97 protein-coding genes and 1 pseudogene (1 of these 98 cut by a window edge) are annotated in these 113,892 nt (G+C 68.0%); 59 read left to right on the plus strand and 39 right to left on the minus strand.

Annotation, left to right across the window (positions count from 1 at the left end):
* Positions 1-268 precede the first annotated feature (268 nt).
* The 3 genes from kduI to D0Y85_RS00235 all read left to right on the plus strand — a co-directional run bounded on the left by kduI (position 269) and on the right by D0Y85_RS00235 (position 3,173).
* Positions 269-1,117, plus strand: a complete 849-nt coding sequence (kduI, locus tag D0Y85_RS00225; RefSeq protein WP_117309139.1) for a 5-dehydro-4-deoxy-D-glucuronate isomerase — start codon at positions 269-271, stop codon at positions 1,115-1,117.
* 82 nt (positions 1,118-1,199) lie between these two features.
* Entirely contained in the window at positions 1,200-1,955 is a 756-nt protein-coding gene (gene kduD, locus D0Y85_RS00230; RefSeq protein WP_032978440.1) for a 2-dehydro-3-deoxy-D-gluconate 5-dehydrogenase KduD, read from the plus strand.
* A gap of 117 nt (positions 1,956-2,072) precedes the next feature.
* A complete protein-coding gene (locus D0Y85_RS00235) occupies positions 2,073-3,173 on the plus strand; it encodes a GDSL-type esterase/lipase family protein (RefSeq protein WP_117311810.1) in 1,101 nt (366 codons plus the stop codon).
* Between the two features lie 29 nt (positions 3,174-3,202).
* Here the strand turns inward: D0Y85_RS00235 and D0Y85_RS00240 are convergent, their stop codons facing one another.
* Positions 3,203-3,853, minus strand: a complete 651-nt coding sequence (locus tag D0Y85_RS00240) for a DUF4375 domain-containing protein (RefSeq protein ID WP_117309140.1) — start codon at positions 3,851-3,853, stop codon at positions 3,203-3,205.
* 31 nt (positions 3,854-3,884) lie between these two features.
* The gene (gene phhA, locus D0Y85_RS00245) at positions 3,885-4,778 is read right to left on the minus strand and encodes a phenylalanine 4-monooxygenase (protein WP_059063088.1); all 894 of its coding nucleotides are present in this window, start codon (positions 4,776-4,778) and stop codon (positions 3,885-3,887) included.
* 125 nt (positions 4,779-4,903) lie between these two features.
* Here phhA and D0Y85_RS00250 point away from each other — a divergent pair, with 125 nt between their 5' ends.
* Together D0Y85_RS00250 and D0Y85_RS00255 are read left to right on the plus strand one after the other, a co-directional pair.
* Positions 4,904-5,386: an Lrp/AsnC family transcriptional regulator gene (locus tag D0Y85_RS00250; RefSeq protein ID WP_025875473.1), complete on the plus strand. Its 483-nt coding sequence runs from the start codon at positions 4,904-4,906 to the stop codon at positions 5,384-5,386.
* A gap of 107 nt (positions 5,387-5,493) precedes the next feature.
* Entirely contained in the window at positions 5,494-7,497 is a 2,004-nt protein-coding gene (locus D0Y85_RS00255) for a hypothetical protein (protein ID WP_117311811.1), read from the plus strand.
* A 27-nt stretch (positions 7,498-7,524) separates the two neighbouring features.
* Here D0Y85_RS00255 and D0Y85_RS00260 read toward each other — a convergent pair whose 3' ends face one another.
* Together D0Y85_RS00260 and D0Y85_RS00265 are read right to left on the minus strand one after the other, a co-directional pair.
* Positions 7,525-8,517 (minus strand): patatin-like phospholipase family protein, encoded by a 993-nt coding sequence (locus tag D0Y85_RS00260; protein ID WP_025875469.1) that lies wholly within the window; start codon positions 8,515-8,517, stop codon positions 7,525-7,527.
* 88 nt (positions 8,518-8,605) lie between these two features.
* Positions 8,606-8,902: a hypothetical protein gene (locus D0Y85_RS00265; protein WP_117309141.1), complete on the minus strand. Its 297-nt coding sequence runs from the start codon at positions 8,900-8,902 to the stop codon at positions 8,606-8,608.
* Between the two features lie 159 nt (positions 8,903-9,061).
* Between D0Y85_RS00265 and D0Y85_RS00270 the strand changes: the two genes are divergently transcribed.
* On the plus strand, positions 9,062-11,332 hold the full coding sequence (locus D0Y85_RS00270) for a TonB-dependent receptor (RefSeq protein ID WP_032978438.1): 2,271 nt from the start codon (positions 9,062-9,064) through the stop codon (positions 11,330-11,332).
* Positions 11,333-11,477: 145 nt separating this feature from the next.
* Here D0Y85_RS00270 and D0Y85_RS00275 read toward each other — a convergent pair whose 3' ends face one another.
* The gene (locus D0Y85_RS00275) at positions 11,478-12,320 is read right to left on the minus strand and encodes a phosphatase PAP2 family protein (protein WP_117309142.1); all 843 of its coding nucleotides are present in this window, start codon (positions 12,318-12,320) and stop codon (positions 11,478-11,480) included.
* 234 nt (positions 12,321-12,554) lie between these two features.
* On the opposite strand from D0Y85_RS00275, the gene D0Y85_RS00280 reads away from it, so the two are divergent.
* Positions 12,555-13,433 (plus strand): hypothetical protein, encoded by an 879-nt coding sequence (locus D0Y85_RS00280; RefSeq protein ID WP_117309143.1) that lies wholly within the window; start codon positions 12,555-12,557, stop codon positions 13,431-13,433.
* An 11-nt stretch (positions 13,434-13,444) separates the two neighbouring features.
* Positions 13,445-14,644, plus strand: a complete 1,200-nt coding sequence (locus D0Y85_RS00285; RefSeq protein ID WP_117311812.1) for a DUF4785 domain-containing protein — start codon at positions 13,445-13,447, stop codon at positions 14,642-14,644.
* Positions 14,645-14,690: 46 nt separating this feature from the next.
* Here the strand turns inward: D0Y85_RS00285 and D0Y85_RS00290 are convergent, their stop codons facing one another.
* Positions 14,691-15,449 carry an ATP-binding cassette domain-containing protein gene (locus D0Y85_RS00290; RefSeq protein ID WP_240329396.1) on the minus strand — a complete coding sequence of 253 codons (759 nt, stop codon included), beginning with the start codon at positions 15,447-15,449 and terminating at the stop codon, positions 14,691-14,693.
* Between the two features lie 209 nt (positions 15,450-15,658).
* Here D0Y85_RS00290 and D0Y85_RS00295 point away from each other — a divergent pair, with 209 nt between their 5' ends.
* The 6 genes from D0Y85_RS00295 (at position 15,659) to D0Y85_RS00320 (ending at position 22,798) form a co-directional block, all read left to right on the plus strand.
* Positions 15,659-16,861, plus strand: a complete 1,203-nt coding sequence (locus D0Y85_RS00295; RefSeq protein ID WP_117309145.1) for a fatty acid desaturase — start codon at positions 15,659-15,661, stop codon at positions 16,859-16,861.
* Positions 16,858-17,193: an EF-hand domain-containing protein gene (locus tag D0Y85_RS00300; RefSeq protein ID WP_117309146.1), complete on the plus strand. Its 336-nt coding sequence runs from the start codon at positions 16,858-16,860 to the stop codon at positions 17,191-17,193. The genes D0Y85_RS00295 and D0Y85_RS00300 overlap by 4 nt, the downstream gene beginning before the upstream one ends.
* 19 nt (positions 17,194-17,212) lie before the next feature.
* Entirely contained in the window at positions 17,213-18,025 is an 813-nt protein-coding gene (gene mutM / locus D0Y85_RS00305; protein WP_117309147.1) for a bifunctional DNA-formamidopyrimidine glycosylase/DNA-(apurinic or apyrimidinic site) lyase, read from the plus strand.
* A 69-nt stretch (positions 18,026-18,094) separates the two neighbouring features.
* The gene (locus D0Y85_RS00310) at positions 18,095-18,661 is read left to right on the plus strand and encodes an ECF-type sigma factor (protein WP_025875449.1); all 567 of its coding nucleotides are present in this window, start codon (positions 18,095-18,097) and stop codon (positions 18,659-18,661) included.
* An 18-nt stretch (positions 18,662-18,679) separates the two neighbouring features.
* Positions 18,680-21,145, plus strand: a complete 2,466-nt coding sequence (locus tag D0Y85_RS00315) for a serine/threonine-protein kinase (protein ID WP_117309148.1) — start codon at positions 18,680-18,682, stop codon at positions 21,143-21,145.
* Positions 21,146-21,193: 48 nt separating this feature from the next.
* Positions 21,194-22,798 carry a glucan biosynthesis protein D gene (locus D0Y85_RS00320; RefSeq protein WP_032978429.1) on the plus strand — a complete coding sequence of 535 codons (1,605 nt, stop codon included), beginning with the start codon at positions 21,194-21,196 and terminating at the stop codon, positions 22,796-22,798.
* Positions 22,799-22,835: 37 nt separating this feature from the next.
* Here D0Y85_RS00320 and D0Y85_RS00325 read toward each other — a convergent pair whose 3' ends face one another.
* Both D0Y85_RS00325 and D0Y85_RS00330 read right to left on the minus strand, forming a co-directional pair.
* Positions 22,836-23,555, minus strand: coding sequence for a sel1 repeat family protein (locus D0Y85_RS00325; RefSeq protein ID WP_117309149.1), 720 nt, complete (start codon positions 23,553-23,555; stop codon positions 22,836-22,838).
* Between the two features lie 81 nt (positions 23,556-23,636).
* Complete coding sequence (locus D0Y85_RS00330) at positions 23,637-24,257, minus strand: thymidine kinase (RefSeq protein ID WP_117311813.1); 621 nt, start codon at positions 24,255-24,257, stop codon at positions 23,637-23,639.
* A 102-nt stretch (positions 24,258-24,359) separates the two neighbouring features.
* Here D0Y85_RS00330 and D0Y85_RS00335 point away from each other — a divergent pair, with 102 nt between their 5' ends.
* The 4 genes from D0Y85_RS00335 (at position 24,360) to D0Y85_RS00350 (ending at position 28,307) form a co-directional block, all read left to right on the plus strand.
* Positions 24,360-26,336 (plus strand): UvrD-helicase domain-containing protein, encoded by a 1,977-nt coding sequence (locus tag D0Y85_RS00335; protein WP_117311814.1) that lies wholly within the window; start codon positions 24,360-24,362, stop codon positions 26,334-26,336.
* A 107-nt stretch (positions 26,337-26,443) separates the two neighbouring features.
* Positions 26,444-27,184, plus strand: coding sequence for a DUF3592 domain-containing protein (locus D0Y85_RS00340; protein ID WP_162887582.1), 741 nt, complete (start codon positions 26,444-26,446; stop codon positions 27,182-27,184).
* A 21-nt stretch (positions 27,185-27,205) separates the two neighbouring features.
* Positions 27,206-27,691 (plus strand): DUF3592 domain-containing protein, encoded by a 486-nt coding sequence (locus D0Y85_RS00345; RefSeq protein ID WP_117309151.1) that lies wholly within the window; start codon positions 27,206-27,208, stop codon positions 27,689-27,691.
* A gap of 91 nt (positions 27,692-27,782) precedes the next feature.
* Entirely contained in the window at positions 27,783-28,307 is a 525-nt protein-coding gene (locus D0Y85_RS00350) for a GNAT family N-acetyltransferase (protein ID WP_117309152.1), read from the plus strand.
* 78 nt (positions 28,308-28,385) lie between these two features.
* On the opposite strand, the gene D0Y85_RS00355 is transcribed toward D0Y85_RS00350, so the two are convergent.
* Positions 28,386-29,039 (minus strand): DUF480 domain-containing protein, encoded by a 654-nt coding sequence (locus tag D0Y85_RS00355; RefSeq protein WP_117309153.1) that lies wholly within the window; start codon positions 29,037-29,039, stop codon positions 28,386-28,388.
* Positions 29,040-29,139: 100 nt separating this feature from the next.
* On the opposite strand from D0Y85_RS00355, the gene D0Y85_RS00360 reads away from it, so the two are divergent.
* The 6 genes from D0Y85_RS00360 to D0Y85_RS00385 all read left to right on the plus strand — a co-directional run bounded on the left by D0Y85_RS00360 (position 29,140) and on the right by D0Y85_RS00385 (position 36,085).
* Positions 29,140-30,060 carry a 5'-nucleotidase, lipoprotein e(P4) family gene (locus D0Y85_RS00360; protein WP_025875432.1) on the plus strand — a complete coding sequence of 307 codons (921 nt, stop codon included), beginning with the start codon at positions 29,140-29,142 and terminating at the stop codon, positions 30,058-30,060.
* Positions 30,057-30,782: an orotidine-5'-phosphate decarboxylase gene (pyrF, locus tag D0Y85_RS00365; protein WP_025875430.1), complete on the plus strand. Its 726-nt coding sequence runs from the start codon at positions 30,057-30,059 to the stop codon at positions 30,780-30,782. The genes D0Y85_RS00360 and pyrF overlap by 4 nt, the downstream gene beginning before the upstream one ends.
* A gap of 219 nt (positions 30,783-31,001) precedes the next feature.
* Positions 31,002-31,826: a serine protease gene (locus tag D0Y85_RS00370; protein WP_117309154.1), complete on the plus strand. Its 825-nt coding sequence runs from the start codon at positions 31,002-31,004 to the stop codon at positions 31,824-31,826.
* A 316-nt stretch (positions 31,827-32,142) separates the two neighbouring features.
* Complete coding sequence (locus D0Y85_RS00375) at positions 32,143-33,096, plus strand: hypothetical protein (protein ID WP_117309155.1); 954 nt, start codon at positions 32,143-32,145, stop codon at positions 33,094-33,096.
* The gene (gene plsB / locus D0Y85_RS00380; protein ID WP_025875424.1) at positions 33,096-35,732 is read left to right on the plus strand and encodes a glycerol-3-phosphate 1-O-acyltransferase PlsB; all 2,637 of its coding nucleotides are present in this window, start codon (positions 33,096-33,098) and stop codon (positions 35,730-35,732) included. The genes D0Y85_RS00375 and plsB overlap by 1 nt, the downstream gene beginning before the upstream one ends.
* Entirely contained in the window at positions 35,729-36,085 is a 357-nt protein-coding gene (locus tag D0Y85_RS00385) for a hypothetical protein (protein ID WP_117309156.1), read from the plus strand. The genes plsB and D0Y85_RS00385 overlap by 4 nt, the downstream gene beginning before the upstream one ends.
* 209 nt (positions 36,086-36,294) lie before the next feature.
* On the opposite strand, the gene D0Y85_RS00390 is transcribed toward D0Y85_RS00385, so the two are convergent.
* The gene (locus D0Y85_RS00390; RefSeq protein WP_117309157.1) at positions 36,295-36,498 is read right to left on the minus strand and encodes a YdcH family protein; all 204 of its coding nucleotides are present in this window, start codon (positions 36,496-36,498) and stop codon (positions 36,295-36,297) included.
* A gap of 90 nt (positions 36,499-36,588) precedes the next feature.
* Between D0Y85_RS00390 and ttcA the strand changes: the two genes are divergently transcribed.
* The 3 genes from ttcA to D0Y85_RS00405 are packed head-to-tail and all read left to right on the plus strand — an operon-like array spanning position 36,589 to position 39,266.
* A complete protein-coding gene (gene ttcA / locus D0Y85_RS00395; RefSeq protein ID WP_117309158.1) occupies positions 36,589-37,485 on the plus strand; it encodes a tRNA 2-thiocytidine(32) synthetase TtcA in 897 nt (298 codons plus the stop codon).
* 36 nt (positions 37,486-37,521) lie between these two features.
* Positions 37,522-38,427 (plus strand): recombination-associated protein RdgC, encoded by a 906-nt coding sequence (locus D0Y85_RS00400; RefSeq protein WP_025875418.1) that lies wholly within the window; start codon positions 37,522-37,524, stop codon positions 38,425-38,427.
* Positions 38,428-38,486: 59 nt separating this feature from the next.
* On the plus strand, positions 38,487-39,266 hold the full coding sequence (locus D0Y85_RS00405; protein WP_117309159.1) for a SprT family zinc-dependent metalloprotease: 780 nt from the start codon (positions 38,487-38,489) through the stop codon (positions 39,264-39,266).
* Between the two features lie 360 nt (positions 39,267-39,626).
* Here D0Y85_RS00405 and D0Y85_RS00410 read toward each other — a convergent pair whose 3' ends face one another.
* Complete coding sequence (locus D0Y85_RS00410; protein ID WP_117309160.1) at positions 39,627-40,496, minus strand: methylglyoxal synthase; 870 nt, start codon at positions 40,494-40,496, stop codon at positions 39,627-39,629.
* 163 nt (positions 40,497-40,659) lie between these two features.
* Between D0Y85_RS00410 and D0Y85_RS00415 the strand changes: the two genes are divergently transcribed.
* The gene (locus D0Y85_RS00415) at positions 40,660-43,083 is read left to right on the plus strand and encodes a response regulator (protein ID WP_117309161.1); all 2,424 of its coding nucleotides are present in this window, start codon (positions 40,660-40,662) and stop codon (positions 43,081-43,083) included.
* On the opposite strand, the gene D0Y85_RS00420 is transcribed toward D0Y85_RS00415, so the two are convergent.
* The 3 genes from D0Y85_RS00420 to D0Y85_RS00430 form a co-directional block, all read right to left on the minus strand.
* Positions 43,069-44,514: an FAD-dependent oxidoreductase gene (locus D0Y85_RS00420; protein WP_117309162.1), complete on the minus strand. Its 1,446-nt coding sequence runs from the start codon at positions 44,512-44,514 to the stop codon at positions 43,069-43,071. The genes D0Y85_RS00415 and D0Y85_RS00420 overlap by 15 nt on opposite strands.
* Before the next feature lie 103 nt (positions 44,515-44,617).
* Complete coding sequence (gene gltB / locus D0Y85_RS00425; RefSeq protein WP_117309163.1) at positions 44,618-49,072, minus strand: glutamate synthase large subunit; 4,455 nt, start codon at positions 49,070-49,072, stop codon at positions 44,618-44,620.
* A gap of 357 nt (positions 49,073-49,429) precedes the next feature.
* Entirely contained in the window at positions 49,430-49,819 is a 390-nt protein-coding gene (locus D0Y85_RS00430) for an I78 family peptidase inhibitor (RefSeq protein ID WP_025876043.1), read from the minus strand.
* Between the two features lie 116 nt (positions 49,820-49,935).
* Between D0Y85_RS00430 and D0Y85_RS00435 the strand changes: the two genes are divergently transcribed.
* Positions 49,936-50,997, plus strand: coding sequence for a DNA topoisomerase IB (locus D0Y85_RS00435; protein ID WP_117309164.1), 1,062 nt, complete (start codon positions 49,936-49,938; stop codon positions 50,995-50,997).
* Here D0Y85_RS00435 and D0Y85_RS00440 read toward each other — a convergent pair.
* A complete protein-coding gene (locus D0Y85_RS00440; protein ID WP_117309165.1) occupies positions 50,985-51,329 on the minus strand; it encodes a hypothetical protein in 345 nt (114 codons plus the stop codon). The genes D0Y85_RS00435 and D0Y85_RS00440 overlap by 13 nt on opposite strands.
* Positions 51,330-51,546: 217 nt before the next feature.
* Between D0Y85_RS00440 and D0Y85_RS00445 the strand changes: the two genes are divergently transcribed.
* Entirely contained in the window at positions 51,547-52,665 is a 1,119-nt protein-coding gene (locus D0Y85_RS00445) for an SDR family oxidoreductase (RefSeq protein ID WP_117309166.1), read from the plus strand.
* On the opposite strand, the gene D0Y85_RS00450 is transcribed toward D0Y85_RS00445, so the two are convergent.
* Positions 52,662-53,720, minus strand: coding sequence for a serine hydrolase domain-containing protein (locus D0Y85_RS00450; RefSeq protein ID WP_117309167.1), 1,059 nt, complete (start codon positions 53,718-53,720; stop codon positions 52,662-52,664). The genes D0Y85_RS00445 and D0Y85_RS00450 overlap by 4 nt on opposite strands.
* A gap of 229 nt (positions 53,721-53,949) precedes the next feature.
* Here D0Y85_RS00450 and D0Y85_RS00455 point away from each other — a divergent pair, with 229 nt between their 5' ends.
* Entirely contained in the window at positions 53,950-54,336 is a 387-nt protein-coding gene (locus D0Y85_RS00455) for a BlaI/MecI/CopY family transcriptional regulator (RefSeq protein WP_025876036.1), read from the plus strand.
* Positions 54,337-54,339: 3 nt separating this feature from the next.
* A pseudogene (locus D0Y85_RS00460) lies at positions 54,340-56,282 on the plus strand (M56 family metallopeptidase).
* Positions 56,283-56,368: 86 nt separating this feature from the next.
* Here the strand turns inward: D0Y85_RS00460 and D0Y85_RS00465 are convergent.
* From D0Y85_RS00465 to D0Y85_RS00480, 4 genes are all read right to left on the minus strand, one after another.
* Positions 56,369-56,692 carry an I78 family peptidase inhibitor gene (locus D0Y85_RS00465; RefSeq protein ID WP_117309168.1) on the minus strand — a complete coding sequence of 108 codons (324 nt, stop codon included), beginning with the start codon at positions 56,690-56,692 and terminating at the stop codon, positions 56,369-56,371.
* Positions 56,693-56,781: 89 nt separating this feature from the next.
* Positions 56,782-57,795 (minus strand): ribonuclease H-like domain-containing protein, encoded by a 1,014-nt coding sequence (locus tag D0Y85_RS00470; protein ID WP_117309169.1) that lies wholly within the window; start codon positions 57,793-57,795, stop codon positions 56,782-56,784.
* Positions 57,792-60,281 carry a DEAD/DEAH box helicase gene (locus D0Y85_RS00475; protein WP_117309170.1) on the minus strand — a complete coding sequence of 830 codons (2,490 nt, stop codon included), beginning with the start codon at positions 60,279-60,281 and terminating at the stop codon, positions 57,792-57,794. Before D0Y85_RS00475 ends, D0Y85_RS00470 begins: the two co-directional genes overlap by 4 nt.
* Before the next feature lie 79 nt (positions 60,282-60,360).
* Entirely contained in the window at positions 60,361-61,503 is a 1,143-nt protein-coding gene (locus tag D0Y85_RS00480; RefSeq protein ID WP_117309171.1) for a hypothetical protein, read from the minus strand.
* 240 nt (positions 61,504-61,743) lie between these two features.
* On the opposite strand from D0Y85_RS00480, the gene D0Y85_RS00485 reads away from it, so the two are divergent.
* The gene (locus D0Y85_RS00485; RefSeq protein ID WP_117309172.1) at positions 61,744-62,268 is read left to right on the plus strand and encodes a hypothetical protein; all 525 of its coding nucleotides are present in this window, start codon (positions 61,744-61,746) and stop codon (positions 62,266-62,268) included.
* A gap of 37 nt (positions 62,269-62,305) precedes the next feature.
* Positions 62,306-62,971 (plus strand): hypothetical protein, encoded by a 666-nt coding sequence (locus tag D0Y85_RS00490; RefSeq protein ID WP_117309173.1) that lies wholly within the window; start codon positions 62,306-62,308, stop codon positions 62,969-62,971.
* Between the two features lie 163 nt (positions 62,972-63,134).
* On the opposite strand, the gene D0Y85_RS00495 is transcribed toward D0Y85_RS00490, so the two are convergent.
* Genes D0Y85_RS00495 through D0Y85_RS00535 form a run of 9 tightly spaced genes read right to left on the minus strand, consistent with a single transcriptional unit; the run spans position 63,135 to position 75,474 of the window.
* The gene (locus D0Y85_RS00495; RefSeq protein WP_117309174.1) at positions 63,135-64,940 is read right to left on the minus strand and encodes a hypothetical protein; all 1,806 of its coding nucleotides are present in this window, start codon (positions 64,938-64,940) and stop codon (positions 63,135-63,137) included.
* Positions 64,937-67,102: a hypothetical protein gene (locus tag D0Y85_RS00500; protein WP_117309175.1), complete on the minus strand. Its 2,166-nt coding sequence runs from the start codon at positions 67,100-67,102 to the stop codon at positions 64,937-64,939. Before D0Y85_RS00500 ends, D0Y85_RS00495 begins: the two co-directional genes overlap by 4 nt.
* Positions 67,099-68,220 (minus strand): BatA domain-containing protein, encoded by a 1,122-nt coding sequence (locus tag D0Y85_RS00505; protein WP_117309176.1) that lies wholly within the window; start codon positions 68,218-68,220, stop codon positions 67,099-67,101. The genes D0Y85_RS00500 and D0Y85_RS00505 overlap by 4 nt, the downstream gene beginning before the upstream one ends.
* Complete coding sequence (locus tag D0Y85_RS00510; protein ID WP_117309177.1) at positions 68,217-69,113, minus strand: DUF58 domain-containing protein; 897 nt, start codon at positions 69,111-69,113, stop codon at positions 68,217-68,219. The genes D0Y85_RS00505 and D0Y85_RS00510 overlap by 4 nt, the downstream gene beginning before the upstream one ends.
* Positions 69,114-69,120: 7 nt before the next feature.
* Complete coding sequence (locus tag D0Y85_RS00515) at positions 69,121-70,104, minus strand: MoxR family ATPase (protein ID WP_025876016.1); 984 nt, start codon at positions 70,102-70,104, stop codon at positions 69,121-69,123.
* Between the two features lie 13 nt (positions 70,105-70,117).
* Positions 70,118-70,825 carry a DUF4159 domain-containing protein gene (locus D0Y85_RS00520; RefSeq protein WP_025876014.1) on the minus strand — a complete coding sequence of 236 codons (708 nt, stop codon included), beginning with the start codon at positions 70,823-70,825 and terminating at the stop codon, positions 70,118-70,120.
* Positions 70,825-72,159, minus strand: coding sequence for a TldD/PmbA family protein (locus D0Y85_RS00525; RefSeq protein ID WP_033832693.1), 1,335 nt, complete (start codon positions 72,157-72,159; stop codon positions 70,825-70,827). Before D0Y85_RS00525 ends, D0Y85_RS00520 begins: the two co-directional genes overlap by 1 nt.
* A gap of 21 nt (positions 72,160-72,180) precedes the next feature.
* Positions 72,181-73,815, minus strand: coding sequence for a TldD/PmbA family protein (locus D0Y85_RS00530; RefSeq protein ID WP_025876010.1), 1,635 nt, complete (start codon positions 73,813-73,815; stop codon positions 72,181-72,183).
* A 27-nt stretch (positions 73,816-73,842) separates the two neighbouring features.
* Positions 73,843-75,474, minus strand: a complete 1,632-nt coding sequence (locus D0Y85_RS00535) for a TldD/PmbA family protein (RefSeq protein ID WP_162887583.1) — start codon at positions 75,472-75,474, stop codon at positions 73,843-73,845.
* Between the two features lie 682 nt (positions 75,475-76,156).
* Between D0Y85_RS00535 and D0Y85_RS00540 the strand changes: the two genes are divergently transcribed.
* The gene (locus D0Y85_RS00540; RefSeq protein ID WP_117309178.1) at positions 76,157-76,771 is read left to right on the plus strand and encodes a DUF938 domain-containing protein; all 615 of its coding nucleotides are present in this window, start codon (positions 76,157-76,159) and stop codon (positions 76,769-76,771) included.
* 79 nt (positions 76,772-76,850) lie between these two features.
* Here D0Y85_RS00540 and D0Y85_RS00545 read toward each other — a convergent pair whose 3' ends face one another.
* On the minus strand, positions 76,851-80,537 hold the full coding sequence (locus D0Y85_RS00545; RefSeq protein ID WP_117309179.1) for an indolepyruvate ferredoxin oxidoreductase family protein: 3,687 nt from the start codon (positions 80,535-80,537) through the stop codon (positions 76,851-76,853).
* Between the two features lie 171 nt (positions 80,538-80,708).
* Here D0Y85_RS00545 and D0Y85_RS00550 point away from each other — a divergent pair, with 171 nt between their 5' ends.
* A complete protein-coding gene (locus D0Y85_RS00550) occupies positions 80,709-81,344 on the plus strand; it encodes a tetratricopeptide repeat protein (RefSeq protein WP_117309180.1) in 636 nt (211 codons plus the stop codon).
* 581 nt (positions 81,345-81,925) lie between these two features.
* Here the strand turns inward: D0Y85_RS00550 and D0Y85_RS00555 are convergent.
* Entirely contained in the window at positions 81,926-83,410 is a 1,485-nt protein-coding gene (locus D0Y85_RS00555; protein ID WP_117309181.1) for an AAA family ATPase, read from the minus strand.
* Positions 83,411-83,532: 122 nt separating this feature from the next.
* On the opposite strand from D0Y85_RS00555, the gene D0Y85_RS00560 reads away from it, so the two are divergent.
* The 9 genes from D0Y85_RS00560 to D0Y85_RS00600 all read left to right on the plus strand — a co-directional run bounded on the left by D0Y85_RS00560 (position 83,533) and on the right by D0Y85_RS00600 (position 92,513).
* Positions 83,533-84,162 (plus strand): ParA family protein, encoded by a 630-nt coding sequence (locus tag D0Y85_RS00560; RefSeq protein ID WP_025875994.1) that lies wholly within the window; start codon positions 83,533-83,535, stop codon positions 84,160-84,162.
* Between the two features lie 37 nt (positions 84,163-84,199).
* Entirely contained in the window at positions 84,200-84,676 is a 477-nt protein-coding gene (locus D0Y85_RS00565; protein ID WP_032977995.1) for a histidine phosphatase family protein, read from the plus strand.
* A gap of 4 nt (positions 84,677-84,680) precedes the next feature.
* On the plus strand, positions 84,681-85,298 hold the full coding sequence (locus tag D0Y85_RS00570) for a YceI family protein (RefSeq protein WP_117309182.1): 618 nt from the start codon (positions 84,681-84,683) through the stop codon (positions 85,296-85,298).
* Positions 85,295-87,358 carry a phospholipase D family protein gene (locus D0Y85_RS00575; RefSeq protein ID WP_117309183.1) on the plus strand — a complete coding sequence of 688 codons (2,064 nt, stop codon included), beginning with the start codon at positions 85,295-85,297 and terminating at the stop codon, positions 87,356-87,358. The genes D0Y85_RS00570 and D0Y85_RS00575 overlap by 4 nt, the downstream gene beginning before the upstream one ends.
* Before the next feature lie 10 nt (positions 87,359-87,368).
* Positions 87,369-87,803: a hotdog fold thioesterase gene (locus tag D0Y85_RS00580; RefSeq protein ID WP_117309184.1), complete on the plus strand. Its 435-nt coding sequence runs from the start codon at positions 87,369-87,371 to the stop codon at positions 87,801-87,803.
* Positions 87,804-87,922: 119 nt separating this feature from the next.
* Complete coding sequence (locus D0Y85_RS00585; RefSeq protein ID WP_117309185.1) at positions 87,923-88,714, plus strand: lysophospholipid acyltransferase family protein; 792 nt, start codon at positions 87,923-87,925, stop codon at positions 88,712-88,714.
* A 7-nt stretch (positions 88,715-88,721) separates the two neighbouring features.
* Complete coding sequence (locus D0Y85_RS00590; RefSeq protein ID WP_080353856.1) at positions 88,722-89,756, plus strand: alpha/beta fold hydrolase; 1,035 nt, start codon at positions 88,722-88,724, stop codon at positions 89,754-89,756.
* A 56-nt stretch (positions 89,757-89,812) separates the two neighbouring features.
* Positions 89,813-91,891, plus strand: coding sequence for a tetratricopeptide repeat protein (locus tag D0Y85_RS00595; protein ID WP_117311816.1), 2,079 nt, complete (start codon positions 89,813-89,815; stop codon positions 91,889-91,891).
* A gap of 10 nt (positions 91,892-91,901) precedes the next feature.
* A complete protein-coding gene (locus D0Y85_RS00600) occupies positions 91,902-92,513 on the plus strand; it encodes a YbhB/YbcL family Raf kinase inhibitor-like protein (RefSeq protein WP_117309186.1) in 612 nt (203 codons plus the stop codon).
* Positions 92,514-92,630: 117 nt separating this feature from the next.
* Here D0Y85_RS00600 and D0Y85_RS00605 read toward each other — a convergent pair whose 3' ends face one another.
* Both D0Y85_RS00605 and D0Y85_RS00610 read right to left on the minus strand, forming a co-directional pair.
* Positions 92,631-93,458, minus strand: coding sequence for an META and DUF4377 domain-containing protein (locus tag D0Y85_RS00605; RefSeq protein WP_025875974.1), 828 nt, complete (start codon positions 93,456-93,458; stop codon positions 92,631-92,633).
* 73 nt (positions 93,459-93,531) lie between these two features.
* Positions 93,532-94,326, minus strand: a complete 795-nt coding sequence (locus tag D0Y85_RS00610; protein ID WP_032978010.1) for an undecaprenyl-diphosphate phosphatase — start codon at positions 94,324-94,326, stop codon at positions 93,532-93,534.
* Positions 94,327-94,545: 219 nt separating this feature from the next.
* Here D0Y85_RS00610 and glnA point away from each other — a divergent pair, with 219 nt between their 5' ends.
* From glnA to D0Y85_RS00645, 7 genes are all read left to right on the plus strand, one after another.
* On the plus strand, positions 94,546-95,955 hold the full coding sequence (glnA, locus tag D0Y85_RS00615) for a type I glutamate--ammonia ligase (protein WP_010487206.1): 1,410 nt from the start codon (positions 94,546-94,548) through the stop codon (positions 95,953-95,955).
* Between the two features lie 348 nt (positions 95,956-96,303).
* Positions 96,304-96,642: a P-II family nitrogen regulator gene (locus D0Y85_RS00620; RefSeq protein WP_004134334.1), complete on the plus strand. Its 339-nt coding sequence runs from the start codon at positions 96,304-96,306 to the stop codon at positions 96,640-96,642.
* Positions 96,643-96,664: 22 nt separating this feature from the next.
* Positions 96,665-98,095, plus strand: a complete 1,431-nt coding sequence (gene amt / locus D0Y85_RS00625; protein ID WP_117309187.1) for an ammonium transporter — start codon at positions 96,665-96,667, stop codon at positions 98,093-98,095.
* Between the two features lie 136 nt (positions 98,096-98,231).
* On the plus strand, positions 98,232-98,978 hold the full coding sequence (locus tag D0Y85_RS00630) for an N-acetylmuramoyl-L-alanine amidase (RefSeq protein ID WP_117309188.1): 747 nt from the start codon (positions 98,232-98,234) through the stop codon (positions 98,976-98,978).
* 116 nt (positions 98,979-99,094) lie between these two features.
* Positions 99,095-100,246 (plus strand): MltA domain-containing protein, encoded by a 1,152-nt coding sequence (locus tag D0Y85_RS00635; protein WP_117309189.1) that lies wholly within the window; start codon positions 99,095-99,097, stop codon positions 100,244-100,246.
* 109 nt (positions 100,247-100,355) lie between these two features.
* Positions 100,356-100,658, plus strand: a complete 303-nt coding sequence (locus D0Y85_RS00640) for a hypothetical protein (RefSeq protein WP_117309190.1) — start codon at positions 100,356-100,358, stop codon at positions 100,656-100,658.
* 83 nt (positions 100,659-100,741) lie between these two features.
* A complete protein-coding gene (locus D0Y85_RS00645) occupies positions 100,742-102,787 on the plus strand; it encodes a TonB-dependent receptor (protein WP_117309191.1) in 2,046 nt (681 codons plus the stop codon).
* A gap of 43 nt (positions 102,788-102,830) precedes the next feature.
* On the opposite strand, the gene D0Y85_RS00650 is transcribed toward D0Y85_RS00645, so the two are convergent.
* Both D0Y85_RS00650 and D0Y85_RS00655 read right to left on the minus strand, forming a co-directional pair.
* Positions 102,831-103,127, minus strand: a complete 297-nt coding sequence (locus D0Y85_RS00650) for a HigA family addiction module antitoxin (RefSeq protein WP_117309192.1) — start codon at positions 103,125-103,127, stop codon at positions 102,831-102,833.
* Positions 103,128-103,140: 13 nt separating this feature from the next.
* Entirely contained in the window at positions 103,141-103,422 is a 282-nt protein-coding gene (locus D0Y85_RS00655) for a type II toxin-antitoxin system RelE/ParE family toxin (protein WP_117309193.1), read from the minus strand.
* A gap of 140 nt (positions 103,423-103,562) precedes the next feature.
* Between D0Y85_RS00655 and D0Y85_RS00660 the strand changes: the two genes are divergently transcribed.
* From D0Y85_RS00660 to D0Y85_RS00675, 4 genes are all read left to right on the plus strand, one after another.
* Entirely contained in the window at positions 103,563-104,624 is a 1,062-nt protein-coding gene (locus D0Y85_RS00660) for an ATP-binding protein (protein WP_117309194.1), read from the plus strand.
* The gene (gene ntrC, locus D0Y85_RS00665; protein WP_117309195.1) at positions 104,617-106,065 is read left to right on the plus strand and encodes a nitrogen regulation protein NR(I); all 1,449 of its coding nucleotides are present in this window, start codon (positions 104,617-104,619) and stop codon (positions 106,063-106,065) included. The genes D0Y85_RS00660 and ntrC overlap by 8 nt, the downstream gene beginning before the upstream one ends.
* A 93-nt stretch (positions 106,066-106,158) precedes the next feature.
* Positions 106,159-106,728, plus strand: coding sequence for a superoxide dismutase family protein (locus D0Y85_RS00670; protein ID WP_117309196.1), 570 nt, complete (start codon positions 106,159-106,161; stop codon positions 106,726-106,728).
* Positions 106,729-106,761: 33 nt separating this feature from the next.
* Positions 106,762-107,415, plus strand: coding sequence for a superoxide dismutase family protein (locus tag D0Y85_RS00675; protein ID WP_117309197.1), 654 nt, complete (start codon positions 106,762-106,764; stop codon positions 107,413-107,415).
* A gap of 115 nt (positions 107,416-107,530) precedes the next feature.
* Here the strand turns inward: D0Y85_RS00675 and D0Y85_RS00680 are convergent, their stop codons facing one another.
* Positions 107,531-108,418, minus strand: coding sequence for a hypothetical protein (locus tag D0Y85_RS00680; protein WP_093820883.1), 888 nt, complete (start codon positions 108,416-108,418; stop codon positions 107,531-107,533).
* A 93-nt stretch (positions 108,419-108,511) separates the two neighbouring features.
* Between D0Y85_RS00680 and D0Y85_RS00685 the strand changes: the two genes are divergently transcribed.
* Positions 108,512-109,807 (plus strand): acetyl-CoA C-acetyltransferase, encoded by a 1,296-nt coding sequence (locus D0Y85_RS00685; RefSeq protein WP_088100805.1) that lies wholly within the window; start codon positions 108,512-108,514, stop codon positions 109,805-109,807.
* Between the two features lie 123 nt (positions 109,808-109,930).
* On the opposite strand, the gene D0Y85_RS00690 is transcribed toward D0Y85_RS00685, so the two are convergent.
* The 3 genes from D0Y85_RS00690 to D0Y85_RS00700 all read right to left on the minus strand — a co-directional run bounded on the left by D0Y85_RS00690 (position 109,931) and on the right by D0Y85_RS00700 (position 113,118).
* On the minus strand, positions 109,931-111,238 hold the full coding sequence (locus tag D0Y85_RS00690) for a heme biosynthesis HemY N-terminal domain-containing protein (RefSeq protein ID WP_032978029.1): 1,308 nt from the start codon (positions 111,236-111,238) through the stop codon (positions 109,931-109,933).
* Between the two features lie 6 nt (positions 111,239-111,244).
* A complete protein-coding gene (locus tag D0Y85_RS00695; RefSeq protein WP_117309198.1) occupies positions 111,245-112,225 on the minus strand; it encodes a uroporphyrinogen-III C-methyltransferase in 981 nt (326 codons plus the stop codon).
* A gap of 104 nt (positions 112,226-112,329) precedes the next feature.
* On the minus strand, positions 112,330-113,118 hold the full coding sequence (locus D0Y85_RS00700) for a uroporphyrinogen-III synthase (protein ID WP_117309199.1): 789 nt from the start codon (positions 113,116-113,118) through the stop codon (positions 112,330-112,332).
* A 33-nt stretch (positions 113,119-113,151) separates the two neighbouring features.
* Here D0Y85_RS00700 and D0Y85_RS00705 point away from each other — a divergent pair, with 33 nt between their 5' ends.
* Entirely contained in the window at positions 113,152-113,619 is a 468-nt protein-coding gene (locus D0Y85_RS00705; protein ID WP_032951885.1) for a YiiD C-terminal domain-containing protein, read from the plus strand.
* A gap of 32 nt (positions 113,620-113,651) precedes the next feature.
* Positions 113,652-113,892 carry the 5' portion of a hypothetical protein gene (locus D0Y85_RS00710; RefSeq protein ID WP_117309200.1) on the plus strand. 191 nt of this gene lie beyond the right edge of the window, so 241 of the gene's 432 nt are visible here — the first part of the coding sequence; the start codon lies at positions 113,652-113,654; the stop codon falls past the right edge of the window.

The following is a 113,892-nucleotide window of genomic DNA, read 5'->3' on the forward strand; positions in this document are numbered from 1 at the left end:
GTAGGTCACGACCGTTGGTCGTGACACCTTTCACGAATCAGTCCTGCAGGTCACGACCGTTGGTCGTGACACCTTCACGGATCAGTCCGGTAGGTCACGACCGTTGGTCGTGACACTCCACCCGCCCTCCCCCCATCGATCGCACCTGCCGATGCCGTCCAACCGCCATCGTGCAGCGCAAAATGACACCGGTTTCCTGTCTGGCTAGAATCGACCGTGAACCGTGCCGGGGCCGAACCATCGGCCCGCCCCCTGCTCTGGAGAAGCCATGTACTGCAAGACCCATTACGCCACCCATCCCGACGCCATCAAGGGCGCCAGCAACGATCAGCTGCGCGAGCTGTACCTGCTCGATGGCCTGTTCAACGCCGATGCGGTGACCCTGAAGTACACCCACTACGAGCGCTTCGTGCTGGGCGGTGCGGCGCCGGTCAACGGCCCGCTGGCGCTGCCGGCGCAGACCGAACCGGCGTCGGCCGCTGGCCATCCGTTCCTGGAGCGTCGCGAGCTGGGCATCATCAACGTCGGCAGCGGCACCGGTACGGTCACCGTCGATGGCACCGTGTACACGCTGGGGCCGAAGGATGGCCTGTACGTGGCGATGGGCAGCAAGGACGTCGTCTTCGCTTCGCAGGACGCCGCCAACCCGGCGCAGTTCTACCTGGCCTCGACCCCGGCGCATGCGCGCTTTGAAACCAGGCAGCTGTCGATCAAGGACGCGGTGGCACTGGATCGCGGCGCGCTGGAAACCAGCAACGAGCGCACCATCTACCAGTACATCGTGCCGGCCACCTGCCAGTCCTCGCAGCTGCTGCTGGGCCTGACCGTGCTCAAGCCGGGCAGCGTCTGGAACACCATGCCGCCGCACCTGCACGACCGCCGCAGCGAGGTCTATTTCTACTTCGACCTGGGCGACAGCGACCGCGTCTACCACTTCATGGGCGAGCCGGACGCACAGCGCCACATCGTCATCCAGAACAACGAAGCGGTGGTGTCGCCGCCATGGTCGATCCACATGGGCGCCGGCACCAGCAACTACGCCTTCATCTGGGCGATGGGTGGCGAGAACCTGGATTACACCGACATGCACGTGCTGGACATCTGCCAGCTCAAGTAAGCGCCGGGCGGCCACCGCGCACGCCGTGCCGGTGGCCACCTGCCCCGCATCACGCACGCCTCTACCAAGGAACGCATACGCAATGGCCAATCCCTTCAGCCTGGAAGGAAAAGTCGCTCTGGTAACCGGTGGCAATACCGGCCTGGGCCAGGGCATCGCAGTGGCGCTGGCTGCCGCAGGCGCCGATGTCGCCGTGGCCGGCATCGCCCCGCCCACCGAAACCATCGAGAAGATCACCGCGCTGGGCCGCCGCTGCCTGGCGGTGGAAGCCAACCTGATCAGCATCGAGCCGGTCGAGCGCGTGGTGCGCGAAACGCTCGAAGGCCTAGGCGGGCTGGACATCCTGGTCAACAACGCCGGCCTGATCCGCCGCGCCGACGCAGTGGACTTCAGCGAGCAGGACTGGGACGACGTGATGAACGTCAACATCAAGTCGGCTTTCTTCATCTCGCAGGCCGCCGGCCGCCATTTCATCGCCCAGGGCAGCGGCAAGATCATCAACATCGCTTCGATGCTGTCGTTCCAGGGCGGCATCCGCGTACCGTCGTACACCGCCAGCAAGAGCGGCATCGCCGGCATCACCCGCCTGCTGGCCAACGAGTGGGCGGGCAAGGGCGTGAACATCAACGCGATCGCACCGGGCTACATGGCCACCGACAACACCGCCGCGCTGCGCGCCGACCAGGACCGCAACAAGGCGATCCTCGAGCGCATTCCGGCCGGCCGTTGGGGTACGCCGGAAGATCTGGCCGGCGCGGCGGTGTTCCTGGCCTCGTCGGCGTCGGATTACATCAACGGCGCGGTGCTGCCGGTCGATGGTGGCTGGCTGGCGCGGTAATGCTTGGTTTTCGGTAGTGCCGGCCACTGGCCGGCATTTCCACCGACGCTCAACGCATCCATGAAGTTGCCGGCCAGCGGCCGGCACTACCGGGGCCCGGCCATGCGGAAGCTGTTGTTGCTGTTGTTGCTGTTGTTGCTGTTGTTGCTGTCGAGCGCCGCCGCGCATGCGGCGCCGGTGCGATTGTTCATTGCCGGTGACTCCACTGCGGCCGAATACGGGCCCGAGCGTGCGCCGCAGGCCGGGTGGGGCCAGGCGCTGCAGAGCTACCTGGATCCGGCGCGCCTCGAAGTGCGAAACCACGCCAAGGGTGGGCGCAGCACGCGCAGCTTCATCGACGAAGGACGCCTGGATGCCATTGGGCGCGAACTGCGTCGTGGCGATGTGCTGCTGATCCAGTTCGGCCACAACGATGCGAAGTTCGAAGATCGCACGCGCTACACCGATCCGGACAGTGACTACCCGCGGATGCTGATGCGCTACGTGCAGGTGGCGCGTGACCACGGTGCCACGCCGGTGCTGGTCACGCCGGTGGCACGGCTGCTGTACGACTTCGGTTCGCTGCTGGATACGCACGCGCGTTACACGTTGGCGATGCAGCAGCTGGCCACACGCGAGCACGTGGCACTGATCGATCTCAACGACCGCAGCATGCGCTGGATCCGGGCGCTGGGCGAGCAGGGTGCGCGCCCGTACTTCCTGTTCGTGCCGGAACAGCACAAGGCCGACGGCACCCACTTCAGCGTAGCCGGCGCCAACGCGGTGGCGTGCCTGGTGCTGCGCGAGGCGGTGCAGGTTCTGCCGGCGCTGCAGGCTGCACTGGTGCGCGATATCGACTGCGATGTGCTGGGGGTGGGGCAGGGCGGCGATCCCGCGCGTGCCTCGCAGGTGGTGCACGAAGACACGCTGGCGCGCGCACAGCCGGGCCCGCATGGCGGCGCCGGGCCGACCACGGCGTACCCGTTCTTCGCCGATGCGCAGGGCCTGCCGTTCGTGCTGCGCAAGCGCGTGCTGCACAAGGGCGCGGGCATCGGCCTGCATCCGCAGCACAAGGATGAGATCTACTACATCGTGAGCGGGCAGGGCAGCTATGTGCTGGATGGAAAACAGCACGACGTGCGTGCGGGGCATGCGTTGCTGACGCGCAAGGGCAGCAGCCATGCGCTGCAGCAGGTGGGTGATGAGGATCTGGTGGTGCTGCTGGCGTATCCGCGGTAGCTGAAACGCAGCCGAGCGTGCGCTCGGCTCTACAACGGCTCCGGGCCGAAATGCTTCAAGCCCAGCCGTGCCAGATCTTCCGGGCGGGCGTAATAGTCGTCCTCGAATGCCTCCAGCGCCTGCTGCTCGTCTTCGGTCATCGCGCCGTACAGGTCGGTCAGTTCCTTGATCGCCGGGTCGTCTTCCAGCCGGTCCAGCAGACCACGCATGCCGGCCAGGATCGCGTGCGTCTGCGTTGCGCCCATCGCCTGCAACGCGCGCAGCGCCAGCTGGCAGGTCGGGTCGCCCCAGTTGCACAGGAACTGCATGAAGCCGCCGTTGTTGATGTCCGCTTCCATCCGCCACAGCGCCACCAGCTGCTGGTCTTCATCGGACAGCGCATCGAGCGACCATGCGGCCGCCTTCAGGCGCGCCAGCGCGGCTTCATAGCGGTCATCCCACACCTGGTTCGGAACATCGACCACGCCGCGTTCCTGCGCCGGCAGCAGGGCGGGCCAGTTCACGCCCAGGCCATCGGTCGTGAGCATCCAGTGCGCGCGCTGTTCGGCCGTGGCTTCGAACAGCGCGGGCGCCCAGCGCAACGGCTGCCGGGTGCGGCGGCCATCGGCCAGGGTCAACAGGATGAAGTCGTCATCGAAGCTGATGTCGATGACACGCAGGGAAGCGAAAGCGTCGGTCATGCGGGTCAGGATAGCGGACCCGCCTGTGGGCTCACACGTCGCCGCCGTCCGCCCAGCCTTCGCCCGTACCCGCCTGGAACACGCGGTCCTCAGCCTGCACGTCGCCCGCCGGCAGGTGCGCCTGGTCGGCCAGCGCGGCATAGATCGGGGTGAAGTCCGGCGACGTCGCCTGCATCAGCTGCTCGAAGCTGTCGATGACGAAGTAGGTCTTCTGGAAGGTGTCGATGCGGTAGCGCGTGCGCATGATCCGCTGCAGGTCGAAACCGATGCGGTTCGGTGCGGCGGACTCAAGCGAGTACAGCGATTCACCCTTCGACGAGACGATGCCGGCGCCGTAGATGCGCATGCCTTCGGGCGTGTCGATCAGGCCGAACTCCACCGTGTACCAGTACAGGCGGGTCAGGTTCTGCAGCGCCTCGGGGCCGATCGCATGTGCTTTGACGCCGCCGCGGCCGTAGGCCTCCATGTAGTTGGCGAACACCGGGTTCATCAGCAGCGGCACGTGGCCGAACAGGTCGTGGAACAGGTCCGGTTCGGCGATGTAGTCGATCTGGTCGGGGCGGCGGATCCACCATGTCACCGGGAAGCGACGGTTGGCCAGGTGGTCGAAGAAATCCAGTTCCGGCAGCAGGCCTTCCACGCCGACCAGGGTCCAGCCGGTGGCCGCGCCCAGCACTTCATTGAGCTGGTCGAAGCGCGGGATCATGTGCGCGCTCATGCCCATCTCGTCCTGCGCATCCAGGAACTCCTGGCAGGCGCGGCCGACCAGCAGTTCGCGCTGGCGCTGGTACAGCGTGCTCCAGGTGGCGTGGTCGTCGGCGGTATAGGTGTCCCACGGCTGCTCGACGAGCGCGGTGGTGTACACCGGCACGTAGCCCTTGTCGGTCTGCTGGTGTTCGACGCGGCGGGGCTGGGCGAGGTCCATGGAAGACTCCTTGACGGGATACCCACGATGCTAGGGCAGGGGGCGCGCAACAGGGTTGCAAAAGTTGCGCGGATTCATCTTGTTGGCGCAATATCCTTGCGTACTCACCATGTTGCGGGGCAACAATGGCCGGAGAAGTTCAGTTCGATCGCACGGATATACGTCTGCTGGCTGAAATCCAGCGGGATGGTCGCGCTACCAACGCGGAGCTGGCGACGCGGGTGAACCTGTCGCCGTCGGCCTGCCTGCGCCGCCTGCAGCGGCTGGAAAGCGAAGGGGTGATCGTCGGCTATGGCGCGCGCTTGGAGCCCCGCCGGCTCGGCCTGGGGCTGCAGGCGTTCGTGCGCGTACAGCTGGAAAAGCATGACCAGGCCGCGATCGGGCACTTCGTCGACAGCGTGCAGGCCTGGGATGAAGTGGTGGCCTGCCACGCCCTGACCGGCGACATGGACTATCTGCTGCATGTGTATGTGCGCGATCTGGAGCACTTCTCGCGTTTCCTGCTGGACAGGCTGCTCAACGCCGGTGGCGTGGCCGATGCCAATTCCAGCTTCGTGCTGCGCACGGTGAAGGGTTTCCAGGCGTTGCCGTTGTCGCAGCTGGAATGAACCGGCGGCCGCGGTGATGTTTGACGGCGCGCGCGGGCTGGCCGAGCATCGTGGCCCGCGGCGGCCGTGCACACGCAGGCCGCGCAGTGATTCCCTCTGGCTCCGGCATGTCTGATACCCCATCCCCGACGTCTTCCCCGTTGTTCCTTCCGCTGCGCGAGCAGAGCCTGCTGCGGCACCTGAGCGAAGGCACGCCGCCGGACACACCGCTGGAGCAGGCCGGCCTGCTGGTGGCCATGCTGTGCCGCCGGCAGAGGCCACCGGCCACCCAGCTGCAGCGGTTGCTGCACGACGCCTGTGCGCTGTTCGCCGCCGATGATGGCCCTGCTGCGCAGGCGCAGCTGGCGGCCAGCGCTGGACAGGACGCGCGGGCGCTGGAGGCGTGGCTGGGCGTGCTGGCCGCGCAGGACGTGCTGCTGGCACCGGACGAGGTGATGGAGGCGGTGCTGGCTGCATCGCCGGATGCGTATCCCGGCGCGGACTTCCAGGCGGCGTGCAGGATCACCCTGGAAGAGCACACGATCCACTTTCCGGCGACATCGCTGGCCGAAGGCGAAGACCAAGATGCCGGCGATGACGAACAGACAACGCATGCAACCCAGCACAACGGCCTGTTCACTTCCGAACAGGCACGCGTGCTGCGTGCGATCGCGGCCAATCCCGATGAATTGATCGACCTGCAGGCCTATGCCGGCACCGGCAAGGGCCATCTGGTGCTGGCGCTGCTGCAGGCTCGCCCGGGCCGTTACACCTATGTGGCGCCCACGCGAGGCCAGGTCGAGGCATTCCGCGCGCGGCTGCCCGCCGACGCCGGCACGCGCCTGCTGACCCAGATCGAGTTCGCCAATGCGATCGCCCGCCATGCCGCCGCCAACGGCCTGACTGGCGGCTTCGTACCGACCTACCGGCAGAGCACGCTGACCCTGCGCGAGGCGGCCGCCCGACTCGGCGTGCCGGCCATCGGTGCACGCCGGCCGGACCAGGTCCTGATGATCGCCCTGGACGCCATCAACCGGTGGTGCGCGTCGTCAGCGCCGAGCCTGCAGGCCTGGCATTTCCAGCGCTCGCTGGGCGCAGCGCAGCTGGAAGCCACGCCGTTCATCGCGGCCGCGGAGTTCGTCTGGCGCTGCATGTTCGATCCGGTGGTGCAGAAGGGTGGTTGCCTGCGCCTGGATGCCGGACACATCGGCAAATGGCTGGCCCTGCGTGCCGTGCCGCTGCCGGTGTCGCTGGGCATGGTGCTGGTCGATGAAGCGCACGATCTCAGCCCTGCATGGAAACAGCTGCTGGCCACCCACGCGCCCGGCGTGGTCAGCCTGGGCGATCCGCATCAACGGCTGAGCGGACGCGTACAGCGCTGGTCGTCGGCGAAAACGCTGGAGATGCACCAGTCGGTGCGGCAGGGGCGGCAGGTCGATGCGCTGGTCAACCAGTCACTGGCGTTGGACGATCTCGGTGAGCCGGCGCCTTTCGTGGGCGCCAGCGACCGCGCCACCGGCCTGCGCCGCTATGACGACTGGTCGGCGGTGCCCAGCACCGGCGCCCGCCTGTACGGCAGCCTGTGGCGGATGCTGCTGGAAGCCAACGAGTTGGTTGCGCGCGGCGCGCGCGTGCATCTGCATCCTGCGTCGCGGCAGGCGCTGTTGAAAGAGGTGGACGGTCCGATCGACGCCTGGCGCAGCGCCGCCGCTGGCGGCCCCGGACAACGCTGGGAAAGCTTCGTGCAGGTCTGTGCCAAGCGTGGACAGGCGGACATCCCCGCGCTGTTTGCCGGTGGCTTCGATGCTGCGGCGTTGCAGTGCCTGCTCGGGCAACTGGTCGATGCGGACGAGGCCAGCGTCGTGCTGTGCCTGGCCCAACACGCCAAGAACCTGCAGTTCGCCACCGTGTCCATGGCGCCGTGCTGCTTCGACAGCGGCCATGATGCGCGCGCGCTGCACAGCCCGGTGCGCGCGGCCTACGTGGCGATCACCCGTGCCCAGCAGCAGCTGTGGCTGCCGGGGGACGCGATGGAGCAGTTGCAGCTGAGCGCACAGCGGCATGACCGGGCGGTGGATGAGCGGCGCCGGCAGCGACGCCTGGCCAGTGGTTACCCACCACCGCGGCGCTGACCGCGGCGGCCGTACAAGCGCCGCGCGTCAGCACTTTTCCTTGCGGCCCATCAGCTTGCCCAGGCGCGAAGGCTCGTCGCACTTGGGCGCAGCCACCGGTGCCGGTGCCAATGCGGCGGCGCGGGCCTTCTGCAGCTGCTGGATCTTGGCGCGGATCTGCGGCATCGCCGCCATCGCGGCCTTCTCGCCTTCCAGGATGGCCGTGCCACGCTGGCTGAAATCGGCAGCGCCGATGTCCAGCACCTTCGGCCGGATCACGATGTCGGCGCGCGCCAGTTCCTGCTCGCCCAGGCGCTGGCCCATGATCGAGATCGACTGGTTGACGATGCCGAGCATGCCGGTCGGTGCCTTGCCGCTGGCCTTGCTGGAGATGTCCACGGCGATCACGAACTCGGCACCGAGCTGCCGTGCGGCATCCACCGGCACCGGGCTGACCACGCCGCCGTCGATGTAGTTGCGGCCACCGATCTTCACCGGCTCGAACACGCCGGGGATGCTGCTGGACGCGCGCACCGCCTGGCCGACGTTGCCGCGCACGAAGATCGAACGCTCGCCGGTCTCCAGCTGGGTGGCGACGGCGGCGAACGGCTTCTTCAGGCGCTCGGCCGGGCGGTTGGCCACCTGTTCATTGACGTAGTCCTGCAGCTTCTGGCCCTGCACCAGGCCACCGGAGAACAGGCGCACGTCGCGGATGCTGGCTTCATCCAGCGCCACCGCCTTGCTCTGCATCTGGAAGGCGTCCATGCCGCTGGCATACAGGGCGCCGACCACGCTGCCGGCACTGGTGCCGGACACCACCACCGGTTCGAAGCCGTTGGCCTCGAGCATCTTGATCACGCCGATGTGCGCAAAGCCCTTGGCCGCGCCGCCGCCGAGCGCGATGCCGATCTTCACCGGCTTGGCCTGCGGAACCACGGTGGGCTGCGCGGGCGGGGTGGGGCGGACCTCTTCACCACCGCAACCGGCCAGCAGGCCGAGCAGGGCGACGGACAGCAGCACGCGGGGGCGGAACAGGCTCATCGGCAGTGCGCTCGCGGCGCCGGATTCAGGAAAGGGCGCCAGCATACCGAAGGCGTGGCAGGCCGGGCAGGGTGGGCCGGCTCCCCATTCATGAAATCGCCTGCCGCTCACTGTGTAGTGCCGGCCGCTGGCCGGCAACCCCGGCAACCCACGCATCCCAGCGATTGCCGGCCAGCGGCCGGCACCGCCAGACGTCCGTCGACCGGCCCGTCAGCCCAGCAGCGAGCATTCGCCGCGGCTCTTGCCGCCCCTGCGGCCGGGTCAGCGTGGCCAGGAACACGTCTTCGCCACCGAACAGCATGCTCCTGATGCCTTGGACCCAGCGCACGTCGAACGGACCGACCCGATCGGCCTGGCCGGGAGCATGGAAGTACCACTGGGTCATCGCAGCAGGTCCGTTGCGGGGAAAAACCCCGAGTCTAGCGGCAGCGTCCGGCGGCGCGCGAGGCGGCCATGAACGATCGGCATTTGCGAGGGAGGTGCTGTATTGCAACAATTATCTGGTAGCGCCGTTTTACCACCCCTCCAAACACAGCCTACCGCCATGTCTCCGACCCGTACTTCCCGTGGCCGCTCTCCGGTCGCGCGCCCGCTCGTTGTCGCTCTTTCCGCCCTGCTGCCGCTGGTAGCAGCCGCCCAGGAAACCCCCGCCGCCAAGGATCCGGTCGCCCTCGATGCGCTGCAGGTGACTGCACAGCGTCGTGTCGAGAACGCCAAGGACGTGCCGGTTGCGATCAGCGCGATCCAGGGCGAAAAGCTCGACGTGCTCGGTTCGGCGGGCGATGACATCCGCTTCCTTGCTGCGCGCGTGCCGAGCCTCAACATCGAGTCGTCCTACGGCCGTGCCTTCCCGCGCTTCTACATCCGCGGCCTGGGCAATACCGATTTCGACCTCAATGCATCGCAGCCGGTCTCGCTGGTGTACGACGACGTGGTGCAGGAAAGCCCGCTGCTGAAGGGCTTCCCGCTGTTCGACCTGGCCGGCGTGGAAGTGCTGCGCGGCCCGCAGGGCACCCTGTTCGGGCGCAACACCCCGGCTGGCGTGGTCAAGTTCGATTCGGCGCGGCCGTCGCAGGATGCCGATGGCTACGTGCGCGTGGGCTATGGCAGCTACAACAGCTGGAACGTGCAGGGCGCCTACGGCGGCCCGCTGACCGACCGCTGGTCCGCACGCGTGTCGGCCATCTACCAGCGTCGTGACGACTGGGTCGACAACACTCGTGCCGGTGCGCCCAACAGTGGTTTTGAAGGCTATGACGAAGCCGCCGGCCGCGTGCAGTTCCTGTACGAAGGCGATGACTTCGAAGCGCTGTTCAACCTGCACAAGCGCAAGCTCAACGGCACCGCGCGCCTGTTCCGCGCCAACATCATCGAGAAGGGCGGCAACGCGCTGGTCGAGAACTTCGACCGCGACAAGGTCGCCAACGACGGCGTCAATTTCTCCGACCTGGAAACCTGGGGCGGCAGCGCGCGCCTGCAGTGGAACCTCGGTTCGGTGACCCTGCATTCGATCACCGGCTATGAGACCGCCGAATCGCTCAACCGCGGCGACATCGACGGTGGCTACGGCGCCGCGTTCCTCGGCGCAGGCAACTCCGGCCCGGGCCTGATTCCGTTCTCGTCCGAGTCGGCCGACGGCCTGCCGCACCACCGCCAGTGGACCCAGGAATTCCGCGTGGAATCCAACGAATGGGGCCGCTTCGACTGGCAGGCCGGCGTCTTCTACTTCGATGAAGACGTCACCATCAACAACTTCAACTACGACTCGCTGACCCCGGGCAACCCGCAGACCGGCCACGTCGTGCAGCAGCAGCGCAACAAGGCATGGGCGGTGTTCGCTTCGGGCGACTTCGATGTCACCGACCGCTTCAAGCTGCGTGCCGGCGTGCGCTATACGCAGGACAAGAAGGACTTCAGCGCCAGCGTGCTGCAGGCCGTGCCGTTCGGCACCCCGGTCAGCGGTCCGTACCTGGCCAACACCGATGTCAACGACGTCAGCTGGGATGTCAGCGGCGTGTACAAGCTGACCGACAACGTCAATGCCTATGCACGCGTGGCCAAGGGCTTCCGCGCACCGTCGATCCAGGGGCGCCTGGCGTTCGCACCGGGACTGTCGCAGGCCGATTCGGAGAAGGTGATTTCGTACGAAGCCGGCATCAAGGCCGACCTGTTCGAACGTCGTGCTCGCCTGGGCTTCAGCGTGTTCCGCTATGACGTGGACGGCCAGCAGCTGATCGCCGTCGGTGGCACCAACAACACCGCCACCCTGCTCAACGCCGACAAGACCATCGGCCAGGGCGTGGAGCTGGACCTGGAGGCCTACCTGGCCGACAACGTGCTGCTGACCTTCGGCAGCAGCTACAACGACACCGAGATCAAGGACAAGAACCTGGCGGTGGCGGTCTGTGGCGGCGGCTGCACCATCACCGACCCGACCACGGTCATCAATGGCGGCACCTATGCGCTGGTCAACGGCAATCCGCTGCCGCAGGCACCGAAGTGGATCCACAACGCGACCCTGCGCGTGGGCTTCCCGCTCAGCGATGGCAGCGAGCTGTATGCCTACACCGACTGGGCCTACCGCAGTGCGGTCAACTTCTTCATCTACGAGTCGCCGGAGTTCCGTGGCCGCAGCTCGCTGGAAGGTGGCCTGCGCCTGGGCTACAACTGGGATTACGGCCAGTACGACGTAGCCGTGTTCGGCCGCAACCTGACCAACCAGACCCGCGTGGTCGGCGCGATCGACTTCAACAACCTGACGGGCTTCCTCAACGAGCCGCGTACCTGGGGCGTGGAGTTCACCGCGAAGTTCTGATGCGGTTGCCGCAGTGATGCAATGACGAAGGGCCGGCGCAATGCCGGCCCTTCTGTTTTTCGCGTCCGCCGGGCACGGCCCGGCGCTATCCATGCGTCGCGCCCGGTAGCGCCGGGCCATGCCCGGCGAGCGCAACGGCGGTGGATTACAGGGCGCTCTGCGGGCGCACCTTCAGCACGGCGCTTTCGGTGGCGCAGTCGCGGCTGGAATGCAGGCCGGCCTTGCGCGCGGCAGCGATCTCCCTGCGCGCGGCAAGCAGGTCGCTGTTGAACGCCGCGTTGTCGTGCAGCCGGGCCACGGCAGCAGCACCCATGAAGCGGCCTTCGAGGATGTCGCTCTGCCAGTGCACGTTGCACACCAGGCGGCTCTCGCCGTAGTTGCGACCGCGGGCCTGGATGGCATCGGCGCGGTCCGGTGCGATCTCAGACAGGATCAATGCCCATGCCCAGCCGATCGAAGTGTGGCCGGACGGGTAGGAGCCGTTCTTGCGCAGGCCTTCCTCATCCTTCGGCGAGCAGGTCGGTTCACCGTTGACCATGAACGGGCGCGGGCGCTGGTACCTGTTCTTGGCAGCCTTGGTGGCAGCACTGGCGTCGATGCGGCTGCGCTCCAGCAGGCGGTACAGGGCCGGGGTCTTCACTGCATCCACGTCGATGTCGGCGGCGCAGGAGAAATGGTTGGCCCCTTCCGGAAAGCCGAGTTCGGCATCGGCGCTGGCCTGGGCGAAGCGCGGGCTGCCGCGCAGCGCACGTGCTTCACGGCTGACCTGCTCGTCCAGCGCAAAGGCCGCCGAGCCGGCGGCCGGTGGTGCCGGAACCAGGTCGATGCTGGCCGGCACTGCGGTCTTGTCCAGGTAGCCCACGGCCTTGGTGGTGACGTTGGCTTCGACGGCGGTCGGTTTGCTGGCGGTGGTGGCGGCGCAGCCGGCCAGCGACAACGCGATGGCCAGGCCCAGCAGCGGCCGGGCAGGGGGGAGGATCGACGACATGGGCAGACTCGGGCAGGGAACTCGCCGGCCATGATCGCAGCCTCGATTGCCGGCCGCAGCTTCCATCGGACATACGGCCAGACCCGGCATGGTCGCGCTGCACCGGATGAAAAACGGTCATCAATTGTCGGCAATCTGCTGAATCCGGGCGCAGCGCACGGACTTTCACGCGCTGCCGCCATGAGCATCAGCTCACAGCCGGGCCGGGGGGATCCGCTGAAAGGGAGAGACGCGATGCGCAGCACCGCAACAGGAAGTACCGTCCTGGCCCTGCTCTTGGGGCTGGCGACCACCCCGGCGCAGGCCGCCGATGTCTACGGCGTCGCCTTCGTGCACGGCACCGGCGCGCAGACCAACGCCACGCAGGACTACTGGCAGCCGGCGATCATCGACACCGTCCGCCAGGGCCTGCCGAACAGCAGCAACTACGTGGTCATCAACTGCGACTTCACCCAGTACATGTGGAAGCCGGAAGCGGCCGGCTGCCTGGCCAACCAGCTCACCGGCTTCATCGACAGCCGGGGCATAACCCAGCTGGTGGTGATCACCCATTCCAACGGCGGCAACGTGATGCGCTGGATCCTGTCCAACCCCACCTACGACAGCCGCTACCCGAAGATCATCAACCGGCTGCGCAAGGTCACTGCGCTGGCGCCCTCCTCGGCAGGTACGCCGCTGGCCGACGCCGTGCTCAACGGCAACACCTTCGAGACCTCGCTGGGCTGGCTGCTGGGCTACAAGAACGATGCCGTGCGCATGCAGCAGGTGGGGCACATGGCCACCTACAACGCGCAGAACCTGTACGGCACCACCGGCCGCCCGGCCCTGCCCAGGCCGTTCCGCGCAGTGGTCGGCAGCGATGTCGAATCGGCGGTGTGGGACAGCAACAGCTACTGCGGCGGTTACTCCGCCAATGTCGGCCTGGAGTTCACCCAGAACTGGCTGTCGTCGTGCTCGGACGGTTTCCTGGAGTGCAGCAGCCAGAAGGCGGCCGGCACCCTGTGGTTCACCGACAAGGCGCGCACCCAGGGCGCCGAGCCGCTCAGCCATAACCAGAGCCGCCGCGAGTGCTTCGGCCTCGGCAGCCTCCTGCGCAACGACCTGACCCAGTGAGGGAGATGACCATGACCATCCATTCCACCCTGCTGGCTGCCGCCGTGTTGGCGGTCCTTTCCACTGCATCGGCGCAGGCCGCGCAGCCGCTGCGCGTTGCCGCTGGCGACCAGATTCCCGCTGCACTGGTTGCCGCGCCGCTGCCCGCCGACGACAGCGAGCACGCGCCGCTGGCCTTCGCCTGGGCGCTGGACCCGGCACAGCCACTGCAGGCTCCCGGTCCCCAGGCCGCCATCAGCCGCAGCTACTGGCAGCAGGTCGACGCTGCCGAACTGCAGCGCGGCCTGGAACTGCCCCTGAGCGCACCGGATGCGGTGATCCAGCTCAGCCCGGCGCCGGGCGCCCGCGCGCTGCCGGCCACCTCGCTGCAGGTACGTGATCCGGCGGGGCGCAGCAGCGTCGCGCGCAGTGTCGATGCACGCCAGTTGCAGGATGCGGGCATGCCGGTCGGCGATGGCAGCAGCATGCTGCGCACCGGTACCGCCAGCGCGGCCGGTGTTTACCGCCTGCAGAGCGCGCAGGCGCAGGGCCGCTATGTGGTGCAGGTGCTGGAGCCCAACAGCCCGCTGCGGTTGGAAGTGCAGGCCAGCCAGACGCAGGTGCTGGCCGGAGGCAACGTGCAGCTGCAGGCGCGTCTGCTGGAAGACGGTGCCAGCGCGGCGACGTTGCGCACACGGCGTGACAGCCTCGGCGGCGAAGCGCTGCTGGTTGCACCCGATGGCCGCAGCTGGCCGCAACGGCTGCTGCGCACCACCGATGGCAGCCTGCGTGCCCAGGTAAGGATTCCCGCCGAGGCCAGCAACACGCAGGGCCTGTGGGAACTGCAGGTGTTTGCCCAGGCCGACGGCGTGCTGCGCGATGGCAAGGTCGCCTTCGCCGTGGCGCGGCCGACCGCGCGCTTCATCGGCCAGGCCATGCCCGATCCCTCCAGCCGCCAGGTCAGTCTGCCGTTGCAGGTGGCCGCCGCCGGACGCTACGAGGCGCGCGGCACCCTGTATGCCACCGCAGCCAACGGCCAGTTGCAGCCGGTGGCGCAGGCGCATGCCGCAGCGTGGTTCGAAGGCCCGGGTCGCGGCGCGCTGGTGCTGCCCTTCGACCAGGCCGCGTTGCCTGCCGGCTTCGGCGCGCCCTATGAACTGCGCGACCTGCAGCTGCAGGACCAGAGCCGGATGGCACCGATCGAGTCGCGCGCGCTGGCGTTGCGGTTCTGAATCAAGGCGTGGCGGGCCGGACCTCCGGCCCGCCACAGACGCGGTGTCACCCCGCGTACGCGGTCAGCCGTCCTTCCTGTTCCACCACCGTGATCGCGCCGCCGAACACGGCCGACAGCGGTTCGTCGCGCAGCAGCTCGGCGCGCGCTCCATCGGCCACCACGCGGCCGTCGCGCAGCAGCACCACGCGCTCGATCTCGGGAATCACTTCCTCGATGTGGTGGGTGACCAGCACCAGGGTGATGCCCTGCTGCGCAAGCACGCGCATGGTGGCGATCAACTGCTGGCGGGCGACCAGGTCCAGCCCGGTGGAGGGTTCATCCAGCAGCAGCGCCTGCGGCCGGTTGACCAGCGCGCGGGCGATCAGCACGCGGCGGGTCTCGCCGGCCGACAGTTCGGCGTAGGCACGCTCACGCAGGCCCGACGCACCGGTCATCGCCAGGGTCTCGCCCACCCGCATGCGCATATCGGCGGTGACCTCGCGGAAGGCCGGCACCATGTAGCTGGCGAAGAACCCCGACAGTACCGCCTGCTCCACCGTCAGACCCGGCATGTCGGCCAGGTTGCTGCTGAGGTCCCCGGTGACGATGCCCAGCTGCGACCGCAGCCGGTCGACCTGCCAGCGGTTCTGGCCCAGCACCTTCACCGCCACCGCGCCGTCGGCCTGCGCCAGCGGGTACACCTCGCGGGTGATCAGCTTGATGAAGGTGGACTTGCCACAGCCATTGGGGCCAAGCAGGGCGGTGTGCTGGCCCTGCGCGATGCGCAGGCTCAGCCCGTGCAGGACCTTCACCTGGCCGCGCATCACGCTGGCGCGGTCCAGTTCGATCAAGGGTGGCAGGTCCCCGGCGGACGGGGCTGCGGCGCGGGTGCGCGGATCAAGGCTCGACAACACGGGTCCCCAACTGTGAACGAAGCCACGGAATGGCGCTGCCAATCCAGCGGTGCAAGGTGCAGTTTGCAACGCAAGCGCCCATGATGTCTCCCATACCTGTGTTGCTCTGGAGCGCCGCCATGCCTGATGCCCTGATGTCCCTGCTGACCGGTGGCGTGCTGGGCCTGGGCTGGTGGCAGCTGGCCCTGGTGCTGCTGGTCTTCACCCAGCTCACGATCTTCTCGGTCACCCTCTACCTGCACCGCAGCCAGGCGCACCGGGGCGTGGACTTCCATCCGGTGGTCGCGCACTTCTTCCGCTTCTGGACCTGGCTGACCACCTCGATGATCACCAAGGAGTGGGTGGCGATCCATCGCAAGCACCACGCCAAGGTGGAAACCGAGGACGACCCGCACAGCCCGGTTACCCGCGGGATCGGCCAGGTGTTCTGGCGCGGCGTGGAGCTTTACCGCGAAGCACGCGGCATGCGTGAGGACATCGAACAGTACGGTCGCGGCACTCCGGACGACGCGATCGAGCGCCGCCTGTACACCCCGTACGCCACGTTCGGCCCGGTGCTGCTGTTTGCGGTCAACAGCGTGCTGTTCGGCCTGCCGGGCGTCGCCCTGTGGGCGATCCAGATGGCGTGGATCCCGTTCTGGGCCGCCGGCGTGGTCAATGGCCTGGGCCACTGGTGGGGCTATCGCAACTACGAGTCGGCCGACACCTCCACCAACCTGACGCCGTGGGCGTTCTGGATTGGTGGCGAGGAACTGCACAACAACCACCATGCGTTCCCCAGCTCGGCGCGCTTTGCGATGCGGCGCTGGGAATTCGACATCGGCTGGAGTGCGATCCGCCTGCTGCAGGCATTGCGCCTGGCCAAGGTCCTGCGTGTCGCGCCGGCCATGGACGTGCGCCCCAACATCGCCGTGCCCGACGCCGATACCCTGAAGGCACTGCTGTCGCACCGCTTCCAGGCGATGACCGACTACCAGCGCAACGTGTTCATGCCGGCATTGCGCGAGGAAGCCCGATACGCGGGTGCCAAGCTGCGCCGGTTGCTGCCGCGCCGGCTGCGCCGTGGCCTGGTCAACGACGGCCGCTGGTTGAAGCCGGACAGCCGCGCCCAGCTCAGCGAATGGGTCGCCCAGCGCCCGCGCATCCGCACCCTGGTGGAATATCGCGCGCGCCTGGCAACGCTGCTGGAAGCACGCGGCCATGATGCCGCCGAGCGCCTGCGTCAACTGCAGGCCTGGTGCCGCGAGGCCGAGGAAAGCGGCATCGCCGCGCTGCAGGCCTATGCCGCGCGACTGAAGGGCTACACCCTGGTGGGCGGATGAGGGCTGTGCTGACGGCATTGCTGCTGGCCGCCGTGTGCGCACCTGCCGTGCAGGCCCAGGTCAGCGACACCGCCAGCTACCTGCAGCGCATGGACAGCGATGGCGACGGCAAGGTCAGTGAAGCCGAGTACCTGCAGTGGATGCTGTATGCCTTTGATCGCATGGATCGCAACGGCGATGGCGTGCTGACCGCCGACGAGCTGCCCGGCGGCAAGGGCAGGGCCATCACCCGCCAGCAGCAGCGGCAGGTGATCGTGCAGCGCTTCCACAAGCAGGACGCCAACGGTGACGGCTTCCTGGATGCACGGGAACTGGCTGCACCGCCGCGCTGAGCGGGCATAGAATCGTCCCATGCCCGAACTGCCCGAAGTAGAAACCACCCGCCGTGGCCTGGCGCCACACCTGCAGGGTCGACACGTGCACGGGGTGATCCTGCGCCGTGCCGACCTGCGTTGGCCGATTCCACCGGAAGTGGCCGAGCTGCTGCCCGGCCAGCGCATCGAAGAGGTGCGCCGCCGCGCCAAGTACCTGCTGCTGGATACCGCCATCGGCAGCGCCGTGCTGCACCTGGGCATGTCCGGCAGCCTGCGCGTGCTGCCCGGGGACACCCCGTTGCGCGCGCATGACCATGTGGACATCAGCCTGGACAACGGCCGCCTGCTGCGCTTCAACGACCCGCGCCGCTTCGGCAGCCTGCTCTGGCAGCCGGCCGGCGAGATCCACCCGCTGCTGAAGGGCCTGGGCCCGGAGCCGCTGGACGACGCCTTCGACGGCGACTACCTGTTTGCCCGCAGCCGCGGCCGCAGCGCGCCGGTGAAGACCTTCCTGATGGACCAGGCGGTGGTGGTCGGGGTGGGCAACATCTACGCCGCCGAGAGCCTGTACAAGGCGGGGATCAGCCCGCTGCGCGAGGCCGGCAAGGTCACCCGCGAGCGCTATCGGCGGCTGGCCACGGCAGTGAAGGAAACGCTGGACTACGCCATCACCCGCGGTGGCACCACCCTGCGCGATTTCATCAGCCCCGACGGCGCGCCGGGCTACTTCGAGCAGGAGCTGCTGGTCTATGGCCGCGATGGCTTGCCGTGCCCCGGCTGCGGCCGCCCGCTCAAGCACGCCATGATCGGCCAGCGGGCGAGCGTGTGGTGCAGCCGCTGCCAGCGCTGAACGTCTTCATGCGCTGCACACGCGCAGCGCTATAGTCCAGCCGACATCCGCTGCGGGGGAGCGTTGGCGATGGACGAAGGCCCGGATATCACCGTATGGCTGGATGCTGCGCGCGGTGGCGACCGCGCCGCGCTCGACCGTGTGCTGACCACCCTGTACCAGGAACTGCACAGCATGGCCCGGCGGCAGCTGGCCGGGCAGCAGGGACGCACCCTGGATGCGACCTCGCTGGTCCACGAGTCCTACCTGAAACTGCTGGGCAGCCGCGGTGCGGCGCGCTTCGAGGACCGTGCGCACTTCTTCGCCTATGCGGCGTCGGCGATGCGCAGCGTGGTCGTCGATTACGCGCGCAACCGGCTGGCGCGCAAACGCGGGGGCGACCTCAAGCGGGTGGCCGAGATTCCCGAGAACAGCAGCAGCGGCGTACGCCTGGACGAGGATCTGCTGGCCCTCGATGTTGCATTGGAACGCCTGCAGGCCGTCGATGCGCACCTGGCCAAGGTGGTGGAGCTGCGCTACTTCGCCGGCTTGTCCGAACTGGAGATCGCCGAACTGAGCCAGCGCTCGGAGCGCAGCATCCGCCGCGACTGGCAGAAAGCGCGGCTGTTCCTGCTGGCCGCGATGCGCAGCGACTGAGTCGCCGCCACCCACATCATGGACGCCGCCCGCTGGCAGCAATTGTCGTCCTGGCTGGACCAGCTGCTGGAGCTGGCACCCGCCGCCCGCCAGCTGCGCCTGCAGCGCTTGAGTGCGCAGGACCCGACGCTGGGCCGCGAACTGGAACGCCTGCTGCAGCAGGAAGCCGACAGCCACGAGTTCATGGCCCAGCCCTTGTGGACCGCCACACCGCCAGGCCGCGCCGGCAGCGAGGTCGGGCCGTATCGGCTGCTGCATCCGCTCGGCGAAGGCGGCATGGGCGAGGTCTGGCTGGCCGAGCGCTGCGATGGCCTGTACCAGCGCCAGGTCGCGCTGAAGCTGCTGCGCAGTGGCGTCGCCGATCCGGGCCTGCGCCAGCGCTTCGGCCGCGAGCGGCAGATCCTGGCCCGCCTGCAGCACCCGCACCTGGCACAGCTGCTGGACGCCGGGGTGGACCAGCACGGGCAGCCCTACCTGGCGCTGGACTACGTGGAAGGCGAGCCGATCAGCGACTACTGCCGGCGCCTGCAACCGCCGCTGGAAACACGGCTGCAGCTGATGCTGCAGGTCTGCGCGGTGGTCAGCCACGCGCATGCGAACCTGGTGGTGCACCGCGACCTCAAGCCTTCCAACATCCTGGTACGCGCTGATGGCACGGTGAAACTGCTCGACTTCGGCATCGCCAAGCTGCTCGACCACGACGACCCGAACGCGGCCCATCCGGCTACCGAAATCCGCGCGTTCACCCTGCACTACGCCGCGCCGGAGCAGGTGCGTGGCGAGGCGGTGACGACCCTGACCGATGTCTATTCGCTGGGCGTGGTGCTGTTCGAGGTGGTCACCGGGCACAAGCCCTATCGCCTGCGCCGGCACAGCGATGCGGAATGGGAGCGCTCGATCCTGGATGTGCAGGCGCCGCGTGCCTCGGCGCTGCTGCAACGGCTGGCCGCCGAGCCGGGAGCACCGAGACGGGCGCTGCTGCGGCAGGCCAAGCGACTGCGTGGCGATCTGGACGTGCTGCTGGAAAAGGGCCTGCAGAAAGATCCGCAGCAGCGCTACAGCTCGGCCGAAGCACTGGCCGGCGACCTGCGCCGCTACCTGCAGGGGCAGCCGATCCAGGCGCGTCCGCCGGGCGTGGGTTACCGGGTGCGCAAGTACGTAGGCCGCCATCGCTGGGGCGTGGCGCTGGCCGGGCTGGCCGCGCTGGCCCTGCTGGGGACCACGTCCTTCGCCCTGTGGCAGTTGCGCCAGGCGCGGGCGGAAATGGCGCGTGCGCAGGCCATGCAGGATTTCACCGTCGGCCTGTTCGACAAGGCGGCCAGCCAGCGCCACGGTCATTTCGACGTGCCGCAGCTGCTGGCCACCGGCCAGCAACGGGGCGAAGCCGAACTGGCTGACCAACCGCTGGCGCTGGCCGAGCTGCAAGGGGTGATCGGCCGCCTGCGCATCGGCCTGGGCGACTACCAGCTGGCGCTGCAGACCCTGGACCAGCAGCGCCAGCTGCTGCAGGAGGTGGGCGAGGTGCCGCCGGCGCTGCAGATCGAGGCGGTGACCCAGCGCGGGCGTGCACTGCGCATGCTCGGTCGCGGACGCGAGTGCCTGGCGCACCTGCAGCCACTGCAACCGCTGGCGGCCAGCCAGGCGACGGCATTGCCGGCGGCGGTGGCCGAGTTCCACAGCCAGCTTGGGCGTTGCCAGGCACAGCTGGGTGACGTCGATGCGGCGCGACGTTCGTTCCAGCAGGCGCTGGCGCTGCGCCACCAGGGAATGGCCGAGCGCTTCGGGCGTGCTGAATCACTGGCCGATCTGGCCGCCCTGGACGCCAATGCCGGACGCCTGCCGGCCGCGCTGGCCGGGTACCGGCAGGCGCTGGCCCTGCTCGGCCAACGCGCCGACGCCAGCAGCCCGCAGGTGATCAGCCTGCATCGCCAGCTGGGCGATGTGCTGGCCCGGCAGGGCGACACGCAGGCGGCAGCGGCCGAGCTGGAGCTGGCCTGGCAGGCGGCCCAGGAGGCATGGGGACCGCGCCACCCGGAGGCACTGGTGGTACGCCGCGCACGCGCGCTGCTGGCCCTGCAGCGCGGCCAGCACGCGCTGGCCGGCCAGGAACTGCGGCAGGTGCAGGCACAGCTGCTCGGCGCCCTGGGCCCGGACCATCGCGAGATCGGCTACGGCGAGTTCGCGCTGGGGAAGTGGGCCAGCGCCAGCGGCGACCCCTCGGCAGCAGCAGCGCACTATGCCCGCGCGGTGGCGATCTGGCGGCAACCGGATCACGTCGCCCTGCTGCCGCAGGCGCTGCTGGCACAGGGGCAGGTCCTGCAGCAGGCCGGCCAGATCGCGCAGGCCCGCACCGTGCTGGCCGAGGCACGACAGCTGCTGCTGGCCCAGCGCGGTCCGCAGGCACCGGCCCTGCACGAGCTTGATGCCCGCCTTGCGGCATTGGCGCAGGCTGAACAGGGTATCGAGTCCACCGCTGCCCGTTAACGTTTGTCTGCCTATGATGGCCGACCTTTCCTTTGCTCCCGCGCCTGCATGCAACGACGCGACTTCATCCGCAATGCCTCCCTGGCCCTGGCCGCCTTCGGCCTGCCGTCACTGCCGGCCTGCGCGGCCAGCAAGAGTGGCCAGCTTGGGCTGCGCCGGCTTGGCCAGCCGCAGCCGTTCGATTTCGCCACCCTGAAGGGCCAGGCGCGCGCGCTGGCACAGGCGCCCTACCAGAGCCACAAGCGGGTGCTGCCGGGCAAGCTGGAGGCGCTGGACTGGGATCAGTACCAGTCGATCGGCTATCGCCAGGACCACGCCCTGTGGGCCGACCAGCCGGGTAAGTTCCAGGCCAAGTTCTTCCACTTGGGTCTGTACTTCCATTCGCCCGTGCGCATGTACGACGTGGTCGACGGCAAGGCGCAGGAACTGGCCTATGACGGCGCCGCGTTCAACTACGGCAAGAGCGGGTTGAAGAATGGTGAGCTGCCGGCCGACCTCGGCTTTGCCGGGTTCCGGCTGAACACGCGCAAGGATACCGACCGCGATTTCGCCGCGTTCCTGGGTGCCAGCTACTTCCGCGCAGTGGGCAAGGAAGGCCAGTACGGCCAGTCCGCGCGTGGCCTGGCCATCGACACCGGCATGGGCAAGCCGGAGGAATTCCCCGACTTCATCGCCTATTACCTGGAACAGCCTGCGGCCGACTCGGACACCATCATCGTCTATGCGCTGCTGGATTCGCCCAGCGTGGCCGGTGCCTACCGCTTCGCCGTCACCAACGGCGACGTGCTGCTGATGGACATCGACAGCGCGTTGTACCCGCGCAAGACCATCGAGCGGCTGGGCATCGCTCCCTGCACCAGCATGTACCAGGTGGGCGAGAACGACCGCCGCATGGGCTGGGACTGGCGCCCGGAAATCCACGATACCGACGGCCTGTCGCTGTGGACCGGCGCTGGTGAATGGATCTGGCGGCCGCTGGTGAACCCGCGCAACCTGCGCTTCAACATGTTCGTCGACCGCAATCCGCGTGGCTTCGGCCTGCTGCAGCGTGACCGCAACTTCGACCATTACCAGGACGACGGCGTGTTCTACGAGAAGCGTCCGTGCCTGTGGGTGGAGCCGAAGGGCGAATGGGGCGAGGGCTCGGTGCAGCTGGTGGAGATTCCCACCGTCGATGAAACCTTCGACAACATCGTGGCCTTCTGGAACCCGAAGGAAAAGCCGCAGCCGGGACAGGAACTGCTGGTCGGCTACCGGCTGTACTGGGGTGCACAACCGCCGGCGCATACGCCGCTGGCCCATTGCGTTGCCAGCCGCACCGGCCTGGGCGGGGTGATCGGCAAGAAGCGCGAGTACTTCTCGTGGCGCTTTGCGGTCGACTTCGAAGGCGGCGAACTGGCCAGCCTGATCGACAAGGCCGACGTCGAAGCCGTTGTCGAAACCAGCCGTGGCCGGGTGGAGATCGTCTCGGCGCGGCCGCTGCGCGAGATCAAGGGTTACCGCGCGATGTTCGACCTGGTGCCGCCGGAGGGCAGCAGCGAGCAGATCGACATCCGCCTGTACCTGCGCAGTGGCGGCAAGACCCTCACCGAAACCTGGCTGTACCAGTACACCCCGCCGCCGGCTGGTGCGCCGGAGCGCACCCTGTACTGAGTGATGCAGGGTGCCGGCTTGCTGCCGGCACCTTGGGTTATGGCTTGCCCTCGGTTGCCGCTGGAGGTGGCGTCTGGGTCGGCAGGCCGACTTCCACGGTGCCGCGACGTATTTTCATCCAGTTCTCGTCCTGCCAGCGCTGATAGCGGTCTGGATCCCAGTACGTGGGATCGTAGAGGCGGTCGGCTTTGATGGTTCGGCTTACGCCTCTATCCATGTAGACGATGTCGACGTTGTTGGACAGTGAGCCGGTCCGGCTCCCGGTCATCGCACGCTTGCCCCGCTGCAGCTCCGCGGCCAGGCGTGGGCGAGCCGCTGCATCGCCGTACTCATCGCGCAGCCGCAGCGCCTGCGCTCGTGCGATATCGTGCTGTTCCAACGGCAGTGCTGCCCAGTACTTGTCGCGCAGCTCAAGCATCAACGGGTATCCGCGCTCGGCCGCGACATCCATCCACGCAAAGGCCATGACCGGGTCCGCAGCACGTTTGACACCGTACCAGTACATCTCGCCCAGCAGCCCCTGCGCAGGCTTGTCGGCGTAGCGGGCAGCCTTGCGGAAGTTGTCCATCGCCGCTTCGGCGTCGCCGCGTTGCAGCGCATCCATGCCCCACTGCCGGAACTTCATGTCTGGATGCCCGTCCAGGAATCCGGCGCCAAGCAGTGCCGCATCATCCAGCGGAGCGGCGGGCCCCTGGCCGGAGGCGACGGCAAGTACAGGCAGGAACAACAGGGGAATCAACAGCAGGGCGGAACGCATGGCGGACTTCCAGTTCGGCAGCAGACGTTGCCGCAGCCTAGGCAGGTAGCCGTCCACTTGTAAACGACTGGATGCCATGCCCTACAACGGCAGCGGTGCCTGCGCCGGATCGATCCGCCCCTCGCCACGGGTGATCTTCTTGAACTCGGCGCGGCTGACCGACACGTAGCGCTCGTTGCCGCCGATCTCCACCTGCGGGCCGTCCTGCACGGCATGGCCATGTTCGTCCACGCGCACGGTCATGGTCGCCTTCTTGCCGCTGTGGCAGATCGTCTTGATCTCCTGCATCTCGTCGGCCCAGGCCAGCAGGTACTGGCTGCCCTCGAACAGCTCGCCGCGGAAATCGGTGCGCAGGCCGTAGCACAGCACCGGGATGCGCAGCTGGTCGACCACTTCGCTGAGCTGCCAGACCTGGCTGCGGCTGAGGAACTGCGCCTCGTCCACCAGCACGCAGCCCAGCGGTCCGTTGGCCTGCAGATCCTGGCTGACCCACTGCTGCAGGTCGGTGTCGCGTTCGAAGGCCATGCCGTCGGCGCGCAGGCCGATCCGCGAGGCGACCACGCCCGCGCCGGCACGGTCGTCCAGGCGCGGGGTCAGGATCGCCACGCGCATGCCGCGCTCGTGGTAGTTGTGCGCGCTCTGCAGCAGGGTGGTGGTCTTGCCGGCGTTCATCGCCGAATAGTAGAAATAGAGCTTGGCCATCGGCCGATTGTACGACGCCACCCGGCGCCGGCCGAAGCCGTTCAGCAAGCTCACCGGCCGGCGGCTGTGGCCGCCACCAACGCCCGCTACAATCGCACCCCAATGCACGGTCTCAATCCCCCCCAAGCTGCCGCCGTCCTCCACATCGAAGGACCGCTGCTGGTGCTCGCCGGCGCCGGCAGCGGCAAGACGCGCGTGATCGTGGAAAAGATCGCCCACCTGATCAGCTGTGGCCGCTACCCGGCCAAGCGCATCGCCGCGATCACCTTCACCAACAAGTCGGCCAAGGAAATGCGCGAGCGCGTGGCCAAACGCCTGCGCGAGCAGGATGCCGATGAAGTGACCATCTGCACCTTCCATGCGCTGGGCCTGAAGTTCCTGCAGATCGAGCATGCCGCCGTCGGGCTCAAGCGCGGTTTCTCGATCTTCGATGCCGATGACGCGGCCGCGCAGATCAAGGACCTGATGTACGGCGCCAAGCCGGACGACATCGAGGACATGAAGAACCTGGTGTCGCGCGCCAAGAACGCCGGCCTGTCGCCGGAGCAGGCGATGGCCGCTGCGCGCAGCAACCGCGAGAAGGAAGCGGCCGGCATCTACGAGCGCTACCAGTTGCGCCTGAGCGCGTTCAACGCCGTGGACTTCGACGACCTGATCCGGTTGCCGGTGCAGATCCTGGAAGAGAACCCGGAGATCGCGCTGGCCTGGCGCGAGCGCATCGGCTACCTGCTGGTCGACGAATGCCAGGACACCAACGATGCGCAGTACCGCCTGCTCAAGCAGCTGGCCGGTGACAAGGGCAACTTCACCTGCGTGGGCGATGACGACCAGTCGATCTACGCCTGGCGCGGTGCCAACCCGGAAAACCTGCAGCAGATGGGGCGCGATTACCCGGCGCTGGAAATCATCAAGCTGGAGCAGAACTACCGGTGTTCCAACCGCGTGCTGCGCGCGGCCAACGCGCTGATCGCCAACAACCCGCACGAACACCTGAAGAAGCTGTGGAGCGACCAGGCCGACGGCGAGCGCATCCGTGTGTGGGAGTGCCGCAACAGCGAACACGAGGCCGAGAAGGTCGCCGCCGAGATCGCGTTCGTAGCGCAGACGCGCAACGTACCGTGGAGCGATTTCTGCATCCTGTTCCGCGGCAACTTCCAGTCGCGTCCGCTGGAAAAGGCGATGCAGCTGCTGCGCATCCCCTATCACCTGACCGGCGGCACCATGTTCCTGGAGCGCCAGGAAGTGAAGGACACGCTGGCCTGGCTGCGGCTGCTGGTGAACCCGGACGACGACACCGCGTTCCTGCGTGCGGTGCAGTCGCCCAAGCGCGAGGTCGGCGCCGGCACCCTGGCCAAGCTGGCCGAACTGGCATCGGAAAAGGGCATGCCGATGGCGCAGGCTGCCGAAGCGATCGGCGCGCTGCAGCAGCTGCCACCGCGCGCGGCCAACAGCCTGGCGCGCTTCACCGACATCCTGCGTGACCTGCGCGCGCAGACGCGGCAGATCAGCTCCGGCGACATGATCCGCAAGGTCGCCAAGGAATCGGGCCTGCTCAGCGAGCTGCGGCAGCAGGCCAAGGAAGAAGCCAGCTACCAGCGTCGCGCCAACAACATCGAAGAACTGGCGCAGTGGTTCGAGGGTGGCCCGCGTGGTGCCACCGCCGCCGACCTGGCCGGCCAGTTGGCGCTGTTGTCGCGCAGCGACAAGGACGAGGGTGGCAACCAGGTGCGGATGATGACCATGCACGCCTCCAAGGGCCTGGAATTCCCCTACGTGTTCATCGTCGGCTGCGAGGACGGCGTGTTGCCGCACCAGGTCAGCCTGGACGAGGGCAACCTGCAGGAAGAGCGGCGCCTGCTGTACGTGGGCATCACCCGCGCCAAGATCCAGCTGTGGATGAGTTACAGCAAGCTCACGCGCAAGTTCGGCGAGCATGTGCGGCTGAAGCCGAGCCGGTTCTTCGATGAGATCCCGGCCGAGGAGATCCAGCGCGACGGTGCTGATCCGGTGGCCGATGCGGCGCGGAAGAAGGAGCGGGCGACGGCGGGGTTGGCCGCGATCGAGGCGCTGTTCGATTGAGGATCGAAAAGCCACTAAAGCGGTATTCCAATCCGTCCGATTGACGCTTCTGGCCTTGAGCCTGCATCGGGTTAAGGCCTAGTGTGAGCGCACCCGAAGTGCGCGCCGTGTCCTTCATCGTGTCCAACGACATCCCTGCTGTTCTCACTCATACCTTCCTCGGGCTGGGCCTGGTCCTGCTTGTTTCAGCGCTTCTGGCCTACGTTGGTGCCAGGCGCTTCCTCGATGGGGCGGTCATTGCCGATGGCAGGATCACCCATGTGGGTGCCATCCGTGTTGATCGCCGTGGTTCGCGCACTTCAGTGGTGAAGTTCGTGTACTCGGTGGACTTCACTACCAGCAGCGGGCAAGTGATGCGGTTCATCGCAGGCCGTACCCGCCATCGTGCCTACATGACGGGCGATCATGTAGATGTGCTGTACCTGCCGGACCGCCCGGACAAGGCCCTGGTGCGTTCGCTCTCATCACCCTGGGGCCTGAGCGTCATACTGGGATTGAACAGCGGCCCATTCCTGCTGGCGGCGGGACTTCTGCGCCTGCCGCAGGCGGCGAGGGCATGGCGGCGCAGGCAGCTCCTTCGCCACGGGACACGGGTGCAAGCCAAGGTCCGGGCGATCAAGCGCGATCGCGGAGTATTTTCGGGGGGAAGGCATCCGTTCGTCATCGTCTGCGCCTGGCGCGATCCTGAAACCACTCGATGGCATGTCTTCCACAGTGCGTATCTCTGGGCCGATCCCCGTGCACAGGTGAGTGGGCGTGAACTGGATGTCCATGTCATGCCGGGCAATCCGCGCTACTACCATGTCGATATCTCCTTCATTCGATCAGCGCCGGCACCTGCACGCTGATCGATCAACCCGGCCAGCACCATGCCCACCCTCCTCAGATGTTTTTTGCTGTTTTTCTTTGCCGTGGGCCTGCTGATCCTTCTGGCCGCCGCCTGGCTGTTCGTGGACGTCCAGCGTTTCGCGCGCAAGGCCGTTTCCGTAACCGGAACGGTGGTGGCCGTCCAGGCAGAGGATGCCCGGTCGGAAATGGAGGGGATGCCCGCACGTGACATCACCCTGCATCGCCCGGTGGTGAGGTTCCAGACCGCACAGGGGCAGATGATTCAGTTCACCGCGTCCTTTGCTACCGGGGCACCACTGTACGTGGTCGGCGAACAGGTACAGGTGCTATATCCCGGCGGCATGCCTTCCAATGCTCGTATCCAGCACCCGGGTTTGCGCTGGGGCGCACCGCTGCTGTTGGCGCTGATGGGCATGGGGTTCTGCCTGATCGCCGCATGCGTCCATCGCCTGTGCGTGCGCTACTGGCCGATCCTGTTCGGCCAGCGTGACGGGGCATGTGGCTAGGCTGGGCATCGTAGTGGCCCACTTGGCCTGAGCGTGCTGCACGGCGGGCGCTGGCGTTGCAAAATCGAGGTATTCCTTCCGGAGCCCACCCATGCATCCCATCGAAAGCGAACGCCTGCGGCTGCGCCGCCTGGAACCAGACCGGGATGCTGCGCCGATGCTGGCATTGCTCAATGATCCAGGCTTCGTGCGCTTCATCGGCGACCGCAACGTGCACAGCGAGGAACAGGCGCGGGAGTACATCGCGCTGCGCGTGCTGCACAGTTATGCGTTGAATGGCTTCGGCATGTATGCCATCGAGCGGCTGTCCGATGGTGCCTGGATGGGCAATGCCGGATTGGTGCGGCGGGATGGCCTGCCGGGGCCGGATATCGGCTATGCGGTGCTTTCGCAATTCGCCGGGCAGGGCTATGCCGGTGAGGCGGCGCGGGCGGTGTTCGCGCATGCACGCGGAGCGCTGGGCCTGCACGATCTGTATGGCATCACCGACCTGGACAACGTGGCGTCCGGGAAGATCCTGCTGGGCTTGGGCATGCAGGAGCGCGGGGTGATCCAGTTGCCGGGCGTGGACAGCCCGAGCCGGTTGTATGCCACGCCGGGTGCGGCGCAGGTCTGACCCCTGATGTTGGCAGGTGCCGACCGTTGGTCGGCACGATTCAGATGCAGTGCCGACCAACGGTCGGCACCCACCCCCTCAGCTGCGCAGTTCGGCCAGTTGTGCCTGCAGCTCGGCCACGGCCGCTTCCAGCTGGGCCACGCGCTCGGCCAGGCCCGGATCGGCCGCATCGCCGCTGCCACCGCCACTGCTGGCGTACTTTGCTGCCAATGCCGCGCCGTCCACTTCACCGCACAGCAGGTGCATGTAGCGGTCTTCGCGCTGGCCGCTGGCGCGCGGCAGCACCACCAGCAGGGCACGCTGCTGCAGGCGCTCGATGGCGTGGCGGGCTTCGTCGGCATCGGCGAAGCGGTGCAGGCGCTCGGCGCGGGTGACCAGTTCGCCCAGGGTCTGCGGCCCGCGCAGCAGCAGCAGGGCCAGCAGCACGGTCTGCTGCCGTGTCAGGTCCAGTGCGCTCTGCAGGCGGTGCTCGTAACGGTCGGCGCGCGAGGAGAAGTGCTGGCGCGCCAGGCCCAGGGTCTCCAGCTGGCGCAGCGCATGCTCCACGCTGCCGGCGCTCACGTTCATCACCGGCTCGCGGGCGGTCTTCTGGTTGGCTGCCGATTGCGCGGCGTTGACGGTCAGCGGGTAGGTGTCCGGGGTGGTGGCTTCCTTCTCCACCAGGCAGCCCAGCAGGCGTGCCTGTACGGCATCCAGCAGCGGAACGTCGGGGGTCTGGGCAGGGTCGGTCATGGCGGCTTCCGGAAGACAACGTGTCAACCGCCAAGCATAGCCGTCCCGGCGGCGCCTTTGCCGGTAAAATGGGCCGGTATATCTGATTGCCGGTGAATCCATGCGTCGTCCCGTTTCCTTGTCCCTGACCCTGCTCGCCACTGCGGTGCTGGGCCTGTCCGCCTGCAAGCGCGTGGAAGCGCCTGCCGAAGCCGCCACACCGCAAGCCCCGGCCGCCGCCGCCAAGGCCGACGGTGCCCTCGACGCGACCGCCAACGACAACCTCAACGCCGTGCTGTGGATGCAGCGCGCGCAGGAATACAGGGCGATCACCGAGCAGACCTACCGTGCCGCCGCCGACCATCTGGACGTTGCGCTGAAGGAAGCCCACTGGGACGCGCTGGTACCGGAAGAGCGCGGCAACGAGGCCAAGGGCCTGAAGCCGGCCGTGGTGCTGGACGTGGACGAGACCGTGCTGGACAACTCGCCCTACCAGGCCCGCCTGGTGCGTGATGGCAAGGAATACGACGAACTCAGCTGGGACCAGTGGGTGGCCGAAAAGAAGGCCAAGGCCATTCCCGGCGTGGTCGATTTCGCCAAGGCTGCCAATGCCAAGGGCGTGACCCTGCTGTACATCTCCAACCGCGCCGTGCACCTGAAGGACGCGACCCTGGCCAACCTGCGCGAGCAGGGCCTGCCGGTGGCCGATGACAGCGTGTTCCTCGGTCTGGGCACCGTGGTTGAAGGGTGCGAGCAGGCCGGCAGCGAGAAGAACTGCCGCCGCCGCCTGGCCGGGCAGAAGTACCGCGTGCTGATGCAGTTCGGCGACCAGCTGGGTGACTTCGTGGAAGTGACCGCCAACACCAACGATGGCCGCGACGCGCTGCTGCAGCAGTATCACGACTGGTTCGGCGAGCGCTGGTGGATGCTGCCGAACCCGACCTACGGCGGCTTCGAGCCGGCGCAGTTCAACAACGATTACGCGCAGTCGCGGCAGGCCCGTCATGACGCCAAGCGTGCCGCGCTGGACTACGCGCCGTGAGCCGCGCCCCGCTGCCGCTGCGTGACGACGAGCGCCTGATCTTCGCGCTGGACGTGCCTGACCGTGTGCAGGCGCTGGCATGGGTCGACCGCCTTGGCGACAGCGTGGCGTTCTACAAGATCGGCATGGAACTGCTCGCGTCCGGCGAGTACTTCCAGGTGCTGGACGAACTGGCACGCCGCGACAAGCGCGTGTTCGTCGACCTGAAGTTCTTCGACATCCCGGCCACCGCTGCGGCGGTGATCAAGCGCCTGGCGCAGTGGCCGGTCAGCTACGCCACCATCCACGGCTGGCACCCGGCGATGATGGAGGCCTGCGCGGCCGCCAACAGCGGCGACATGCGCCTGCTGGCGGTGACCGTGCTGACCTCGATGGGCCGCCCGGACCTGGCGCAGATGGGCATCGACCGCGAGCCGGTGGAGGTCGTGGTCGAACGCGCGCTGGCCGCACAGGCCGCTGGCATCGACGGCGTGATCGCCTCTGGCCAGGAGGCCGGCCCGATCCGCGCCGCGACCGGCGCCGGTTTCTCGATCGTCTGCCCGGGCATCCGCCCCGGTGGCCCGGTCGGCGATGACCAGAAGCGCACGGTGGGTGTGGCGCAGGCGTTTGCCGATGGTGCCGATGCCATCGTGGTCGGTCGTCCGATCCGCCATGCGTCCGATCCGCAGGCTGCAGCACGGGCGATCCAGCAGGAAATCGCGACGGCTCTGGCCGCGCGCTGAGCCCCGCCCCGACGGCGGTCACGCCGGCACCACGAACGCCATCCCGTCGAATGCGGGATGGCGTTCGCATTTGTGCCTGTTGCTCTGACGCACCCGACCCCAGCCGGGAAAACTGTGCGCCGCATCGCGCTGTACGCGTGGAGCGCCCTCTATCAATCGATGCACCAGCACGGACCGCGGCCGTGCCGGTTCCAACCATCGATAGAGGAATACACGGATATGTATCGCAGCACCTCTTTGTTGTTCGGCGGCCTGTTGGCGGCGGCCATCGTCTTTCCCGCCACGGCTGCACCCCAACCCCGCGAAGCACCGCGCATCATCGGCGGCGAGGCGGCCAAGCCGGGCGACTACCCGTTCATGGTCAGCATCCAGCGCTTGTCCTACGGTGACAGTGACCACGGTCGCCATTGGTGTGGCGCCACGCTGATTTCGCCCTCCTGGGTGCTGACCGCCTCGCACTGCGTGGAAGGTGATCGCCCGGATGATCTGGCCGTGCTGGGGGGCGCTACCGCGCTGTCCACCGAGCCGTCGGCGCGCCCCTCCAACATCAAGGCCATCCACATGCATCCGGCGTTCAACAGCGGCAACTCGCTGGAGCATGATGTTGCCCTGATCCAGCTCAGCGCACCGTTGGCCGATGCGCAGCCGGTCGCGCTGCGGTTGCGGCCCGATGCCAGCTATCTCAAGCCAGGCCGGGAGTTCACGGTGATCGGCTGGGGCGACACCGACATCAGTGACGGACGGCTCTATCCCACCCAGCTGCAGACGGTGCAGACCCCGTTCGTCCCCTTCGCCGAGTGCCAGCAGGCGTACGGAGGCGAGCTCGCACGCGGCAAGGTGATCTGCGCCGGCCGCGAAGGGATCGACAGCTGTCAGGGTGACTCCGGTGGTCCGCTGCTGCTGCGCCTGCGCGAGGGCTGGACCCAGTTCGGTGTTGTCAGCTGGGGCGAAGGCTGCGCGTTGGCCGGCTACCCCGGCGTTTATGCCCGAATCGCCGAAAAACATGCCGTAGATTTCATTGAAGCAGTCTGGCAACGCGATTGAGCCAATAAAATCAATGGGTTGAATGACATTTCATCATGTGTTGCGTTAACTTTGCGGGCAGCGTAGGATCGCCGCCATCCGGTCTTCGGGCCGGACATGCGCCACAACACTGTCCACCGGCCCTGCGCCGGTTTGAAGAGCCTGCGATCCCTGTGGTCCGGGCTCTTTTTTTGTCCGCCGGGTGCGGCAAGGGCCCATCGGCGCGGGGCGTGGATGCACCGCGCAGTGCGCGCCATGGCAGAAACCGTGACGCCCCGGCTTGCCGCTGTCACGTCGCAGGCCGCAAGATGCGGACCGGTCCGGGGAGTCCGATTGCATGAGCGTGGTAATGCGAGGAAGGTCTGCGCGGGGATGGGGGCTGGCGGCCGTGCTGCTGCTGGCCATCGCCGCGTGCCGTGAATCCGGCAGTGATCCGGCCGCCGCGCCGGCCGAACCTGTCGCTGCAGTACAGGCGATGGCGCAACGGCTGGCCGAGGACGACCTGGTCGGCTATGCAAAGCTGTCGGTGCCCCCCAGCCAGTACCAGCGCCTGCAGCAGGCCTGGGCCGACGGCCACAGCCAGTGGCCGCTGACCGGACTGCCGCTGGGCGACCAGCTGCTGCCGATGCTGGCGGCGCTGCGTGAGCCCGGCGCCAGCGTGCAGCTGCAGCGCAGTTTCGATCGCCAGCTGGCTGGCCAGGCCCGCGCCGTGCGCCAGGCCGCGCAGTCGATGGGCAACTTCGGTGTGCAGTACCTGCGGCACCAGAAGGGCTATACGCCCGGCCAGCAGGCGCACTACATCCAGCTGGTGCAGACCCTGGCCGCCTGGGCGCAGGATGCCCCGATCAGCGACCGCGCCAGAGCCCGCAGCAGCATCGCCGCCCTCGTCGGCGCCGCCGCCCGGGTGGGTTTCCAGGACGATGCCGGTCTGCAGGCCGCAGGCATGGAAGGCAGCCTGCAGCAGCTGGCGCCGTTCGTCCACACGCTGAAGGCGGTGCTGGCCAGCTATGGCCTGGGTGTGGACGAGGCGCTGCGCAGCGTACGCGGTGAGCTGCTGTCGGTGGAGGGCGACAATGCCCTGGTGCGCCTGCAGTACGAGCTCGCCGGCCGCGCGATGACCGTGCAGGTGCCGCTGAGCCGGCGCGAGGGCCACTGGTACCTGACCCGCACCCTGGCCGATACCGATGCCCTGTTGCGGCAGGCCGATGCGGCGCGCGCTGCTGCCGCTCCGGACCCTGTGCCCGCCCCGACAACCGATGGGGAAGCGGCAACGCCATCGGCTAAGCCATAATGACGTCGATGTCGAAACAGAACCCGCTGCCGTTCCCCGGCGAAGAATCCCAGCCGACGCCCGCCGACACGGCGCCGGCGTCCCCCTCGACCGACGCCGGCACGCCGCCGGCGGCGACGCCTGTGCACGCGCGTCCTGCCGGCCGCCGCCCGCTGTGGGCGCGCCTGCTCGGGCGCCTGGTGGAACCCTGGCTGTCGCTGAAGATCGAGCCGGAAGACCCGGGCCAGTACAACGATGGTCGCCCGGTCATGTACGTGCTGGAAGACTACGGCCTGTCCAACGCGCTGATCCTGGACAAGGCCTGCCGCCAGGCTGGCCTGCCCTCGCCGCTGGTACCGCTGGCCGGTGACCCCACCGGCCGCAAGCGCGCCTACCTGGCCCTGTCGCGGCGCAGCTCGAGCAACTCGCTGATTCCCGAGCAGCGCGGCGCCAAGACCCATTCCGATTCGCTGGCCAAGGTCCTGCAGGCCCATCGCGTGCGCGACGACCTGGATGTGCACCTGGTGCCGGTGTCGATCTTCGTCGGCCGCGCCCCGGACAAGCAGAGCGGCTGGTTCGCCGTGCTGTTCTCGGAAAACTGGGCGCTGGTCGGCCGCTTCCGCCGCCTGCTCGGCCTGCTGCTGAACGGCCGCAACACCATCGTCCGCTTCGCACCGCCGATCTCGCTGCGCAGCACCGTCGACGAGGGCCTGGAGCCCGAGCGTACGGTGCGCAAGCTGCAGCGCGTGCTGCGTACCCACTTCCGCCGCATCCGCGAGTCGGTGATCGGTCCTGACCTGTCGACCCGGCGCCTGCTGGTGGACCAGGTGCTGGCCGCCGAGACGGTGCGCGAGGCGATCGCCTCGCAGGCCAAGCGCGACAACAGTAAAACCAGCGATGCCTGGAAGAAGGCGCACGCCTACGCCTGGGAAATCGCCGCGGACTATTCCAGCCCGGTGGTGCGCTCGGCCAGCTTCATGCTCAGCCATGTGTGGAACCGCATCTACGCCGGCGTGCTGGTGCACCACCTGGACAAGTTCAAGGCCGCAGCGCCGGGCCACGAAGTGGTCTACGTGCCCAGCCACCGCAGCCACATGGACTACCTGCTGCTGTCCTACCTCCTGTACGACCGCGGTATCGTGCCGCCGCACATCGTGGCCGGCATCAACCTGAACCTGCCGGTGGTCGGCACCCTGCTGCGCAAGGGCGGTGCGTTCTTCATCCGCCGCTCGATCCGCGGCAACGCGCTGTATTCGGCGGTGCTGAGCGAGTACGTGGCGCAGCTGGTCGCCGGCGGCTATTCCATCGAGTACTTCGTCGAGGGGGGGCGCTCGCGTACCGGCCGGTTGCTGCAGCCCAAGGGCGGCATGATCTCGATGACCCTGCGCGCGTTCCTGCGCCAGCCGCGCAAGCCGGTGCTGTTCCAGCCCATCTACATCGGCTACGAGAAGCTGATGGAGGGCGGCAGCTACCTGGATGAACTGTCCGGGCGGCCCAAGGAGAAGGAATCGATCTGGCAGCTGCTGTGGGGCATTCCCAAGGTGCTCAAGCAGAACTACGGCCAGGTGGTGGTGAACTTCGGCGAACCCATCGCGCTGAACGATGTGCTGGCCGAGAAAGCTCCGGAGTGGGGGGGCGAGGCGGTGTCCGAGGACGAGAAGCCCTCGTGGCTGTCGACCACCGTCGACACCCTGGCCGAGCGCATCCAGGTGCGCATCAACGGCGCGGCCGACGTCAATCCGATCAACCTGCTGGCGCTGGCGCTGCTGTCCACGCCCAAGCATGCGATGGGCGAGGCCGACCTGATCGCGCAGATCGAGCTGTGCAAGACCCTGCTGGTGGAGATGCCGTATTCGGGCCGGGTGACGGTGACCCCGCACTCGCCGGAGCGGATCATCGCCCACGCCGAAGAGATCAACGTCCTCACCCGCATCAAGCACCCGCTGGGCGACGTGCTCAGCGTCAGCGGCGATACCGCGGTGCTGCTGAGCTACTTCCGCAACAACGTGGTGCACCTGTTCACCGCATCGTCGTGGGTGGCCTGCTGCTTCCAGAACAACCGTCGCATGAGCCGCACCGGCCTGGTGCAGCTGGGCCGCACGGTGTACCCGTTCCTGCAGGCCGAACTGTTCCTGCCGTGGACCGAGGACGAGTTCGCCCAGCGCATCGACCAGACCATCGACGTGTTCGTGCGTGAGGGCCTGCTGCAGAACGTCAACGAAGACGACGGCGGCATCCTTGCCCGCAACACCGGGCAGACCGACGAAGTGTTCCGCCTGCGTGCGATCGGCCACTCGCTGCAGCAGGCATTCGAGCGCTACTACATCGCCATTTCGGTGCTGGTGAAGAACGGCCCGGGCACGCTCGGCGCCGCCGAGCTGGAAAGCCTGTGCCAGCAGGCCGCGCAGCGCCTGAGCCTGCTCTATGCACCGGCTGCGCCGGAGTTCTTCGACAAGTCGCTGTTCCGCGGCTTCATCCAGAAGCTGCGCGAGCTGCGCCTGGTGTGGCCGGACGAGAACAGCAAGCTGCTGTTCGACGAGCGCCTGGACGCCTGGGCCAAGGATGCCAAGTTCATCCTCGGCCGCGAACTGCGCCACACCATCGAACGGGTCAGCCCGGAAGCGGCGCGCCCGGACGAACCGGCACCGCAGGATTGAACCTGCGGCGCCTGACGGGCCTGGCCGCGTTGATCGCGGCCGGAGGCCTTGCAACTACTTCGGTGCAGGCGGCCGAAGCCTGCGTGGACGACAACCTGCCCGGGCGCCTTGCCGATGCGCCGGTGCGCTTGTGTCTGCTGGCAAGGACCGGGCAACCGGCGCACTACCGCCTGTGGCTGGCCGGCGAGGTGCGCATCAGCGGTGATGAATCCGCCGCTCGCCAGGGACTAGCCGGCGACTGGTACGGACACCCGTTGGAGTTGCGCTGTTCCGGTGCCGGAAACGTGCGCCGCTGCGACCTGACCGTGGACGGTGAGGCGGCCTGGAGTGCGGAGCTGGCGCTGCCGCGTTGATGCAGGGCCGCATCCACGCATGGCGTGGTTCTGCTGGATGTCCCGGCATGGCGTGGATCCATGTGTTTCCGGGTCGCCCCATCCACGCATGGCGTGGATCTACCGGGACTTCCCGGCATGGCGTGGATCCATAGGTTGCCGGGTCGTGCCATCGGCATCCGGGGCGGCATGGTCCAGTAGATCCACGCCATGCGTGGGCGGGCCCCCGGTTACGCCGGTTCGTCCGGAATCTGCAGGCTTTCCAGCTTGGTGATGCAGTCCTTCAGCTGCAGCTTGCGCCGCTTCAGGCGCTTGAACTCCAGCTCATCTTCGCCGTTGGCGGCCATGCGCGCGATCTGTTCATCCAGCGCCCGGTGCTCGGCGCGCAGGGCGACGAGGTGTTCGACGATTTCGGCGGGGTTGTAGGTGTCCACGGTCTCCGAGCATACACAGCGACGATGACTGCCGGGAGAGGGGAATCCCGACCCCGGGTCCGGGCTGCCACAAGCCGGTAGAATGGCGCCATGTCCGCCGTGATCTCCCTGCCCGATCCCCCGCAGCGCGTTCCGCGCGATCCGCGCGTGGACGGGCTCGGGGCGGACAAGCTGGGCAAGCGCCTGCGCCGCCAGGTCGGCCAGGCCATCGCCGACTTCGGCATGATCGAAGCGGGCGACAAGGTCATGGTCTGCCTGTCCGGCGGCAAGGACAGCTACACCCTGCTGGACCTGCTGCTGCAGCTGCAGAAAAAGGCGCCGGTGCCGTTCGACCTGGTGGCGGTGAACCTGGACCAGAAACAGCCGGGTTTCCCCGCGCACGTCCTGCCGGAGTACCTGGCCGGGCTGGGCGTGCCGTACCAGATCATCGAGCAGGACACGTATTCGGTGGTCAGCCGGGTCATCCCGGAAGGCCGCACGATGTGTTCGCTGTGCTCGCGCCTGCGCCGTGGCGCGCTGTACAACCATGCCACGGCGCACGGCTTCAGCAAGATCGCCCTGGGCCACCATTGCGATGATGTGGTGGCCACGTTCTTCCTGAACCTGTTCCACCATGCCAAGCTGGCCGCCATGCCACCGAAGCTGCTCAGCGACGATGGCCAGCACGTGGTGATCCGCCCGCTGGCGTACGTGCGCGAGCACGACATCGCGCAGTACGCGCAGGCGCGCTGTTTCCCGATCATTCCCTGCAGCCTGTGCGGCAGCCAGGAAAACCTGCAGCGTCGGCAGGTCAGCCTGATGCTCAAGCAGTGGGACCAGGACCATCCAGGGCGCATTGAACAGATCGCACGTGCGATGGCCGACGTGCGACCTGCGCAGCTGGCCGATGCCGCCCTGTTCGATTTCATGGCCCTGGGCCGCCGTGGCGATGCGGCGCATGCCGATGCCTGGCCGGCCGACGCAGTTCCCGAGACGCCTGCCGTTTAAGGTCGGGCGCCCTTCTTCTTCAGACACCGGAATTCCATGTTCTTTCGCAACCTGACGTTCTTCCGCTTCCCGACTGCCACTGATTTTTCCGAAGTCGACACCCTGCTGCCGCACGCCCTGCTCAAGCCGGTGGGCGCACTGGAAATGAACTCGCGTGGTTTCATCTCGCCATTCGGCCGCGAAGAGAAGGAAGTGCTCTCGCACCGCATTGCCGAACACCTGTGGCTGACCGTCGGTGGCGAGGACAAGATCCTGCCCGGCGCGGTGGTCAACGACCTGCTCGAGCGCAAGCTGGAGGAGATCGAAGAGAAGGAAGGCCGCCGCCCCGGTGGCCGCGAGCGCAAGCGCATGAAGGACGACCTGCTGCATGAACTGCTGCCGCGCGCCTTCGTGAAGTCCTCGCGCAACGATGCCTTCATCGACCAGCTGCACGGCTATGTGGCGGTGGACACCTCCAGCCGCAAGACCGGCGAATATTTCATGTCCGACATCCGCGGGCTGCTCGGCAGCTTCCCGGCGATGCCGCTGAACGCCGAAGTCGCGCCGCGTTCGATCCTGACCGGCTGGATCGCCGGCGAGCCCCTGCCCACCGGCTTCAGCCTGGGCGAGGAGTGCGAGATGAAGGACCCGGTGGAAGGCGGCGCGGTGGTCAAGTGCCAGCACCAGGAACTGCGCTGCGACGAGATCGACAAGCACCTGGATGCCGGCAAGCAGGTCACCAAGCTGGCCCTGGTGTTCGAGGACAACCTGTCCTTCGTGCTGGGCGACGACCTGATCGTGCGCAAGCTGAAGTTCCTGGACGGCGCGCTGGACCAGCTGGAACATGCCGACGAAGACGGCCGCCGTGCCGAGTTCGACGCCCGCTTCGCCCTGCAGAGTGCGGAGATCCGTCGCCTGTTCCTGCTGCTTGAAGAAGCCTTCAAGCTCAGCAAGGCTGACTGAACAGGCAGGCCGTCGGCCGCCGGTCATCCGGCGGCCTCGCACGGCGCTATGCTGGGACCATGAGCCGTCTGCTGCGCCGCCTGATCTCGCCGGTCCCACCCGCCACCGTGCAGCGCGATACCGTTCGCCTGCGCCTGGAGGATGTCGAGATCGAGATACTGCGCGTGCGTGATCCGCGCGCGCGCCGGATCAAGCTCAGCGTCGACGAGCGCGGCGCACGACTGACGTTGCCGCCGCGCGCCAGCCTGGTGATGGGCGAACGCTTCCTGGAACTGCATCGCGAATGGCTGGGGCTGCAGCTGCGCCACTACCAGGGGCATGGCCTGCCCGCCGCGTTGCAGCCCGGCGTCGACGGTGTGCTGCCGCTGCGCGGCGAACTGCTGCCACTGCGCTGGCAGGAAGGCCGCTATGCGCGTCTGGAAATCGACGAACACGGTGCCTGCGTGCAATGGCCGAGCCGTGGCGGCGATGCGACCCTGCGCCGCCTGCTGCGCGAATTCTACGAAGCACAGACCCGCGCCGATGTCGGCCGCTGGTTGCCGAAGTACCTGCCCGGCCTGCCGCGCGCGCCCAGCCGCCTGCGGTTGAAGGTGATGTCCTCGCAATGGGGCTCGCTGGCCCCCGACGGCAGCATGGCGCTGGATCTGGCACTGGTACTGGGCCGTCCCGCCGCCTTCGAGTACGTGCTCGTGCACGAACTCTGCCACCTGATCCAGGCCAACCACTCGCCAGCGTTCTGGCACGAAGTGGAACAACGCTTCCCCGACTGGCGCGAGCAGCGCGACTATTTCCAGCTGGAAGGGCGCAGATTGAAAGCAATGCTTCGGCAGGTGCTGTAGCGCCTGCGCTACAGCACCTGCCCACGCATTCCTCCTCTACCCCGCCTTCGGCGCGCCCCTTCAACAGAAGGAGCTCCACTCCATAGAGCCGGCGGCGCAGTCGAGCAAAATCGACTCTACTGAAGCGCGCACAGCGCGCGACCCGCTTTGCTCCTGCTCTTCCTTTTCTCTTCCGTGGTGGCACGGAAACTGTCTGAGGTCGGGCGGGTGGGCCATGCAGGGGCGTTGGCGCCATGGATGGCGCCATCGAGCTTACATGGATGTACTTGCAGCGTCCCCTGCATGGCCCACCCGCCCGGCCAAGCGCGGCTTTTGATTGTGCCCCTGCGCCACGAGGGGCTCAGCCGTTGGCCGCAGACCTCATCGACCCGCACGCAGGGCCGCCGCCTCCGCCCACCGCGCTGCCACGCGCGGCGCAGTGATGCACACCGCCTGATCGGTCACCGTGGTCACCGCCCGCTCCAGCAGCTGGATGTCCGCTTCGTGCTGGCGCGCCACGTGCGGATCCTCGAAGAAGATCGCGCGCTGGCAACGGCCTTCCAGCACGCGGTCGGCAATCTGCGCATCGCCGCCCATCGGGCCGCTCTGGTAGCGCGTCACCCACGCCGCATCCGCTGGCCAGCCACGGCTCCAGGCCAGCTCGTTCAAGCGCTGGCCGGTGGTGCCGGTGGCGACGCGTTCGCCGAAGCGCGCCAGTACGTCGAAGTGTTCATCGGCGAACGCCAGCATCGCCGGCTTCATCGCATCGTGCGCGATCAACGCCAGCGTCTGCCCTTCGAACGCATGCAGGTCGTCGGTGCCGGCATCGGCGGCCAAGCCCGCATGGATGCGTTCCACCTCGATCCAGTCGCGGGCGGTGGCCACGGTGGAAATGAACGGCTTGCCGTGGATCACGCACTGGCGCTTGAGCGCGGTGGCCTCGGGGAATACCGAAGAAGGGTCGACTGGATCCATCAGATAGACAGCCCCGTCCAGCGTACGCTCGGCGCCCATGCCCACCACTTCGGCCACCAGTTTCATCAAGCCGCCTTCGCGACCGTAGGGATAGCGCTGCAGGCCGTCGTAACCGGCAAGGAACCCGTTGCGCTGGATCGCGTCATGGGTGCGGCCGACCGCACACAGTGTCACGCCCAGTTCGCGCAGCCCGGGTTCGCTGGCGCGCAGCCAGCGGAACAGTGCCGCGCGCGCGTCGTGGTGATGGAGACGGTTGGCGGCCAGGCCGATGCGCATCGAAAGCTCCGGGATCGGTAGAAGCGGCAGTGTATGTCGCTATTGGCGGTTTCGGAGGGTTTTACAAATTTCCTCATTGTTGCTGGCAAGGAGGCCGCTAGCGTGGCAGCAGGTCATACCGGGGCGCGGCCGTGCCACTGCCTGCGACATGAGGATGTCCACCATGAATGTCGCTGGCCCCCTGGCCCGCATCGTCGCGTTGTCGCTGCTGTCGGCGCCGGCCTGGGCCGGGCAGTGCGAAGGCCCCATCCTGCTGGCCTATCCCGCTGACCGTGCGCCGTTGTCGTCCAGTCAGGACGACACGCCGCAGGGGCTGGTGGCCGCCTATCTGGCACTGCTGCAGGAGCAGGTGCCCACGCTGCGCGCCACACCGGTCGCGGCGACGACGCTGGCCGCTGCTGCGCTGCCTGCCGGAACCCACGCCGTGCTTGGCTGGCCGCGCGCGCAGACGCCGAAAGGCTGGGTGGCCAGCGTTCCGTACCTGCAGGTGCCGCAGGTGATCGTGCGACGCCCCGACGCGCGGCCGATCATCGGCCTGGAGGGGCTGCACGGTCATGGCGTGGCCAGCCCCGACATCGTGCCGCTCGCTGCAATGCTGGAAGAGTCGAGCGCGCACGTGCCGCTGCTGCAGGTGGCGGCGTTGGACAAGGCGCTGCAGCTGCTGATCAGCGGCCAGACCGATGCAGTGGTGGGCAACCTGGTGGAAGTGGAAGCGGCGCTGCGCCATCAGCCTGGCGGCGCGCTGCACGTGGCAGCGCCGGCCGGCTTCAGCGACGCACTGGTACTGGCGGCGCTGCCGGCGTGCGCGCACCTGGTGGATCGCTTCAACCAACTGCAGGCGGCCATGACCGAAGAGCAGCGCGAGGCATTGCGGGCGCACTGGGTCTCGACATCCCCTCGCCGCGGCCACGTGCCACCGGTGTCGCCCCTGCGCGGCTTGATCGCGGTGCTGCTGATGCTGCTGACAATGGGCCTGGTGCATGCCTTCGGTTACTGGCGACTGCACCGCGAAGGCCTGCGCAGGCAGGCGCTGGAACAGCGTCTGCAGGAGGTCACCGCCAACCTGCCGGCGGTGGTGTACCAGGCGCGGCGCAGCAGTACCGGCGAGTACAGCGTTCCCCACATTGCCGGCGATGTGCATGCCCTGTTCGGAATCAGCGTGGATACCGCGCGGGTCGACCATGGCAGCCTGCTGGCGGCAGTCCATCCGCAGGATCGCCGCTCGGTGCTGGCCTGCGTTGACGCGGCCGCGCTGGTGCGTGGGCCCATCGACGTTACCTTCCGCACTCGCGGCCCCAACGGCTGGCGCTGGGTACGTTCGCACGGGCGGCCGATTGCCTGCAGCGACAGCGGCGTGGAATGGAGCGGATACTGGATGGATGTCACCGAGGCGCGCGCACGTACGCAGGCACTGGACGATGCCCGGCGTGACGCCGAGCAGGATGCCGCCGCCAAAAGCCATTTCCTGGCCACCATGAGCCACGAGATCCGCACACCGATGAGCACCATGCTGGGAATGCTGGAGCGCTTCGGCAGTGGCGCGCTGGATGCGCGCCAGCGCCAGGTACTGGCGACCATCGATGATGCCGCGCAGATGCTGCGACAGATCCTCGATGACGTGCTGCACAGCCAACGCCTGCAGTCCGGGCCACAGCCACCGCAGTGCCTGCCCACCGACCTGGCCGGGCTGCTGCGTGCGGTGCAGCGCCTGCTGGTGCCGGTGGCGGCCAGCAAAGGGCTGCATCTGCGCTGCGAGGTGGATCCTGCGCTGCAGCGTGGATCGTTGGCCGATGGGCTGCGCCTGCGCCAGATCCTGTTCAACCTGGCCGGCAATGCGCTGAAATTCACCTTGCACGGCGGGGTGGACCTGCAGGTACGGGTGCTGCAGCAGCGCGCGCAGGGCCAGCAGCTGCGGCTGCAGGTGACCGATACCGGCGTGGGTATCAGCCGGGAGCGCCAGCGGGCGGTATTTGCAGCATTCACCCAGGCCGACGCCTCCACCACCCGGCGCTTCGGTGGCAGCGGCCTGGGCCTGGCGATCTGCCGGGAGCTGGCGGCATCGATGGGCGGGCAACTGCACCTGTGCAGTACGCCGGGCGTGGGCACCACGGTGTGGCTGGACCTGTACCTGCCGGCCTGCGAGGCGCCATCGGTGGAACATCGTGATGATGCGGCTGGCGTGCACGAATTGCCGCCGGTGCGGGTCCTGGTTGCCGAAGACCATCCCACCAACCTGCAGCTGCTGGTGCGACAGCTGCGGGATCTGGGCCTGCAGGTGCATGCCGCAGCCAATGGCGAGCAGGCCTGGCAGGCGTGGCAGACGCAACGGTTCGCGCTGGTCATCACCGACTGCCACATGCCGGGCATGGACGGCTTTGCCCTGGCCCGCGCGATCCGCGCCGATCCTCGTGCCGACGCGGCAAGGGTGCCGATCATCGCGTTGACCGCCAGCGTGCTCGACAGTACCCGCCAGGCCTGCCTCGACGCTGGCATCGATCACTTCATCGCCAAGCCGGTTGACCGCCACGCACTGCATGCCGCTCTGGCCGCAGTGCTGTTGCCACTCGGTCTGTCAGTGGGCCAGTAGCCGGGCGATGCTGGCGGCGGCGTCGCGGCCTTCGGCCACGGCGGTCACCACCAGGTCGGCACCGCGCACCGCGTCACCCCCGGCGAACAGGCGCGGATGGGCGGTCTGGAAGGGCAGCCTGCCCTTGCCGCCGGCGAGGATGCGGCCATTGGCCTGGCCCTCCACACCGTGCTCGGCCAGCCACGAGGGCACGCTGGGCGAGAAGCCGAACGCGATGATCACCACGTCCGCTTCCAGCAGCGACTCGCTGCCCTCGATCGGCACGGCGTTCTGGCGGCCATTGGCATCGGGTTCGCCCAACCGCGTTTCGACCACCGTCACTCCGATCACTTCGTCATCGGCGCCGGCTTCGATCGACAGTGGCTGGCGGTTGAACAGGAAGCGCACGCCTTCCTCGCGCGCGTTGGCCACTTCGCGCGCGCTGCCCGGCATGTTGGCTTCGTCGCGGCGGTAGGCGCAGGTGACCTTGGCCGCGCCCAGTCGCACCGCGCTGCGCACGCAGTCCATGCCGGTGTCGCCACCGCCAAGGACCACCACGCGCTTGCCATTTAGGTCGGGCAGGGCGATCTGGTCTTCCCAGCCAGCGATCGGGCGGCCCTGTGGATCATCGCCGCCGACGATGCGGCTGTTCTGCACCAGGAACGGCAGCGCCGGCAGCACGCCCTTCAGGTCCTGGCCGTCGAGGCCACCGTCGGTGTAGCGATACGCGCCGGTACCGACGAACACTGCATCGTGGGTGTCCAGCAGCTGCTGCAGGCTGATGTCGCGGCCGATCTCGACGCCGAGGCGGAACTGCACGCCCATGCCTTCCAGCACGTCGCGACGACGACGGATCACGTCCTTGTCCAGCTTGAAACTGGGGATGCCGAACTGCAGCAGGCCACCGACCTGTTCGTAACGGTCGTAGACCACCGCGGTGATGCCGGCATGCGCCAGGCGGTCGGCACACGCCAGCCCCGCGGGCCCGGCACCGATCACCGCCACCGTGTGGCCGGTGGGCTGCACGGCGGCCATGTCCGGCCGCCAGCCGGTGGCCAGCGCGGTATCGACGATGTACTTCTCCACCGCGCCGATGGTGACCGCACCAAACTCTTCCAGCGTGCAGCTGCCCTCGCACAGGCGATCCTGCGGGCACACCCGGCCGCACACTTCCGGCAACGGGTTGGTGCTGTGGCACAGCGTGGCTGCTTCGTGGATGCGGTTTTCCTGCACCAGCTGCAGCCACTGCGGAATGGCGTTGTGCACCGGGCACTTCCAGCTGCAGTACGGGTTGCCACAGTCCAGGCAACGGCCGGCCTGGTACTGCGCATCTTCCTTGCCGAACTTTCCGTACAGCTCGCCCCAGTCGCCGGAGGTGCGCAGTTCGACCGGGATGCGCTGCGGCATGGTCCGGGGCAGGTCGAGGAACTGGAAGGCGTGCTTGCGGCTCATGGCGGACTCTGTGGGTTTCCGGATGCCGGCCAGCGGCCGGCACTACAACGGTGGGGAAGCCGGTGCGCCCAGTGCATGCGGCGCATCGCTCACGTGCGGTGTGTCACGCCGCGCGGCGCAGGGTTTCGGTCAGCGACTCGATGCTGGCGGCCTTGGGTTTGACCAGCCAGAACTTGCCGATGTAATCGCGGAACTCGTCCATGATCTGCTGCGCCCAGATGCTGCCGGTCAATTCGCGATGACGGCCGATCAGGCGGTGCAGATGCTGGCGGTAGTTCTCGAACCCTTCGGCGGAGACGCGATGGATGTCGATTAGCTCGTGGTTGTAGCGGTCGACGAAATCGCGGTCCACGTCCAGCACGTAGGCCAGGCCACCGGTGAAGCCTGCACCGAAGTTGAGGCCGACCTTGCCCAGCACCAGCACCACGCCGTCGGTCATGTACTCGCAGCAGTGATCGCCTGCGCCTTCCACTACCGCCAGTGCGCCGGAGTTGCGCACGGCGAATCGTTCACCGGCACGGCCAGCGGCGAACAGCTCGCCACCGGTTGCGCCATACAGGCAGGTGTTGCCGATGATGGCGGTGCTGCGTGCCTCGAAGCGTGCGCCACGCGGCGGGCGCACCACCAGGCGGCCACCGGCCATGCCCTTGCCGACGTAGTCGTTGGCTTCACCCTCCACTTCCAGGTGCAGGCCGCCGACGTTGAAGGCACCGAAGCTCTGCCCGGCGCTGCCACGGAAGCGCAGTTCCAGTGGCGATTCGGCCATGCCCTGATTGCCGTGCGCGCGCGCGACGGCACCGGCCAGACGGGTGCCGACGCTGCGGTCGGTGTTGTGGATCAGGAAGCGATGCTCGCCGCCGCGCTTGTGTTCGATGGCCTCGGCCAGCAGGCCGTCCATCTGCGTGGCCAGGCTGTCCGGAGATTCATACAGGCGCTGTGCGGCGCAGTGGCTGCCTGGGTAACTGGCGTCGGCCAGCAGCCGCGACAGGTCCACGCGCACGTCTTCGCGCGGTGACACCTCAAGCTGGCGCAGCAGGTCGGTGCGGCCGACGATTTCCTGCAGCGAACGTGCGCCCAGCACCGACAGCCAGCCGCGTACTTCCTCGGCCAGCAGGCGGAAAAAGTTCTCCACGCGCTCGGGTTGGCCGGTGAAGTGATTCTCGCGCAGGCGCTCGTCCTGGGTGGCCACGCCGGTGGCGCAGTTGTTGAGGTGGCAGATGCGCAGGTACTTGCAGCCCAGCACGATCATCGGCGCGGTGCCGAAGCCGAAGCTGTCCGCGCCCAGCAGCGCTGCCTTGACCACGTCCAGGCCGGTCTTCAGGCCGCCATCGGTCTGCAGCAGGGTGCGCCCACGCAGGTCGTTGGCCACCAGCGCCTGGTGCGCCTCGGCGATGCCCAGTTCCCACGGCACGCCGGCGTAGCGGATCGAGCTGACCGGTGACGCACCGGTACCGCCGTCATGGCCGGAAATGGTGATCAGGTCAGCACCGGCCTTGACCACGCCCGCCGCGATCGTGCCGACGCCGGCATGGCTGACCAGCTTCACCGACACCAGCGCGGTCGGGTTGACCTGCTTGAGGTCGTAGATCAGCTGCGCCAGGTCTTCGATGGAGTAGATGTCGTGGTGCGGCGGCGGCGAGATCAGGCCGATGCCCGGCTTGGCATAGCGCAGGCGTGCGATCAGTTCATTGACCTTGTGCCCGGGCAGTTGGCCGCCTTCGCCGGGCTTGGCGCCCTGCGCAACCTTGATCTGCAGCACTTCGGCGTTGACCAGGTATTCGGCGGTGACGCCGAAGCGGCCCGAGGCCACCTGCTTGATCTTGCTGCGCTTGTCGGTGCCATAGCGCGCCGGGTCTTCGCCACCTTCGCCGGAATTGCTGCGGCCGCCGAGGCGGTTCATCGCAATGGCCAGCGCTTCATGTGCCTCGGGCGAAAGCGCACCAAGGCTGATCGCGGCGGTATCGAAACGCGGGAACAGATCGCTGGCCGGTGCCACTTCGTCCAGCGGTGTCGGCGTTGCCGCCGGCACCAGCTGCAGCAGATCGCGCAGCGCCGACGGCGGGCGCGCATGCACGGCATCGCAGTACTGCTGCCACGCACGCGGGTCACCGCTGCGCGCCGCGCGCTGCAGGGTGGTCACCACGTCCGGGTTGTACATGTGGTATTCGCCGCCGTGCACGTACTTCAGCAGGCCGCCGACATCCACGCCCTGCTGGGCATCCCAGGCCTGCGCGCACAGTTCACGCGCGTCGGCATCCAGGCGTGCGAAGCCGGCGCCACCGATGCGCGAGGCGGTATCGGGGAAGCACAGCTCCACGACCTCCGGCTCCAGGCCGATGATCTCGAACAGCTGCGCGCCGCGGTAGCTGGCCACGGTACAGATGCCCATCTTCGAGATGATCTTGGACAGGCCCTTGTAGATGCCCTTGCGGTAGCGACGGCCGATCTGCGACTGCTCACCGCCCTTGCTGAGCTTGAGGATGCCGCGTCGGCCGAGGTCGAACAGGGTCTGGTAGGCCAGGTACGGATATACCGCCGTGGCACCGAAGCCGAGCAGGCAGGCCATGTGGTGCGCGTCGCGCGCGGTGCCGGTTTCCACGATCAGGTTGACGTCGCAGCGCAGGCCCAGCCGTGACAGGTGGTGGTGGATGGCGCTGGTGGCCAGCAGCGCATGCACCATCGGCCGCCCGGCCACCGGGTAGCGGTCGGACAGCAGCAGCATCACCATGCCGTCGCGCGCAGCCTGTTCGGCTTCGACGCAGATGCGTTCAATGCCCGCACGCAGGCCTTCCTCTTCGCTGTAGGACAGGTCGAGCAGGCGGTTGGCCTGCACGTACTGGTCCATCTTCAGCAGCTGGCGCAGCTTGCGCTGGCTCAGCACCGGCGAGTTGAGGATGACGTGGTTCACCGTCTCCGGGCCGGCATGGAAGATGTTGGTCTCCTTGCCGAGCTGGGTGGACAGGGACATTGCGCAGTCTTCGCGCAGCGGGTCGATCGGCGGGTTGGTGACCTGCGCGAAGGCCTGGCGGAAATAGTCGTACAGCGGACGGCTGCGCTGGCTGAGTACGGCCATCGGCGTGTCATCGCCCATCGAGCCGGTGGCTTCCTGCTCGGTCTCGGCCAGCGGCCGCAGCACCTGTTCCACTTCCTCGCTGCTGAGCTGGTACAGCTTGTGGTAGCTGCGCAGCGTGCCTTCGTCGAACGGCTCTTCCACCAGCGACGGGTCGATCAGTTCGGTCTGCAGGTAGGTGACGCCCTGCTGCAGCCACTGCTTGTACGGTGCACGGCCGCGGTTGATGCGGTCGATGGCCTCCGAATCGAGCAGGTCACCGCGCTTGAGGTCGATGGCGATCATCTCGCCCGGGCCGAGCTTGCCCTTGCGCACCACGCGCTCGGTCGGTACTTCCCAGACGCCTGCTTCGGAGGCGACCAGGAAGTGGCGATCGGCGGTCAGCATCCAGCGCGCCGGGCGCAGGCCGTTGCGGTCGAGGGTGCACACCGCGTAGCGGCTGTCGCAGGCGACGATGCCGGCCGGGCCGTCCCACGGTTCACTGTTGAGGCCGTGGAACTCGTAGAACGCCGCCAGGTCCGGGTCCTTGAATTCCAGCGACTGCGTTGCCGGGGGCACCAGGATGCGCAGCGCCTGGATCAGCTCCATGCCGGCGGACACCATCAGTTCCAGCATGTTGTCCAGGCTCTGCGAATCGGAGCCGTGCATGGAGATGACCGGGTCGAATTCGCCGATGTCGAAACGGGGCGTCTTCCACACCTTGCTGCGCGCCTGTGCCCAGCGCCGGTTGCCTTCGATGGTGTTGATCTCGCCGTTGTGGGCGAGCATCCGGAACGGGTGCGCCAGCGGCCAGCGCGGCAGCGTATTGGTGGAGAAGCGCTGGTGGAACACGATGGCGCTGGAGGCCAGTTCGCGGCGTTGCAGGTCCGGGAAGAAGCGGCTGAGCTTGTCCGGCAGCACCATGCCCTTGTAGCTGATGGCGTTGGGGCTGAGCGTGGTGACGTAGTAGTCGGCGTGCGCACGCAGCTGCTGTTCGCTGCGGCGGCGGGCCAGGAACAGGGCCAGGCCGAAGCCGGCGTCATCCTGGCCGACGCCGGCATCGACGAACACCTGCTCGATGCGCGGCAGGGTGTCACGTGCCAGTTGTCCGCAGACGCTGTCGTCGGTCGGTACCTCGCGCCAGCCGGCCACCTTGCAGCCCACCGCTTCGATCTGCTGCTGCAGCTGCGTGCGGCAGGCCTGTGCGGCGTCGGCATGGTGCGGCAGGAACACCAGGCCCGCAGTGAAGCGCGCGCCGACGGCGATGCCGGCTTCGCTGGCCAGCAGTTTCAGGAAGGCATCGGGGCGGCGCAGCAGCAGGCCGCAACCATCGCCGGTGAGGCCATCGGCGGCGACACCACCACGGTGGGTCATGCGCGAGAGCGCAGCGATGGCGGTATCCACCAGCAGGCGCGAAGGCTGGTCGTCGAGCTGGGCGACCATGCCAAATCCACAGGCATCGCGCTCGGAGCGCGGGTCGTAAAGCCCTTGGCGGTTGCGGGGGGCCATCTCTACCTCGATGCAGATTGAAATGGACGGGGACACTCCTGCCCGCTCTGTAGAGCACGCCCTGTACGTCATGGTGGAGTGTGCTGCGCATGGCGCAGCCCGTCGGGAAGCCGCTTGGCGCACGCCCATACGGCGTTGCTCACCTAGCGCGGGCACTTGCCCGCGCGGCGGCGCGCGCCTTGTCTGGCCGCACGCCAAGTGTCTTCACACTCACCCTGACGCACACGCCGTGCTCTTCCTGGAGCGCATCATGAGGCCACCGGATGCCTCGACTAGATCACAGGTTGCTGCAACGCCGCAATACACGGTTGCAGGCGCAACCAAAGCGCCGGCAAACGCTTGCCGGCGCGGGCTTGCTCAGCCGCAGCGGACGCCGCTGACCACGTCCTTTGCGTCCACTTCGATGTTCAGGCGATCGCCCAGGAACTCCATCGTGGTGACGTCATTGGGGTGCAGTACGCGCAGCTGCTTGGCCGCGGCATCTTCCTGGGCCTGCTTGCCGAGCGCTTCGGTATAGGGCTGGCCGACCAGGCTCTGCACCTGGCTGGCGTCGCAGTTGCCGACCGGGGGTGCTTCGGTGGCCTTGCCGGCTTCGTCGGCCGGCGCCTTGGCGGCCTCGGCGGCCTGCTGGGCGTGGGCGGTGGCCGAATCCTGCTCATCCAGCGACGGCGCCTGGCAGGCGGTCAGGGCCAGCACGGCCGGCAGCAGCAGGGCGGAGAGGGAACGGGCGCGGATCGGGAACGACATCATGACTCCGGAAGGGAAGGGACGGTGAAAGGCCGAGCATAGCGGCGAACCCGCCCTCACGTGTTTGTCTTGCGTTATTGACGTGGCCACGCCGCGCCGATCGGCAGACTGCAGGCATGCCAGCGACCCCCACACCCGAACGCCAGGCCGCGCGCGCCGCCGGCCTGCGCTACGTCGATGACACCCAGCCTGGCATCAGCCGGCGACGCGCAGGCAAGGGCTTTGCCTATCGCGATGCCGATGGCCATGCCGTGCGCGATGCCGCCACCCTGCAGCGCATCCGCGCGCTGGCCATTCCACCGGCCTATACCGCCGTGTGGATCTGCGCCCACGCCGATGGCCACCTGCAGGCCACCGGCCGCGATGCACGCGGGCGCAAGCAGTACCGTTACCACGCCGACTGGGCGGCCGTGCGCGACGCCGGCAAGTTCGACCGCACCATCGCCTTCGGCCAGGCACTGCCGGCGCTGCGGCGACGCCTGGGCCGCGACCTCAAGCGCAGCGGTTTCCCGCGCGAGAAGGTGTTGGCGGTGGTGATCGCGCTGCTGGCCGACACGCTGGTGCGGGTGGGCAATGAAACCTATGCGCAGGAGAACAAGTCATACGGCCTGACAACGTTGCGCAACCGTCACTTGGACCTGCTTCGGGGTGGCCGGGTGCGCATGCGCTTCCGCGGCAAGTCCGGGCAGTTGCAGGAGGTGGTGGTCGGTGACCGTCGGCTGGGCGCGCTGGTACGCAGCGTGCAGCAGCTGCCGGGTCAGGCCCTGTTCCAGTACCGCGACGACGCGGGCGAGGTGCAGCCTGTGGATTCGGGCGCGGTGAACGACTACCTGCGCGAGGTGATGGGCGAGGACTTCACCGCCAAGGACTTCCGCACCTGGGGCGGCACGATGGCGGCGGTGCAGGCCTTCGCCGCCACCGAGCTGCCCGAGCCGGCCAGCCAACGCGCGCTGGCCAAGGCGCAACGCGAGGTGGTGTGCCAGGTGGCTGCGCGCTTGGGCAATACGCCAGCGGTATGCCGCAAGGCCTACATCGATCCCTGCGTGTTCGCCGGTTGGGAACGCGGCGACCTGACTGCATTGGCGGGCCTGCGCGGCCCGCGGCAGTGGGAGCAGGCCACATTGAAGGTACTGCGGCGGGCCCGGCGGCTCAGCCGCAAGGCAGGTCAGCCGCAGTAGATGGCGGTGATGTTGTTGGTGCGGCCGGTTTCGATGGTCAGGCGATCCCCACCTTCCGTGGCTGCACCGGCGGCCGGATCGGCAGCGCCGCTGGCGGTGTTGCCGCTGCGCTCGCGGCTGCCGCGGGTTACCTGCACGTGCAGGCTGTCGCTGTCCACGCGCGCACGTTCGATGGTCATGCCCGAAGCAGCGAGGCCGACTGCGCCGCGCACCTTGTCGGTGTGGCACTGGCCTGAAATCACCCCATCGATCGGCTGGACCTGGGCGACCGGGCTGCTGCTGCAGGCGGCGAGAGCGAAGCAGACGACGGCGGTGGCAATGGCATGTTTCATGGGGGGCGTTCCTCGTGTTGTGGCCTGCAGGGTGCGACGACACGCGTGGTGGCGGAATGAACGCCGTGCACGCGATGGACACAGTGCGCTCACTGCCGCCAACAGCCTGCGTGGAGACACTGCACGAGCGGCGCACGCCGCCCCCGGTACTGCGGCGCACGCGCCCCGGTAGTGCCGGCCGCTGGCCGGCAACCCCCACCCTCCCGAGGAGACCTGCATGGCCACCACCAAGAAGACCCCCGCCCGCCGCAAGGCATCGCCGAAGGTACGCAAAGGCACCCAGGCAGCGCCCGCCGCCGCCGAAGCCACCACGTCCGAGCGCCCGCGCGTGGTGAAGACCGCCACCCGCAAGGCCGCCGCTTCCGATCCGCGCGCGGCGCGTGTCGCAGCACGGCAGCGACGCCTGCAGGACCAGGAGAAAGCGAAGGATGTACGCGCGGCAAAGAAGGCGACAAAAAAGAAGACCGCCACCCAGGCCGGACCGCGCCATCAGCCGGAGAAGATGCCGGCGCAGCAGCTGGCCAAGCCCGGCCATGAGCATGCACTGGAGCTGGCCCCGCGCTTCCTCGCGCCGGATTACGTCGGCAGCGGCAAGCTGCAGGGCATGCGGGCCATCGTCACCGGTGGTGATTCCGGCATCGGCCGTGCGGTGGCGGTGCTGTTCGCCCGCGAAGGCGCCGACGTTGCCGTGCTGCATCTGGATGAAGCCAAGGACGCCGAGCTGACGCGTCAGCACGTGGAAAAAGAGGGCGGCCGCTGCGTGGTGATCGCCGGCAACGTGCGCGACCCGCGCTTCTGCGACAAGGCCGTCAAGCAGGTGGCCAAGGCGTTCGGTGGCATCGACATCCTGGTCAACAACGCGGCGTTCCAGCTGCACTGCGAGCGCCTGGAAGACCTGGAAGACGCGCACCTGCAGGAAACCCTGCAGACCAATATCGGCGGCTATATCCAGATGGCACGTGCAGTGCTGCCGCACCTGGGCGAGGGCGCCAGCATCATCAACACCGGCTCGGAAACCGGCCTGTTCGGCAGCAAGGCACTGATCGATTATTCGGCTACCAAGGGCGCGATCCATGCGTTCACCAAGGCGCTGGCCAGCCAGTTGCTGCCGCGCGGCATCCGGGTCAACTGCGTGGCGCCGGGCCCGGTGTGGACGCCGTTGAATCCGGCCGACAAGCAGGCCAAGGACGTGGCCGAGTTCGGCAAGGACAGTGACATGGGCCGGCCGGCACAGCCCGAAGAACTGTCGCCGGCCTATGTGTTCCTGGCCTCGCCGGCCTGCGCCAGCTACATCAGCGGGGTGATCCTGCCGGTGATGGGCGGGCCGCGTGGCTAGGGCGCGGAGGAGTAGAAGCCGGCGATGCGCGGTATGAACTGCTGCGGATTGGCGCCGACCAGGTTGGTCAGCAGGACAACGGCGAGGCCGCGCTCGGGATAGACGATGAAGGCCGAGCGCGCACCGCCCATGCCGCCCACCTGCAGGTCGGGTGCGGTGTTGAACACCGGCCAGCCTGCGGCCCAGTCACCGGCGCTGCCATCGTTGAGGCGCTCGGCCGTCCACATCCGCTGCACCGCGCGCTGCTCCAGCAGGCGTCCCTCCTGCAATGCTGCCAACCAGCGCGCGGTGTCATCGGCCGTGGTGAGGATGCCGCCGCCGGCCCACAGGCTGGGCGGCATGTCGTAGAACCAGTGCGACAGGCGTGGCGTTGCATCCTTTGCATCGCTGGCGCGTGGCAGGTAGCTGTACATCGTCGCCGCGTCCGGGATCAGGTCGTAGCTGTCGCCGAACGTGGTGCGTGCCATGCGCGCGGTGGAGAACTGGCCGGTGGCCAGGAAGCGTTCGTAGGGCATGCCGGATTGCCGCGCGATGATCCGCGCCAGCAGCAGGTAGTTGGTCTGGTTGTACTGGAAACGCTCGCCGGCCCTGGCCTCTGCCGGCAGCGCGCGGACCGCCTGCCATGCATCCTGTTCCGAGCCCCCACCCAGCAATCCCTCTGCATCGAGGATGTCGGGCAGGCCGGAGGTGTGGGCGAGCAGCTGGCGCACCCGCACCGCCCGCCAGCTTTCGGGCAGGTCGTCGAGATAGCGCGCGATGGGCGCGTCCAGATCCACCCGCCCGTCCTGTGCCAGCTGCGCCAGAGCGACACCGGTGAAGGATTTGGTGGCCGAGTTGAGCGGGAACCGGGTGCTGCGGGTGGCGACCACGCCGTTCTCGACGTTGGCCAGCCCATAGGTTTCCGACAGCACCACCTGGCCATCCTTGACCACCGCGATCTGCAGGCCCGGGATGCGCTGTTCCTGCATGGTCTGGCGGATGAAACGGCGGGTCTGGTCGTTGGCCTGGTCCTGGCTGGCGGATACGGCGGCGAAGGGCAGCAGGCTGATGATCATGAGCAGGGTTCGTAGCGTCTGGCGAGGCATGCGGGTTCCCGGAGGTCGGAAAGATCGGCGGCGATGACGGCTGCCGCAGGCGAAAGGCCATGGGTCGGATGCGCACCCGGCGGAAAAGGTTTAAGCCGGCTGCGCGCCCTACCGTTCGTCGGCCCATGACTTCCGGGGGGTTGACTACAGGTGTCGTCATGGCAACAGTAGCGACACGTGTAGTCAAGGGAGTGTTGTCATGCGTGGCAAGACCATCGGGGACCAGGAACTGGCCCTGCTGCAGTATGTGGATGAGCAGGCACCGGCCAGCGTCGGCGAGGTCGCCAGCGGCTATGGCGAACCGCGCGGACTGGCCCGGTCCACCGTGTTGACGATGATGGAGCGGCTGCGCGCCAAGGGTTACCTGCAGCGCAGGCAGCAGCAGGGTGTCTACCGTTACCAGCCTACCCGTGGCCCGGAGAGCGTGCTGCAGGGCGCCGTTGCCCAGTTCGTCGACAACACGCTGCAGGGCTCGGTGTCGCCATTCGTGGCGTACCTGTCGCAGCGGCAGAAGGTCAGCGACAACGAACTGGCCGAACTGGAAGCGCTGGTGGCCGAACTGCAATCGCGTCGCCAGGAGGACTGAGCCATGGATACCTCGATGTTGATTCCGATGCTGGAACGGCTGGGTTGGACCAGCTTGCAGACCGTGTTGCTGGTGGCGCTGGTGTACCTGCTGTGCCGCGCGCTGCCGGCACTGTCGGCGGCCACCCGTTGCCGGTTGTGGTGGCTGGTGTCGCTGCAGGCGGTGGTCGGTCTGTTGTGGAGCCAACCGCTGCAGCTGGCCTGGTTGCCCGCACCCGATGCGGTGGCCATGACGACCGTGGATCTTGCGGCGGACGCGATATATACGATGGCACCGGAGGCATCGGCGCACCTGCTGGCGAACACGCCGATGGGTGATGTCGGCAGCACCCCGGTGGCTTGGTGGGCGTTGGCCCTGGCCGCGCTGTGGATGTCCGGCGTACTGCTGATGGCGTTGCGGACCTTCGGCGAATGGCGCCGTTGCCGTGCGCTGCTGGCGGCGTCGTATCCGTGCGAGGACCAGGCGCTGGTGCAGGCGCTGCAGCTGGCCTCGGATGCGCACGGCCTGCGCCGCGCGCCGCGCCTGTGGATGAGCGACCAGGTGGACGCGCCGCAGCTGGTCGGGCCGTTCCGTCCGGTGCTGCTGCTGCCGGCGGGAATGAACGCGCTGCAGGGCGATGCGCTGGACCTGGCGCTGACCCACGAGCTGCAGCACCTGCAGCGTCGTGACCTGCAGTGGGGGCTGCTGCCTGCCTTGGCCCAGCACCTGTTCTTCTTCCATCCGCTGCTGCGCCTGGCCGTGCGCGAATACGCCCAGGCCCGCGAGGAAGCCGTGGATGCGGCGGTGGTCGGCCAGCACGGTGCCAGCCGCCATGCCTATGGCCGGTTGCTGCTGCAGCTGGGCGTGGCGCCGCAGCCACACCTCGGCGTGGCCAGCGCAGCGCCCAGCACCACCAGCCTCAAGCGCCGCCTGCTGTCGCTGCAGTCGCACCGGGCGTGCCCGCGCCTGCTGGCCGTCGGCTTGACCCTGGTTGTATTGGCCGTGGGAGTGGCGCCGATGCGGCTGGTGGCCGCGCCGGTCCCGCCTGCACCGCCTGCACCGTCGCGCGCTGTGCCCGCGCCGCCGCCGCCGCCCGCAGCACCCCAGCACCGGCAGCGCCGCCTGCCGCAGCGGTACCGGCAGAGCCGGCCGACTGGGCCGAGCCGGCAGAACCCGCCGAGCCTGAGGAACCTGCCGACGTCAATGAAGGCGAGGAGCAGGACGCAGGCACCCATGCGCACTCGCAGACCACCATCGTCACCCATGGCCAGCTGGATCTGGGTACGCCGCCACAGCAGGCCTTTGTCCTCGTCGATCATGGCCAGGCGTTCGCCAATGCCGGCATGGACGATGTGATGCAGGCGCGCAGCCGGCTTGGTGACGGCCCGGCACTGTGGTTCCGCCAAGGCGACAAGCGCTACGTGGTGCGCGATCCGATGCTGATCCAGTCGTTGCAGCGTGCCTATGCCGGCGCCGTCGACCTGAGCCGCCAGCAGAGTGAACTGGGGCGCCAGCAGAGTGTGCTGGGTCGTCAGCAGGGCCAGCTCGGCCGCGAGCAGGGCGAGCTGGGCAGGCTGCAGGGCGAAGAGGCGCGTGAGATCGCCCTCGCCGCCGCACGGGCTGCACGCAGTGCGATCAACGATCGCGACATCAATCGCGAAGCGGCAGCCGAAGCGGCGCGGGCTACACGCGGCGCGGTGGATGATGCGGCGATTGCACGCAAGGCTGCGGCCGAAGCACAGCGCGCATCACAGGTTGCCCGCAACCAGGCGCTGCAGTCCGAGCGTAGCCGCGAGATGAGCCGACTCGCCAGCCAGCAGGCCGCGCTGGGAAGCCAGCAGGCGGCACTGGGCAGTCAACAGGCCGCGTTGGGTGAGCGCCAGGCACGGCTGCAGGCACAGGCAGCGAAGCAGGCAGAGCAGGTCATCGCGCGTGCGCTGGCCAGCGGCAAGGCCGAGCGGCTCTGACAGAGCGGTAGCGCCGGGCCATGCCTGGCGCCCGCAGCGGCGCGTATGCGAATGGAATCCGCCGGGCAGGGCCCGGCGCTACCCCATCAGCCGCAGCTGGCACGTTCGATGCGGTTCTGTGCGTCCACCTGCACCGTTACCCGGTCTTGGCGGAAGTCCATGGTCACCGCCATGCCCGGCTTCACCACGCGTGCGTTGCGCGCGCCACTGTCGGCCACCAGCTTCTTCATCGTTGCTTCGTCGGCGATCTTGCCGGTGAATGCGTCCAGCGCCTCGGGGCGGCACTCCTGCGGACCATCGGACACCTTGGCCGGCAGGCTGCCGGCATCGGCAGAGGCGTTGCCACCGGCATGGCTGCAGGCCGCCAGCGGCAGGGTGGCTGCAAGCAGCAACAGGGGGGATCGACGCATGGCAGTACTCCTGGGTGGTGTTCAGTAGCGGCAGTGTCGCCGAGCCCTGTGTCAGTGATGTCAACGCGGCCTGGATCCGCCCTCTCCGTTCATCCGCTTACCAGCGCCAGGGTTTCCCGTTCGCGCTGCTCTTCCCGCACCAACCGCTGCAGCAGCAGGGCCAGGGTCACCACGTCCTGGTGGTTGTGGTCGGCCACCCGGCGCAGATTCAGCGCATCGCCGCCCCGCAGGAAGCGCAGCCATGCGGCGGGTGCTTCCGAGCCGGGCAGATCATCTTCACGCACCACGCGCAGCAGTTGCCGCTCGATGGTGGACAGCTTGCAGTTCTCCCACGTTCCGCGGTAACGGCGGCGGGTGGGATACAGCAGGTCGACATGGTCCAGCGCGGTGATGGGATCGGCCTGGCGGGCCAGCCGATAGCGTGTCTTCAGCAGTGGGGCGTCGTAGCTGCGGCCGTTGTAGCTGCAGAACACGGTATGCGGCTGCAGCCAGCTGGCGAAGGCGGCCAGCATCGCTTCCTCGGCAGCCATCGTCGACATCAGCAGCTGGCGGATGCGCAGGCCTTCGCCACGCTGCGGGCACACATGCCAGTCGGCCGCGCCGATCATGAAGGCGCGGGTGCCGGTGCCGCCGGCCAGGCCGGTGGTCTCGGTATCGAAGAACAGCAGGTCACGCGCAGCCACGTGCTCACCCTCGCGCTTGGCGAAGGCCAGCGACAGCGGCATGGCGGGAATCGGCTGCGGCAGCAGTGACTCGATCAGGAACAGGCCGGGCGCAATCTCGTTGCCGGGCAGTTGGCGATCCTGCGCGCTGGCGCGTGCCGGCGCAGGGCCACCCCGCGAGCGCATGCCGAGCAGGCGATGCAGGCTGCCGACCTCGGGCCGTCGCAGTGTCGCCGGCGCAGGCGTGGCCATGCCGGTCGGCTTGTGGCGGATCTCCTGTTCCACCCAGGCAAACACCGAACGCTCGGCCGGTGGCTGCCGCGCATCGTTGGCGGCCACCCGTGCCGGCGGCGTCTGCTGCGTCGGCGCGGCAGGCGTGGCTGCTTTCGGGTCACCCGCCTGCTTGCGAAGCAGGCGCAGCTTGTCCAGGCTCAGGCTCACGGGGCGATCAGCTCCATCGGGTCGCGTGTGCTCACCACCACATCGGCCACCTGCTGGCAGGCGTGCGCATCGAACAGGTCGAGCACGCGCAGCGCCAGCGCACGCGGCGAGGTTTCATCCTGTTCCTGCGCGGCCAGCACCGGGCCGACGCAGGCCGGGCAACCCGCCTTGCAGTCGCAGCGCTGTACCAGTTCGCGCGCGCGCTGCACCAGCTCGGCCTGGCGCTGCCACAGCGGCTCGCTCAGGCCGACGCCACCGGGGAAGTTGTCGTACAGGTATACGGTCGGCACGAATTCCTGCAGCAGTTCCACCGCGCCAGGCTCGCCATCGCTGCCCCGCAGCTGGCCGCGCCCGCTCTGGTCGGCAATCGCGATCCAGGTGCCATCGCCGTTGCCCACCGACTTCTGCAGGTCGCGCGCATCGGCCATCACTGCCACGGTGGCAACGATGTGCAGTGCATAGGCGGCGCCGAGGAACCCATCCAGCGCATCCTGCTTGCTGGCGAAGGCGCGCAGCAGCAGCGCCTGCGGCAGCTGCCACCACACCGCGGTGGTGTGCAGTTCCTGGTCGGGCAGGTTGACCGGGCCGTAGCCGATGTTCTCGTGGGTGTAGTAGCGGATCTTCTTGTAACCGGCCACGCGGCGCACCACGTGCACTTCGCCATGGTGCGAATCACCACGGCCGGCCACGCCACCATCGAAACGGTCCAGCACCTTGAGCTTGGTGAAGTCGATGCTGTCGGTGTAGTAGTCCACGTGGGTGCGGGTGACGTAGGCCTTGCGGCCTTCCCAGTCCAGCGTTTCCACCTGGTAGGGCGTGGACTGCACCATGTGGATGGCGCCTTCGTACAGGGTCAGCGCTGCAGCGGAGTAGTCCACTTCGGCGATGATCTGCTGGCGGCCATCGCTGCGGTCGACCACCACGAAGTTGCCGTCGGCCACCGCGCGCAGGCTGACCGCGTTGGCCGGATAGCTGTCGGCGATCCACTCCCAGCGTTCGCCTTCGCGGTGGATGACCTCGGTTTCGGCCAGTGCTTCCAGGAACACCTCAGGATCGATCGGGCCGAAGCCATCGCCGACCCGGAACGGCAGTTCGAACGCCGCGCAGCGGATGTGATCGAACAGGATCAACGGCTGGTCGGGCGCGATGCGTGCGTGTTCCGGCGACGCCTCGGCGAAGAAGTCCGGATGGCGCACCACGTACTGGTCCAGTGGCTGCGAACTGGCCACCATCACGCCGAGTGCGGGCTGCTGGCGGCGTCCGGCGCGGCCGAAGCGTTGCCAGGTGGCAGCCACGCTGCCGGGATAACCGTTGAGGATCACCACATCCAGGCTGCCGATATCCACGCCCAGTTCCAGCGCCGAGGTGCTGACGATGCCGTCGATGTTGCCGGCACGCATCGCACGCTCGGTCTCGCGGCGCTCGGTGGGCAGGTAGCCGCCACGGTACGCGCGGATGCGCGGTGGCTTGCGCGGATCGTGATCGAAGATGTCCTTCAGGTACTTGGTCAGCACCTCCACCATCAGCCGGGTCTGCGCGAACACCAGCGTCTTCAGCCCGGACTTGATCGCGATGCGGGCGATGCGGTTGCTCTGCGAGCGCGCCGAGGCACGCAGGCCCAGGTCGGGGTTGATCACCGGCGGATTCCACAGCAGCACCTGCTTCGGCCCGCTGGGTGCACCGGATTCGGTGATGGCGGTGACCGGTGCTTCGATCAGCGCCTCGGCATGCGCCTGCGGGTTGCCGATGGTGGCCGAGCACAGGATGAACTGCGGTTGCACCCCGTAGAACGCGCAGATGCGCTTGAGCCGGCGCAGCACGTTGGTGACATGGCTGCCGAACACGCCGCGATAGGTGTGTACTTCGTCGATGACGATGTAGCGCAGGTTTTCGAAGAACTGCGCCCACTTGGTGTGATGCGGCAGTATCGCCTGGTGCAGCATGTCCGGGTTGGAGACCACGATGTCGCCATGCAGGCGGATCGCCTGCCGCGCGTCGCCGGGGGTGTCGCCGTCGAAGGTGAAGGCCTTCACCCCGAGGTCGCCGGCGCGGTTGAGCTCCAGCAGTTCGGCCACCTGGTCCTGGGCCAGTGCCTTGGTGGGGAACAGGTACAGCGCCTTGGCCTTGTCCTGCATGGCGGCGCTGACCACCGGCAGGGTGTAGCACAGCGACTTGCCGCTGGCGGTGGGGGTAACGATGGCGACGTGGTCGCCACGCTGGCTGGCCTCCCATGCCTCGGCCTGGTGGCTGTAGAGCTGCTCGATGCCGCGTGCCTTCAGCGCGGCGGCCAGCGCCGGTGGCACCGACGCGGGAATCGGCGCATAGCGGCCTTCGCGGCCGGGAATGGCGAAGCTGCCGGTGATGCGATCCTGGTAGCGGCGCTGCAGGCGTGCACTGAGCAGTGCGCCATCGCGCGCGGGCAGGCCATCGCGGGTGGCGAGCTGCTGCTCCGCATCGGCGGTGCGCTTGGCGAGTTCGTAAGCCATGGGAAGTCGATTTTCAGGGGTTCACATGGCAACACAGATGGATCTCAGCATGTGAGACGCCGCGACGGGGTGGCATGAATCATTCAGTGCCGGGGGCAGGGCGCGCCTTGAGCGCGGCGCCAAGTGCGGCAGTGCGGCTGACGGACCGACGAACACACACGACGAGCATCAGCACGTGCCAGCCCGCCGCCAACAGCGCGAACAGCTGCCAATGGAGTACGCCCGGCCAGCCCAGGTCCGGCCGCTGCGGCAGGGGCAACCAGATGACGCCGAGCACTTGTAAAAGCAGCAGCAGGCCGAGCCAGGCCAGGTGCCAGAACCCCCCGCTGGTCGGGTAGCGCAGCCGGTCGCTAGCCAGGCACCATCCTGGTCCCGCGGCCAGCACCTTGCCATCACAGGCGCGTACATCCAGGCGCATCGAGCGCCCCGTGGAAAATCCCGCGACGTTCACCCACTCCCATGGAAGTTGCACGCGCAGGTCCTTGCCCAGCAGCCACGCCTGCGATGTCTGTCCGTTCCGCTGGTATGCGCGCAGGCGCCCCTGCACCTGCAGCACGCGCTGTGCCGTCGCAGGGGCACTGCGGCGCGGTCGACCCAGCCAGAACCCCAGGCCGGCAATGGCGAGCAGGGGCACTCCTGACAGGTAGCTGACATCACGCGGCAGGGGCAGGCAGAGCAGGCCGGACGCATCGGCAGCGGCCCATAGCGCCAGCACCGCGATCAACAGCGCGGACGGGCGCAACCCGGGTCCGCGTCGCATCGCGACTTCTTCCGGTGTCTCGAGACGCTCGCCCCGGATCCGGCTGGCGGCTGCAACCGGTCGCATTGCGGCCACATGGAATCCATTGAGACGCACCACAACGGCCCAGCGTTCGCTCAGCACCACTTCGGCGTCATTGTCCACAGCAAGGTGTGTGCATGCCTGCCGCGGCAGCAGCACGGGAATGCTGCCCAGCAGACCGTCGCAGACCGGGTAGTGGCGGCTGACGGCGCCTCCGGTGAACGTTCCGCGCAGTACCTGCACCTGGTCGCCATGGACGCAGCCGGTCAGTGCGCGCACCGTTGCCAGCGCCGCGTGTTCATCGGCATCCAGCGTTCGCAGCGCGCTGCTCCGGCGCAGCAATGCCAATCCGGTGCGGACGCGGGACGTCCATTCGGCAACGGCGGCAACAATCATCGCCAGCAGCAGTGCGAGTACGACCAGCAGCGCAGCGCGGGACATCAGCGGCTGAACCGCTGCAGCGACATGGAGGTGGAGGGCGGTGCCATGGTCGACAGGGGTAGCGGGAAATACCGCAGCTTGTCGGCCCAGCGTCCTGATGGGAATGACGATTGTTGCAAACGTCGGCGCACCGGCCGGGTCCGGTGATGCGCGACACACCCTGAACGCCCACATGGTTGCCAACGAAATCTGAAGCCTGCATCCGTATCCTCGACACTTGGACGCAACAGGCAAGGGCGGATGGCTGTGGCAAAACGCGCAACGCAGGGAGCACTTCTGGCCAGCATGCTGCTGGCGGGCATCGTGCAGGCGCAGCAGCCGGCACCTGCGGCCGTGCCCGCGCCTGGTCCCGTACCGGCACCCACTACGCCGCCCGCCGCTGATGACATGCCTGTCGTCGCTGCGCCTGCGCAGGGGGATGTCACCACGCTGGGTGAAGTGCGTGCGCTGAAACCCGAAGACGACCAGCCCCTGGACCTGTACCGCTTCAAGAACCCGATGCGCGCGGAGAACAACCGCTTCAGCCGCGACTGGAGCGAGCCGCCGTCGCCCGAACAGGTCAGCATGGGCGGCGGTTACATCATGATGGGCGTGGTCAAGGGTGTGATGGCCGCGGCCAAGGGCCTGAACAAGATCACCGGCGGCCCGGACCAGATCCAGTCGGCCATCGCGCGGCCGCCCCCGCAACTGAGCGCCGAGCAGCAACGCCGCGCGCTGCAGTTCTGCGCCCAGCAGGATGGTTGCGGCGCGCCGCCGGAGAAGTAGGCGGTATCCTGCGGGCCTTCCCTTCGAGGCTGCCTGGATGCCGCTGCGTACCCTGTTCCTGCTTGCAACGCTGAGCCCGCTTGCCGCGTCCGCCAGCGACCTGGCCGATGGCGGTTCGTGCCGCAATGGCGCGTTCCCTTCGGAACAATCGGGCTTTGCCCTGGCCAAGGTGGTGGATACGCCGCGCCTGTACCTGCTGGGCGACATGGACGGCTGCCCGGCCAAGGGCGAACCCGCCTGCCGCCAGCGCAGCTACGTGGTGAGTGGCGACACGGTGGTGACCGGGCGCGATCTTGGCCGCTACCGCTGCGCGTTCTTCCCGAACAAGGTGGGTGGCAGCGCAGGCTGGGTGGATCGCAGCAAGCTGCAGGCGTTGCCGGTGCCCGCGCCGACGCTGCAGGCGTGGTCGGGTGACTGGAAGGATGGAGACAACGGCCTGAAGATCCGCGTACACGGCAACCAGCTGCAGGTGGAAGGCGACGCCTACTGGCCCTCGGCCAATCCATCGCCGGAGGTTCGTCCCTATGGGCCGAACATCGGCGCGGTGAGCGCGCAGGCAGTACCGCGTGGTGCCCAGGTCGACTTCGTCGAGGACAGCTGCACGGTGCACGCGCAGCTGCTGGGCGATGTGCTGCTCGTGGCCGACAACAGCGAGTGCGGCGGCATGAACGTGCGCTTCAATGGTGTGTACCGCCGCAGGTAGATCCACGCCATGCGTGGAGGAAACGCGCGGACGGCCCGCCGCCAACCGAGGTGGGCATCTACCCTGCACGGCATCAGTAGATCCACGCCATGCGTGGATGGTGTTCGCGACTCAATCGGTGGGGTCAGAGCCCTTTCGCACGCGAAAGGGATCCGACCCCGGATCAGCGCCGGCGCTCCAGCCACCACAGCAGCGATGCGCACAGCACGAATGCCAGCCACCACGGCCAGCGCGGTCCCGGCACGCGCTGGCTCGCCTGCGCGGTTGCCGGCGCCGCAGTGGCCAGCCGCTGCGCGGTGGCATCCATCATCGCCTGCCGGTGCAGGGCAGGGGCCTGCTTCGGATCGAACACGTAACGCCACTGGGTGCGGTCGCCGTGCTGCAGGCGCTGCCAACCGGCCTGGCGCGGCCACCAGCCCGCGCATCGTGCTGTGCCGGTGGTGCTGTCGACGATCAGCGGCACGCCATCGCCGCGTGCGTCGAAGGCCCGCAGAGGTGCCTGCACGCCGCACAGCGACTGCCGTTCGCCGGCCCAGGCCAGTGCCTGTGTCGACCATGGAACTTCGGTCCCCACCTGCGCGCGTGCGAGGGTGGCGAACGCCGTGCTCCACAACTCGCCGTGGCGATCCTCGCGACCGGCCAGTACCCAGCGCCAGCTGTCAGTGATCGGCAGCAGCCCGATGCGCCCCTTGCCGACGGCGCGCCACCCACCGATGGGCTTGCCGTCGCGATCCTGCAGCAGGGGGCGGCTGTCGGCTGCCTGCAGCGCCAGATATTCCAGCGCCGGCAGCGGCGCGGCGTGCGACGCGCGGTCGGCGTCTTCGCCATCGGCGGTGGGCAGGGTGCCGGCGGCAAGCGGCCCGCGACGTGCCTGCAGCATCGTTGCGTCACCCTCGCCGGGCATCGCCGCAACCTGGCTGCTGGCATCGCCCTGCACGGGCAGGCCGAGATCGCGCAGGCGTTGCCGTGCGCTGGCTGATGGCGCGCCGGTACTGCGCACCAGCAGGCCCAGGCCATCGCGCAGGGCCTGGCGCACGGCCGCCAGCTGAGCGGCACCGAGCGCGGCCAGGCTGCGTTCGTCGAGCAGCAGCAGATCGCTGCGCGCCAGCGTGGACGCGTCCAACGCCACGTTGCCGTCGCCCAGGCTGAGGCCTGCGCCGGTCTCGGCCTGCACCTGCACGCGGATGCCGGCATCGGTGGCCCAGCGGCGCAGGTACTTCAGTTCGGCGCCGGGGGCAGCCGAGCGCACCAGCAGGCGCAGCGGAGCGGCGGCCAGTGTCTGCTGCGGCACCGGCACACTGTCGGCGACATGGCCCTGCGCATCCAGCAGGCGCAGCTGGAACACGCTGCGGCCTTCGGCGCGGGCGATGCCGCTGAGCTGTACACGGCCGTCCGCCGCCAGCGGTGCACGATCAACCACGGCACCGGCCGGGTCCAGCAGTTCGGCCTGCGCGCGGTCTACGCCGCGTGCCTGTGCGTGCACGTCGAAGCGCGCACCGGGAGCGGTGTCCACGGGCGGCTGCAGGGCGATCCATCCGTTGGCTGCAGGGGCCGCCTGCCAGCGCGTGTCGGCGGGCAGCACGGCATCGCGGTCACGCGCGGCCAGGCCGGCACCGACCAGTGTCACCGTGGAGGACCGATAGCGGCGCAGTGCGGTCGCCAGGTCCGGCACGCGCGCTGCACCGGCCATATCGGTTGCTTCCGGCAACAGCACCCGGGTGCCGCCGGTCGGCAGTGCACCGGTCCTGTCGGCCCCGGCGCCGATCACCACCAGGCCGGCCAGGGAAGCGCGCTGTGAGGGCGGCAGCAGGCAGACGTACAGCAGCGCAGCGGCGGCCGCCTGCAGCGTGAGCACGGCGATAAGACGGCCGCGCCCTCGCGTGGGCGAACGCAGCTGGCGTGCACTGGCGACGAGCACGATCAGCGCCAGCGCCACTGCGACCCACACGTTCAATGCCGATGTGCTCATGGCTGTGCGTCCAGCGCGTCGAGGTAGCGCTGCCCCATGGCATCGGCCGCACGGCGTCGCATCACCTGCGGCAGTGGCCGCTGCAGTGCGCGCCACAGCTGCGCGCGCAGGCGCTGCCGGCACTCGGTGCAGCCGGCGTCGATGCGTAGTTGTTCGATGGCGGCAGCCAGGTCCAGTGCATCGGGCAGGAAGGCGTTGTTGCGCTGCTGCCAGGCGGCCAGCATGTCCAGATCGGGCGTGCCGTCCTCGTCGCCCAATCGCTGCCAGGCCTCGACGACGGCCGGATCGGGCGGCGTGCGCGCGGCCAGCGGCAGGTCGCGGCTGGCCAGCCCGGCACGGTCGCCGCCCAGGCGCCGGCTCTCGTCGATCGGCGGCAGCTCCGGGCCGACGCGCGCCAGGTAGATGCGCTCGGCCTGCTGCACCTGCTTGATGAACGCCAGCGCCTTGTAGGCAAACGGCAGGGCCTGCTCGGGGCGGCCCTGGCGCAGCTCGCCTTCGGCCGACCACATCTGGTCCAGCGCGGCCTTCAAGGTGGCGCGTGTCTGCGGGTCAAGCAGTGTCGCCGCCTCGGCGTGGTCGTGGGTATGTCCGTACTCGGACAGCACGTCGGTGGCGCTGCCGAACACCGGGGGCGTGTCATTGCCGCTGGCTGCGCCAGCGTGGTCGTGGCCGTGCTCGTCGTGTGCGCCGGCCTCGGCGCCGTGACCGTGCTCATGATCGTCATCGTGTGCGTCTGCCGCCGGCGTATCGCTGGTGGGCAGGTCGCTGGTCGGCGGTGGCTTCGGCGCGCCCTCGCTTTCTTCGCCCAGGAACTGGCCGTAGCGCAGGCGCAGGATGCGCTGGTCGACGCCGATCGCGTCGCTGCGCTTGACGAAGGTATCGGCGGCTACGCTCCGGCGTTCGCGGATCAACGCCTCGGCGTCGATGATGATCTGCCGCTGGCTGCGGAAGTACGCGGGCAGGGTCTTCTTGATGCGGCCTTCCAGTTCGGCACCGAGCACGGCCTCGGCGCTGGGCAGGCGCAGGATCACGCTGCTGCTGCGGCCGATTTGTGCTGCCGGCGCGTGGTTGTCGCGCACTTCCAGTTGGGCGATCACATCGTTGCCGGGCTGTGCGCCCAGCGCGGCCAGATCAAGGGTGTGGGCAAAGCGCCGTGCTTTCGCCTCGCCGCTGCCGCTGAGCGGCACGCTGCGGCGTACGAAGGTGATGTTCTCGCCGCTGCCCTGGGTGATGGTGATCGACAGCGTCGCCCGCGCGGAGACGCCATGATCGTCGCTGGCCTCGAAGCGCAGCGTCCACTGCCGTTGCCCGGGGGTGCCCAGCACCAGGCTGGTGGCAGGCTCGATCACGCGCACCGTCGGCGCACGGTCGGCGACCACGTCGAGCCGATGCAGGCGGGTTTCGGCCAGCGCCGGTTGGCTGATCACGCGATACAGCACCGGGGTATGCGCTACGTCCTGCGCCTGCCATTCACCATTGCGCTCGCGCAACGGCAGGCGTCGACCGTCGTGGAACTGCAGCCAGGCGTTGCTGGGTGCACGGTCGAAGCGCAGTGACCAGGACAGGCGACTGTCGGCGGCGACCTTGGCGTCGAGTGCGTTCTGCGTACGCGTGGGTTGGCCGGTGTAGGCCGGTGCGTCGATGCGCAGTCGAGTGGACTGCAGGCGCAATGGATCGGCCTTGGCGCTGCTTTGCGGCGAGGCAGGCGCCGTGGGGCGCGGTGCGCCGCTGTGCGGCCAGCCCAGTGCCAGCACAGCGACGGCGATACCGCCAATCCAGCACAGCGCCACTGCCCTGCGTGGCCAGCGTGGTCGCAGCTCGGGGAGGTTGCGTTCAAGCGCAGCCAGCACGTGCGTGCGCTGGCGCTGCTGCAATGGGTTGAGCGCAGCGCCATCGGCAAACAGCAGATCGGCGCTGTCTTCGCTGGCGCCACTGGCATCGAGCCTGCGTTGCAACCAGCGTCGGTCCAGCTGCCGGGCGCGCATCGTCGCGGCGGCCGCAATGATCAGCAGGGCCACGGTCGCCACGACGCAGGCGATATCGAAACCGGACACGCGCAGCGCGAGTGCCGCTGACGCCAGCGCCCACGGCAGGCCCAGCAGCAGGGTGATCGCCGCGCGGCGCCGACGTGCGCGCTGCCATGCCTGTTGCAGCGCCTTCATGATGCAGCCCTGCGTCGCGCGCTGCTCGCCATCCAGCGCTCAAGCGCGAACAGCAGCACGATCACCAGCAGCAGCCAGGCGGTGGGTTCGCGCAGGGGCGGCGTTGCGGCGGGCAGGGGCGCCTGGCGTGGTGTCTGGTCCTGCGCATCACCCAGCTGCGGCGTTGATGGCGGTTGCAGGGTCTGCAGCAGGTCGCGCGGCAGGCCGTCATCGCGCAGTGCACTGTTGCGGGCCACGTTCCATTCGCCGGGCAGATGCAGCAGGCGGCCCTGGCCGATGCGCTGCTGCCACAGCAGCGGTGCATTGTCTGCATCGCGCAGCAGTACGGGTGCACCCGCTGGCGGTTTCGCAGCGGTCAGCACCGTGCCGCCCTGCTGCAGCCAGCGCTGCCAGGTGCCAGGCAGCGCATCGGTGGCGGTCCAGACGCCGATCTCGCCGCGGGCAGGCAAGGCGTCGTCGGCCAGGGGGGCCGCCAATGGTTGCGTGCTCCACGCGCGCTGCAACGCGCCCAGCCATTGCAGCGCAGCGGCCGGTGCATCGCTGCGCGTACGCAGGCGTGGTGCCGGGGAAGCGTGTGGCGGCGCGGTGATGGCCAGCGCGTGTGGCTGCCACTGCACCTTGCGCGACAGCTGCAGGCGGGCACCATCAAGGCCGGGCAAGGGGTCGGGTACGTGCACGGTCAGCGCGGTGCCGGCCGGCAACTGCGCGTCCAGCTCGCGCAGCAGGCTGGGCAGGGCAGCAGCGTCTGCCGGCGCGGGCTGGTCGATGGTGGGAAAGCCCGGCGCCAGCCAATGCCAGTTGCGCGCATCGGTGCTGCCGCGCAGCGCGGTCGCGTCCAGGCCCGGTGCCACCACCGTCCACGCTGCTGGCACGGGCGCAGGACCGGTCAGCGCCGGGCGCGCCAGCAGCAGGGCCAGTGCGGCCAGCAACAGCAGGCGCACCAGCAACAGCGGCCAATCATCGAAGCGGATGCGCTGCCGCGGTCGTACCTGGGCGCGCAGCCAGCGCAGCGCAGCGAAATCCAGCGGCGTGTAGGGATGACGGCGGGCGAGGTGGATCAGCAGTGGCAGCAGCCATGCGGCCAGCGCCGCCAGGCCCAGCGGGAACAGCAGGCTCATGCGCCGCCCCTGCGGCCGAACAGCGCCTGCAGCGGCTGGTCCAGCGGCTGATCCAGCCAACCGGTCGCGCAGGCGATGCCACTGGCCTGCAGGCGCGACTGCAGCGCGGCGCGCGCCTGGGCGAAGTACTGCAGGTAGTCGGCGCGGATCGCGGCGCCATCGCCGAGAAGTTCATCGCCCGTTTCCGGATCGCGGAAACGATGGCCTGCGTCGAAGGGGAAATCGCGCTCGTCGGCCGTCAGTACCTGCAGCAGCATCACCTCGCGGCGGGCGCTGGCCAGCTGCTCCAGCAGCACGATGCCCGCGTCGTCGAAGCCATCGCCGATGGCCAGCAGCAGATCGCCGGGGCGCACGCGCTCCCACAGCGGTCGCAGCCGCTCTGCGGCCGGCCATGCGCCGCGCGCCTGCAGGACATGCAGCTGCAGATGCACGCGGTCGCGCTGGCGCGCGCCATGCGCGGCTGGTACCAGCTGCAGGCCTTCGCCGTTGATCGCCAGCAGGCCGAAGCGGTCACCCTGCTGCAGCGCCAGCTCGACCACGCAGGCAGCCAGCTGCCGCATGTGATCCAGGCGGCTGCGTACGGGCGTTGTACGGTCGGACTGGCCCGCCGAGGCCGTGGCATCGAGCAGCAGCCAGACGGTGATCGGGCTTTCGCGCTCGGATTCGCGCACGAAGAAGCGGTCCGAGCGCGCATACAGCTTCCAGTCGATCTGGCGCAGTTCGTCACCGGGCTCGTAGGCGCGGTACTGGGCGAATTCCAGGCCGGCGCCGCGGCTGCGGCTGGCATGCTGGCCGATGCCGCTCGCACCGCTGGCCAGGCGTGGCCGCAGGCGCAGCGCACGCAGGCGCGCACGCAGGTCGGGTGGCAGCAGCAGCGGCGTGCCTGCGGTCACCAGTGGATCAACCCGGGAAGGGAACGGCCTGCAGCAGCGCGGCGACCACATCGTCGGCCCGCTTCTGCTCGGCTTCGGCGGCAAAGGACAGCAGCAGGCGATGGCGCATCACCGGTGCCGCCAGCGCCTGCACATCCTCGCGCGTGGCGGCAAAGCGTCCCTGCAGCAGTGCGCGCGCCTTGGCGGCCAGCACCAGCGACTGCCCGGCACGCGGACCCGCGCCCCATTTCACCCACTGGTTGATCGCCGCCGGTGCGCCATCGCCGGGGCGGCTGGCGCGGACCAGGCGGGTGATCCAGGCCAGCACGTCGGGACTGACATGCACCTGGCGCACCGCCGCCTGCAGCGCGATCACCGCTTCGGCATCCATCACCTTCGGCACGCTTTCCGTGGCACCGCCGGTGGTCTGTTCGAGGATCTGCCGCTCTTCTTCCTCGCTGGGGTAATCGACCAGCACATGCAGCAGGAAGCGGTCCAGCTGTGCTTCGGGCAAGGGGTAGGTACCGGCCTGTTCGATCGGATTCTGCGTGGCCAGCACGAAGAACGGCGCCGGCAACGTGTAGGTCGTGCCGGCGTAGCTGACCGTACGCTCCTGCATCGCTTCCAGCAGCGCCGCCTGGGTCTTGGGCGGGGTGCGGTTGAGCTCGTCGGCCAGCAGCAGGTTGGTGAAGATCGGGCCCTGCTGGAAGCGGAAATGGCGATGACCGGTGCCGTGGTCTTCTTCCAGCAGTTCGGTGCCCAGGATGTCGCTGGGCATCAGGTCCGGGGTGAACTGCACGCGCCGGAACTGCAGTTCCAGTGCCTGCCCCAGCGAGCGCACCAGCAGGGTCTTGCCCAGCCCCGGCGCGCCTTCCAGCAGGCAGTGGCCACCGGCCAGCAGGCCGATCAGCAGCTGCTCGACCACGGTGTGCTGGCCGACCACGGCGTGGGCCAGGGCGCTGCGCAGCGCATGCAGGCGCGGCAGCAGGGAATCGAGGTCGGGGGAGGTCATGGGCGTGGTCCGTTCAGTTGTTCAATGCGTACATCACGATGTTGACGCCGAAGCGGGTGTTGTCTTCGGCCAGGAAACGCTTGTTGCGCCAGTCGTAGTCCCACTCGCAGCCGTAATCCTTGTTGCTGTAGAGCAGACCCAGCCGGCCATCGACCTCGATGCCTTTCAGGTAGTCGTGCACCAGGTCATCGCCCCAGCCGTTGAGCTCGAAGCTGGTCGCGGGCGGGCCGTCGGGGAAGCGGAAGAAGCTGCGGTACAGCGCGTGGCTGTTGGGCAGTTTCTGCAGCGCCTTCGGCCCGAACAGCCGGCCCATCTGCGCTTCGAACGAGGTGGCGAACAGGCCGTCGATATCGTGGTTGCAGTCGTCGACGAAGACGAAGCCACCATTGCGCACGTAGCGCACGAAGTTCTGCCGTTCGGCGGCGTTGAACTCGACCAGGGTGTGCCCGGCCAGGTAGCAGAACGGCGCCTCCAGCATGCGCGGGTCGGCCAACGCCACCACGCGTTCCTGCGGGTCCACCCGCAGGGAGGTGTAGTCGATCAGCGAGGTGATCAGGTTGGACGGCATGCGCGCGTCCACGTCCCAGTCGCCGGAATCGTACTGCAGGCGGGTGAACCAGAAGTCGTAGCGCGAACTGCGCGGGCCTGCCTGCGCCCATGCCGGCAGCGCCGCCGCCGAAGCGGCAGCAGCCAACCAGCGCAGGCAGGCCCGCCGATCCATCAGACCGCGTCGGACAACGAGGTAAAGGTGAAATCGCGCAGCTTCATCGGCGGAATCATCATCACGAAGCTGGACTCGTCACCGGCCACGCGCACCGGCTTGCCCAGCTCTTCGATGTTGTTGAGCATGATCACCGGCGATTCGTTGAAGCGGAAGTTCTTCACCGGGTACTTGATCTGCCCGTTCTCGATGTAGAAGGTGCCATCGCGGGTCAGGCCGGTCAGCAGCACGGTCTGCGGATCGACCATGCGGATGTACCAGGTACGGGTGACCAGGATGCCCTTCTGGGTGCCGCGCACCAGCTCGGCGGTGCTCTTCTCGCCACCGCTCATCAGCAGGTTGCCGGGCGTGGCCTTGGCGGTCTTGCCCTGCTTCTGTGCCCAGAAGCGCGAGTAGTCGAGGTTGGCGACCTTGCCGTTCTCGATGATGGCGATGCGCTCGCGCGGCATGCCCTCGTTGTCCCACGGCAGCACCGGTGCGTCCGGGTGCCACGGGTCGGCGTGCATGTTCACGCGCGGATCGTATACCTGCTCGCCCAGCTTGTTGCCACCGCCCTTCTTGGACAGGAAGCTGCGGCCCTCATCGGCCGAGCGTGCGCTGAAGAAGTTCATCATGAAGCTGATCAGGCCGGCGGCTGCTGCTGGCTCCAGGATCACCGTGTACTTGCCGGGTTCCAGTGCCTTGGCTTCCTGCGACTCGGTCGCCTTGCGCATGGCGATGCGGATGTCCTGGTCGGCCTTGAAGTCGGCAGCGTCCTTCAGGTTGCGACCCACCCAGCCCGAACCACGGCCGTCTTCGGTGCGCACGGTGCAGGTGTAGTCGAAGTTGGTGGTGCGCTGGTAGCCGAAGTTGCCGTTGCTGTTGGCGGTGGCGTAGAAACCCTGGCCGTCTTCGAGGAAGCCTGCAGCGATCAGCCCGTTGCCACGGCACGGCGCGATCGAATCGGCGGCGACCTTGGCGCGGAAGGCCGGATCGATGGCGGCGGTGGATTCGCTGAAGGTCGGGCTGGGGCGGTAGGTCTGCTTGCCGATGGCCGGCATGAACTCCGGGTTTTCCGGGGCCAGGCGGGCCAGGTCTTCGGCGCGACGCACCACGCGCTGCAGCGCCGCGTCGTCGAACTCGTTGATCGAGGCGGTCCCCACGCGCTTGCCGAAGGCCACGGTGACGGCCAGTTCGGTGTTGTCGACGATGCCGCTGGTGGACACGTTGTTCAGGGCGAAACGGATGTTGCCGTTGATGGAACCGGCCAGTACGGCCGTGCACTCATCGGCCTTGGACAGGGCGATGACCTTGTCGAGGATGGCCTTGGCCTGGGCTTCGGTGAAGATACTCATGGTGTAAGGGCTCCTGACCGGTCAGCCGAGGCTGCGTGCGGTGTTGATGACGTTGATGCCGTTGAAGCGCGCGGTGGACGAACCGTGCGAGACCGCCGAGACCTGGCCGGGCTGGCCCTTGCCGTCGAAGAACGAACCGCCCAGGCGGTAGTCGCGTTCATCGGCCACGGCGCTGCAGGCATTCCAGAATTCCGGCGTGCGGATCTGGTAGGCCACGTCTTCGAGCATGCGGGTGATCTTTCCGTTCTTGATCTCGTAGAACAGCTGGCCGCCGAACTGCGCGTTGTAGCGCTGCTGGTCGATCGAGAACGAACCATCCCCGATGATGTAGATGCCGTTCTCCACGTCCTTGATCATGTCCGACACGCTCAGCGGTGACTTGCCCGGCGCCATCGACACGTTGGCCATGCGCTGGAACTGCACGCTGGACCACGAGTCGGCATAGCAGCAGCCATCGGATTCGGTCTTGCCGAGGATGTGGGCCTGGTCGCGGATGGTCTGGTAGTCGACCAGCTTGCCGTTGCTGATCAGGTCCCAGCGCTTGCACTTCACACCCTCGTCGTCATACGCGACCGCGCCGAGGCTGCCCGGCTGGGTCTTGTCGGCGAAGATGTTCACGTGTTCGCTGCCGTACTGGAAATGCTGCTCGCGCTTGTCCAGGGTGGCGAAGCTGGTACCGGCATAGTTGGCTTCGTAGCCGAGCACGCGGTCCAGTTCCAGCGGATGGCCGATCGACTCGTGGATGGTCAGCCAGGTGTGCGACGGATCGAGGATCAGGTCGTACTTGCCGGGCTTCACCGACGGCGCCTTCAGCTTCTCCTGCGCCTGCTTGGCCGCTGCGATGGCATCTTCCTTCATGTCGTAGGACGAGCCGTAGTTGACCACGCCATTGGGCGTGAGCACCTTGCCGGCAGCCGCGCCATCGAGGTACTCGTAGCCCAGGCCCATCGGTGCGGACAGGCCTTCGCGGGTGCGGAACTTGCCGCTGGCCTTGTCGATGGCGGTGATCGTCATCGGTGCCCAGATGCGGTGCACGTCCTGGTCGATGTAGGAACCGTCGGTGGAGGCGAAGTACTTCTGCTCGTTCACCAGGAACAGCATCGAGTTGACGAAGCTGGCACCGGCGCCCATCGCCGCAGCGTTGACGTCCAGCAGCAGGTCGACCTTCTCCTTGATCGGCACCTCCATCGCGTTCTTGCGGATCGGCGTTTTCCAGCTGACCTCGCCCACGCCCGGCGCCTTGGCCAGCTGCACCGGCGCGGTCTGCACGCCCGCGTTGGCCTTGGCGATCGCCGCGGCCTGCTGCGCGGCACGGGCCACGTCGGCGGTGCTGAGCGCATTGGTGGCGGCAAAGCCCCAGGCGCCGTTGACGATCACGCGGATGCCCACACCGGTGGACTCGGTGTTGACCACGTTCTGCACCTTGTCCTCGCGGGTGATCACGAACTGCCGCAGGTAGCGGCCGATGCGCACGTCGCAGTAGGTGGCGCCGGCGCTGCGCGCGGCCTGCAGGGCGGCGTCGGCCAGGCGCTTCTTCAGCGCAGGGTCGAGGCTGGACTGCAGTTGCTCGGCGGCGATCGCCTTGCCGAAGAACGACGGCACGATCAGGCCGCCAGCGGTAAGCCCGGTCAGGGCCAGGAAGTCACGTCTGTGCAAGGCTGCTCTCCATGAAGGACGGGTGGCTCAAGCGCCGAGACTGCGCGCGGTGTTGATGATGTTGATGCCGTTGAAACGGGTGGTGGACGAACCGTGCGAGACCGCCGACACCTGGCCGGGCTGGCCCTTGCCGTCGAAGAACGAGCCGCCGAGGCGGAAGTCGCGTTCATCGCAGATGGCGGTGCAGGCGTTCCAGAACTCCGGCGTGCGGATCTGGTAGGCCGCATCCTCGACCATGCCGGTGATCTTTCCGTTCCGGATCTGGTAGTACAGCTGGCCGCCGAACTGCGCGTTGTAGCGCTGCTGGTCGATGGAATAGGAGCCACGGCCGTGGATGTAGATGCCGTTCTCCACGTCCTTGATCATGTCCTCCACGCTGAGCGGCGTCCTGCCCGGCGCCAGCGAGACGTTGGCCATGCGCTGGAACTGCACGCTGGACCACGAGTCGGCATAGCTGCAGCCATGCGAGGCGTCGCGGCCGAGGATGTGCGCCTCATCGCGCGTCGCCTGGTAGTCGACCAGGATGCCGTCGCGCACCAGGTCCCAGCGCTGGGTCTTCACCCCTTCGTCGTCGTAGCCGACCGCGCCGAGGCTGCCCGGCTGGGTCTTGTCGGCGAAGAAGGTGACGATGTCGCTGCCCCAGCGGAAACCGGCATCGCGCTTGTCCAGCGTGGCGAAGCTGGTGCCGGCGTAGTTGGCCTCGTAGCCGAGCACGCGGTCCAGTTCCAGCGGGTGGCCGACGTTCTCGTGGATGGTGAGGAACAGGTTGGACGGGTCCAGCACCAGGTCGTACTTGCCGGGCTTCACCGAGGGCGCCTTCAGCTTCTCGCGCGCCTGGCGGGCGGCGGCGATGGCGTCCTCGACCGGGTCATAGGAATCACGGTACGCAGTGATGCCACCGGGCAGCTGCACCTTGCCGCGTGCATCGCCATCGAGGAACTCGTAGCCCATGCCCATCGGCGAGGACAGGCCGGCACGGGTGCGGAACTTGCCGCTGGCCTTGTCGATGGCGGTGGCGGTGAACGGCAGCCAGATACGGTGGATGTCCTGGTCGATGAACGAGCCGTCGCTGGAAGCGAAGTACTTCTGCTCATTGACCAGGAACAGGGTGGAATTGATGTAGTCGGCACCCGCATCCAGTGCGGCCGCATTGAGCGCCAGCAGCAGCTCGACCTTGTCCTGGATCGGCACTTCCATCGCATTGCGGCGGATGGGTGTCTGCCAACGCACCTCGCCGACCGCCGGGGTGGGCGCCAGCTGCACCGGGCGGGACTGGATGCTGGCATTGGCGCGGGCGATGGCGGTGGCCTGTTCGACGGCGGTGCGCACCGCCGCTTCGGTCTGCTGGTGGGTGGCGGCGAAACCCCAGGCACCGTTGACGATCACCCGCACGCCCACACCGGACGATTCGCGGTTGGTCACGTTGCCGACCTGGTGCTCGCGGGTGATCACCGACTGGTTGAGGTAGCGCCCGATGCGCACGTCGCAGTAGCTGGCCTTGGCCGAACGCGCGGCAGCGAGGGCGACCTCGGCCAGGCGCCGGCGCTTGGCCGGGTCGACCGGGGCCAGCAACTGCTCGGCGGCGATCAGCCGCGAATGCGGCAGGGCCAGGCCCGCCAGGCCCAGAGCGGAAAATGCCAGGAACTCACGTCGTTGCACAGCGTCTCTCTCTCACTTCCGTGCGGCCGGCAAAGGACCGATCCGATCACGTCAACTCCTCGACTTTCGCCAGCGGCGGGCATTCGGGCAAGTGACTGCAGTCATGGTCGGGGAGGGTTTCGGCAGGGCTTGCAGCCCTGCACCTGCGGTAGTGCCGGCCGCTGGCCGGCAACCGCAACGTCAAAAGCGGGCTCTCCGTGGGATGGCGGGGCGGTGTGGGGTGGCAGGACACGCCGTAAACCCGTCCATGGGGGCTCGATGGCGCCATCCATGGCGCCAACGGTCCTGCCACCCCACACCGCCCCACCTCTGACAGATTTCCGCGGCTGTTGGTAGGTGTCGACCTTGGTCGACACATCTGTCAGATATCGAAATAAATCTCGGGTCAGATCCGTTTTCCGCAGGAAAACGGATCTGACCCCAAGAGCCGTTCCAGCAGATCGCGGAAAACTGTCGAAGGCGGGGTGGATCCGGTTGCGGGGCGTGAGCGCCATGGATGGCGCGACCGAGCCTCCATGGACGGATTCACGGCGTCCCCGCAACCGGATCCAACCCGCCAACCCACGGGATGCCGCCTTTTGACGTTGCTCTGGCTCCGGCTTCTGCAGGTGCAGGGCGCAGCCCTGCCGAGCAATACCCCCCTCGTGCACAATGAAGCCGACCCCGCCTGGACGCCGTCTCGATGTCGAGCAAGCCGTATTCAGAAGCCTGCGAACGCAACCGCGAACCGATCGCCGCTGCGCTCGACCCGTGGATGGGTGATCGCCACCGGGTGCTGGAGATCGGTAGCGGCACCGGCCAGCATGCTGCTTTCTTCGCCGAGCGCTGGCCATGGCTGCGCTGGCAGCCCAGCGACCATCCGGATCATCTGCCCGGCATCGAGGCCTGGCGCGCGGAGGCGGCACTGCTGAACCTGCTGCCGCCGGTGGCGCTGCAGGTGGAACTGCCGCCAGCGCCCGGCCTGAGCCTGCCGCAGGGCAGCCTGTTCGACGCCGCATTCAGTGCCAACACGCTGCACATCATGGGCTGGGAGTACGTGCAGGCGCTGTTCACCGCGCTGCCACCGGTGCTGCGTCATGGCGCGCTGCTGGCGGTGTATGGACCGTTCAATTACGGAGGTCGCTACACCAGCGACAGCAATGCGCAGTTCGATGCGTGGCTGAAGGCGCGCGATCCGCGCAGCGGCATCCGCGATAGCGAAGCGGTGCAGGCGCTGGCCGCCGACCACGGCTTTACCCGCCTGGGGGATGTGGCAATGCCGGCCAACAACCGCTTGCTGCTGTGGCGGCTGGGCTGAAGCACCGGTAGTGCCGGCCGCTGGCCGGCAACACATTGTCCGGGAAGGGCAGATGCCGGCCAGCGGCCGGCACTATCGATTACGCCACCTGCACGATATGCAGCGCCTTCGGATTCCGCCACTGCGCCAGCAGCACCGCTTCGCGGGCCTTGGCCTTCTCGAAGTGTGCTTCCTTGACGTGGCCGAAGCCGCGGATGTGCTCGGGAATGCTGGCGATCTCCACCGCCAGCGCCAGGCGGTCGTCATCCAGTCCGTCGATCAGCTGCTGCACGGTCGCCTCATAATCGGTGATCAGCTGGCGCTCCATGCGACGCTCTTCGGTGCGGCCGAACACATCCAGGCGACCACCGCGCAGGAACTTCAGCTTCGCCAGCAGGCCGAACGCCTTGAACATCCACGGGCCGTATTCCTTCTTCTGCAGCCGGCCCTGCTCGTCCTTCTTCGCGAACAGTGGCGGTGCCAGATGGAAGCGCAGCTGGTAATCGCCTTCGAACTGCTGCTGCAGGCGCCGCTGGAAGTCGCCGCTGGTGTACAGGCGCGCCACTTCGTACTCGTCCTTGTACGCCATCAGCTTGAACAGGTAGCGGGCCACGGTTTCGGTCAACGCGGTGGAGCCGCCGATGCGCTCGGCTTCGGCCGCGCGTACGCGCTCGACCAGCGTGCGGTAGCGGTTGGCGTAGGCGGCATCCTGGTAGTCGGTCAGGAAGGCCGAGCGGCGCTCGATCATCTCGTCCAGCGAGCGCGACAGGCGCGCATCGTCCAGCGGCAGGAAGGCGACATCGCCACCGTGCGTCGGCAGCCCGCGCAGCTCGCGCTCGTCACCGGTGTTGCGCGGTGCGGTGGTAGCGCCCCACTCGTTGCCTTCCCATTCGCCCGGCGGCAGCGCATGCAGCGGGCCCGGCGTGTTCTCGGTGTCGGTGTGGCGGTTGCGCACCAGGCCGGCGGCCTGCTGCACGGCCTGCGGATCGACTGCGGCCAGGCGGCCCCAGGCGAAGGCCTGCTGGTTCATCGCCACGGCCGCGCCGTTGAGTTCGATGGCGCGCATCAGCGACTCGAACGACAGCGGCACCAGGCCCTGCTGCCAGGCGTAGCCGAGGATGAACAGGTTGGCGGCGATCGCATCGCCGAGCAGCGCGGTGGCCAGCTGGGTTGCGTCCAGCAGCAGCGGCTCCTCGCCACCCAGGGCCACGCGCACGCCGGCGATGATGTCGGCGGCGGGGAACTGCATGTCCGGGCGGGTGGTGAAGGTGCCCGGCATCGCTTCGTAGGTATTGAGCACCACCTGCGAACGGCCGGCGCGTACCTTCGACAGCGCCCAGTAGTCGTTGACCACCACCATGTCGCAGCCCAGCACCAGATCGGCTTCACCGGCGGCGATGCGCACCGCATGGATGTCGTCCGGGCAGCGGGCGATGCGGATGTGCGTGGTCACCGCGCCACCCTTCTGCGCCAGGCCGGTCTGGTCGAGCACCGAGGCGCCCTTGCCTTCAAGGTGACCGGCCATGCCCAGCAGGGCGCCGATGGTCACCACGCCGGTACCGCCAACGCCGGTGATCAGGATGTTCCAGGGTTGCTCCAGGGTGCCGCGTACCACCGGTGCCGGCAGGTTGTCCAGCAGCGTGGAGGCATCGCGCTTGCTGCCCTTGCGCGGTTGCCCACCGTGCACGGTGACGAAGCTCGGGCAGAAGCCGTTGACGCAGGAATAGTCCTTGTTGCAGTTGGACTGGTCGATGTCGCGCTTGCGACCGAACTCGGTTTCCTTCGGCAGCACCGACACGCAGAAACTCTTCTTGCCGCAGTCGCCGCAGCCTTCGCAGACCAGCGAATTGATCATCACCCGCTTGGCCGGGTCTTCCAGCTTGCCGCGCTTGCGGCGGCGGCGCTTCTCGGTGGCGCAGGTCTGTTCGTAGATCAGGATCGAAACACCCTTCACTTCGCGCAGGCGCTTCTGCACCGCATCCAGCTCGCTGCGGTCGTGGAACTCCACGTCGCTGGGGAAATGCTCGCGCTGGCGCGTCCACTTGGCGATGTTGTCCGACAACACCATGATGGTGTGGATGCCCTCGGCCCGCATCTGCTTTGCGATGTCCGGCACGCTCAACGGGCCGTCCACCGGCTGCCCGCCGGTCATCGCCACCGCATCGTTGTAGAGGATCTTGTAGGTGATGTTGACGCCGGCGGCGATCGCCTGGCGGATCGCCAGCGAACCGCTATGGAAATAGGTGCCGTCGCCCAGGTTCTGGAACACGTGCTGGGTGTCGGTGAACGCGGCCTGCCCGGCCCACGTCACGCCTTCGCCACCCATGTGAGTGAAGGTGTCGGTGCTGCGGTCCATCCAGGTCACCATGTAATGGCAACCGATGCCGGCCAGCGCACGCGAGCCGTCCGGCACGGTGGTGGAGGTGTTGTGCGGGCAGCCGGAGCAGTAGTGCGGCACGCGCGGGAAGCTGGCACGCGGCAACGCAAGCTCGGCTTCCTTCTCCTGCATCCACTGCAGGCGCTGCTCGATGGAGTCGTTGTTGAAGAACTTCTGGATGCGGCGACCGATCACGCCGGCGATGGTGGCCGGGGTCAGTTCGCCGGTGGACGGCAGGATCCACTCGCCGGCCTCGTCGTACTTGCCGACAATGGACGGGCGCTGGCCCCAGCTGGCCGGCCAGTTGAAGAACTGCTCCTTCATCTGGCGCTCGATGAAGGCACGCTTCTCCTCCACCACGATGATGTCTTCCAGGCCCTGCGCAAAGCGCGCGATGCCTTCCGGTTCCAGCGGCCAGGTCATGCCGACCTTGTACACGCGGATGCCGATGTCGGCGCAGGCCTGCTCGTCCAGGCCCAGGTATTCCAGCGCCTGCAGCACGTCCAGGTAGCTCTTGCCGGTGGTGACGATGCCCAGCCGCGCACGCGGCGCGTCCATCACCACCTTGTCGATGCCGTTGGCACGGGCGAAGGCCTGCGCGGCTTTCACCGCATAGCGGTGCAGGCGCATCTCCTGGTCCAGCGGCGGATCGGGCCAGCGGATGTTGAGGCCGCCGGCGGGCATGTCGAAGTCCTCCGGCAGCACGATGCGCCGGGCCAGCGGATCAACCTCGACCGAGGCCGACGATTCCACCGTCTCGGCGATCGTCTTGAAGCCGACCCAACGCCCGGTGTAACGGCTCATCGCCCAGCCGAGCAGGCCCATGTCGAGGATGTCCTGCACGCCGGCCGGGTTCAGCACCGGCATCATCGCGCTGACGAATTCGTCCTCGCTGCCATGCGGCAGGGTCGAGCTGCGGCAGGCATGGTCATCGGCGGCCAGTGCCAGCACACCACCATGGCGCGACGTGCCGGCGGCATTGGCGTGCTTGAAGACGTCGCCGCAGCGGTCCACGCCCGGGCCCTTGCCGTACCACATGCCGAACACGCCCTGCACGTTGGCACCGGGGAACAGGTTGGTCTGCTGGGTACCCCACACCATGGTGGCGCCCAGGTCCTCGTTGAGGCCCGGGGTGAACTTCACCTTGGCCGTTTCCAGGTGCTTGCGCGCGCGCCACAGTTCCAGGTCGAAGCCGCCCAGCGGGCTGCCGCGATAGCCACTGATGAAACCGGCGCTGTCGATGCCCGCAGCTTCGTCGCGCAGGCGCTGCATCAGCGGCAGCCGCACCAGCGCCTGCACACCACTCAGGTAGATCCGCCCTGCGTTGCGGGTGTACTTGTGGTCGAGCGTGTAATCACGGTCGAGCAGGTCGGCGGAAGCGGGCGAGGTGAGTTGCGCGGTACTGGTCATGGCTGGCCTGTCAGGATCGGCTGGCACCGGCCGCGCAGGTGCACGCGGCGGGAAAGGCGCGAATTGTAACAGTGGGGGGCCAGGGCCCCCGGCACTCGCGCCGGGGCCGTGCTGGGGTTAGGATCGGGGAGAGAGAGGGAGGGTTGGTGTTTCAACCTTGGGGGAATTGGGATGTCAGTTGCAGGACAGTTCCTGGCCGGCGTGTTGCTGGTTTCGGGAGCGGCCACTGTGTGGGCCGCGCCGGCATTGCCGGCACCGCAGGAGTTCTATTTCGACAGCGACGCCGCTGCCGCGCCGATCACGGTGGTGCAGGGTGAAGGCGAAGACCTGGTGGCACAGCTGCTGAAGCATCGCGAGCGTGGCCGCAAGGGGCTGGAAGCCACGGCGCAGCTGGCGTCGGTGGCCATCGCGCAGGGGCGCGCGGAACTGGGCGACAAGCTCTATCGCGAGGCACTGGCCGAGGCGCCGGTGCAGAGCGCGCTGGGCCGCAGCGTACGCTGGAACTATGGCTGGGACCTGTTGCGGCAGGGCCAGGCGCTGGCCGCGCTGGAACAGTGGCAGGCCGCTGCCAGCACCCTGCGCAGCAATCCGGGCTGGGTACCGCCGAGCTATGCGTTGGCGCTGTGGCGCGCCGGCCAGCAGCAGGAGGCAGTGAAGTGGTATGCCGCCGCCGTACGGACCGAGCCGGGGCAATGGCGCGACAGCAGTCGTTACGCGCAGCTGTTGCCGGGCTGGCGCGATGACGAACGCGCGACATTGGCCGAAGTACAGCAGGCCTGGGTGGCCGCGCCTCCAGCCTGGCCCTGAGGGTGGGGGTTCGGCCGGGTTGCACCCGGCACCCGCAGAGGCAACGGCCGAAGCAACAGCAACAGCCGAAGCAACAACGGGCTTCCTGCGGGATGGCGGGGCACTGTGGGTTTGCGGGGCCGCCGTAAACCCATCCATGGGGCTTGGTCGCGGCATCCATGCCGCTCACACCCGCAAACCCACAGTGCCCCGCCTTCGACAGATTCCCGCTGCTGTTGGTAGGTGTCGACCTTGGTCGACACGTAGATCCACGCCATGCGTGGATGAATCTGCATCGGAGTCGAATTATCGATATCTGATCGAAATGCAGCCGAGCGTGGGCTCGGCGCTACAAAAAGCGGCCAGCCAACCGCTTTTGTTTTTGCTCTTCTTTTTTCTTTTCCGTGGCTGATCGCCCCGGAAACTGTCAGAGGTCGGGCGGGGTGGGTTCGCGGGGGTGTCCGCGGCATGGATGCCGCGGCCAAGCCTCCAGGGACGGATTCACGGCGTCCCCGCGAATCCACCCCGCCCGACCAAGCGCGGCTTTTGATTCTTGCGGCCAACCAGCAGCCACGAGGGGCTGCGCCGTTCGCAGGAAACCCTCAGTCGTCCGCGGACACCGTGCGCCCCGACGCCCATTCCCGCAACGCCGCCACCTGCTCGGCCATCAGCACCGACAACGGCCGTGTCGTGCGGATCTCGCCCATCAGCAGCTCGGTATCCAGCGGCCGGCCTTCGGCATGCGCCGAATACAGTCCCGCCACGATCGCCTGCTCGATTTCCGCACCGGAAAACCCGTTGGCCGCTGCGGCCAGTGCCGGCAGCGCGAAGTCGTCGGCATTGAGCTGGCGCCGTCCCAGGTGCAGCCGCAGCAGTTCCACGCGCACATCGGCCGAGGGCAGGTCGACGAAGAAGATCTCGTCGAAGCGGCCCTTGCGCAGCAGCTCGGCCGGCAGCTCGTGCACCTGGTTGGCGGTGGCCACGATGAACACCGGCGTCTTGCGCTCGGCCATCCAGGTCAGCAGGTAGCCGAGCACGCGGCGCGACACGCCGCCATCCTCGGTGCCGGTGGCCAGGCCCTTTTCGATTTCATCCATCCACAGCACGCACGGCGCCAGCTGCTCGGCCGAGGCCAGTGCCTGGCGCAGGTTGGCCTCGGTCTCGCCGTGGTACTTGTTGTACAGCGCGCCCACGTCCAGGCGCAGCAGCGGCACGCCGAAGCCGGCGGCGGTGGCCTTGGCCAGCATCGACTTGCCACAGCCCTGCACGCCCAGCAGCAGCATGCCGCGCGGCGGGTCCAGCCCGGCCGGTGCCGAGCCGGCGATGAAGGCGACGCGACGCTGGTTGATCCAGCGCTTGAGCCGGTTGGCGCCGGCCACATCGCCGAAGCGCGCGCTGTCATGTTCGAAGAACAGGTGGCCGCTGCGGTTGAGCAGCTCGAACTTCAGCCGCGCCAACTGTGGCAGGTCATCGTCGCGCAGCGCGCCATCGGCATAGATCAGCTGCCGCGCGATGCGCCGCGCATCGACCAGGCTCAGGCCCTGCAGGTTCTTCAGGATCTTCTTGACCGCCTCGTTGTCCACTTCCACCCGGCGCCCGCCGTGTTCGCGTGCATAGGCATCGGCTTCCTCGCGCAGCATCTTCAACAGCGCATTGGCGTCGGGCAGGCGCGGGTTGAAGCGCACTGCCAGGGCTTCCAGTTCGGCGGGGAGTTCCACCTTGGCGCCGATCAGCACCAGCACGTGCGGTTCGCTGTGGCGGCGCTGGATCAGGTCGCGCAGGGCGCGCTGGTGGCTGGCGTAGCCCAGGTAGGGGTGGAAATCGAGCAGCAGGTATACACCACGCTGATCGGCCTGGCGGATCATCTGCAGTGCGGCGCTGGCATCGGGCGGACCGACCGGCTCGTCCTCGCGCTCCAGGTCGATGCGGCGCAGGCCCTCGGTGATCGACCAGCGGTGCAGGGCCCGCCAGACATGCATCAGCGTCTGCCGGAACAGCTCGACGATGCGACCCTCATCCTGGGTCTCGACCACGATCAACGGCGTGTTGGCGCGGATCAGTGCGCTCAGGTCCTGCAGTTCGCTCATGGCGGTTCGATCCTTCGGGGGCGCCACGATAGCAAAGCCCGGGGCACTGGTTCAGCACGGCTCTACCTTCCGTCACCATCGGCGGTGTACGCTCGGGGCACGTACCCGGAAGCGAGGCTGGCATGAAGACGATCCTGGTGGCCGGCTCCAAAGGCGGGGTGGGCAAGACCACCATCGCCACCCACCTGGCCGCGTACGCGGCATTGCAAGGCAAGGCCACGGTGATCGCCGATGCCGACCCGCAGGGCTCCAGCACCCGCTGGGCACAGCGCCGGGCCGGGCTGGAAAGCGCGGTGCTGCCGATCGACGTGTACCGCAAGAAGCAATGGGCGCAGAAGCTGCCCGACGGTACCGATACCGTGGTGATCGATGCACCGGCCGGCGCGCTGGCCGACGATATCCCGCATTTCCTCGACGCTGCCGATGCCGTGGTGGTGCCGGTGCTGCCCTCGGCACTGGACATCGAAGCCATCGTCGGCTTCCTCAACAGCCTGGCCCAGGTACCGCGCGTGCACAGCCGCAAGCTGCCGGTCGGGCTGGTGCTGAACCGCACCAAGCCCTGGACCCAGACCTCGCAGCAGGCCCTGCAGATGCTGGCTGACTGGCCCTATCCGGTGGTCGCCCAGCTGCGCGACAGCCAGAGCTATGTGGTCATGACCGGCCTGGGCCGCAGTCTTTTCGATTACCGCTCCGCCCAAGTGCGCGAGCACCAGGCCGACTGGGAACCCCTGTTGTCCTGGCTGAAGCTGTAACAGCCGTAGGTCTCCATCCCTTCATTGGAATCCCGCAATGCGCGAACTGATCCTGCTCCGCCACGCCCACGCCGAACCGGCCACCACCGGCCAGGCCGACCTCGACCGGCCGTTGTCGCCGGTGGGGCTCGCTGAAGCCGAAGCCGCCGGCAAGTGGCTGAAGGAAAACAACCTGCTGCCGGACTGCGTGCTGTGTTCCCCGTCGCGGCGGACCCGCGAAACCCTGGAAGCGGTGATGGCGGCCATCGGCTATGTCGAAAAGCGCCTGGAAGACCGTATCTACGAGGCGACCCCCGGCACCCTGGCGGCGCTGGTGGACGAGCGTCGTGACCTGGACCGGGTGCTGATCGTCGGCCACAACCCCGGGCTGGAGCAGCTGGTGGCGCTGATGACCGATGGCACCAGCAGTGATTACCGCGGCATGCCGCCGGGCGGCGTGGCCGTGCTCGGTTTCGCCCGCGAGGCGACGATCGAGCCGGGCGTGGCCAGCCTGAACGCCTTCTGGTGGCCGTAAGCCGATGAGGTTGGCGTTGCCGGGCCGCTGCCTGCTGCCAGTCATCCTGGCCATCAGCCCGGCCTGGGCCGCTGCACCGCCACCGACTGCGCTGCCGGCGGTCGTGGCCGAGCCACCCCGTACGCTGCAGCTGGATGTGGTGCGCTCGCAGATCGGTTTCGAAGTCCGCACCCGTTTCGGCCAGCGCATCGAGGGCGTGTTCCCCCGCTTCGAGGGGCGTATCGAGGTGCTGTCCGATGGCCGTCACCAGGTCCACCTGAAGATGTTCACCCGTACCGTGGAGATCCCCGGCAAGGACCGCTATACCGGCTGGATGCGTGGCCCGGAGTTCTTCGACGCCGGCCGTTACCCTTTCGTCGAGTTCGATTCGCTGCCGTACTGGCCGGAGACGGTCGCCGAGGGGGGCGGCATCGACGGTCGGCTGACCCTGCGTGGCGTCAGCCATGCGGAGACGCTCAAGGTCGAGAAGGCGGAATGTGCCCGACCCGGCTATGATTGCGACGTCGTCAGCCGCGGTACCGTGCAACGAGGTCGGTATGGCATGGACAGCTGGCAGCTTGCCTTGAGTGACCGAGTGACTTTCGTATTGCGTGCGCGCCTCAGCGAGGCGTCGAAACCGTGAATCCCCTGCTGCGTGTATTGGCGCTGGCAACCGTGTTGATGGGCAGCGGCTGCGCGTCGCTGTCGCACGCCCAGCGTGATCGCGCCGAGGCGATCGCCGTGCAGGCGCGCTCGACCCAGGTCGATTGCCGGCAGGCCGACCGCTGCGCACTGGACTCACCCCTGCGGGCCCTGGCCGGCCGGGCGTTCAGCGAATCGACCCCGCAACAGCCGCGGCACTACGCCACCCTGCTGGACGAGGGCGAAGGTGCGCTGGTCGCGCGACTGAACCTGCTGCGCAGCGCCACCCGCAGCATCGACCTGCAGACCTACATCTTCGACAAGGACGACAGCGCCCGGCTGGTCATCGACGAGCTGCTGGCGGCGTCGCGTCGCGGAGTGAAGGTGCGGCTGCTGATCGACCAGCTTTCGGCGATCTCCGATCTGCAGATTCTCGGTGCACTGGCCGGTGCCCATGAGAACTTCCAGCTGCGGATCTACAACCCGACGTTCGGCAAGGCCCGGCTGAACTACTTCGACTATGCCGGCAGCGTGCTGTGCTGCTTCCGCCGCTTCAACCAGCGCATGCACAACAAGCTGCTGGTGATCGACGACGCGATCGGCGTGGTCGGCGGACGCAATTACCAGGACGACTATTACGACTGGGACCGCGAGTACAACTTCCGCGACCGCGATGTGCTGATCGCCGGCCCGGAAGCGCGGACGATGGCGGCCAACTTCGATGCGTTCTGGCGCGCGCAGCGCAGCGTGCCGGCCGAGCGCCTGAACGATGTCGGCCGTACCCTGCTCAAGCACGGCGTGCCGGTGCTGCCACCGGCACAGTTCCGCAGGCCCGAGCGGGTGGAGCGGGTCAGCGAGGAAGCCAACGACGTCGCCTTCGTCACCCGTTCGTTCGTGGACACCGCCCTGCCGGTCGCCTCGGTGCGCTATGTGGCCGATCTGCCGCGCAAGCACCGGCGTGAGCGCGCTGACGCACCGCTGGCCGGGCAGCACGTCACCGAGCCGCAGCTGGATGCATTGATCTCCAGTGCGCAGCATGAAGTGATCCTGCAGACCCCCTACCTGGTGCTGTCCAAGCCGGCGCAGACACTGTTCCGCGAGCTGCGCAAGCGCCCGCAACCGCCGCGCGTGGTGGTATCCAGCAACAGCCTGGCCGCCACCGACAACCCGATCGTGTACGCGCTGTCGTACAAGTACAAGCGGCGCAACATGCGCGAGCTGGGCTTCAACATCTTCGAATTCAAGCCGTTCCCGCTGGATGCCCCGGTCGATTACCGCAACCTGCTGCCCGACCCGATCGCTGCGCCCGGTGCCGATGAACCGACTGGCCGCAACCCGCTGCTCGGTGGCAGCGCTGCGGGCAGCAACGCCGGTGGCGGTGGCGGTGGTGATGGCGCGGCTATCGGGAAAGCGGACGACCGGCCGGCGCGGGTGATCCATCCGCGTACCGGCAGTGCCTATGAGAATGCCCGTGCGCGCCGGCGTGCTGCCGGCAGCGAAGTCGAGACCCGCCTGCTGCGTACCGAAACGCGCCCCTCGTTCCTGGGCAGCAAGGCGGTCAACAAGCCGCTGCCGGTCACCCGCAAGGGCGCGCGCATGGGCCTGCATGCCAAGTCGCTGGTGGTCGACCGCCGCATCGGCGTGGTCGGCACCCACAACTTCGATCCGCGCAGCGAGAACTACAACACCGAAGGCGCGGTGATCATCGACGATCCGGCCTTCGCCGAGCAGCTGGCCCAGAGCATCCTGCGCGATACCCACCCGCAGAACTCCTGGACGGTGGCGCCGCGTGCCAAGCCGCCGGTCCTGTCCGGCCTGAACTACAGCGTCGGCAAGGCCTCCGAGGCGCTGCCGATCCTCGACTTCTGGCCGTGGCGCTACGCCACCGACTACGAGTTCAAGCCCGGCCCGGACTGCCCGCAGCCACTGCCGCGGCAGAGCGCCGATTTCCACCGCTGCTATGTCGCGGTAGGCGACTTCCCCGAGGTCAATGTCGGGCCGAAGTGGCTGCTGGTACGCATGCTGACCGCATTCGGCGCTGGCCTCGTTCCCATCCTCTGAAGGTAGCCGCATGACCCAGGTATTCCGCGAAGCCGTGTCCATCGAGCAGCTCAACGCTCTCAGCCGCAATACCGCCATCGAGACGCTAGGCATCGTCTTCAGCGCCGCTGGCGAGGACTGGCTGCAGGCGACCATGCCGGTGGATGAGCGCACCCGCCAGCCGTACGGCATCCTGCACGGTGGCGCCTCGGTGGTGCTGGCCGAAACCCTGGGCAGCAGCGCCGGCAACCTCTGCGTGGATACCGCCAAGCAGGTCTGCGTGGGCCTGGAGATCAACGCCAACCACGTACGCGCCGTGCGTTCGGGTACGGTCACCGGCACCGCGCGCGCGGTGCACGTGGGCCGCAGCACCCAGCTGTGGGAAATCCGCATCGAGGACGAGCAGGGCCGTCTGGTCTGCATCTCGCGGCTGACCCTGGCCGTGGTGGCGGCCGGGCACGGTTGAGCCGTCGCGGCATCGATGACGGCGGCGGAACCCAGCGTTCCCCGCCGATGGCCGCCGTCAATGAGACTTATGGCCGAATTCGGCTGGCAGCGATGGCAGCCCTCCGGTATCGTGCGTGGATGACTTCCCCCACTCCGGCCCCCCGCGGCGGCGGGGCGCGTGTGTGCCGTTACCTGTACCGCGTACCGCTGCTGTTGGTCCACATCACCGTGTTCCTGCCGCTGATCCTGATCGGCATGCTTCCGCCATGGGGCGAGCTGCGCGTGGGCGATGCTACCTTCGGCGCCAAGGTAGTGAACTGGTGGCAGGGCGGCCTGATGTGGATCTTCGGCTTCCGCCTGTCGCGCGTCGGCCAGCCGCTGCCGGGCGCAGTGCTGTTCGTCGCCAACCATGTCAGCTGGGTCGATATCTCCATCCTGCACAGCCAGCGCATGATGGGCTTTGTCGCCAAGCGCGAGATCGCCAGCTGGCCGGTGGTCGGTTGGCTTGCCGCGCGCGGCCAGACCATTTTCCACCAGCGTGGCAACACCGAATCGCTCGGTGGGGTGATGCAGGTGATGGCCGACCGCCTGCGCGCCGGCAAGGCGGTAGGCGTGTTCCCGGAAGGGCGTACCCGCGGCGGCCACGACGTTGGCCCGTTCCATGCGCGCATCTTCCAGGCCGCCGTCGAAACCAGCGTGCCGGTGCAGCCGGTGGCGCTGATCTACGGCGTGCGCGGGGATGCACAGACCATCGTGGCCTTCGGCCCGGGCGAGAGTTTCTTCGCCAATTTCCTGCGCCTGCTCGGTGAGCCGGCGCGACATACCGAAGTGCATTTCCTGGAGCCGATCGGCACCCAGGACCTGGAAGGCCGTCGGCGCATCGCGGAAACCTCGCGCGCGCGCATCGTGGCGGCCATGAGCGGGGATTGAGGCGAGGGTGGCCGTGTTTCCGCCACCGACCCTCGACGCTGATGCGCCGATGCTCACCGCGTCCGACTATCAGCCGCCGCGCTGGCTGCGCAATCCGCACCTGCAGTCGATGCTCAGCTCCAGCCGCATGCGCCTGCAGCGCGGCCTGCTGCTGCTGGCCGCCACCGGCGCGGTCAGCGAGGAGCTGATCCTCGATGGTGGCGAAGGTGTGCGCCTGCAGGGTTGGCACAGCCATGTCGAAGGGCGCGAACCGCGCGGCATCGCCCTGCTGCTGCATGGCTGGGAAGGCAGCGCCGAATCCAGCTACATGCGCATGGCCGCCGCCCGCATGCTGGAGCAGGGGTTCGACGTGGTGCGGCTGAACTTCCGCGACCACGGCAACACCCATCACCTCAATCCCGGCATCTTCCACTCCAACCTCATCGACGAAGTGGTGCATGCCGCGGGCGATGTCGCCCAGCGCTGGCCCGATCTTCCGCTGGTTGCAGCCGGCTATTCGCTGGGTGGCAACTTCGTGCTGCGGCTGGCCCAGCGTGCGCCGGCCGCCGGTGTGCCGCTGCAGCACGTGGCGGCCGTCTGCCCGGTGCTGGACCCGGGGCTGACCATGGAGAACATCGAGAACGGCCCGGCGATGTACGACTGGTACTTCCGCCGCAAGTGGGCCGGCTCGCTGCGGCGCAAGCGCGATCTGTTCCCCGAACTGAGCGACTGCGACGACCGCGTGCTGAACATGGACATCCGTTCGCTGACCGCCTGGCTGGTCGAGCGGCACACCACGTTCGGTTCGTTGCAGGCCTATTTCGATGGCTACTCCATCGCCGGCGACCGCCTGTCCACGCTGCAGGTACCTGCTGACATCCTGATGGCGCAGGACGATCCGGTGATCCCCTACGCGACCTTCCGCGACTGGCAGCTGCCGCAGCAGGCGCGGCTGGAAACCGCCTGCTGGGGCGGCCACTGTGGCTTCCTGGAAAACTGGCGCGGCGATGGCTTCTCCGAGCGCTGGGTCGCGCAGCGCCTGCGGCGGGTCCTGCCGGGCTGAACCGGCACCGGCGCGGGGCCCGCTACAATGCGGGTTTGACCTTGAACCGGATGGCCATGCAAGACCAGATCCTCCAAGCGTTGCGCCAGAACGATGCCGGCCAGGCCGTGCAGCTGGCCCAGGCGTGGACCCGTGACGAACCCGGCAAGGCCGAGGCCCACCGCTGGCTGGCGCTTGCGCTGCAGCAGCAGGGCCAGGCCGAGGCCGCGATGGAGGCGCTGCAGCAGGCGCTGCAACTGGCCCCCGATGATGCGCAGCTGCACCTGCAGCAGGCCGGCCTGCTGCTGGCGCTGCGCCAGTTCGACGGGGCCGATGAAGCCCTGCTGCGCACCACCGGGCTGGACCCCAACGCCTTCCCGGCCTACCTGATGCAGGCGCATCTGGCGGTGGGCCGCAACGATTTCGACGAGGCGCAGCGACTGTCGACCCTGGCCTCACGGCTGGAGCCGGACCATCCGGAACTGCTTACCATCGATGGCATGGTCGCGCTGCGCCGCGGCGACGCCGACCGTGCGCTGGCCCTGCTGTCGGCAGCCAGCCAGGCGCTGCCGGACGATACCCGCGTGCTGTACGCGCTGGGCTTTGCCTATCTGGGCAAGGACATGCTGGCGTTCGCCGAGCAGGCATTCCGCCGCGTGCTGGCGTTGAACCCGAAGATGTCCTCGCTGCACGGCATGGTGGTGCAGCTGGCCTTGCGCCAGGGCAACGTGGACGCTGCTGCCCAGGCAATGCAGCAGGCGCTGCAGCAGCCGGAGCTGGACGTGCCGCCGATGCGCCGCCTGGCCGGCGAACTGGCCCTGCGCAGTGGCCAGCCGCTGCAGGCGCTGGAGCACCTGCTGCCGCTGCTGGAATCGCTGCAGGGTGATCGCCAGGTGCTGCAGCTGCTGCTGATGTCCTGGCAGCGCCTGGGCCGCGAAGACGAAGCCCGTGCGCGTCTGGATGGCGCACTGGAAAGCAACGACCAGCTGCATGACCTGTGGCTGGCACGGCTGGCCGTGGAAGACGTCGGCAGTGCCGGCGCCGTAGCCGTCGTGGAGCGCTGGATGGAAGCGATGCCCGGCCACCTGCCGGCGCTGGAAGCGCGCATGCGTCTGCACGACATGGCCGGCGAGCACGAGCAGGGCGAAGCGATCGCCGAGCGCATCACCATCCTGGAACCGGGCCGCGTCAGCGGTGAAACCCGTCGCGTCGAGGGTCTGCTGCGGCGTGATCCGGCCGCCGCCGTGGAACGCGTACAGGCTTTGATCGCAGAGGCACCGGAGGGACATCGCGCCGATCTGCGGACCTGGCTGGGCGAGATCCAGGATCGCGCCGGGCAACCGGAAGACGCGCTGCGGACGTGGATGGCGCTGCAGACCGACCGCGCCTCGCAGCGGTTGCCGCTGCCGCCGCAGGCCAAGGCACCGCCAAGCTGGCCGGAGATGGGCAGTATCGACCAGGCGACGCGCGACAGCGGCTCGGCCCCGATCTTCCTGTGGGGTGCCCCGGGATCGGGCGTGGAGCGGGTGGCCACCGGCCTGGCGGCTGCCAGCCCGGTACTGCGCAGTGATCGTTACACCGCCACGCCACCGGACGATGCCTTCCAGAACTACAACACGCTGCAGGACCTGGCGTCGGGCGTGCTGAGCCCGGAACGCCTGGTCGAGCGTTGGCGCGAGCACCTGCCGGCCCGCGGCCTGGAAAGTGACACCGTCATCGACTGGCTGCTGTGGTGGGACAACGCGCTGTTGTGGGCCTTGCGCCCGCAGCTGCCGCAGGGCCGCCTGCTGCTGGTGCTGCGCGACCCGCGCGACATGCTGCTGGACTGGATCGCCTATGGCGCCGCCGCACCGCTGGCGATGACCTCGATGGCCGAAGCCAGCCAGTGGCTGGTGCGTTCGCTGACCCAGATCGCCGCGCTGCACGAGGAAGACCTGTATCCGCACGTGCTGCTGCGCATCGACGACATCGGCAACGATGCGCATGCGATGGCCGACCTGCTGGGCCGCGTGTTCGGGCGTCCGATGCCGCCGGCCGCACAGCTGGGCGCACCGCGCCTGCCTGCCGGCCACTGGCGCAGGTATCGCGACGTTATGGGCGCCGCTTTCGCCCAGCTCACCCCGGTCGCGGTGCGGTTGGGTTACCCGGAAGAATGAGGAGCATCTGATGCAACTGAGCAGTCACAGCCTGGTCAACGGTGCGCCGATCGACCGAGAGTTCGCCGCCGGAGATGCTGCCGGCTTCGCCCCCGACCGCAACCCGCACCTGGCCTGGAGCGGCGTGCCCGATGGCACCCGTTCGTTCCTGCTGGTGTGCGTAGACCCGGACGTGCCAACGGTGCCGGAGACGGTCGGCCGCGATGACATGAGCGTGCCGCGCGATCAGCCGCGCGGCGATTTCGTGCACTGGGTGATGGCCGACATTCCGGCCTCGGTGCAGGAGATCGCCGCTGGCAGCTGCAGCGATGGCTTCGTGGTGAAGGGCAAGCCCGCGCCGGCCGGCCCGGCCGGCAGCCGCCAGGGATTGAACGATTTCACCGGCTGGTTCGCCGGCAATCCGGACATGGCCGGTGATTACCTCGGCTACGATGGTCCGTACCCTCCGTTCAACGACGAGCGCGTGCACCGCTACTTCTTCCGTGTGTTCGCGCTGGACGTGACCTCGCTGCAGCTGCCCGAGCGCTTCACCGCCGCCGATGCGTACCGGGCCATGCACGGCCACGTACTGGCCGAAGCGGCGCTGCACGGCACCTACACGTTGAACCCGGCGTTGGCCTGATAACAGCCTTCGGGTAGTGCCGGCCGCTGGCCGGCATCCGCTGTGCGTGGCAGCCGGCCCGCAGCCGGCCCTGCCCACAACGAAGAAGGGCGACCTCGCGGCCGCCCTTCTGTCTTCTTACTTCTTCTCGATGGCCGACTCGACCACCATGTCCAGCACGTACGCCTGCGACGGCGCATCGGCCGGCGGGTTCTTCACTTCGTAGCGCTTCACACGCACCACGTTGCGCACGCCGTCTTCGTGGGTGTAACCCTCGATGTTGCCGTAGAAGTTCTCGAACTTGCCCGGCTCGCCCTGCTTCAGGCCCTTGTCGTCGAACTTCACTTCGCGCACCTGCAGGCACTGGTAATCCGGGATCAGCGGGTGCGAGCACTTCTCGGTCTTCGCAGCCACTTCCAGGAACACGGTCTCGCCGGCGCCGCCGTAGCGGGTTTCAGCGGTCGGTTCCGGGTTGAACACCAGCACGTCGCCCTTGGCGGTGGTCAGGGTCAGCACGCCGTTGGCGTCCTGTTCGGCCTTCAGCTCGCCCTGCAGACGGCTGGAGACAGCTTCGTCCAGCGCCATCAGCGCCTTGTCGGTGCAGGCCATCATGGTCGAGGCCATCGCGCTCACGCTCAGCTTGCCATCGGCCAGGGTGTAACCGCCGCCCATGCGGTTGCAGGTGTTGCTGACCGACAGGCGGCCATCAACGAAGTCCAGGGTGACCGGCTTGTCTTCGCGGGCGAACAGCGCATCGATGCGCTTGCCATCGGCCGCGGTGGCCTGCTGCAGCAGCCAGTGCTGGCTCTGCAGGCGCTGCGCATCCAGGTGTGCCAGCGCCTTCTGGTCGCCGGCCTTGGCCGCAGCCGGAGCCAGATCGTCACCGCCGGTACCGGCCGGGGCAGGGGTCTGGCTGCAGGCGGCCAGCAGGGCCAGCGGGAGGAGCAGGGTGAGCTTGCGGTTCATGGTGATTCTCCTTGGGGAACCGAGGGGGAAACGGACCGGGGCCGGCAAGGGGGTTGCCGTGCCCCGGCGCTGTTCAGCTGCCGGACGGCAACCACAGCAGCAATGCAGCGCCCAGGGCGATGCGGTAAATCGCGAAGGCCGTGAAGCGATGCGACTTGATGTAGCCCATCAACCACTTCACTACGACGAAGCCGGTGATGGCTGCGGCAAGGAAGGCCACGCCAACGTCGGTCCAGTTCTCGCTGCCCAGGTTTCCTTCCTTGGCCAGTTCCAGGAAGGTGTAGGCGCTGGCGGCGAACATGGTGGGAATGCCGACCAGGAACACGAACTCGGCAGCGGCCGCGCGGCGGCTCAGGCCCAGCAGCATGGCAAGGAAGATTGCCGAGGCCGAGCGCGAGGTACCGGGGAACACACCGGCCACCACCTGCGCCAGGCCAACACCGATGGCCACCGTCCAGGTCACCTGGTCGCGATCGGGCAGGCGCGCGGTATAGGCCTCCACCAGCAGCATCCAGATGCCGCCGATGATCAGCGCCCAGGCCACCGGGCTGACGGTTTCCGGCAGCGACCAGCCGGCCTTGCGTACCACCAGGCCGACCACGGCGGTCACCAGGAACGCCGCGCCGAGCTTGAACACGTACTCGCGGTTCTCGCGCTGGCCGAAGCCGGTGGCCAGCTGCAGCAGGCGCTGGCGGAACACCAGCACCACGGCGAGGATCGCACCGGCCTGGATGATGATGTTGAAGAAGTCCGATCGCGCGCCCAGCCAGTGCTGGGCGATCAGCAGGTGGCCGGTGCTGGAGATCGGCAGGAATTCGGTCAAGCCTTCGAGGATGCCCAGCAGCAGGGCGGAGAGCAGGTCGGACATGGACGGTGTGGGCGCGGGCGGCGGAAGAAGCCAGAAAGAATAGACGATCCATGCCGCACCAAACGGGTGCGTGCGGTAATCCACGCACCCGTTTGGTGCATATGCTGCTGCACCGCGCTGGGGCAGGTGCTTTGAAATCAACAACTTGTGAAGGCCAAAAAGTTGGCACGGTCGTTGCTGTACCTCAGCAGGCATTCATTCCCATCCGAGGTCGTACCGATGTCCGTGGAAAACGTTGAGAAGCTGATCAAGGACAACCAGATCGAGTTCGTCGATCTGCGTTTCGTCGACATGCGTGGCGTCGAGCAGCACGTCACCTTCCCGGTCAGCATCATCGAGCCGTCGCTGTTCGAAGAAGGCAAGATGTTCGATGGCAGCTCGATCGCCGGCTGGAAGGGCATCAACGAATCGGACATGGTGCTGCTGCCCGATACCGCCAGCGCCTACGTCGACCCGTTCTATGCCGATCCGACCATCGTGATCAGCTGCGACATCCTCGACCCGGCCACCATGCAGCCGTACGGCCGCTGCCCGCGCGGCATCGCCAAGCGCGCCGAGGCCTACCTGAAGTCCTCGGGCATCGCCGAAACCGCGTTCTTCGGCCCGGAGCCGGAATTCTTCATCTTCGATTCGGTCCGTTTCGCCAATGAAATGGGCAACACCTTCTTCAAGGTCGACTCGGAAGAAGCCGCCTGGAACAGCGGCGCCAAGTACGACGGCGCCAACAGCGGCTACCGTCCGGGCGTGAAGGGCGGTTACTTCCCCGTTCCGCCGACCGACACCCTGCACGACCTGCGTGCGGAGATGTGCAAGACCCTGGAACAGGTCGGCATCGAAGTGGAAGTGCAGCACCACGAAGTGGCCACCGCCGGCCAGTGCGAGATCGGCACCAAGTTCAGCACCCTGGTGCAGAAGGCCGACGAACTGCTGCGGATGAAGTACGTCATCAAGAACGTCGCCCACCGCAACGGCAAGACCGTCACCTTCATGCCCAAGCCGATCGTCGGCGACAACGGCAGCGGCATGCACGTGCACCAGTCGCTGTCCAAGGGCGGTACCAACCTGTTCTCCGGCGACGGCTACGGCGGCCTGAGCCAGCTGGCGCTGTGGTACATCGGCGGCATCTTCAAGCACGCCAAGGCGATCAACGCCTTCGCCAACTCGGGCACCAACAGCTACAAGCGCCTGGTGCCGGGCTTCGAAGCCCCGGTGATGCTGGCCTACTCGGCGCGCAACCGTTCGGCCTCGTGCCGCATTCCGTGGGTGTCCAACCCGAAGGCGCGCCGCATTGAAATGCGCTTCCCCGATCCGATCCAGTCGGGCTACCTGACCTTCACCGCGCTGATGATGGCCGGCCTGGACGGCATCAAGAACCAGATCGACCCGGGCGCACCGAGCGACAAGGATCTGTACGACCTGCCGCCGGAAGAAGAGAAGCTGATCCCGCAGGTCTGCTCCTCGCTGGACCAGGCGCTGGAAGCGCTGGACAAGGACCGCGAGTTCCTCAAGGCCGGTGGCGTGATGAGCGATGACTTCATCGACGGCTACATCGCGCTGAAGATGCAGGAAGTGACCAAGTTCCGCGCGGCGACCCACCCGCTGGAATACCAGCTGTACTACGCCAGTTGACCGGTAGGCGATGGCGGTGGGTACCCCCTCCCACCCGCCGCCATCGCCTCCGTCTTTGCGGCTGGGGAGCCGCAGGGCGGGCTCCGGCCCGCCGTGGTAGAGCGGACCGTTGGTCCGCTGCATTGGAAACGCGGGCCCTTGGCCCGCAGATCCAGGGGCAAGAGAGAGACCGGACACGCGACATGGGCCGCCCTCCCTCCCGCGTCGGCCGTGCAAGGAGAGAGGCACGGCTGTCCCGGCCCGATTCGTGTCCGGTGCAACAGCCACGGCCATCACCACGATGGCCCTTGGTTGCCTGATGCCATCGCGCATTCGCGCGCTGGCCCCATCCACCCTCGGGACATGCGCATGAAACTGATCTCCGCCATCATCCGACCGTTCAAGCTCGACGAGGTCCGCGAGGCCCTGTCCGATGCCGGCGTGTCGGGCATCACCGTGACCGAAGTGAAAGGCTTCGGCCGCCAGAAGGGCCACACCGAGCTGTATCGCGGTGCCGAGTACGTTGTCGACTTCCTGCCCAAGATCAAGATCGAAACCGTGGTCACCGACGAACGTGCCGACGCAGTGATCGAAGCGATCCAGTCGTCTGCAGGCACCGGCAAGATCGGCGACGGCAAGATCTTCGTGACCGCTGTCGAGCAGGTCATCCGCATCCGCACCGGCGAAATCGGCGCCGACGCGCTGTAAGCCCCCTTCCGGAGACTCCCCCATGAAGATGCGCCTTCTCACCGGGTGGCAAGCCCGGTTCCATCTGGTGTGCCTGCTGATGCTGTTCAGTGCGCTGGCCGCCGGTGCCTGGCCCGGCAATGCACATGCCCAGGCCCAGGTCACGCCGCTGCAGAGCGAGGCCGTGGCGGTCGAGCCCTTGCAGGACCCGACCGCCGCTGCGCCTGCGGCTGCCGAAGCGGTGGCCGCGCCCGCCTATGACCATGGCGACGTCGCCTGGATGCTCACCTCCACCCTGCTGGTGCTGCTGATGGTGGTACCGGGCCTGGCCCTGTTCTACGGCGGCCTGGTGCGTTCGAAGAACGTTCTGTCGGTGCTCAGCCAGATCCTGGTGGTGTTCTCGCTGGTGCTGCTGTTGTGGGTGGCCTATGGCTACAGCGCAGTGTTCAGCGCCGGCAATCCGTTCTTCGGCTCGTTCACCGAATTCGCCTTCCTCAAGGGTTTCACCCCGGAGTCGGTGGGCAACACGCCGATCAAGGGCCTGCCGGACTACCTGTTCGTCGCCTTCCAGTCGACCTTCGCCGGCATCACCACCGCGCTGATCGTCGGTGCCTTCGCCGAGCGCATCAAGTTCCGTGCGGTGCTGCTGTTCTCGGCGCTGTGGTTCACGCTCAGCTACATCCCGATGGCGCACATCGTCTGGGGCGGCGGCTACCTGGGCGAACTGGGCGCGATCGATTTCGCTGGTGGCACCGTGGTGCACATCAACGCCGGCGTGGCCGGTCTGGTGGCTGCATGGTTCGTCGGCAAGCGCCTGGGCTACGGGCAGACCGCGTTGAAGCCGCACAACGTGCCGTTCACCTATATCGGCGCGATGCTGCTGTGGGTCGGCTGGTTCGGCTTCAATGCGGGTTCCGCCGCTGCCGCCGACACCGTCGCCTCGCTGGCCTTCCTCAACACCGTGCTGGCCACCGCTGCAGCGGTGCTGGGCTGGACGCTGGTGGAAGCGATCAGCAAGGGCAAGCCATCCGCACTGGGCGCGGCCTCGGGCGCGGTGGCAGGCCTGGTCGGCATCACCCCGGCGTGCGGTACCGTCGGCCCGCTCGGCGCGATCGTCATCGGCCTGGTGGCCGGCGTGGTCTGCGTGTGGGGCGTGACCGGCCTCAAGCGTCTGCTGAAGGTGGACGACACCGCCGACGTGTTCGGTGTGCATGGCGTGGGTGGCATCGTCGGCGCGATCCTCACCGGTGTGTTCAGCGCGCAGTCGCTGGGCGGCACCAAGGCCGATCTGGATATCGGCCACCAGGTGTGGGTGCAGGTGGTCAGCGTCGGCCTCACCGTGCTGTGGTCGGCCGTGGTGACCGCAGCCATCCTGCTGCTGGTCAAGGTGGTGGTCGGCCTGCGGGTGACCGAGGAGGCCGAGCGTACCGGCCTGGATGTCACCTCGCACGGTGAATCGGCCTACGAGGCCTGATGCATGACAGGCGGCCCCCAGGGGCCGCCTGTCATCAACATGGTGCGTGCAGACCGTTGGTCGGCACGGTCGGTGGCCCAGCCACGCATGGCGTGGCTCTACTGCATCGTCCGGGCTTATCACGCACAATCGGGCCATGCACCCGATCCGCGCTTCCCTGATGCTCTCGGCCTGCCTGCTGCTGGCCGCCTGTGCCTCCACGCCGCAGGAAACCCGCAACCCGCTTGCCACCTGGGTGCCATCGCCGAACCAGAACGCGCGCACGCCGGTCATCATCGTCATCCACCACACCGAGCAGAAGTCGGTGCAGCAGAGCCTGCACACGCTGCGTACCGCCAACAGCGGTGGGCGGGTCAGTGCGCACTATCTGATCGGCGCCGATGGTCACCGCTACCAGCTGGTAGCCGATGAGCGCCGCGCGTGGCATGCCGGCTCCGGCCGCTGGGGCACCATCACCGACCTGAACTCCACGTCCATCGGCATCGAGCTGGACAATGATGGGCATACGCCTTTCAGCCCCGCGCAGATCGAATCGCTGATCGTGCTGCTGCGCGATCTCACCGAACGGTTGAACATCCCGCCACGGCAGGTGATCGGCCACGCCGACCTGGCGCCGACGCGCAAGGAAGATCCCAGCCGCTTCTTCCCGTGGCAGCAACTGGCTGAAGCAGGCTTCGGCGTGTGGCCGCGCGCTGCCGATGGGGCTGCGCCGGAAGGCTTCGATGCATGGGCCGCGCTGGCGCGCTTTGGCTATCCGTTGGACAACCGCGAGGCCGCCGTCGCCGCGTTCCACCGCCGTTTCCGTGGCAGCGACACCCTGCCGAAAACACTCGACGCCGAAGACGCGCGCATCCTGCATTCGCTGTTGCTGCAGACCCCGTAGCCGGTAGCGCCGGGCCATGCCCGGCGAGCGCACCGCGCGGGATCCGCTTCTCGCCGGGCATGGCCCGGCGCTACCCAAGGTTGCCGCGCCACCATCGGCCCCACTACATTGCGACGATGATCACTGTTACGTCGCCGCGCGCGCTCCTCACCTTCCTGGCCGTTGCCCTGCTTGCCGGCTGCGCCACCACGGGCACCCGGCCGCAAGCGCCTGCCGCAGCAACGCCTGCCGCCACCTACGCCAAGGTCGACTGGAACACGTTGCCGGCCGTATCCGATACCGACCTGCAGGCCGGCTTCGCCGCTTGGCGCAGCAGCTGCACCCGCCTGAAGAACGATGCGACCTGGGCCAAGCCCTGCGCGACCGCCAGCACCGTGTCCGACAAGGACGCTGCTGCGATCCGCGCATTCCTGCAGCGCGATCTCGATGTCTATTCCCTGCGCGCCGGCGGCCATCGCGCCGACGGCCTGATCACCGGCTACTACGAACCCATCTATCCGGGCAGCCTCACCCGTACCGACACCGCCACCGTGCCGGTGTACGGCACACCCGATGATCTGGTGGTGGTGCAGCTGGACAGCGTCTATCCCGAACTGAAGGGCAAGCGCCTGCGCGGTCGCGTGGAGGGCAAGGTGCTCAAGCCCTACGACGATGCCGGCAGCATTGCCAGCAAGGGCGCCAAGGCACCGGTGCTGGCCTGGCTGACCGATCCGATGGACCTGCAGCTGCTGCAGATCCAGGGCTCGGGCCGTGTGCGCCTGGCCGATGGCAAGCAGGTGCGGCTGGCCTATGCCGAACAGAACGGCCATCCCTATCGCGCGATCGGCCGCTGGCTGGTGGAGCAGGGCGAGCTGAAGAAGGAAGACGTCACCATGGACGCGATCCGGGCGTGGGCGAAGGCACATCCGACGCGGGTACCGGAACTGCTGCGCAGCAATCCCAGCTACGTGTTCTTCGTGCGCAGCCCAGACAGCCCGGAAGGTCCGCGCGGTTCGTTGAATGTGCCGCTGACCGCCGGCTACAGCGTGGCGGTGGATCGCACCGTGGTGCCGCTGGGCAGCCTGCTGTGGCTGTCCACCACGCGCCCGGACGGCACGCCGGTGGTACGCCCGGTGGCCGCGCAGGACACCGGTGGCGCCATTGCCGGCGAGGTACGTGCCGATCTGTACTGGGGCAGCGGCGATGCCGCCGGCAAGCTGGCCGGCGACATGAAGCAGCAGGGCAACCTGTGGCTGCTGTGGCCGAAGGGTGCGGCGTTGCCGCAGTAGGTCAGCAGGGGTCAGATCCCCCTCCGCAGGAAAGGGATCTGACCCCCATATGCCTGATAATGGCGCCCTTCCGATCCCTCCGGCCGCACCTGCGGCCAGGACCCATGCAATGAAATACGCAAAGAACAACGCAAGATCCAACACCAAGAAGTACTACAAGCACTGGGCCGAATCGGGCCTGGGCAAGGGCAACGTGCTGATGGAAGCCCGTGGCGAGAAGATCGTGCGCCAGGTGGAGATCTACGGGGCCAAGGTCGTGTGGGCCGATGAAACCGGGCAGAGCGATGACCGCTTCGTGCTGGCCGACCAGCCGGTGTCGTTCATGGATTTCGACGAAGACGACGAGATCAGCGCGCGCGAGTTTGAAATTGCCTGGAAGAAGGCCCGGGAAGCCACCGGCTACCCCGTTTAAGAGCAAGGAGCCCGCAATCACTGGATGGCTGGCGGTATCGAAATGTTATAAAGTTGCATTTCCCGCATCCCGCCTGCCCCCTGATGAAGACTCCCACGCTGGTGGCCGCGCTCGCGGCCGCCCCGTTCGCCCCTGAAGCATTCGCCCAGTCCGCCGACGCCGCGCTCACCCTGGGCAAGGTCGATGTGCACCAGCACAGCGAGGGGCAGCTGAGCGCACACCAGGTGCTGACCTCGGTGGATGTGCTGGGCGCGGACCAGATCGAAAACCGCAACGTGTCGCACAGCTGGGAACTGCTCGGGCAGATGCCCGGCATCCAGCTGACCGAAACCCGGCAGGGCGCCGAGTCGGGCAAGGTCAGCTTCCGCGCCTTCAACGGCGAGGGCTACCTCAATGCCATCAAGACGCTGATAGATGGCATCCCCAGCAACGTCAACAGCGGCAACCAGCGCTTCATCGACATGCTGTTCCCGCTGGAAATCAGCTACATCGAAGTGGTGCGCGGTACCAACGATCCGCGCTACGGCCTGCACAACATCGGCGGCAACGTGAACTTCGGCACGCGCCAGGGCGGCACCTACACCGACGCGCGGCTGGCCTATGGCAGCTACAACACCCGCGATGTGCAGCTGGCGGTGGGCCGCGAAGCCGACGGCTTCGCGCAGAACTACTTCGTCGGCACCCAGGCCAGTGACGGTTATCGCGACCACGACAGCTCGAAGAAATACGCGCTGGGCGGCAAGTGGTTCTACGGCTCGCTGGACGACGGCCTGCGCGTGGGCCTCACCGCACGCGCCTACCACCACGAGGCCGACGAACCCGGTTTCATGACCGCGGAAGAGCTGCATGCGGGCCGCCGCCGCAGCGACCTGCGCAACGCCAATGACGGCGATGACCGGGACATGCGCCAGTTCGCCGCGCACCTGGACATGAAGCTGTCCGACGCGGTGACCTTCGGCACGCGGCTGTACTACAACCGCTATGAAGACGACCGCCGGGTGACCTTCAGCGATCTGCCCAGCGGCAACCTGCCGCGCCAGCGTCGTGTCTGGGACGAGCGCCAGACGGGCCTGCTCGGCACGCTCACCTGGCAGGCCAACCCCGCGCTTACCGTGGAAGGCGGCCTGAACTACGAGCAGCAGGACAACGGCTACATCCGCGAGCGCTACGCCTACGCCGAACCCACTGATTACAGCCAGGCGCCGGCACGCGTGCAGAACGACGACCGCCACAGCTTCGACAACTGGGGCGCTTACGTGCAGGCCATCTACCAGCCGGCCGACGCATGGAAGATCGTGCCGGCCTACCGTGTGGACCGTTTCAGCGGCCGCACCCGGCTGATGAGCGGCGCCACCGGCCGCCTGCAGGACTACGGCAGCATCGGCCAGCCCAAGCTGAGTGTCATCCACAGCCTGGGTGAGCACACGCACATCTACGCCAACTGGGGCCGTACTTTCCAGGTGCTGACTGGTTCCACCGCGCCGGCCTACCTCACCCCGGGGCAGGCACCGATGCAGCCCTCCACCAACACCGGCATGGAGCTGGGCCTGAAATTCCAGCCCTTCGCCGGCAGCCAGGCCCGGCTGGCGGTATGGCAGCAGGACGCGGAAAACGAAGTGTCCAACATGCCGGCCACCGGCACCACGGTCACGCTGGGCAAGACCCGCCGCCGCGGCGTGGATGCGCAGATCAGCGCGCAGCTGGGTGACGCGTGGACGCTGTGGGCCTCGCATGCCTACCAGGAGGCGAAGATCACCCGCGACGACCGCGCCGCTGGCGTGACCCTGCAGGGACGCGAAGTGGCCGCCACTCCGCGCCACATCAGCAACCTCGGCCTGGACTACCAGGCCAGCGATGCCCTGCAGCTGGGCCTGCAGGCGCGCGCGCAGGGCGATTACTACCTGGAAGAGCGCAACGCCACCGGCAAGTTCGGCGGCTTCGCCGTGCTCGACCTCAGCGCGAAGTACCAGATCACCCCGGCCTGGAGCGTGGACCTGCAGCTGAAGAACGTGACCGGCCGCGAGTATGCCTACGCGTGGTACGACAGCTTCTTCTGGGACAGCGCCCGGCCGATGTTCTCGCCCGCCCCGGGCCGCGCGGTCTTCGTTGGGCTCAACATGAAGCTGTAACCGCAAAGCCGGTAGTGGTCGAGCTTGCTCGACCTGCGGGGACTCACGCCACCGCGTTGTACGGTTCGATGCGGGCCAGCACATCGGCCAGTCTCTCCTTGGTCATCGCCGCATCGAAATCGGCCTGCAGTCCGATCCAGAACTTGTCGGACACGCCGAAGTAGCGGGACAGGCGCAGCCCGGTGTCCGCCGTCACGGCGCGATGGCCAGTGACGATCTCGCCGATCCGACGCTGCGACACGCCGATCGCCTTGGCCAAGCGGTACTGGGTGATGCCCAGCGGCTCCAGGAATTCGTGCAGCAGAATCTCGCCGGGAGTGGGGTAGGGAACGGTTCGCATGAGTGCGGCTCCTTCAGTGGTAATCGACGATTTCAACTTCGGCGGGCCCCTCCCTGGTCCACACAAAGCACATCCGGAACTGATCGTTGATGCGGATGCTGTACTGGCCGCGCCGATTACCAAGCAGCGATTCCAGCCTGTTGGCCGGTGGTATCCGCAGGTCACGCAGATCGACTGCCACGTTGAGCATGGCCAGTTTGCGCAGCGCGGTGGCTTCAATGTGATGCCATCTCGGCACGCGCTGGCCCTTGAACAGCGCCTGCGTACGCCTGCAGGCAAAAGACTGGATCGGCATGGTAATAACGAGAGTCGATAGTATCGTATGGCGTTAGTATCTGGGGTGCAACCCCCCTTGGTGAAGTCCCGGGTGCGACGGCTGGCGACGCATTCGCTGTGATCCGATGCCGGACACTGTTTTTGCACTACATTGGTGCAATGTCCGACCCCGCACCCCCGCCGTCCCTCGATGCCCTCGGCACACCGCTGGCTTGGGCCGGGCCCGATGGCCGCATCGCCGGCTGCAACCCGGCCTTCGCGCGCTGGCTGGGCGTCAGCGGCCGGCGCCTGCTCGGCCAGCCGTTGGCCGCGCTGGAAGTGCAGGGTGAGGCGCTGGCCCATTTCCTGGCCCGCGACGAGCGCGACAGCCTGCGCCTGAACCGGCTGGCGTTGGCGCTGCCGGGCGAAGCCGCGCGTTTTGCCGAAGGCTGGATGAGCCGCCGTGACGATGGCGGCTGGTTGCTGGAGGCGCATCCGGTCGATGAGTTCCCCGGGCTCGACCCGACCCAGGCCCTGCCCAGCGCGCTCAGCGCAGCGCTGAAGGGCCTGGCGCACGAACTGCGCAATCCGCTGGCCGGGTTGAAGGGCGCCGCACAGCTGCTGGCCCGCCGCGCGGCGCAGCGCGATGCCAGCGAACGCGAACTGATCGATCTGATCGGCTCGGAGATCGAGCGGCTCAATGGCCTGCTGGAGCAGCTGCTGTCACCGGCACCTGCTGCGCCGCATGCGGCGCTGAACATCCACGCCGCGTTGGAGCGGGTGCTGCGCCTGGCCGAGAACGAGGCCGGCTGGGCGGTGCGCCTGCAGCGCGACTACGACCCCAGCATCCCCGAATTCGATGGCGACGCCGACCGCCTCACCCAGGCGGTATGGAACCTGGTGCGCAATGCCATCCAGGCCGGTGCCGGCAACATCACCCTGCGCACCCGCGTTGAACACGGTGTGCGCATCGCCGAGCAGCTGCACACCCTGGCCTTGCGGTTGGAGATTGCCGACGACGGCCGTGGCGTACCCGAAGAACTGGCCGAACACCTGTTCCTGCCCCTGGTCAGTGGTCGTGCCGAAGGCACCGGCCTGGGCCTGGCGTTGGCCCAGCAGGTCGCGCGCGAGCATCGCGGCACGCTGACCTACCGGTCGCGCCCGGGCCATACCGTATTCACCCTGCTGCTGCCGATCGGCAACGGCACCGCCGCCACCGAGGAGGCCCCGCGCGATGTCTGAGTCTTCCGCGTCCCCGCCGTGCATCTGGGTGGTCGACGATGACCGCGCCGTGCGCTTCGTGCTGTGCACCGCGCTGCGCGAGGCCGGCTACCAGGTGGTCGACTTCGACAGCGCCGCCCCCGCACTGCAGGCGCTGGCCGATAGCCCGCCGCCTGCGCTGCTGTTCACCGACGTGCGCATGCCCGGCGACGATGGCCTGGTGCTGCTGGACAAGCTGAAGGCCGCGCTGCCGCAGCTGCCGGTGGTGGTGATGTCGGCCTACACCGACGTCGCCAGTACCGCCGGTGCGTTCCGCGGCGGTGCGCACGAGTTCCTGTCCAAGCCGTTCGATCTGGACGACGCAGTGGCACTGGCCCAGCGCGTGCTGCCTGCGGTGGCGCCGGCCATGGCCGCGCCCACGCCTGCTGCAGAAGCCGCCAGCGATCAGCCGCCGCAACTGGTGGGCGATACGCCACCGATGCGCGCGCTGTTCCGCGCCATCGGCCGCCTCGCGCAGGCGCCATTGGCGGTGCTGATCATCGGCGAAACCGGTACCGGCAAGGAGCTGGTGGCCAACGCGCTGCACCGCGAATCACCGCGTGCGCAGCATCCGTTCGTCGCGCTGAACACCGCCGCCATTCCCGCCGAGCTGCTGGAAAGCGAGCTGTTCGGCCACGAGGCCGGTGCGTTCACCGGCGCGCAGCGGCGCCACATCGGCCGCTTCGAGCAGGCCAACGGCGGCACCCTGTTCCTCGACGAAATCGGCGACATGCCGTTGCCGTTGCAGACGCGCCTGCTGCGCGTGCTCGCCCAGGGCGAATTCTTCCGCGTGGGCGGACGCGAACTGATCCGTGTCGATGTGCGCGTGGTCGCCGCCACCCACCAGGATCTGGAAGGACTGGTCGCGCAGGGAAAATTCCGGGCCGATCTGCTGCACCGCCTGGACGTGGTGCGCCTGCAGCTGCCGCCTCTGCGCGAGCGCCGCGAGGACATCGCGCAACTGGCCACCACGTTCCTGGCCGCTGCCGCGCGCAGGCTCGATACGCCGCCCAAGCGGCTGACCGCCGCCGCCCTGCAGGCGCTGCGCGAGCACGACTGGCCGGGCAACGTCCGCGAACTGGAAAACGTGTGCTGGCGCATGGCCGCACTGGCCGCCGCCGATACCATTGGCGTGGCCGATGTCGATACCGCGCTCAACCGCGCCCGCAGCCGGCGCAGCAGCACGGCTGCCGGTGACCCGGGCCAATGGGAAGCGCTGCTGTCCGAATGGGCGCGCCGGCAGCTGGCCGAAGGCACCGAGGGCCTGCACGCGCAGGTGCGCGAACGGGTCGACCACGCCCTGTTGGAGGCCGCGCTGCAGATCACCCACGGTCGTCGCGCCGAAGCCGCCGCGCGCCTGGGCCTCGGCCGCAATACGCTTACCCGCAAGCTGGGCGCCGGTCGCCGCCGCGGCGGCCATTGAACGGTGCCTGCACGCGATCCTCGCACCCGCTTGCCGAACTGTTGATCCTCCATGGACGATGCCGTCCGTAGTGTTACCCGCAAGGAGTCCTCGATGCGTTTGTCCTTCGCCCTTCTGCCGCTGTCCGCTGCCGTGCTCCTGTCTGCCTGTGGCAGCGCACCGAAGAAGCCGCAACCCACGCTGCCTCCGGTGGTCACCACGCCCGTGGCCCAGCTCGCCGAAGCCAACCTGGCGCCAGCCTCGGCCAGCATCGTCAGCGGCCGCTTGGTGCTGAAGACCGAAAGCGGTGGCGTGCACTTGACCGGCCTGGTCGGCGGCCTGCAGCCGATGCAGCAGGCCGGTTTCCACATCCATGAGCGCGGTGACTGCAGCGCGGTGGACGCCAGCAGCGCCGGCAACCATTTCAATCCCGCCGGTGTCGCCCACGGTCGTGCAGGCAGCGGCAAGCACCACCTCGGTGACATCGACAACCTGCAGGCCGACGCGCAGGGCCGCGCCAACATTGATGTGCACTTGAAGGGCGTCACCCTGGGCGGAGGCGCCGCCACGGATATCGCCGGGCGTGCACTGGTCGTGCATGCCAGGGCCGACGACTATCGCAGCCAGCCCGCCGGCAATGCCGGCGTCCGCATCGCCTGCGGCGTGATCCGGGTAACCCGCTGATCACACCACCGGCATTTCCCAAGGAGAGTTTCCATGCGTCTGATCCACACCTCGCTGTTCGCGGCCATCGCTGCACTGGGCCTTGCCGCCTGCAACCAGCAGCCGGCAGCACCGGCAGCCGAAGCCCCGGCCACCACCCCGGCCGAAGGTTCGGCAGCGCCGGCTGACCCGGCCACTGCACCGGCTGACCCGGCCACTGCACCGGCTACCGCAGCGGCCCCGGCAGCCGATGCCTCGGCCACTGCCGAACTGGCACCGACCCAGGGCAATGAAACCAAAGGCTCGATCACCTTCAAGCTGGTCGACGGCAAGGTGCACGCATCCGGCCAGATCAGTGGCCTGAAGCCGGGCAGCGAGCACGGCTTCCATATCCACGAGAAGGGTGACTGCAGCGCGCCGGACGGCATGAGCGCCGGCGGCCACTTCAATCCGGGCAAGCAGGACCACGGCAACGTGGCCACTGATCCGCATCACGGTGGCGACATGCCCAACATCAAGGCCGACGACAAGGGTGTGGCCACCATCGATGGCCCGGTGTCGAGCAACGTCAACATCGGCAAGGGTGATGATTTCGACATCATCGGCCGCGGCCTGATCGTCCACGCCGACGCGGACGACTACAAGACCCAGCCGACCGGCAACGCCGGTGCGCGACTGGCGTGCGCGGTGATCAAGAAGGCACCGTAAGAAAACGAAAACGCCGGCGCAAGCCGGCGTTTTTCAGTTGATCCGCCGGGCATGGCCCGGCGCTACCGTATTCCGTGGGTAGCGCCGGGCCATGCCCGGCGGCATTACCTGTACGTCAGCGCGCCAGCAGCTCGCGCGCGTCCTGGCCGGCTTCGCAATGCACGAACAGCACCGGCACACCGTGCGCTTCCAGAACTGCGGCCATCTGCCGCTGGCGCATCAGGAACTGCTCGTAGATGCCCTGCAGGCGCTCGCAGTCGCCCTTGCCGTGGTTGTAATGCGCGCACCAGCCGGCCGGGTCGAACAGCGCCATGCGCGCTTCGCCCTGCGTGTAGCGCAGCAACGGCTCGGGCGCGTCACTCAGCCACTCGTCCTGGCCCGGGGCCATGATCGCGGTTTCAATCAGCGGCCACAGCGCGGCCAGTCCCTGGTTGTCGTACTGCATCGACATCATCGCGGCCAGGTCGTTCACGGTGAAATAGCGTGCGTGCTCCACGCGCGCACCGAACGTGTTCTGCGCCATCAGCGCGGTATCGGCATGGGCCATGCCATTGGCCAGCAGCACCTCTTCCAGCGCATCGGCCACGGCTGTCGTGGTGGCCACGTCGGTACCGGTCAGCAGGAACGGCACCACCCGCAGGCCACCGCCAACCAGGCTTGCGTCGGCCTGGAAAGGCAGCGGCACATCACCGCTGGCATCGGCGCCGAAGGCCAGCACGCGCGGGCCCTGGTTGCTACCGGGCGCGCGCATCTGCAGTTCTTCCAGGCGGCGATGGATCGGCCAGCCGGGGCGAAGCACTTCGGCCGGATCGAAATGGGCGGCGGCGAACACCAGGTCCAGCTCGGCCACCTGTGGCACCAGCTTGGACAGGTCGCGGCCGACGCGTTCGGCCAGTTCACCGGCCTGTTCAGCGCTGAGCACCGCCTGGCGGGGGATTTCGCCGCCGGCCAGTTCCAGGGCCAGCACGCCAAGGGCATTCATCGCAGGGTCGGGTTTGCTCATGGTTCCACGGTTGGCCCATCACAGGGCGGCAGCTACACTTGGCCCCATTATGCCTGCTCTGTCGTGCAGGCCATGTTGCAGACACCCTCATCCATGCCAGGTATCTCCATGCCCAACGCTCGTCCCGTCGCCATCCTCGGTGGCGTCCGCATTCCGTTCTGCCGGCAGAACACCGCGTATTCGGATGTCGGCAACCTCGGCATGTCGGTGCGTACGCTGGGAGCGCTGGTCGAGCGCTTCGGCCTGCACGGCCAGCAGCTGGGCGAAGTGGCGATGGGGGCGGTCATCAAGCACTCCAGCGACTGGAACCTGGGCCGCGAAGCCACGCTGTCCTCGGGCCTGTCGCCGTTGACCCCCGGCATCACCCTGCAGCGCGCCTGCGGCACCTCGCTGGACAGCATCATCACCGTTGCCAACAAGATCGCCCTGGGCCAGATCGAGTCCGGCATCGGCGGTGGTTCGGACACCACCTCCGACGTGCCGATCGTGTACGGCAAGAAGCTGCGCGCGCGCCTGCTGGCCGCAAACCGTGCCAAGAGCACCGGCGACAAGATCCGTGCGCTCACCTCCGGCTTCAAGTTCGCCGAGCTCAAGCCGGAGTTTCCCGGCGTGGCCGAGCCGCGTACCGGCAAGAGCATGGGCGACCACTGCGAGGACATGGCCAAGGAGTGGAACATCTCGCGCGACTCGCAGGACGAGTGGGCGGTGTCCTCGCACAAGAAGCTGGCTGCAGCCTATGAGCGCGGCTTCTTCAATGACCTGATCGCACCGTTCCGCGGCGTCGAGCGCGACAACATCCTGCGTGCCGACACCTCGCTGGAGAAGCTGGCCACGCTGAAGCCGGCCTTCGACAAGGTATCCGGCCGTGGCACCCTGACCGCAGCCAATTCCACCCCGCTGACCGATGGCGCCGCCGCCGTGCTGCTGGCCAGCGAAGAGTGGGCACGCGCACATGGCCACGAGCCGCAGGCCTACCTGCGCGACGCACACGTGTCGGCCGTCGATTTCGTGCACGGCGAAGGCCTGTTGATGGCGCCGACCGTGGCCGTGCCGGAGATGCTCAAGCGCAACGGGCTGACCCTGCAGGACTTCGACATCTACGAGATCCACGAAGCCTTCGCCGCACAGGTGCTGTGCACCCTGCGTGCGTGGGAGAGCGAGGATTACTGCCGCAACCGCCTCGGCCTGGATGCGCCGATGGGCCGCATCGACCCGGACAAGATCAACCTGCTGGGTTCGTCGCTGGCCACGGGTCACCCGTTCGCCGCCACCGGTGCACGCGTGATCGCCACGGCCGCCAAGCAGCTGGCCGAGCGCGGCGGTGGCCGTGCGCTGGTGTCGATCTGCACCGCCGGCGGCATGGGCGTGGTGGCGATCGTCGAACGTTGAACGCCACGGTAGTGCCGGCCGCTGGCCGGCAGCGTTGGAATTGAAAACGCCGCCCGATGGGCGGCGTTTTTGTTATCCCGGCGGGCTCACACGCCAACCAAGGTTGGCGACTACCGAAGCGGGTTAGGGCATCCGCGGGTTGCCGAACGCGTCGCGCTCCTCATTGGCGTCGTACACCGGCGGCAGCGGTGCAATCGACTGCTCCTCGACGGTCGCATGCAGCGGCGGGTCAACCACCGCTGCCGGTGCACGCACCAGCGCCACGCTGTCTTCGCCACGCTGCAGGCGCAGCGCGTTGGCCAGGCACTGCGCGGCCAGCACGTGTTCGCCACGTTGCGCAAAGGCTTCGCCCAGCGCTTCCCACGCAGGGGCGCCGGCACCTGCGGCGATGGCTTCGTGCAGGAACGCATCGGCCGCGTCCCACTGTTGCTGCGCCAGCGCGATGCGGCCCTGGGCCAGGCGCAGGGCGGCCGAGTCGTCGTGCACGTTGCGCCAGCGCTGCAGGTTGGCCTGGCGCGTGGCCAGACGTTCGGCCGGCAGACGGCCATACACGGCCACCAGTTCGTCATCCCAGCGGTGGTCCAGCGCCTGCTCAAGCGCCAGCAGTGCCGGTTCGTCCCAGTCCAGCGCAACTGCACGGGTGGCGTAGGCAGCAACCACGTCCGGGGTCGGTCGCAGCGCCTTCGGCGTGGCTTCCCACTGCGCAGCCAGGGCGTTGACGTCGCCCGCTTCCAGCAGTGCCTGGGCGGCCAGGCGTGCTTCCAGCTCGCTGCTGGCCTCGGCCGGCAGCACCTTGGTCTGGCGCAGCGCGCCCAGCTGGCCGTAAGCCTCGTGCGCGCGGCCAGCACGTGCCAGCGCTTCGGTACGCAGCCACAGGCCACGCGGCGGCAGCGGCTGGATCGCCGCCACATCCAATGCGTTGATCGCATCCACCGGCAGATCGTTGGCCAACAGCTGCTCGGCACGCAGTAGTGCCTGCAAGGTCGCATCGCTTTCGCCCAGGCGCTGCAGCAGCGCCTCGGCAGCGGGGGCATCGGCCCGCACCTGCGCGCTGCGCACGGCATTGGCCAGGGCAACCCCGCTCACTTCCGGATCCTTGGCGGCGCCATCCAGCAGCTTCTCGGCGCGCTGCCACTGGCCATGCTCATAGGCCAGCAGACCATCGATCAGACGCACCCGGCCCTGCTTGCGGCGGTAGCGGCCCCAGGCACGGAACGGTGCGGCGATCAGGCTCCACAGCAGCCACAGCACCAGCACGCCGATCACCGACAGCAGCGCTACCTTCGGCAGGTTGCTGTGGTAGTCGTAGCCGCCATAGCGCAGGGTCACTTCGCCGTAGCGGTTCAGGTCATCGGTGCCGAGCCATTGCGCGGCAACGACGCCAATGGCCACTGCCAGCAACAGCACGACCAGTGATTGCAGGGGTTTCATACGGGCTTACCTCCGGTCGGTCTGGGTACGCAGTTGTTGCAGGGTGCTGCCAAGCACGGTGTCATCGGCCTGCAATGGCAGCGAGCGCAGGGCATGGAGTTCAGCACGTTGCGCGCGCAGGTCCGGTGAATCCGGCCAGCGCCGCTGCGCCCAGAGATCGATTCTGTTCAGCGCGGCATCGCGGCCTTTGCCGTCGCCGCGCTCGATCGCTGCGCGGGCCAGGGTCAGTTCCAGCTGCAGCGCCGTATCGATGGTGGCGCGCTCGGCCGACGTCAGCGGGCCGTTCAGGCGGCTCGGGGTGATATCCACGAAGGGCGCCAGCGCGGCCTGCCACCACGGTTTTGCGGCGTTGTTGGCCGGCGTCTGCGCGATCTGCGAAGGCAGGCCCTGCAGGGCCTTGCCCAGCGCGTCCAGGCGTTGCAGTGACAGCACGCGCGGGCCAGCGCCCAACGCATCCAGCGCGTTGCGTTCCTGCACCAGTGCCTGGCGCAGGTTCAGGCCGTCGCTGTCGGGCAGATCGGCCAATGCAGTGGCGGCCAGCGCATACAGCCGGCGTGAGCCCTCAACGTCATCGGCGAAGGCCAGCCGCTGTGCGGCCTGGGTCAGCAGCAGTTCGGCCTCATCGCGCTGCACGGCCTGGCGGCCCTGGTTGGCGCTGTCGGCCAGCTTGGCCAGGTTTTCTTCCAGCAGGGCACTGCGTTGCGACAGGCCCAGCACTTCGTCGCGCAGCACCCGGTTGGTGGTGGCCGCATCCTGCAGGCGCTGGCTGGCAGCGCGCTGGTCGCGGCGCAGGGCCTCGACCGTAGCCTCCAGGCCCTTCAGCTGCACGGCGGTGGTCTGCGCCTGCGCCAGCTGGTCGCGCTGCTGCTTCTGCCAATAGTGGTAGCCGGCATAGCCGCCCGCGCCCAGCACCGCCAGCACGGCGAGCGGCAACAGCCAGCGCAGGGGGCGATGGGGCGATGGAGCGGGCGGCAGAGTGTCGTTCATCGGGCTTCCTTGTCGGCGGCAATGCCGGAACAGATCCGGCAGGCAGCGTTGTGCACAGCATCACTGTTGCCGACGACACCGGCAAGCCGCTGCCGTGCGCCTGTTCAGGTCGCTGCCGGGCCGGTGAGCGCAGTGTGTGCAGCGGCCATCAACTGAGCGCTGGTAGGGCCCTCGCTGCGCACCACCCGGGTCAGCCCCAGGGCCTGCGCCTGCGCGCCCAGCCGGTCGCTGGCCACCAGCGCGATCGCGTTCGCCCGCAGCCGCTGCTGCCAGTGCGCAGGCAGCTGCTGCCAGAAACGCTGCAATGCCTCGCCACTGCTGATGGCCAGCAGCCAAGGCGTTGGAGAACGGGCCAAACGCGCCAGAATGCGCCGCGACAAGCGCAGCGGCAGCCGTCGGTAGACATCGGCGCGGGTGATCTGCGCGCCTGCGGCCTGCAACTCAGCGGCAATCAGGCCCCGGCCTCCCGGTGCGGTCACCAGCCCGATCTGCATGCCCCGCACATCGCCCAGCACCGGCATCGCCAGCAGGCCCTCACTGTCCATCCGCTGGGGCGCATGGACGTCAGCGACACCATGGGCCAGCAGGGCACGCGCCGTGCCTTCGCCCACCGTCAGCCACGGGCTGCGCTGCGCCGCCGCCAGCGGTAGCAGGCTGGCCGCTGCGGCCACGGCCGCCGGGCTGGTGAACACCACCCGATCGCTGGTCAGCGCCCGTTGCAGTTGCTGGCGCGCGGCGCTGCCCTGCAGACGCTGCAGGCGCCAGGGCGAAAGCGCGACGGTACGGCCTCCCAGCCCTGCTGCGGCGTGGCGCAGCGCCGCCTGCTGGCCCTGCGGGCGCAGCGAGATCAGGGTCCAGCCAGTGGGTATCGTATGGTTGGCCATTACCGTCATTATGCGGGCCCTTCGTTGTCGTGGTTGCTGCTGATGGCTGTTGATGCCCTGACCTCTTCGCTGGCTGCCCTGCAGGACGTGCTGGACTGCATGCCGGCGGTCCGCGCGATGCAGATCCGCCTGGATGGCTATGCCGACGGCGTGCTGCGCATCACCGCGCCGCTGGTGGCCAACGTCAATGACAAGGGCAATGCGTTCGGCGGCAGCCTGGCCTCGGTGCTGACCCTGTCCGGCTGGGCGCTGGTCAGCCTGCGCCTGCGTCTGGCTGGCCACGACGCCGAGGTCTACGTGGCCGACAGCAACCTGCGCTACCTGGCACCGGTCTATGAAGACCTGCATGCCCATGCCGAAGCGGCCGGAAGCGGTGCCTGGGAGACCTTCCTGGCCACCTTCCGCCAGCGCGGCAAGGCCCGCATCAGCATTGTCGCCACCCAGCCCGGTGCCGACGGCAAGGCCGCGGCCGAATTCAGCGGTCGCTTCGTTGCCTTCGCCAAAGGGTAGGATGGCAGGCTGACGCCCTGCGGAACCCACCGATGCGCCGCCTCATCCAGATCCTCCTGTGTTCCCTGCTGCTGCTCAGCGCCGCCGCCGGCGCTGCCGCCGACGACCTCAGCCGCAAGCAGCGCAAGCTGCTGGAAGAGACCCAGATCGCCTACGGCGCCACCATCCGCTGGGGCAGCATGGACGACGCCATCGGCTATCTGGACCCGCAGCTGCGCAAGACCAAGCCGCCGACCGAGTTCGAGCTCAACCGCTATGCGCAGCTGCGCGTGT

Origin of the sequence: Stenotrophomonas sp. G4, assembly GCF_003428825.1 — a bacterium.
GTDB lineage: Bacteria > Pseudomonadota > Gammaproteobacteria > Xanthomonadales > Xanthomonadaceae > Stenotrophomonas > Stenotrophomonas indicatrix.

Excerpts from the sequence above, each read along its gene's own strand:
- kduI (WP_117309139.1), top strand. The coding sequence starts at position 269 with ATGTACTGCAAGACCCATTACGCCACCCATCCCGACGCCATCAAGGGC.
- kduD (WP_032978440.1), top strand. The coding sequence starts at position 1,200 with ATGGCCAATCCCTTCAGCCTGGAAGGAAAAGTCGCTCTGGTAACCGGT.
- D0Y85_RS00240 (WP_117309140.1), bottom strand. The coding sequence starts at position 3,853 with ATGACCGACGCTTTCGCTTCCCTGCGTGTCATCGACATCAGCTTCGAT.
- phhA (WP_059063088.1), bottom strand. The coding sequence starts at position 4,778 with ATGGACCTCGCCCAGCCCCGCCGCGTCGAACACCAGCAGACCGACAAG.
- D0Y85_RS00250 (WP_025875473.1), top strand. The coding sequence starts at position 4,904 with ATGGCCGGAGAAGTTCAGTTCGATCGCACGGATATACGTCTGCTGGCT.
- D0Y85_RS00255 (WP_117311811.1), top strand. The coding sequence starts at position 5,494 with ATGTCTGATACCCCATCCCCGACGTCTTCCCCGTTGTTCCTTCCGCTG.
- D0Y85_RS00260 (WP_025875469.1), bottom strand. The coding sequence starts at position 8,517 with ATGAGCCTGTTCCGCCCCCGCGTGCTGCTGTCCGTCGCCCTGCTCGGC.
- D0Y85_RS00265 (WP_117309141.1), bottom strand. The coding sequence starts at position 8,902 with ATGACCCAGTGGTACTTCCATGCTCCCGGCCAGGCCGATCGGGTCGGT.
- D0Y85_RS00270 (WP_032978438.1), top strand. The coding sequence starts at position 9,062 with ATGTCTCCGACCCGTACTTCCCGTGGCCGCTCTCCGGTCGCGCGCCCG.
- D0Y85_RS00275 (WP_117309142.1), bottom strand. The coding sequence starts at position 12,320 with ATGTCGTCGATCCTCCCCCCTGCCCGGCCGCTGCTGGGCCTGGCCATC.
- D0Y85_RS00280 (WP_117309143.1), top strand. The coding sequence starts at position 12,555 with ATGCGCAGCACCGCAACAGGAAGTACCGTCCTGGCCCTGCTCTTGGGG.
- D0Y85_RS00285 (WP_117311812.1), top strand. The coding sequence starts at position 13,445 with ATGACCATCCATTCCACCCTGCTGGCTGCCGCCGTGTTGGCGGTCCTT.
- D0Y85_RS00290 (WP_240329396.1), bottom strand. The coding sequence starts at position 15,449 with ATGCGCGGCCAGGTGAAGGTCCTGCACGGGCTGAGCCTGCGCATCGCG.
- D0Y85_RS00295 (WP_117309145.1), top strand. The coding sequence starts at position 15,659 with ATGCCTGATGCCCTGATGTCCCTGCTGACCGGTGGCGTGCTGGGCCTG.
- D0Y85_RS00300 (WP_117309146.1), top strand. The coding sequence starts at position 16,858 with ATGAGGGCTGTGCTGACGGCATTGCTGCTGGCCGCCGTGTGCGCACCT.
- mutM (WP_117309147.1), top strand. The coding sequence starts at position 17,213 with ATGCCCGAACTGCCCGAAGTAGAAACCACCCGCCGTGGCCTGGCGCCA.
- D0Y85_RS00310 (WP_025875449.1), top strand. The coding sequence starts at position 18,095 with ATGGACGAAGGCCCGGATATCACCGTATGGCTGGATGCTGCGCGCGGT.
- D0Y85_RS00315 (WP_117309148.1), top strand. The coding sequence starts at position 18,680 with ATGGACGCCGCCCGCTGGCAGCAATTGTCGTCCTGGCTGGACCAGCTG.
- D0Y85_RS00320 (WP_032978429.1), top strand. The coding sequence starts at position 21,194 with ATGCAACGACGCGACTTCATCCGCAATGCCTCCCTGGCCCTGGCCGCC.
- D0Y85_RS00325 (WP_117309149.1), bottom strand. The coding sequence starts at position 23,555 with ATGCGTTCCGCCCTGCTGTTGATTCCCCTGTTGTTCCTGCCTGTACTT.
- D0Y85_RS00330 (WP_117311813.1), bottom strand. The coding sequence starts at position 24,257 with ATGGCCAAGCTCTATTTCTACTATTCGGCGATGAACGCCGGCAAGACC.
- D0Y85_RS00335 (WP_117311814.1), top strand. The coding sequence starts at position 24,360 with ATGCACGGTCTCAATCCCCCCCAAGCTGCCGCCGTCCTCCACATCGAA.
- D0Y85_RS00345 (WP_117309151.1), top strand. The coding sequence starts at position 27,206 with ATGCCCACCCTCCTCAGATGTTTTTTGCTGTTTTTCTTTGCCGTGGGC.
- D0Y85_RS00350 (WP_117309152.1), top strand. The coding sequence starts at position 27,783 with ATGCATCCCATCGAAAGCGAACGCCTGCGGCTGCGCCGCCTGGAACCA.
- D0Y85_RS00355 (WP_117309153.1), bottom strand. The coding sequence starts at position 29,039 with ATGACCGACCCTGCCCAGACCCCCGACGTTCCGCTGCTGGATGCCGTA.
- D0Y85_RS00360 (WP_025875432.1), top strand. The coding sequence starts at position 29,140 with ATGCGTCGTCCCGTTTCCTTGTCCCTGACCCTGCTCGCCACTGCGGTG.
- D0Y85_RS00370 (WP_117309154.1), top strand. The coding sequence starts at position 31,002 with ATGTATCGCAGCACCTCTTTGTTGTTCGGCGGCCTGTTGGCGGCGGCC.
- D0Y85_RS00375 (WP_117309155.1), top strand. The coding sequence starts at position 32,143 with ATGAGCGTGGTAATGCGAGGAAGGTCTGCGCGGGGATGGGGGCTGGCG.
- plsB (WP_025875424.1), top strand. The coding sequence starts at position 33,096 with ATGACGTCGATGTCGAAACAGAACCCGCTGCCGTTCCCCGGCGAAGAA.
- ttcA (WP_117309158.1), top strand. The coding sequence starts at position 36,589 with ATGTCCGCCGTGATCTCCCTGCCCGATCCCCCGCAGCGCGTTCCGCGC.
- D0Y85_RS00400 (WP_025875418.1), top strand. The coding sequence starts at position 37,522 with ATGTTCTTTCGCAACCTGACGTTCTTCCGCTTCCCGACTGCCACTGAT.
- D0Y85_RS00405 (WP_117309159.1), top strand. The coding sequence starts at position 38,487 with ATGAGCCGTCTGCTGCGCCGCCTGATCTCGCCGGTCCCACCCGCCACC.
- D0Y85_RS00410 (WP_117309160.1), bottom strand. The coding sequence starts at position 40,496 with ATGCGCATCGGCCTGGCCGCCAACCGTCTCCATCACCACGACGCGCGC.
- D0Y85_RS00415 (WP_117309161.1), top strand. The coding sequence starts at position 40,660 with ATGAATGTCGCTGGCCCCCTGGCCCGCATCGTCGCGTTGTCGCTGCTG.
- D0Y85_RS00420 (WP_117309162.1), bottom strand. The coding sequence starts at position 44,514 with ATGAGCCGCAAGCACGCCTTCCAGTTCCTCGACCTGCCCCGGACCATG.
- gltB (WP_117309163.1), bottom strand. The coding sequence starts at position 49,072 with ATGGCCCCCCGCAACCGCCAAGGGCTTTACGACCCGCGCTCCGAGCGC.
- D0Y85_RS00430 (WP_025876043.1), bottom strand. The coding sequence starts at position 49,819 with ATGTCGTTCCCGATCCGCGCCCGTTCCCTCTCCGCCCTGCTGCTGCCG.
- D0Y85_RS00435 (WP_117309164.1), top strand. The coding sequence starts at position 49,936 with ATGCCAGCGACCCCCACACCCGAACGCCAGGCCGCGCGCGCCGCCGGC.
- D0Y85_RS00440 (WP_117309165.1), bottom strand. The coding sequence starts at position 51,329 with ATGAAACATGCCATTGCCACCGCCGTCGTCTGCTTCGCTCTCGCCGCC.
- D0Y85_RS00445 (WP_117309166.1), top strand. The coding sequence starts at position 51,547 with ATGGCCACCACCAAGAAGACCCCCGCCCGCCGCAAGGCATCGCCGAAG.
- D0Y85_RS00450 (WP_117309167.1), bottom strand. The coding sequence starts at position 53,720 with ATGATCATCAGCCTGCTGCCCTTCGCCGCCGTATCCGCCAGCCAGGAC.
- D0Y85_RS00455 (WP_025876036.1), top strand. The coding sequence starts at position 53,950 with ATGCGTGGCAAGACCATCGGGGACCAGGAACTGGCCCTGCTGCAGTAT.
- D0Y85_RS00465 (WP_117309168.1), bottom strand. The coding sequence starts at position 56,692 with ATGCGTCGATCCCCCCTGTTGCTGCTTGCAGCCACCCTGCCGCTGGCG.
- D0Y85_RS00475 (WP_117309170.1), bottom strand. The coding sequence starts at position 60,281 with ATGGCTTACGAACTCGCCAAGCGCACCGCCGATGCGGAGCAGCAGCTC.
- D0Y85_RS00480 (WP_117309171.1), bottom strand. The coding sequence starts at position 61,503 with ATGTCCCGCGCTGCGCTGCTGGTCGTACTCGCACTGCTGCTGGCGATG.
- D0Y85_RS00485 (WP_117309172.1), top strand. The coding sequence starts at position 61,744 with ATGGCTGTGGCAAAACGCGCAACGCAGGGAGCACTTCTGGCCAGCATG.
- D0Y85_RS00490 (WP_117309173.1), top strand. The coding sequence starts at position 62,306 with ATGCCGCTGCGTACCCTGTTCCTGCTTGCAACGCTGAGCCCGCTTGCC.
- D0Y85_RS00495 (WP_117309174.1), bottom strand. The coding sequence starts at position 64,940 with ATGAGCACATCGGCATTGAACGTGTGGGTCGCAGTGGCGCTGGCGCTG.
- D0Y85_RS00500 (WP_117309175.1), bottom strand. The coding sequence starts at position 67,102 with ATGAAGGCGCTGCAACAGGCATGGCAGCGCGCACGTCGGCGCCGCGCG.
- D0Y85_RS00505 (WP_117309176.1), bottom strand. The coding sequence starts at position 68,220 with ATGAGCCTGCTGTTCCCGCTGGGCCTGGCGGCGCTGGCCGCATGGCTG.
- D0Y85_RS00515 (WP_025876016.1), bottom strand. The coding sequence starts at position 70,104 with ATGACCTCCCCCGACCTCGATTCCCTGCTGCCGCGCCTGCATGCGCTG.
- D0Y85_RS00520 (WP_025876014.1), bottom strand. The coding sequence starts at position 70,825 with ATGGATCGGCGGGCCTGCCTGCGCTGGTTGGCTGCTGCCGCTTCGGCG.
- D0Y85_RS00525 (WP_033832693.1), bottom strand. The coding sequence starts at position 72,159 with ATGAGTATCTTCACCGAAGCCCAGGCCAAGGCCATCCTCGACAAGGTC.
- D0Y85_RS00540 (WP_117309178.1), top strand. The coding sequence starts at position 76,157 with ATGTCGAGCAAGCCGTATTCAGAAGCCTGCGAACGCAACCGCGAACCG.
- D0Y85_RS00545 (WP_117309179.1), bottom strand. The coding sequence starts at position 80,537 with ATGACCAGTACCGCGCAACTCACCTCGCCCGCTTCCGCCGACCTGCTC.
- D0Y85_RS00550 (WP_117309180.1), top strand. The coding sequence starts at position 80,709 with ATGTCAGTTGCAGGACAGTTCCTGGCCGGCGTGTTGCTGGTTTCGGGA.
- D0Y85_RS00555 (WP_117309181.1), bottom strand. The coding sequence starts at position 83,410 with ATGAGCGAACTGCAGGACCTGAGCGCACTGATCCGCGCCAACACGCCG.
- D0Y85_RS00560 (WP_025875994.1), top strand. The coding sequence starts at position 83,533 with ATGAAGACGATCCTGGTGGCCGGCTCCAAAGGCGGGGTGGGCAAGACC.
- D0Y85_RS00565 (WP_032977995.1), top strand. The coding sequence starts at position 84,200 with ATGCGCGAACTGATCCTGCTCCGCCACGCCCACGCCGAACCGGCCACC.
- D0Y85_RS00570 (WP_117309182.1), top strand. The coding sequence starts at position 84,681 with ATGAGGTTGGCGTTGCCGGGCCGCTGCCTGCTGCCAGTCATCCTGGCC.
- D0Y85_RS00580 (WP_117309184.1), top strand. The coding sequence starts at position 87,369 with ATGACCCAGGTATTCCGCGAAGCCGTGTCCATCGAGCAGCTCAACGCT.
- D0Y85_RS00585 (WP_117309185.1), top strand. The coding sequence starts at position 87,923 with ATGACTTCCCCCACTCCGGCCCCCCGCGGCGGCGGGGCGCGTGTGTGC.
- D0Y85_RS00595 (WP_117311816.1), top strand. The coding sequence starts at position 89,813 with ATGCAAGACCAGATCCTCCAAGCGTTGCGCCAGAACGATGCCGGCCAG.
- D0Y85_RS00600 (WP_117309186.1), top strand. The coding sequence starts at position 91,902 with ATGCAACTGAGCAGTCACAGCCTGGTCAACGGTGCGCCGATCGACCGA.
- D0Y85_RS00605 (WP_025875974.1), bottom strand. The coding sequence starts at position 93,458 with ATGAACCGCAAGCTCACCCTGCTCCTCCCGCTGGCCCTGCTGGCCGCC.
- D0Y85_RS00610 (WP_032978010.1), bottom strand. The coding sequence starts at position 94,326 with ATGTCCGACCTGCTCTCCGCCCTGCTGCTGGGCATCCTCGAAGGCTTG.
- glnA (WP_010487206.1), top strand. The coding sequence starts at position 94,546 with ATGTCCGTGGAAAACGTTGAGAAGCTGATCAAGGACAACCAGATCGAG.
- D0Y85_RS00620 (WP_004134334.1), top strand. The coding sequence starts at position 96,304 with ATGAAACTGATCTCCGCCATCATCCGACCGTTCAAGCTCGACGAGGTC.
- amt (WP_117309187.1), top strand. The coding sequence starts at position 96,665 with ATGAAGATGCGCCTTCTCACCGGGTGGCAAGCCCGGTTCCATCTGGTG.
- D0Y85_RS00630 (WP_117309188.1), top strand. The coding sequence starts at position 98,232 with ATGCACCCGATCCGCGCTTCCCTGATGCTCTCGGCCTGCCTGCTGCTG.
- D0Y85_RS00635 (WP_117309189.1), top strand. The coding sequence starts at position 99,095 with ATGATCACTGTTACGTCGCCGCGCGCGCTCCTCACCTTCCTGGCCGTT.
- D0Y85_RS00640 (WP_117309190.1), top strand. The coding sequence starts at position 100,356 with ATGAAATACGCAAAGAACAACGCAAGATCCAACACCAAGAAGTACTAC.
- D0Y85_RS00645 (WP_117309191.1), top strand. The coding sequence starts at position 100,742 with ATGAAGACTCCCACGCTGGTGGCCGCGCTCGCGGCCGCCCCGTTCGCC.
- D0Y85_RS00650 (WP_117309192.1), bottom strand. The coding sequence starts at position 103,127 with ATGCGAACCGTTCCCTACCCCACTCCCGGCGAGATTCTGCTGCACGAA.
- D0Y85_RS00655 (WP_117309193.1), bottom strand. The coding sequence starts at position 103,422 with ATGCCGATCCAGTCTTTTGCCTGCAGGCGTACGCAGGCGCTGTTCAAG.
- D0Y85_RS00660 (WP_117309194.1), top strand. The coding sequence starts at position 103,563 with ATGTCCGACCCCGCACCCCCGCCGTCCCTCGATGCCCTCGGCACACCG.
- ntrC (WP_117309195.1), top strand. The coding sequence starts at position 104,617 with ATGTCTGAGTCTTCCGCGTCCCCGCCGTGCATCTGGGTGGTCGACGAT.
- D0Y85_RS00670 (WP_117309196.1), top strand. The coding sequence starts at position 106,159 with ATGCGTTTGTCCTTCGCCCTTCTGCCGCTGTCCGCTGCCGTGCTCCTG.
- D0Y85_RS00675 (WP_117309197.1), top strand. The coding sequence starts at position 106,762 with ATGCGTCTGATCCACACCTCGCTGTTCGCGGCCATCGCTGCACTGGGC.
- D0Y85_RS00680 (WP_093820883.1), bottom strand. The coding sequence starts at position 108,418 with ATGAGCAAACCCGACCCTGCGATGAATGCCCTTGGCGTGCTGGCCCTG.
- D0Y85_RS00685 (WP_088100805.1), top strand. The coding sequence starts at position 108,512 with ATGCCAGGTATCTCCATGCCCAACGCTCGTCCCGTCGCCATCCTCGGT.
- D0Y85_RS00690 (WP_032978029.1), bottom strand. The coding sequence starts at position 111,238 with ATGAAACCCCTGCAATCACTGGTCGTGCTGTTGCTGGCAGTGGCCATT.
- D0Y85_RS00695 (WP_117309198.1), bottom strand. The coding sequence starts at position 112,225 with ATGAACGACACTCTGCCGCCCGCTCCATCGCCCCATCGCCCCCTGCGC.
- D0Y85_RS00700 (WP_117309199.1), bottom strand. The coding sequence starts at position 113,118 with ATGACGGTAATGGCCAACCATACGATACCCACTGGCTGGACCCTGATC.
- D0Y85_RS00705 (WP_032951885.1), top strand. The coding sequence starts at position 113,152 with ATGGCTGTTGATGCCCTGACCTCTTCGCTGGCTGCCCTGCAGGACGTG.